At 58.8% G+C, this 103,570-nt stretch carries 100 protein-coding genes, 4 tRNA genes and 1 pseudogene; 57 read left to right on the top strand and 48 right to left on the bottom strand.

Translation table 11 applies throughout. From position 1 onward, the window contains the following. Nucleotides 1-336: 336 nt before the first annotated feature. Nucleotides 337-1,674 carry an NADP-specific glutamate dehydrogenase gene (gdhA, locus tag VD17_RS03985; RefSeq protein ID WP_046052772.1) on the top strand — a complete coding sequence of 446 codons (1,338 nt, stop codon included), beginning with the start codon at nucleotides 337-339 and terminating at the stop codon, nucleotides 1,672-1,674. On the opposite strand, the gene VD17_RS03980 is transcribed toward gdhA, so the two are convergent. The 4 genes from VD17_RS03980 to VD17_RS03965 all read right to left on the bottom strand — a co-directional run bounded on the left by VD17_RS03980 (nucleotide 1,671) and on the right by VD17_RS03965 (nucleotide 5,183). Further along, on the bottom strand, nucleotides 1,671-2,165 hold the full coding sequence (locus VD17_RS03980; protein WP_046052771.1) for a GreA/GreB family elongation factor: 495 nt from the start codon (nucleotides 2,163-2,165) through the stop codon (nucleotides 1,671-1,673). The genes gdhA and VD17_RS03980 overlap by 4 nt on opposite strands. A gap of 70 nt (nucleotides 2,166-2,235) precedes the next feature. Next, entirely contained in the window at nucleotides 2,236-2,592 is a 357-nt protein-coding gene (locus tag VD17_RS03975; RefSeq protein WP_046052770.1) for a hypothetical protein, read from the bottom strand. A gap of 152 nt (nucleotides 2,593-2,744) precedes the next feature. Then, entirely contained in the window at nucleotides 2,745-4,598 is a 1,854-nt protein-coding gene (locus VD17_RS03970) for an Lnb N-terminal periplasmic domain-containing protein (protein ID WP_046052769.1), read from the bottom strand. Between the two features lie 96 nt (nucleotides 4,599-4,694). Continuing rightward, complete coding sequence (locus VD17_RS03965; protein ID WP_046052768.1) at nucleotides 4,695-5,183, bottom strand: DUF3015 domain-containing protein; 489 nt, start codon at nucleotides 5,181-5,183, stop codon at nucleotides 4,695-4,697. 275 nt (nucleotides 5,184-5,458) lie between these two features. Here VD17_RS03965 and VD17_RS03960 point away from each other — a divergent pair, with 275 nt between their 5' ends. Continuing rightward, the gene (locus VD17_RS03960) at nucleotides 5,459-7,897 is read left to right on the top strand and encodes a Lon protease family protein (RefSeq protein ID WP_046052767.1); all 2,439 of its coding nucleotides are present in this window, start codon (nucleotides 5,459-5,461) and stop codon (nucleotides 7,895-7,897) included. 318 nt (nucleotides 7,898-8,215) lie between these two features. Next, entirely contained in the window at nucleotides 8,216-8,557 is a 342-nt protein-coding gene (locus VD17_RS03955; protein WP_033054282.1) for a PA4575 family protein, read from the top strand. Between the two features lie 5 nt (nucleotides 8,558-8,562). Here the strand turns inward: VD17_RS03955 and VD17_RS03950 are convergent, their stop codons facing one another. Continuing rightward, nucleotides 8,563-10,392, bottom strand: coding sequence for a hypothetical protein (locus VD17_RS03950; RefSeq protein WP_046052766.1), 1,830 nt, complete (start codon nucleotides 10,390-10,392; stop codon nucleotides 8,563-8,565). Nucleotides 10,393-10,551: 159 nt separating this feature from the next. On the opposite strand from VD17_RS03950, the gene VD17_RS03945 reads away from it, so the two are divergent. The 3 genes from VD17_RS03945 to VD17_RS03935 all read left to right on the top strand — a co-directional run bounded on the left by VD17_RS03945 (nucleotide 10,552) and on the right by VD17_RS03935 (nucleotide 12,210). Then, nucleotides 10,552-11,040, top strand: a complete 489-nt coding sequence (locus VD17_RS03945; protein WP_033054284.1) for a TIGR00645 family protein — start codon at nucleotides 10,552-10,554, stop codon at nucleotides 11,038-11,040. 131 nt (nucleotides 11,041-11,171) lie between these two features. Next, nucleotides 11,172-11,471 carry a DUF6482 family protein gene (locus tag VD17_RS03940; RefSeq protein ID WP_046052765.1) on the top strand — a complete coding sequence of 100 codons (300 nt, stop codon included), beginning with the start codon at nucleotides 11,172-11,174 and terminating at the stop codon, nucleotides 11,469-11,471. Nucleotides 11,472-11,592: 121 nt separating this feature from the next. Next, entirely contained in the window at nucleotides 11,593-12,210 is a 618-nt protein-coding gene (locus VD17_RS03935) for an FKBP-type peptidyl-prolyl cis-trans isomerase (RefSeq protein ID WP_046048787.1), read from the top strand. A gap of 136 nt (nucleotides 12,211-12,346) precedes the next feature. Here VD17_RS03935 and VD17_RS03930 read toward each other — a convergent pair whose 3' ends face one another. From VD17_RS03930 to VD17_RS03920, 3 genes are all read right to left on the bottom strand, one after another. Beyond that, entirely contained in the window at nucleotides 12,347-12,604 is a 258-nt protein-coding gene (locus tag VD17_RS03930) for a PA4570 family protein (protein ID WP_008154268.1), read from the bottom strand. Nucleotides 12,605-12,810: 206 nt separating this feature from the next. Further along, complete coding sequence (locus VD17_RS03925) at nucleotides 12,811-13,152, bottom strand: zinc ribbon domain-containing protein YjdM (RefSeq protein WP_046052764.1); 342 nt, start codon at nucleotides 13,150-13,152, stop codon at nucleotides 12,811-12,813. Between the two features lie 240 nt (nucleotides 13,153-13,392). Further along, nucleotides 13,393-14,361 (bottom strand): polyprenyl synthetase family protein, encoded by a 969-nt coding sequence (locus tag VD17_RS03920; RefSeq protein WP_046052763.1) that lies wholly within the window; start codon nucleotides 14,359-14,361, stop codon nucleotides 13,393-13,395. A 240-nt stretch (nucleotides 14,362-14,601) separates the two neighbouring features. Here VD17_RS03920 and rplU point away from each other — a divergent pair, with 240 nt between their 5' ends. From rplU to VD17_RS03895, 5 genes are all read left to right on the top strand, one after another. Next, nucleotides 14,602-14,916, top strand: coding sequence for a 50S ribosomal protein L21 (gene rplU, locus VD17_RS03915; RefSeq protein ID WP_003176051.1), 315 nt, complete (start codon nucleotides 14,602-14,604; stop codon nucleotides 14,914-14,916). A 34-nt stretch (nucleotides 14,917-14,950) separates the two neighbouring features. Beyond that, nucleotides 14,951-15,208 (top strand): 50S ribosomal protein L27, encoded by a 258-nt coding sequence (gene rpmA / locus VD17_RS03910; protein ID WP_003176049.1) that lies wholly within the window; start codon nucleotides 14,951-14,953, stop codon nucleotides 15,206-15,208. Nucleotides 15,209-15,402: 194 nt separating this feature from the next. Then, the gene (gene cgtA, locus VD17_RS03905) at nucleotides 15,403-16,626 is read left to right on the top strand and encodes an Obg family GTPase CgtA (protein WP_010467530.1); all 1,224 of its coding nucleotides are present in this window, start codon (nucleotides 15,403-15,405) and stop codon (nucleotides 16,624-16,626) included. Between the two features lie 137 nt (nucleotides 16,627-16,763). Then, nucleotides 16,764-17,882, top strand: a complete 1,119-nt coding sequence (proB, locus tag VD17_RS03900) for a glutamate 5-kinase (RefSeq protein ID WP_046052762.1) — start codon at nucleotides 16,764-16,766, stop codon at nucleotides 17,880-17,882. A 12-nt stretch (nucleotides 17,883-17,894) separates the two neighbouring features. Beyond that, nucleotides 17,895-18,359 carry a CreA family protein gene (locus tag VD17_RS03895; RefSeq protein WP_046052761.1) on the top strand — a complete coding sequence of 155 codons (465 nt, stop codon included), beginning with the start codon at nucleotides 17,895-17,897 and terminating at the stop codon, nucleotides 18,357-18,359. A gap of 184 nt (nucleotides 18,360-18,543) precedes the next feature. Here VD17_RS03895 and rpsT read toward each other — a convergent pair whose 3' ends face one another. Continuing rightward, complete coding sequence (gene rpsT / locus VD17_RS03890) at nucleotides 18,544-18,822, bottom strand: 30S ribosomal protein S20 (RefSeq protein ID WP_008154937.1); 279 nt, start codon at nucleotides 18,820-18,822, stop codon at nucleotides 18,544-18,546. Nucleotides 18,823-19,074: 252 nt separating this feature from the next. On the opposite strand from rpsT, the gene murJ reads away from it, so the two are divergent. Further along, nucleotides 19,075-20,613 carry a murein biosynthesis integral membrane protein MurJ gene (gene murJ, locus VD17_RS03885; protein WP_046052760.1) on the top strand — a complete coding sequence of 513 codons (1,539 nt, stop codon included), beginning with the start codon at nucleotides 19,075-19,077 and terminating at the stop codon, nucleotides 20,611-20,613. Here murJ and VD17_RS32110 read toward each other — a convergent pair. Beyond that, nucleotides 20,605-20,835, bottom strand: a complete 231-nt coding sequence (locus VD17_RS32110; RefSeq protein ID WP_185753104.1) for a hypothetical protein — start codon at nucleotides 20,833-20,835, stop codon at nucleotides 20,605-20,607. The two genes, murJ and VD17_RS32110, sit on opposite strands and share 9 nt — an antisense overlap. Here VD17_RS32110 and ribF point away from each other — a divergent pair. The 5 genes from ribF (at nucleotide 20,743) to ispH (ending at nucleotide 26,591) form a co-directional block, all read left to right on the top strand. Beyond that, complete coding sequence (ribF, locus tag VD17_RS03880) at nucleotides 20,743-21,693, top strand: bifunctional riboflavin kinase/FAD synthetase (protein WP_046052759.1); 951 nt, start codon at nucleotides 20,743-20,745, stop codon at nucleotides 21,691-21,693. The two genes, VD17_RS32110 and ribF, sit on opposite strands and share 93 nt — an antisense overlap. Then, nucleotides 21,694-24,525, top strand: coding sequence for an isoleucine--tRNA ligase (ileS, locus tag VD17_RS03875; RefSeq protein ID WP_046052758.1), 2,832 nt, complete (start codon nucleotides 21,694-21,696; stop codon nucleotides 24,523-24,525). Then, complete coding sequence (lspA, locus tag VD17_RS03870) at nucleotides 24,518-25,030, top strand: signal peptidase II (protein ID WP_033054294.1); 513 nt, start codon at nucleotides 24,518-24,520, stop codon at nucleotides 25,028-25,030. Before ileS ends, lspA begins: the two co-directional genes overlap by 8 nt. A gap of 7 nt (nucleotides 25,031-25,037) precedes the next feature. Continuing rightward, nucleotides 25,038-25,475: an FKBP-type peptidyl-prolyl cis-trans isomerase gene (gene fkpB / locus VD17_RS03865; protein ID WP_185753103.1), complete on the top strand. Its 438-nt coding sequence runs from the start codon at nucleotides 25,038-25,040 to the stop codon at nucleotides 25,473-25,475. Between the two features lie 168 nt (nucleotides 25,476-25,643). Then, complete coding sequence (gene ispH, locus VD17_RS03860) at nucleotides 25,644-26,591, top strand: 4-hydroxy-3-methylbut-2-enyl diphosphate reductase (RefSeq protein WP_046052756.1); 948 nt, start codon at nucleotides 25,644-25,646, stop codon at nucleotides 26,589-26,591. Here ispH and VD17_RS03855 read toward each other — a convergent pair. Further along, nucleotides 26,560-27,117 carry a GspH/FimT family pseudopilin gene (locus tag VD17_RS03855; RefSeq protein WP_046052755.1) on the bottom strand — a complete coding sequence of 186 codons (558 nt, stop codon included), beginning with the start codon at nucleotides 27,115-27,117 and terminating at the stop codon, nucleotides 26,560-26,562. The two genes, ispH and VD17_RS03855, sit on opposite strands and share 32 nt — an antisense overlap. A gap of 131 nt (nucleotides 27,118-27,248) precedes the next feature. On the opposite strand from VD17_RS03855, the gene VD17_RS03850 reads away from it, so the two are divergent. The 7 genes from VD17_RS03850 to thiO are packed head-to-tail and all read left to right on the top strand — an operon-like array spanning nucleotide 27,249 to nucleotide 33,992. Continuing rightward, nucleotides 27,249-27,722 carry a GspH/FimT family pseudopilin gene (locus VD17_RS03850; RefSeq protein WP_046052754.1) on the top strand — a complete coding sequence of 158 codons (474 nt, stop codon included), beginning with the start codon at nucleotides 27,249-27,251 and terminating at the stop codon, nucleotides 27,720-27,722. Then, nucleotides 27,719-28,168 carry a type IV pilus modification protein PilV gene (pilV, locus tag VD17_RS03845; RefSeq protein ID WP_046052753.1) on the top strand — a complete coding sequence of 150 codons (450 nt, stop codon included), beginning with the start codon at nucleotides 27,719-27,721 and terminating at the stop codon, nucleotides 28,166-28,168. Before VD17_RS03850 ends, pilV begins: the two co-directional genes overlap by 4 nt. Continuing rightward, on the top strand, nucleotides 28,165-28,887 hold the full coding sequence (locus tag VD17_RS03840; RefSeq protein WP_046052752.1) for a PilW family protein: 723 nt from the start codon (nucleotides 28,165-28,167) through the stop codon (nucleotides 28,885-28,887). The genes pilV and VD17_RS03840 overlap by 4 nt, the downstream gene beginning before the upstream one ends. Nucleotides 28,888-28,898: 11 nt before the next feature. Next, a complete protein-coding gene (locus VD17_RS03835; protein WP_046052751.1) occupies nucleotides 28,899-29,378 on the top strand; it encodes a pilus assembly PilX family protein in 480 nt (159 codons plus the stop codon). Then, nucleotides 29,365-32,424 carry a pilus assembly protein gene (locus VD17_RS03830; RefSeq protein WP_046052750.1) on the top strand — a complete coding sequence of 1,020 codons (3,060 nt, stop codon included), beginning with the start codon at nucleotides 29,365-29,367 and terminating at the stop codon, nucleotides 32,422-32,424. The genes VD17_RS03835 and VD17_RS03830 overlap by 14 nt, the downstream gene beginning before the upstream one ends. A 14-nt stretch (nucleotides 32,425-32,438) precedes the next feature. Then, on the top strand, nucleotides 32,439-32,834 hold the full coding sequence (locus VD17_RS03825; protein WP_046052749.1) for a type IV pilin protein: 396 nt from the start codon (nucleotides 32,439-32,441) through the stop codon (nucleotides 32,832-32,834). 57 nt (nucleotides 32,835-32,891) lie between these two features. Next, on the top strand, nucleotides 32,892-33,992 hold the full coding sequence (gene thiO, locus VD17_RS03820) for a glycine oxidase ThiO (RefSeq protein ID WP_046052748.1): 1,101 nt from the start codon (nucleotides 32,892-32,894) through the stop codon (nucleotides 33,990-33,992). Nucleotides 33,993-34,150: 158 nt separating this feature from the next. On the opposite strand, the gene VD17_RS03815 is transcribed toward thiO, so the two are convergent. The 4 genes from VD17_RS03815 to VD17_RS03800 form a co-directional block, all read right to left on the bottom strand. Then, on the bottom strand, nucleotides 34,151-35,491 hold the full coding sequence (locus VD17_RS03815) for a sigma-54-dependent transcriptional regulator (protein ID WP_046052747.1): 1,341 nt from the start codon (nucleotides 35,489-35,491) through the stop codon (nucleotides 34,151-34,153). Between the two features lie 2 nt (nucleotides 35,492-35,493). Further along, nucleotides 35,494-37,083, bottom strand: coding sequence for a sensor histidine kinase (locus VD17_RS03810; protein ID WP_046052746.1), 1,590 nt, complete (start codon nucleotides 37,081-37,083; stop codon nucleotides 35,494-35,496). Beyond that, nucleotides 37,073-37,306, bottom strand: coding sequence for a PP0621 family protein (locus tag VD17_RS03805; protein WP_046052745.1), 234 nt, complete (start codon nucleotides 37,304-37,306; stop codon nucleotides 37,073-37,075). The genes VD17_RS03810 and VD17_RS03805 overlap by 11 nt, the downstream gene beginning before the upstream one ends. A gap of 122 nt (nucleotides 37,307-37,428) precedes the next feature. Continuing rightward, nucleotides 37,429-38,451: an outer membrane protein assembly factor BamD gene (locus VD17_RS03800; protein WP_046052744.1), complete on the bottom strand. Its 1,023-nt coding sequence runs from the start codon at nucleotides 38,449-38,451 to the stop codon at nucleotides 37,429-37,431. A gap of 151 nt (nucleotides 38,452-38,602) precedes the next feature. On the opposite strand from VD17_RS03800, the gene rluD reads away from it, so the two are divergent. The 9 genes and pseudogenes from rluD (at nucleotide 38,603) to VD17_RS33010 (ending at nucleotide 45,490) form a co-directional block, all read left to right on the top strand. After that, nucleotides 38,603-39,565 carry a 23S rRNA pseudouridine(1911/1915/1917) synthase RluD gene (gene rluD, locus VD17_RS03795; protein WP_046048807.1) on the top strand — a complete coding sequence of 321 codons (963 nt, stop codon included), beginning with the start codon at nucleotides 38,603-38,605 and terminating at the stop codon, nucleotides 39,563-39,565. Beyond that, entirely contained in the window at nucleotides 39,562-40,287 is a 726-nt protein-coding gene (pgeF, locus tag VD17_RS03790; RefSeq protein WP_046052743.1) for a peptidoglycan editing factor PgeF, read from the top strand. Before rluD ends, pgeF begins: the two co-directional genes overlap by 4 nt. 130 nt (nucleotides 40,288-40,417) lie before the next feature. Continuing rightward, the gene (clpB, locus tag VD17_RS03785; protein WP_046052742.1) at nucleotides 40,418-42,982 is read left to right on the top strand and encodes an ATP-dependent chaperone ClpB; all 2,565 of its coding nucleotides are present in this window, start codon (nucleotides 40,418-40,420) and stop codon (nucleotides 42,980-42,982) included. Between the two features lie 298 nt (nucleotides 42,983-43,280). After that, a tRNA-Asn gene (locus VD17_RS03780) sits at nucleotides 43,281-43,356 on the top strand. A 9-nt stretch (nucleotides 43,357-43,365) separates the two neighbouring features. After that, nucleotides 43,366-43,442, top strand: a tRNA-Pro gene (locus VD17_RS03775). Between the two features lie 5 nt (nucleotides 43,443-43,447). Continuing rightward, a tRNA-Lys gene (locus VD17_RS03770) sits at nucleotides 43,448-43,523 on the top strand. Nucleotides 43,524-43,620: 97 nt separating this feature from the next. After that, nucleotides 43,621-43,697, top strand: a tRNA-Pro gene (locus tag VD17_RS03765). 167 nt (nucleotides 43,698-43,864) lie between these two features. Further along, nucleotides 43,865-44,635 (top strand): annotated as a pseudogene (locus VD17_RS33015) (MCP four helix bundle domain-containing protein); the annotation flags it as partial. Beyond that, complete coding sequence (locus VD17_RS33010; RefSeq protein ID WP_440130555.1) at nucleotides 44,627-45,490, top strand: methyl-accepting chemotaxis protein; 864 nt, start codon at nucleotides 44,627-44,629, stop codon at nucleotides 45,488-45,490. The pseudogene VD17_RS33015 and the gene VD17_RS33010, both read left to right, overlap by 9 nt. A 62-nt stretch (nucleotides 45,491-45,552) precedes the next feature. Here the strand turns inward: VD17_RS33010 and VD17_RS03755 are convergent, their stop codons facing one another. The 5 genes from VD17_RS03755 to VD17_RS03735 all read right to left on the bottom strand — a co-directional run bounded on the left by VD17_RS03755 (nucleotide 45,553) and on the right by VD17_RS03735 (nucleotide 49,009). Further along, a complete protein-coding gene (locus VD17_RS03755) occupies nucleotides 45,553-45,951 on the bottom strand; it encodes an HvfA family oxazolone/thioamide-modified RiPP metallophore (RefSeq protein WP_033054319.1) in 399 nt (132 codons plus the stop codon). Nucleotides 45,952-46,271: 320 nt separating this feature from the next. Then, nucleotides 46,272-47,570 (bottom strand): NAD(P)/FAD-dependent oxidoreductase, encoded by a 1,299-nt coding sequence (locus VD17_RS03750; RefSeq protein ID WP_046052740.1) that lies wholly within the window; start codon nucleotides 47,568-47,570, stop codon nucleotides 46,272-46,274. 60 nt (nucleotides 47,571-47,630) lie between these two features. After that, the gene (locus VD17_RS03745) at nucleotides 47,631-47,804 is read right to left on the bottom strand and encodes a DUF3094 domain-containing protein (protein ID WP_008154890.1); all 174 of its coding nucleotides are present in this window, start codon (nucleotides 47,802-47,804) and stop codon (nucleotides 47,631-47,633) included. A gap of 54 nt (nucleotides 47,805-47,858) precedes the next feature. Further along, a complete protein-coding gene (locus VD17_RS03740) occupies nucleotides 47,859-48,386 on the bottom strand; it encodes an MOSC domain-containing protein (RefSeq protein WP_046052739.1) in 528 nt (175 codons plus the stop codon). Next, nucleotides 48,383-49,009: a DUF1780 domain-containing protein gene (locus VD17_RS03735; protein ID WP_008154887.1), complete on the bottom strand. Its 627-nt coding sequence runs from the start codon at nucleotides 49,007-49,009 to the stop codon at nucleotides 48,383-48,385. The genes VD17_RS03740 and VD17_RS03735 overlap by 4 nt, the downstream gene beginning before the upstream one ends. 252 nt (nucleotides 49,010-49,261) lie before the next feature. On the opposite strand from VD17_RS03735, the gene VD17_RS03730 reads away from it, so the two are divergent. The 4 genes from VD17_RS03730 to VD17_RS03715 are packed head-to-tail and all read left to right on the top strand — an operon-like array spanning nucleotide 49,262 to nucleotide 53,776. Beyond that, nucleotides 49,262-50,629 carry an aromatic acid/H+ symport family MFS transporter gene (locus VD17_RS03730; RefSeq protein WP_046052738.1) on the top strand — a complete coding sequence of 456 codons (1,368 nt, stop codon included), beginning with the start codon at nucleotides 49,262-49,264 and terminating at the stop codon, nucleotides 50,627-50,629. Continuing rightward, nucleotides 50,626-51,843, top strand: coding sequence for a benzoate/H(+) symporter BenE family transporter (locus VD17_RS03725; protein WP_046052737.1), 1,218 nt, complete (start codon nucleotides 50,626-50,628; stop codon nucleotides 51,841-51,843). Before VD17_RS03730 ends, VD17_RS03725 begins: the two co-directional genes overlap by 4 nt. 20 nt (nucleotides 51,844-51,863) lie before the next feature. Next, nucleotides 51,864-53,132 (top strand): OprD family porin, encoded by a 1,269-nt coding sequence (locus VD17_RS03720; RefSeq protein ID WP_046052736.1) that lies wholly within the window; start codon nucleotides 51,864-51,866, stop codon nucleotides 53,130-53,132. Continuing rightward, nucleotides 53,117-53,776, top strand: coding sequence for a methyl-accepting chemotaxis protein (locus tag VD17_RS03715; protein ID WP_440130554.1), 660 nt, complete (start codon nucleotides 53,117-53,119; stop codon nucleotides 53,774-53,776). Before VD17_RS03720 ends, VD17_RS03715 begins: the two co-directional genes overlap by 16 nt. 18 nt (nucleotides 53,777-53,794) lie before the next feature. Here the strand turns inward: VD17_RS03715 and VD17_RS03710 are convergent, their stop codons facing one another. After that, the gene (locus VD17_RS03710; protein ID WP_046052734.1) at nucleotides 53,795-54,037 is read right to left on the bottom strand and encodes a DUF2790 domain-containing protein; all 243 of its coding nucleotides are present in this window, start codon (nucleotides 54,035-54,037) and stop codon (nucleotides 53,795-53,797) included. Between the two features lie 121 nt (nucleotides 54,038-54,158). Between VD17_RS03710 and VD17_RS03705 the strand changes: the two genes are divergently transcribed. The 3 genes from VD17_RS03705 to VD17_RS03695 all read left to right on the top strand — a co-directional run bounded on the left by VD17_RS03705 (nucleotide 54,159) and on the right by VD17_RS03695 (nucleotide 56,136). Further along, nucleotides 54,159-55,091, top strand: a complete 933-nt coding sequence (locus VD17_RS03705) for a LysR family transcriptional regulator (RefSeq protein ID WP_046052733.1) — start codon at nucleotides 54,159-54,161, stop codon at nucleotides 55,089-55,091. Nucleotides 55,092-55,167: 76 nt separating this feature from the next. Beyond that, nucleotides 55,168-55,857 carry an energy-coupling factor ABC transporter permease gene (locus tag VD17_RS03700; RefSeq protein ID WP_046052732.1) on the top strand — a complete coding sequence of 230 codons (690 nt, stop codon included), beginning with the start codon at nucleotides 55,168-55,170 and terminating at the stop codon, nucleotides 55,855-55,857. A 63-nt stretch (nucleotides 55,858-55,920) separates the two neighbouring features. After that, the gene (locus VD17_RS03695) at nucleotides 55,921-56,136 is read left to right on the top strand and encodes a hypothetical protein (protein ID WP_033054332.1); all 216 of its coding nucleotides are present in this window, start codon (nucleotides 55,921-55,923) and stop codon (nucleotides 56,134-56,136) included. Between the two features lie 3 nt (nucleotides 56,137-56,139). Here VD17_RS03695 and yacG read toward each other — a convergent pair whose 3' ends face one another. The 5 genes from yacG to pilB are packed head-to-tail and all read right to left on the bottom strand — an operon-like array spanning nucleotide 56,140 to nucleotide 60,751. Continuing rightward, nucleotides 56,140-56,340: a DNA gyrase inhibitor YacG gene (yacG, locus tag VD17_RS03690; RefSeq protein WP_046052731.1), complete on the bottom strand. Its 201-nt coding sequence runs from the start codon at nucleotides 56,338-56,340 to the stop codon at nucleotides 56,140-56,142. After that, on the bottom strand, nucleotides 56,337-56,960 hold the full coding sequence (gene coaE, locus VD17_RS03685) for a dephospho-CoA kinase (protein ID WP_046052730.1): 624 nt from the start codon (nucleotides 56,958-56,960) through the stop codon (nucleotides 56,337-56,339). Before coaE ends, yacG begins: the two co-directional genes overlap by 4 nt. Further along, nucleotides 56,957-57,829 carry a prepilin peptidase gene (locus tag VD17_RS03680; protein ID WP_046052729.1) on the bottom strand — a complete coding sequence of 291 codons (873 nt, stop codon included), beginning with the start codon at nucleotides 57,827-57,829 and terminating at the stop codon, nucleotides 56,957-56,959. Before VD17_RS03680 ends, coaE begins: the two co-directional genes overlap by 4 nt. A gap of 1 nt (nucleotide 57,830) precedes the next feature. Further along, nucleotides 57,831-59,048: a type II secretion system F family protein gene (locus VD17_RS03675; protein WP_046052728.1), complete on the bottom strand. Its 1,218-nt coding sequence runs from the start codon at nucleotides 59,046-59,048 to the stop codon at nucleotides 57,831-57,833. Between the two features lie 2 nt (nucleotides 59,049-59,050). After that, nucleotides 59,051-60,751 carry a type IV-A pilus assembly ATPase PilB gene (gene pilB, locus VD17_RS03670; protein WP_046052727.1) on the bottom strand — a complete coding sequence of 567 codons (1,701 nt, stop codon included), beginning with the start codon at nucleotides 60,749-60,751 and terminating at the stop codon, nucleotides 59,051-59,053. Nucleotides 60,752-60,977: 226 nt separating this feature from the next. Here pilB and VD17_RS03665 point away from each other — a divergent pair, with 226 nt between their 5' ends. Beyond that, the gene (locus VD17_RS03665) at nucleotides 60,978-61,385 is read left to right on the top strand and encodes a pilin (RefSeq protein WP_046052726.1); all 408 of its coding nucleotides are present in this window, start codon (nucleotides 60,978-60,980) and stop codon (nucleotides 61,383-61,385) included. 313 nt (nucleotides 61,386-61,698) lie between these two features. After that, a complete protein-coding gene (locus tag VD17_RS03660) occupies nucleotides 61,699-62,055 on the top strand; it encodes a BON domain-containing protein (protein WP_046052725.1) in 357 nt (118 codons plus the stop codon). A gap of 285 nt (nucleotides 62,056-62,340) precedes the next feature. Here the strand turns inward: VD17_RS03660 and VD17_RS03655 are convergent, their stop codons facing one another. The 16 genes from VD17_RS03655 to dksA all read right to left on the bottom strand — a co-directional run bounded on the left by VD17_RS03655 (nucleotide 62,341) and on the right by dksA (nucleotide 83,295). Continuing rightward, nucleotides 62,341-62,637: a DUF2845 domain-containing protein gene (locus VD17_RS03655; RefSeq protein WP_046052724.1), complete on the bottom strand. Its 297-nt coding sequence runs from the start codon at nucleotides 62,635-62,637 to the stop codon at nucleotides 62,341-62,343. Further along, a complete protein-coding gene (locus VD17_RS03650) occupies nucleotides 62,637-65,576 on the bottom strand; it encodes a DUF748 domain-containing protein (protein ID WP_046052723.1) in 2,940 nt (979 codons plus the stop codon). Before VD17_RS03650 ends, VD17_RS03655 begins: the two co-directional genes overlap by 1 nt. Before the next feature lie 105 nt (nucleotides 65,577-65,681). Continuing rightward, a complete protein-coding gene (locus VD17_RS03645) occupies nucleotides 65,682-66,698 on the bottom strand; it encodes a class I SAM-dependent rRNA methyltransferase (RefSeq protein WP_008153314.1) in 1,017 nt (338 codons plus the stop codon). A 190-nt stretch (nucleotides 66,699-66,888) separates the two neighbouring features. Continuing rightward, nucleotides 66,889-67,761 carry an oxygenase MpaB family protein gene (locus VD17_RS03640; protein ID WP_046052722.1) on the bottom strand — a complete coding sequence of 291 codons (873 nt, stop codon included), beginning with the start codon at nucleotides 67,759-67,761 and terminating at the stop codon, nucleotides 66,889-66,891. A 65-nt stretch (nucleotides 67,762-67,826) separates the two neighbouring features. After that, a complete protein-coding gene (acs, locus tag VD17_RS03635; protein WP_046052721.1) occupies nucleotides 67,827-69,764 on the bottom strand; it encodes an acetate--CoA ligase in 1,938 nt (645 codons plus the stop codon). A gap of 230 nt (nucleotides 69,765-69,994) precedes the next feature. Further along, nucleotides 69,995-71,659, bottom strand: coding sequence for a glucose-6-phosphate isomerase (pgi, locus tag VD17_RS03630; RefSeq protein ID WP_046052720.1), 1,665 nt, complete (start codon nucleotides 71,657-71,659; stop codon nucleotides 69,995-69,997). A gap of 229 nt (nucleotides 71,660-71,888) precedes the next feature. After that, nucleotides 71,889-72,269: an aspartate 1-decarboxylase gene (gene panD / locus VD17_RS03625; protein ID WP_046052719.1), complete on the bottom strand. Its 381-nt coding sequence runs from the start codon at nucleotides 72,267-72,269 to the stop codon at nucleotides 71,889-71,891. A gap of 200 nt (nucleotides 72,270-72,469) precedes the next feature. Continuing rightward, the gene (gene panC / locus VD17_RS03620; protein ID WP_046052718.1) at nucleotides 72,470-73,330 is read right to left on the bottom strand and encodes a pantoate--beta-alanine ligase; all 861 of its coding nucleotides are present in this window, start codon (nucleotides 73,328-73,330) and stop codon (nucleotides 72,470-72,472) included. After that, the gene (gene panB, locus VD17_RS03615; protein WP_033054352.1) at nucleotides 73,327-74,127 is read right to left on the bottom strand and encodes a 3-methyl-2-oxobutanoate hydroxymethyltransferase; all 801 of its coding nucleotides are present in this window, start codon (nucleotides 74,125-74,127) and stop codon (nucleotides 73,327-73,329) included. The genes panC and panB overlap by 4 nt, the downstream gene beginning before the upstream one ends. A 372-nt stretch (nucleotides 74,128-74,499) precedes the next feature. Next, entirely contained in the window at nucleotides 74,500-74,979 is a 480-nt protein-coding gene (gene folK / locus VD17_RS03610) for a 2-amino-4-hydroxy-6-hydroxymethyldihydropteridine diphosphokinase (RefSeq protein WP_046052717.1), read from the bottom strand. A 3-nt stretch (nucleotides 74,980-74,982) separates the two neighbouring features. Next, nucleotides 74,983-76,383: a polynucleotide adenylyltransferase PcnB gene (locus VD17_RS03605; protein ID WP_008153304.1), complete on the bottom strand. Its 1,401-nt coding sequence runs from the start codon at nucleotides 76,381-76,383 to the stop codon at nucleotides 74,983-74,985. Nucleotides 76,384-77,093: 710 nt separating this feature from the next. Continuing rightward, the gene (locus tag VD17_RS03600) at nucleotides 77,094-78,530 is read right to left on the bottom strand and encodes a sigma-54-dependent transcriptional regulator (RefSeq protein ID WP_046052716.1); all 1,437 of its coding nucleotides are present in this window, start codon (nucleotides 78,528-78,530) and stop codon (nucleotides 77,094-77,096) included. 22 nt (nucleotides 78,531-78,552) lie between these two features. After that, nucleotides 78,553-81,507, bottom strand: coding sequence for a sensor histidine kinase (locus tag VD17_RS03595; RefSeq protein ID WP_185753101.1), 2,955 nt, complete (start codon nucleotides 81,505-81,507; stop codon nucleotides 78,553-78,555). Beyond that, a complete protein-coding gene (locus tag VD17_RS32105; RefSeq protein ID WP_003176118.1) occupies nucleotides 81,491-81,667 on the bottom strand; it encodes a hypothetical protein in 177 nt (58 codons plus the stop codon). Before VD17_RS32105 ends, VD17_RS03595 begins: the two co-directional genes overlap by 17 nt. Nucleotides 81,668-81,744: 77 nt before the next feature. Continuing rightward, nucleotides 81,745-82,641, bottom strand: coding sequence for a tRNA glutamyl-Q(34) synthetase GluQRS (gene gluQRS / locus VD17_RS03585; protein WP_046052714.1), 897 nt, complete (start codon nucleotides 82,639-82,641; stop codon nucleotides 81,745-81,747). Between the two features lie 213 nt (nucleotides 82,642-82,854). After that, nucleotides 82,855-83,295, bottom strand: coding sequence for an RNA polymerase-binding protein DksA (dksA, locus tag VD17_RS03580; protein WP_007902025.1), 441 nt, complete (start codon nucleotides 83,293-83,295; stop codon nucleotides 82,855-82,857). Between the two features lie 332 nt (nucleotides 83,296-83,627). On the opposite strand from dksA, the gene VD17_RS03575 reads away from it, so the two are divergent. Further along, entirely contained in the window at nucleotides 83,628-84,800 is a 1,173-nt protein-coding gene (locus VD17_RS03575) for a pyridoxal phosphate-dependent aminotransferase (RefSeq protein ID WP_033054357.1), read from the top strand. Next, nucleotides 84,800-85,513, top strand: a complete 714-nt coding sequence (gene sfsA / locus VD17_RS03570; RefSeq protein ID WP_046052713.1) for a DNA/RNA nuclease SfsA — start codon at nucleotides 84,800-84,802, stop codon at nucleotides 85,511-85,513. The genes VD17_RS03575 and sfsA overlap by 1 nt, the downstream gene beginning before the upstream one ends. On the opposite strand, the gene VD17_RS03565 is transcribed toward sfsA, so the two are convergent. Beyond that, nucleotides 85,510-85,827, bottom strand: a complete 318-nt coding sequence (locus tag VD17_RS03565) for a Rieske (2Fe-2S) protein (RefSeq protein ID WP_046052712.1) — start codon at nucleotides 85,825-85,827, stop codon at nucleotides 85,510-85,512. The two genes, sfsA and VD17_RS03565, sit on opposite strands and share 4 nt — an antisense overlap. Before the next feature lie 166 nt (nucleotides 85,828-85,993). Between VD17_RS03565 and VD17_RS03560 the strand changes: the two genes are divergently transcribed. From VD17_RS03560 to VD17_RS03545, 4 genes are read left to right on the top strand one after another with little or no spacing between them, the layout of a single operon-like run. Continuing rightward, complete coding sequence (locus VD17_RS03560) at nucleotides 85,994-86,866, top strand: heme/hemin ABC transporter substrate-binding protein (protein WP_046052711.1); 873 nt, start codon at nucleotides 85,994-85,996, stop codon at nucleotides 86,864-86,866. A gap of 50 nt (nucleotides 86,867-86,916) precedes the next feature. Then, a complete protein-coding gene (locus VD17_RS03555; protein WP_185753102.1) occupies nucleotides 86,917-87,900 on the top strand; it encodes a FecCD family ABC transporter permease in 984 nt (327 codons plus the stop codon). Then, nucleotides 87,900-88,667 (top strand): heme ABC transporter ATP-binding protein, encoded by a 768-nt coding sequence (locus VD17_RS03550; RefSeq protein ID WP_046052709.1) that lies wholly within the window; start codon nucleotides 87,900-87,902, stop codon nucleotides 88,665-88,667. The genes VD17_RS03555 and VD17_RS03550 overlap by 1 nt, the downstream gene beginning before the upstream one ends. A gap of 20 nt (nucleotides 88,668-88,687) precedes the next feature. After that, nucleotides 88,688-89,539, top strand: a complete 852-nt coding sequence (locus VD17_RS03545; protein ID WP_046052708.1) for a ChaN family lipoprotein — start codon at nucleotides 88,688-88,690, stop codon at nucleotides 89,537-89,539. Nucleotides 89,540-89,772: 233 nt separating this feature from the next. On the opposite strand, the gene VD17_RS03540 is transcribed toward VD17_RS03545, so the two are convergent. The 4 genes from VD17_RS03540 to VD17_RS03525 all read right to left on the bottom strand — a co-directional run bounded on the left by VD17_RS03540 (nucleotide 89,773) and on the right by VD17_RS03525 (nucleotide 93,099). Further along, entirely contained in the window at nucleotides 89,773-90,573 is an 801-nt protein-coding gene (locus VD17_RS03540) for a Crp/Fnr family transcriptional regulator (protein WP_046052707.1), read from the bottom strand. A 15-nt stretch (nucleotides 90,574-90,588) separates the two neighbouring features. Next, the gene (locus VD17_RS03535) at nucleotides 90,589-90,861 is read right to left on the bottom strand and encodes a TfoX/Sxy family protein (protein ID WP_003228231.1); all 273 of its coding nucleotides are present in this window, start codon (nucleotides 90,859-90,861) and stop codon (nucleotides 90,589-90,591) included. Between the two features lie 245 nt (nucleotides 90,862-91,106). Then, nucleotides 91,107-91,451, bottom strand: coding sequence for a pentapeptide repeat-containing protein (locus VD17_RS03530; protein WP_046052706.1), 345 nt, complete (start codon nucleotides 91,449-91,451; stop codon nucleotides 91,107-91,109). Between the two features lie 91 nt (nucleotides 91,452-91,542). Continuing rightward, complete coding sequence (locus VD17_RS03525) at nucleotides 91,543-93,099, bottom strand: AAA family ATPase (RefSeq protein WP_046052705.1); 1,557 nt, start codon at nucleotides 93,097-93,099, stop codon at nucleotides 91,543-91,545. A gap of 118 nt (nucleotides 93,100-93,217) precedes the next feature. On the opposite strand from VD17_RS03525, the gene mrcB reads away from it, so the two are divergent. The 3 genes from mrcB to VD17_RS03510 are packed head-to-tail and all read left to right on the top strand — an operon-like array spanning nucleotide 93,218 to nucleotide 96,628. Continuing rightward, complete coding sequence (gene mrcB, locus VD17_RS03520; protein WP_046052704.1) at nucleotides 93,218-95,542, top strand: penicillin-binding protein 1B; 2,325 nt, start codon at nucleotides 93,218-93,220, stop codon at nucleotides 95,540-95,542. A 16-nt stretch (nucleotides 95,543-95,558) separates the two neighbouring features. Next, nucleotides 95,559-96,293: a tetratricopeptide repeat protein gene (locus VD17_RS03515; protein WP_046052703.1), complete on the top strand. Its 735-nt coding sequence runs from the start codon at nucleotides 95,559-95,561 to the stop codon at nucleotides 96,291-96,293. Beyond that, nucleotides 96,293-96,628: a YqcC family protein gene (locus VD17_RS03510; RefSeq protein WP_033054374.1), complete on the top strand. Its 336-nt coding sequence runs from the start codon at nucleotides 96,293-96,295 to the stop codon at nucleotides 96,626-96,628. Before VD17_RS03515 ends, VD17_RS03510 begins: the two co-directional genes overlap by 1 nt. Before the next feature lie 23 nt (nucleotides 96,629-96,651). Here VD17_RS03510 and VD17_RS03505 read toward each other — a convergent pair whose 3' ends face one another. Continuing rightward, complete coding sequence (locus VD17_RS03505; RefSeq protein ID WP_046052702.1) at nucleotides 96,652-97,074, bottom strand: DUF4124 domain-containing protein; 423 nt, start codon at nucleotides 97,072-97,074, stop codon at nucleotides 96,652-96,654. A gap of 400 nt (nucleotides 97,075-97,474) precedes the next feature. Between VD17_RS03505 and VD17_RS03500 the strand changes: the two genes are divergently transcribed. The 6 genes from VD17_RS03500 to msrQ all read left to right on the top strand — a co-directional run bounded on the left by VD17_RS03500 (nucleotide 97,475) and on the right by msrQ (nucleotide 103,447). After that, nucleotides 97,475-99,199, top strand: coding sequence for an acetolactate synthase 3 large subunit (locus VD17_RS03500; RefSeq protein WP_046052773.1), 1,725 nt, complete (start codon nucleotides 97,475-97,477; stop codon nucleotides 99,197-99,199). Nucleotides 99,200-99,201: 2 nt separating this feature from the next. After that, the gene (gene ilvN, locus VD17_RS03495) at nucleotides 99,202-99,693 is read left to right on the top strand and encodes an acetolactate synthase small subunit (protein WP_003176102.1); all 492 of its coding nucleotides are present in this window, start codon (nucleotides 99,202-99,204) and stop codon (nucleotides 99,691-99,693) included. Between the two features lie 48 nt (nucleotides 99,694-99,741). Next, complete coding sequence (gene ilvC / locus VD17_RS03490) at nucleotides 99,742-100,758, top strand: ketol-acid reductoisomerase (RefSeq protein WP_007948647.1); 1,017 nt, start codon at nucleotides 99,742-99,744, stop codon at nucleotides 100,756-100,758. Nucleotides 100,759-100,901: 143 nt separating this feature from the next. After that, nucleotides 100,902-101,756, top strand: coding sequence for a CDP-diacylglycerol--serine O-phosphatidyltransferase (pssA, locus tag VD17_RS03485; protein WP_008156794.1), 855 nt, complete (start codon nucleotides 100,902-100,904; stop codon nucleotides 101,754-101,756). A 57-nt stretch (nucleotides 101,757-101,813) separates the two neighbouring features. Beyond that, complete coding sequence (gene msrP, locus VD17_RS03480; protein ID WP_046052701.1) at nucleotides 101,814-102,827, top strand: protein-methionine-sulfoxide reductase catalytic subunit MsrP; 1,014 nt, start codon at nucleotides 101,814-101,816, stop codon at nucleotides 102,825-102,827. Next, nucleotides 102,827-103,447 (top strand): protein-methionine-sulfoxide reductase heme-binding subunit MsrQ, encoded by a 621-nt coding sequence (gene msrQ, locus VD17_RS03475; RefSeq protein WP_046052700.1) that lies wholly within the window; start codon nucleotides 102,827-102,829, stop codon nucleotides 103,445-103,447. The genes msrP and msrQ overlap by 1 nt, the downstream gene beginning before the upstream one ends. The last annotated feature ends 123 nt before the right edge of the window (nucleotides 103,448-103,570 follow it).

Here is a 103,570-nt window from a genome sequence, read left to right as displayed (position 1 = left end):
AGGTTTTCACACAGTCTGCTTCGGGCTCCGTTTTTTTATGCGTTTTTACAGTGGCACCGTGGCGAACTCATTGCGAGCAGGCTCGCTCCCGCAGGGGGAATGCATTTCAAATTGTAGGAGCGAGCCTGCTCGCGATAGCGGTGTTACTAATGGTGCAAAACTTAAATTGTGAATCCCTTTTTGGGTGCAAAACCGGCCTTAAAATGGGGTTTATTTATATCCTGTGCACCATTTAATTTCATAAGTGCGACATTTTGCTCTGTTACTGTGCGCAATCAGTTTGCTAAAGTCCGGCCCAATCTCTTCCAACGACAATAAATTTGCCGAGACTTTTTCATGATCGAATCCGTTGAATCCTTCCTTGCCCGCCTGAAAAAACGCGACCCGGACCAACCCGAATTTCACCAAGCCGTGGAAGAAGTCCTGCGCAGCCTGTGGCCGTTTCTTGAAGCCAATCCGCACTATCTGACTTCGGGCATTCTGGAGCGGATTTGCGAGCCGGAGCGGGCGATCGTTTTCAGGGTTTCCTGGGTCGACGATCAAGGCAAGGTGCAGGTCAATCGTGGATTCCGCATCCAGATGAACAGCGCTATCGGTCCGTACAAGGGTGGGCTGCGTTTCCATCCTTCGGTGAACCTTGGCGTGTTGAAGTTTCTTGCCTTCGAGCAGACCTTCAAAAACTCCCTGACGTCGTTGCCGATGGGCGGTGGCAAGGGTGGTTCGGATTTCGACCCGAAAGGCAAAAGCGACGCTGAAGTCATGCGGTTCTGCCAGGCCTTCATGAGCGAGTTGTATCGTCACATCGGTGCAGACGTTGACGTTCCGGCCGGCGATATCGGCGTCGGTGCCCGCGAGATCGGTTTCCTGTTCGGCCAATACAAGCGCCTGAGCAACCAGTTCACCAGTGTGCTGACCGGCAAGGGCCCGAGCTATGGCGGCAGCCTGATTCGCCCGGAAGCCACGGGTTTCGGCTGTGTGTACTTCGCTGAAGAAATGCTCAAGCGCAGCGGTGAAACCGTTGAAGGCAAACGCGTGGCCATCTCCGGTTCCGGCAACGTTGCGCAATACGCGGCGCGCAAGGTCATGGACCTGGGCGGCAAAGTGATTTCGTTGTCCGATTCCGAAGGCACGCTGTACTGCGAAAGCGGTTTGACCGAAGAGCAGTGGCTGGCGGTACTGGAACTGAAAAACGTCCAGCGCGGGCGTATCAGTGAACTGGCCGGCCGTTTTGGCCTGGAGTTCAAGGCCGGGCAGCACCCATGGGCGCTGAGCTGCGACATTGCGCTGCCCTGCGCGACACAAAACGAACTGGACGCCGAGGCGGCCCGCACGTTACTGCGCAACGGCTGCATCTGCGTGGCGGAAGGGGCGAACATGCCGACCACCCTGGAAGCGGTGGACCTGTTTATCGAGGCGGGGATTTTGTTCGCGCCGGGCAAGGCGTCTAACGCGGGCGGGGTCGCGGTGAGCGGGCTGGAGATGTCGCAGAACGCCATGCGCCTGCTGTGGACCGGTGGCGAAGTGGACAGCAAGCTTCACGCGATCATGCAGTCGATCCACCACGCTTGCGTGCATTACGGCGAAGAGAATGGCCGGATCAACTACGTCAAAGGCGCCAACATCGCGGGCTTCGTCAAAGTTGCCGACGCGATGCTCGCCCAAGGCGTGGTTTAAGCCGGTTCGATACGGATGATCTCGATCAACTGATCGCCAGCCGGACGTTGCCACAGCACCTCGTCGCCGAGTTGCGCCCCGAGCAATGCCCGGCCCAGCGGTGAGCCCCAATTGATCAGGCCTGCCGACGCGTCGGCCTGGTCTTCACCGACCAATTGCACGGTTTGCTCGGTGTTGTGTTCGTCGGCGAAAGTCACACGGCTGCCGATCTGCACTTTTTGCGTTGAGTTGGCGGCGGTCACGACCTGAGCGCTTTGCAGGCGCTGGTTGAAATACCGCAAGTCGCGTTCAAGGTCTGCCAGGCGCTGCTTGTCGGCGTGCTCACCTTTGGCCGATTGCTCGCTGTGCAGGTGTTGCAATTCGGCGACTTTCACCTGCAACTGGATCAGCCCCGTGGGCGTGACGTAATTGGGCCGCGCGCTGACCTGCCGTTCGACGGGCTGATCGGCTTGCGCGGCGGCGTTATCTTCATTGACGAAGGCGCGACTCATGGTTGTCTCCCGTTATAGGGTTTGGGCCATGGTCGCAGGCTTTTAGTTTCGACGAATGTCTGTCAGCGACTTATTGCGAGCGATACGCTCGTGCGGCACCCTGATCCTTCTGCTGCTGCCAGGCTTTGTCCCGGTCGTCCCAATGATGGCTGCGATAGTCCTCGCGGTCCTGGTTTTCCAGCATGGCCTGACACTGACGGAAGCCATCGCTCCAGCCCTCGGCGTACTGCTTGTCCTTGAGGTAACGCGGAACGTTTTTACGAAACTCTCCGGTCATTGCTCCCGCCGCTTGCCGGCCACTGCTGCAACCGTCATCGAAGCCATCGGCGAACGCTGGTGGATAACCCTTGGCGATCAGATCCTCGTGGGTCGTCTGGCAACCCGCGATCAACATCAGCAAACCCACCACACCCACGCAACGCCACATCTCAGACTCCCAGACCGTCAACGGCCTATAGGAGAAGTCTAGGAGTGGAATCGTCGATGGGGCGTGAAAGAAAGATCAAAAGATCGCAGCCTGCGGCAGCTCCTACAGATGTACGCGAATTAATGTAGGAGCTGCCGAAGGCTGCGATCTTTTCAGTAGTGATACCACTTCACCTCAAGCATCACTTCATTCTCGGGCGAAGCCAGGTGGCTGAATTCGCGCTGGGCACTCAGGCGTAAACCCAGGTTGCGCGACAATTCCCACTGCTGATTCAGACTCACGCTACGGCGCACTTCGCCGTTGGTGAAGAAGTCGCCCTTGGCTTCCAGGCTGAGGTTGCCCAACGGGTTTTTCCACAGCAAACCGCTGTTAAAGCCTGCCGCCGGCGCGATGAAAGCGGCAAAGTCGTTGTTGTGTTCAATGCGCACGGTGCCCAAGGCAAAGCCGAGCATGTCGTCGCCCAGCTGCCAGGTCCCGCCGGCCCCGCCATTGACGTGGCTGACCAGGGTTTCGTCGTCATGCTTGCCCGGCACACGCTCCAGGCCGCCGGTGACTTGCCACGAGAGTGGTTGCAGCAATTCATTGCGCGGAGTCAGGGAGCGGATGGTCGCCAGGTCAAATTGCTGCAGCTGCCAGTGATTGCCTTCGTACTGGCGCAGTTTCATTTGCAGGATTTCAATCTGCGCGCCGAGGGGGAAGCTCTCGGCGTTGTCGTTGAGGTCGTGATACGCCATGCGCAAGCCATACTCGCCAAACGCCTTGTCGCCTCGAGTGCCAATGCCTGCCTGCCAGGTGCGCGATTCATGGCCATCCTCAGGCAAACCGGGTTTCGGGATGTCCAGCTCCGGTGGCGGATTCTGGTTGATCGCCCGCAGCAATTCGAAACTGCGCTGCGCCCGTTGCGGGTCTCGCTCCTGGCCATTGGCGCGGTAGCGCTCCAGGCGATAGGCCGCGTCGATGATCAACGCCTGACGATCCTTGGGTTGAGCCTTGAACGCCGGTTCTTGCAGTTGCTGCTGGTCGTCGCTGACTTTCAGTACCCACTCCTGTTCTTCATCGCTCAGCGGCTCGGCGTGGCTCAGCAGTTCACGTTCGCGAGACGGTCGATACTGAATGGACTCCACCAGTCCGGCTTCTTTCACCGCTTTGACGGTGTCCGTAGGAATCGCGGTCAGCGGGAACTGTTCGGTCAATCTCAGGCTCGGACGGGCGACTTGCAGCAATTCCAGCAGACGATAAGAGCAGTTTTCGTCGAAGAAAAAATAGTCGAACTGGATCTGCTTGAGCTCCCAGACGTGCTCGACCATGCGCTCGGTTTCTGCCTGGGTCAGGTTCAGGCGGTATTCCCACAGATCACGGTTTTCGAGACTGCGGTACTCCGAGAGTTTTTCTTGATATGGCACGAGGGCAAACAAACCGGGATAGCCGCCCATCAAGCCTTTCCAGGCATACAGGATGCTGTTGTCCGAGCCTTCGATGTAGGCGCCGAAGTTGATCGCATAACTGAGCAGGGCGGTTTGATCGCTCTGCACATTGGCCTGGTCGATGCGCAGTAACGTGTGGCCGAACATCGATGACGGACTGTTCAGATACGCCGCCGGGAAAATCATCACCGCACTGTGGGGCGAAACATCCTTGAACCATTGCTTGAATTCAGTGCAGGGAAGTTTCGGCAGATCGCTCAGGTTGAGCTGCGCCTTCAGCCAGCGGGTGCGGGCGGGGTAGACGCATTGCGCATGCTTTTCACCGGCACTGGCCGGGGCATACAGCGCTTGCACGGTCGCCGCCAGTTCATGGTCGGGATGTTCATTGCCGTCGGCGGCGAGGAAGAATTTCTTGTCGCTGACATAGCTGCGCCAGCCACCGAGTTTGGCGGTTTCGTAGTGGCCCAGGGAAATCCAGAAGGGGTCATTGGCCAATTGCTGCAAACGTTGATTGTCGACATGTGGCGCGGCAGACAGCGGGGCGCAGACACAGAGCGCCAGCCAGGCAAGGCGTTTGAGCATAGTGGGCAACTTAATTCGAAAGAAACAAAGACCCAAAAAGGGCCTGGTTCAAAAAATAAAACCCGCTCCCCTGAAAGAGCAGCGGGCGGGTCGAGCTTAAGCTTGAGTAGCGTACTTAGCCAGACGAGGATCGCTTTTCAGAACGGCGAGGGTGTTGGTATGCACATCGTCAGCGGTCACGTCAGCCTTGCTGAAGATCTGCTGGAAGTGCTCATGAGTGACGGCGGCGAAATGCGCACGGTCTTCCGGCGCCACGCCCAGTACCACGGCGTAAGTGGTCAGCGCTTCGCCCTGACCTTTAGCCATGTCTTCGGACAGCTCGTTCATCATGCCATTCATGGCAATCCAGGATTTGCCGCCATAGGTCAGCGCCGCATTGGTCGAGCAACCGTTGGTACCCGAGGTCATACCGAAAGTTGCGTTGCCGGAAGTGCCGTTGGTGGTGGATGCCAGGAAGTGAGCCGGGGTGCCACGCTGACCTTCGAACAGCATGTTGCCCCAACCGCAATCCGGGCCGCCTGGCGCCTGAGCCATAGCGTTGATGGATACAACGGTGAAGAGAGTACCGAGAAGAATCCGTTTCATAGCTTTTTTCTCTTTATGTGCATACCAATGGACAGGGGTCTGGCCCGATCTGGCGCCAGTGGGCCGGTTATTGTTCCAGCCGCGCAGTTTGGAGTTTAGGCACGTTCCAAGGGTTCCGTGATTTTTTGCATAACATTCGCTGAAAACATTGATTTAGACCCGGCCCGCTTAGAGATGCCGCTTTGTCTATGCTTTGGCTAGAGGCGCGCCTTGCAAGTGAGGTATAGGCAGCGCCAGAATGCCGCTATCTGCCCCGCCTGATGTAAGGAAGCCCGATGCCTGATCCTGTTGCTGCCAGCTTGCGTCTAGCGCCCGAAGCGCTGACCCGTCCGTTTTCCGCTGAACAGTTCAGCTTCTCTACCACCAATGATTTGGAGCCCTTCCGCGGTGTGCTTGGCCAGGAACGTGCGGTCGAAGCCTTGCAGTTCGGTGTGGCAATGCCACGCCCCGGTTACAACGTATTCGTCATGGGCGAGCCCGGCACCGGCCGGTTTTCGTTCGTCAAACGCTACCTGAAAGCCGAAGGCAAACGCCTGCAGACCCCGGCGGACTGGGTCTACGTCAACAATTTCGATGATCCTCGCGAACCTCGCGCACTGGAATTGCCCTCTGGCACTGCCGGCGCCTTTATCGATGACATCAACGGCTTGATCGACAACCTGCTGGCGACTTTTCCGGCCGTGTTCGAGCACCCGTCCTACCAGCAGAAGAAAAGCGCCATCGACCGCGCCTTCAATCAACGCTATGACCGCGCGCTGGATGTCATCGAGCGTCTGGCGTTGGAGAAGGATGTTGCGCTGTACCGCGACAGCACCAATATCGCCTTCACGCCGATGAGCGAAGGCAAGGCTGTGGATGAGGCCGAATTTGCCCAGTTGCCGGAAGTCGATCGCGAGCGTTTTCACGAGGATATTTCGTGGCTGGAAGAGCGGCTGAACGAAGAGCTCGCCAGCCTGCCGCAATGGAAGCGTGAGTCGAGCAACCTTCTGCGCCAGCTCAACGAAGAAACCATCACCCTGGCCTTGCAACCCTTGCTCGCGCCGTTGTCGGAAAAGTACGCGGAAAACGCCGGCGTTTGCGGTTACTTGCAAGCGATGCAGGTGTATCTGCTCAAGACCGTGGTCGAGCAATTGGTGGACGACAGCAAGGCTGACGCCATCGCCCGCAAACTGCTGGAAGAGCAATACGCACCGAGCCTGGTGGTCGGTCATCCGCATAGCGGCGGTGCGCCAGTGGTTTTTGAGCCGCACCCGACTTACGAAAACCTGTTCGGCCGCATCGAGTACACCACCGATCAGGGCGCGCTCTACACCACGTATCGACAGTTGCGTCCGGGTGCGCTGCACCGCGCCAACGGCGGCTTCCTGATTCTTGAAGCGGAAAAAATGCTCAGCGAGCCATTCGTGTGGGATGCGCTTAAGCGCGCGCTGCAATCGCGCAAATTGAAAATGGAGTCGCCGCTGGGCGAGATGGGCCGCTTCGCCACTGTGACCCTGACACCGCAACATATTCCGCTGCAGGTCAAAGTCGTCATCATCGGCGCCCGACAGCTCTACTACACGCTGCAGGATCTCGATCCGGACTTCCAGGAGATGTTCCGCGTCCTGGTGGACTTCGACGAAGACATTCCGATGGTCGACGAAAGCCTGGAGCAGTTCGCCCAGTTGCTCAAGACCCGCACCTCCGAAGAAGGCATGGCACCGCTGACCGCCGATGCGGTGGCGCGTCTGGCGACTTACAGTGCTCGCCTGGCTGAGCACCAGGGGCGTTTGTCGGCGCGGATCGGTGATCTGTTCCAACTGGTCAGCGAGGCGGATTTCATTCGCCAACTGGCCAGTGACGAAATGACCGACGCCGGGCACATCGAACGTGCGCTCAAGGCCAAGGCCACGCGGACCGGGCGCGTCTCGGCGCGGATTCTCGATGACATGCTGGCCGGGATCATCCTGATCGACACGGACGGCGCGGCGGTGGGCAAATGCAACGGGCTGACAGTACTGGAGGTCGGCGACTCGGCGTTCGGTGTGCCGGCGCGGATTTCCGCCACGGTCTACCCGGGCGGTAGCGGCATCGTCGACATCGAGCGCGAGGTTAACCTCGGTCAGCCCATTCACTCCAAAGGCGTGATGATCCTCACCGGGTATCTGGGCAGCCGATACGCCCAGGAATTCCCGCTGGCGATTTCCGCCAGTATCGCCCTGGAGCAGTCCTACGGTTACGTCGATGGTGATAGTGCATCGCTGGGTGAGGCTTGCACCTTGATTTCCGCCTTGTCGAAAACTCCACTCAAGCAGTGTTTTGCGATCACCGGCTCGATCAACCAGTTCGGTGAAGTGCAGGCGGTGGGTGGGGTCAACGAGAAGATCGAAGGCTTCTTCCGACTCTGCGAAGCCCGCGGGCTGACCGGTGAGCAGGGAGCAATCATTCCCCACGCCAACGTTGCCACGTTGATGCTCGACGAAAAAGTGCTGACGGCGGTGCGCGCGGGGCAGTTCCACGTCTACGCCGTGCGCCAGGCTGATGAAGCCCTGAGCCTGTTGGTCGGCGAGCCGGCCGGTGCGCCGGACGCCGATGGCCAGTTCCCTGAAGGCAGCGTTAACGCGCGGGTGGTGGAACGCTTGCGGGTCATCGCAGAAATGATCAGCGAAGAAGACCTCAAGGAAGCTGAGAAAGAGATGGCGCAGGAAGCCTTGGTGGAAACCAAACCGGCTTGATACAAACCTGAGGTCACCTTCATCCCCTGTGGGAGCGAGCTTGCTCGCGATAGCGGTGTATCAGTCAACGTTAATGTTGGCTGTCAGTCCGCCATCGCGAGCAAGCTCGCTCCCACATTTGATTTGGGTGAATCACAAGAAAGTGCCATCAGTCTGGCGTCAATATTCACACAGTGACCATTCGGCGCCTTCTGGTCTCACTTGACGTGCTAGTCAGACTTTTCCTCTATTCTCAGGTCAAGGATATCGACAGTAATCACTGGATCGAGACAGTCCTCCCGTGGGGGCTGAATACCGGATCTACTGAGGGTCGCCGCCATGTCGCGCAACCTCTGCCTCACCCGTCAATGCCTGGGCCTTGTGACCCGTATCGAGTGTGCCATCCGCCCATTGGCGGGGGATACGGGCATGTGGACCTTACTCTTCGCCGCCGGAATGGAAGGCGAACAACCTTCTGCCATCAAGGCCCAGGGCCCGTTTCATGGCCCCTTTGTGGCTGAGTCGATCCTCGACACCATTGTTGAAAGTCTTACCCTGCACGGCTATGAGCTGGCCGATGATCCGCAAATCTGGTGCCTGCACCTGCAAGCCCAGCTGCGGGAAATCAATGGTGGCCGCTGCCGCAATCCTGGAGGTTTCGAGTTTCGGCCCGATCACTGAACAGGCTATTGAGCAAGGCTGGACGTGTCCGCCTTGTCGAGTTTGACCTCGAAGCCATATTGCACGGTGGAGAGATCGGTTCGTTGATAGGTTTCCAGGCGGGCAGGCTGCCCGTAGAAATAATGCACCCCCAATAATGCCGGGCCTTCTGCGCTCGCATCGTGGCTGACCGCCAGAATCTCCTTCAGATAATTGCCGCTGTCGTCCTTCGCGAAGAAGCGCCAGTCCTGGGCGGGAAACTGCTTCAGATCAACCACAAGCGCATTGCTTTTGAGCACCAGGCCCTTGGGCAGCTGGTGGGTGTCGATGGTTTTCTTTTCGACGGTGGCGAGAAACAGCGGCATGGAGCCCACCGCGTAAGCCGGCGTTTCTGGAAACAGGTTCAAGTCGTAGGTGATGGTGCCGCGCAGGGGATCGACCTGGTAAGCCTCAGGCGGCAATTCGATCGGCTCATCGCGCTTGCCGTTACCGTCCTCGGTAAAGAAGCTGACCGGGCTTTCGCCGGGGTTGAAGGAGGTGCCGAGCAGCTCGTCATTGAAGCTTTTGGGGTGATCGAACTCGATACGCGCGGCGCTCGGGTCTTCGACCGACTGACTGATGCGGACGCTTTTTTTCAGTTGGTCCTCGCCAAGTGTGGCGCCCTTGAGCCAGATCGGGGCCTGGTCGTCGTACACCACCACCGGCAGCGTCAGTGGCTGGATGGTCTTTTGCGTGGTGTGTGGGTCGAAGCGAAGTACCGGCAGGTTCAGGTCCTTACGGGTCACCGTGGCGGTTGAAAAGTCCAGTACGCTGACCTCAAGCGTTTCGATCGGCCCGTTGAAGTACACCTTGGAATAACGGTGGCTCTGTTGCTTCTCAAAGGCGCGCTGCTCTTCATCGATCTGTTTCTCGAAGCTCTCGCTCCAGGCTTTCTGCTGTTGCATTTTCGCCAGTTGCTTTTGATAGAAGGCTATTTGTGCGGAGGTTTCGTTGATCGAGCCTGAGCGCGAGAGAAATTGCCCGGTGCTGTCCCTGGCCTGGACAATCAGAGGGTTCAGCGGCATTTCGCCGACCTCGGGGGCCTGTGGCGCGCTGTTGTTGAATTCGATTTCGGCGTAGTTGTTTGCAAGGTTCAGCAGGGTGACGCTGAGATTGTCGTTGGTGCGAGTCTGGCCAACGTCCTTTTTCGTCAGGTCGAAGCTGTAGAGGCGGCGCGGCGCGATGACTTCCACCTTGCCTTGCAGGCTCACCGGTTGTGGCTGGTTCTTTTTGTCCACGTCCAGGCCGTCGATGAATGGATAGGTCACCGTCAAATCATCGGGGTTGGTCAGGTTGGAGCTCGACGGACTGAGCTGAATGCCCGGATCGGTTTCTGACCATTCTGGCTGAAACGGGATGACGCGTTTGTTGCTCAAAGTCACCGATTGCCATTCAAGACTATGGGGGAAGAGAAACGCGACCGGAATGTTGAAGTTGAAGGGGAACACCGGTTGCAGATCGGTCAGGTAGTCGGAACTGGAGTCCTTGTGCAGCACGAACAGACCGTTAATGTACGTGTCGACCAAGGCTTGGGGCGTCGGATAGTGCTTGAGGACGGCGAGGGTGTCTTCGCCATATTCTGTTTCCACCGGTTTGCTGTCGAGCTTGAGTTGCGCGCGCTCGAGCAACAACAGCGAGCCGCCGAGTTCAGCCACGGCTTCCTTGAGTGTCGGATCCTGAATCGCATCCAGAGACTTCTCGAACTGCGCAGTCTTTTCCTCGAGACTGACCTGGCGCTTCTCATCGCTGGGTGAGCAGGCGCTCATCAGCAAAGCCAGGCAAATGCCGGCGCTCGTTAAAGGCAATCGCACATCCATTTCCCGTCTTCCTGTCCGATGTCGCTGAGCTGTCAATGCTTTGGACACTAGCAGAAAAACCTTGTCACACACGCGCAGGTGGCGGATTTCCCAACGGTTTCTGGGTGTAACAGGTGGCTGATATACTCGCGGCCATTTCCAGGCCTTGTGTGAGATTTAATGGAACGCTTTATCGAAAATGCAATGTACGCCAGCCGCTGGCTGCTGGCGCCGATCTACTTCGGTCTGTCCCTTGGGCTGCTGGCCCTGGCGCTGAAATTCTTCCAGGAAGTCTTCCACGTCATCCCTAACGTGTTCTCGATGGCCGAGTCGGATCTGATTCTGGTGCTGCTCTCGCTGATCGACATGGCGCTGGTAGGCGGTTTGCTGGTGATGGTGATGATTTCCGGTTACGAGAACTTCGTTTCCCAGCTGGACATCGACGACGACAAGGAAAAGCTCAACTGGTTGGGCACCATGGATTCCTCTTCATTGAAGATGAAGGTGGCCGCTTCCATCGTGGCCATTTCGTCCATCCACCTGCTGCGGATTTTCATGGACGCCAAGAACGTCGATCCCGAGCATTTGAAGTGGTACGTGATCATCCACATGACCTTCGTGATTTCGGCGTTTGCCATGGGTTATCTGGATAAGCTGACCAAGCACTGATCGTTTTATCGCTATACCCAACCGCCCGTCTGTTGCGAAACAGACGGGCGGTGTCGTTTGTGGCTTGTACTTTGATGCGCCGAGGCCTATGCCTGTAAGGATATTGGCTCGCCATTGCGTGAGGTGCGTTTATGGACCTGAAAGAGTTGAATGCTTATGCCATCGCCGGGAAGGTTGATGAGCTCAACCTGATCTCGATGGAAGGCGGGATCTACCTGTTGGAAGCGCGGATGCATGGCGCGGCGTATCCGCTGAGTGATACCCACGGCCAGATGTTTCATCTTCGTTCGGTCGAGCATGCGCGTGAACTGCTTCATGCCTTTCCCAGCTTGCCGTTCAACCTTGTGCACGTTTCGGTTCATGACGAGATGTGTGGGCTCGGCGCCAGTTCCGAGGGGAGCCTGAAGGTACCGATTGCGTGGCAGCACTGACGCCTCTCATCAACGCCATGGCATCTGTGCTAGTCTGCTGGCCCTTTTGGTTCCGGGCGCTCCGGGACGCGCTGTGCACGCACGGCTAGTTCCAGGGCCGTCCGCACAGCGGAGCAGTGTCATGTCCGAAGTAAATCTGTCCACCGACGAAACCCGCGTCAGCTACGGTATTGGCCGTCAGCTGGGCGACCAACTGCGCGACAACCCGCCACCGGGCGTTAGCCTGGACGCGATCCTGGCAGGCCTGACCGACGCTTTCGCCGGCAAGGAAAGCCGTGTGGGTCAGGAAGAAATGTCCGCGAGCTTCAAGGTCATTCGCGAAATCATGCAAGCTGAAGCAGCTGCCAAAGCTGAAGCCGCTGCTGGCGAAGGCTTGGCATTCCTGGCTGAAAACGCCAAGCGTGATGGCATCACCACCCTGGCTTCCGGCCTGCAATTCGAAGTGCTGACTCAAGGTGAAGGCGCCAAGCCAACCCGTGAAGATCAAGTGCGCACTCACTACCACGGCACTCTGATCGACGGCACTGTGTTCGACAGCTCCTACGATCGTGGTCAGCCTGCAGAATTCCCGGTTGGCGGCGTGATCGCTGGCTGGACCGAAGCCCTGCAACTGATGAACGCCGGCAGCAAATGGCGTCTGTACGTGCCGAGCGAACTGGCTTACGGCGCTCAAGGCGTTGGCAGCATTCCGCCGCACAGCGTACTGGTATTCGACGTCGAACTGCTCGACGTTCTGTAATCCCAAGCCCGAAATCACATCGGGCTAATGTGGGAGCGAGTCTGCTCGCGAATTCGGTCTGACATTCAACACTGATGTTGTCTGACACACCCCTTTCGCGAGCAGGCTCGCTCCCACAATTTTTTTGTGTTGATTTTCATATTTCGATCTTGTGGTGCAGTTCGCTTGTCGGGCGCAACGCCCGGGCATAGCAGAACAGAAACAGATTACGCACCAGTTCCTTGAGCACCACCGGCTCGCTGGAGCTCAAGCCGTTGACGTCCAGATCACCCTGATCCTGCAGCTCGTTCAAGGCTTCTTCTTCAAGCACCGCACAGACTTCCCCGGTTTCCCGATGCAGGATCCTGAGGTAAGGGTGTGGGCGGTCCAGCCAGGCGTCGATCAAATAAGTCATGGGTCTCATCTCCATTGATTGGTTTCAATGAGAATAATTCTTATTCATCAAATAGCAAGGACCTATTGGCGGTTTGGGTTTTTTTAAGGGTAAAGGTTGCGTAAGGTCAAAAAGGCTGGCGTTTGGTTATTGCGAGGGATTGTTGGGCGAAGCGGGGGAGGGTGAAGCACCATCCCACGCAGGACGCGGGATGGAATACAGCAGGCTCAGACTTTTCTGACGAACTCGGATTTGAGCTTCATCGGGCCGATGCCGTCGATCTTGCAGTCGATGTCGTGATCACCATCGCACAGGCGGATGTTCTTGACCTTGGTGCCGACCTTGACCACCAGCGACGTGCCTTTGACCTTGAGGTCCTTGATCACGGTGATGGTGTCGCCGTCCTGCAGGACGTTGCCGACCGAATCCTTTTTCACGGTGTCATCGGACACTGCTTCGGCGTCGCCGCTGACGGACCACTCGTGGGCGCACTCAGGGCAGATCAGCTGGGCGCCGTCTTCGTAGGTGTATTCGGAATTGCATTTTGGGCAGGGTGGCAACGTGCTCACTAAAGCTCCTTGGATTGAGGATCGTTAAAAGTCGCACATTATATAGGGTTTTAGGTGGGGGGAGGGGGGAGCGCTGAAAAACCTGTGGGAGCGACCTGTGGTGAGGGGGCTTGCTCCCGTTCGGCTGCGAAGCAGTCGTAAATCCAGACGATTCGGTTGACCAAGCACTCGAAAGGGGCCGCTACGCGACCCAACGGGGGCAAGCCCCCTCGCCACAGTCGCTCCCACAGTGAGGGTGAATCAGTGCGTACGGGCGACCGCAAATTCGCTCAGCTCGACCAGAGCATCGCGGTATTCGCTGGCAGGCAGCGCGTCGAGGCACTTGATTGCGCGGGACACGTAGTCACGGGCCAGTTGCGCGGTGTAATCCAGCGAGCCTGAGGCTTCCACGGCTTCGCGGATGCTTTCCAGGTCTTCGATACCGCCTTTCTGGATCGCCTTGCGCACCAGGGCAGCCTGCTCCGTCGTGCCTTCGCGCATGGTGTAGATCAGCGGCAGGGTCGGTTTGCCTTCAGCCAGATCGTCACCGACGTTCTTGCCCAGAGTCTCGGCGTCGCCTTTGTAGTCCAGCAGGTCGTCGACCAATTGGAACGCCACGCCCAGATGATCGCCGAATGTACGCAGGGCTTCTGACTGTTCCGATGTCGCTTCGCAGAGCGCTGCAGCACTGTGAGTCGACGCTTCGAAGAGCATCGCGGTCTTGCCGCGGATGACTTCCATGTAGGTTTCTTCCGTGGTGCTGGCGTCGCGGACCTTCGACAGCTGCAACACTTCGCCTTCGGCGATGATGCGCGTGGCTTGAGAAAGGATTTTCATCACTGGCATGGAGCCCAGTTCGACCATCATTTCGAAGGACCGCGAATACAGGAAGTCGCCCACCAGCACGCTAGGGGCGTTGCCCCACATGGCGTTGGCGGTCGAGCGGCCACGACGCATGCCGGACATGTCGACCACGTCGTCATGCAGCAAGGTGGCGGTGTGCAGGAACTCGATGGTTGCGGCCAGCAGGCGCAGGTCATCGCCTTCGCGACCCAGAGCCTTGCCACACAGCAACACTAATAAAGGGCGCAGGCGTTTACCGCCAGCCGAGGTAATGTAATCGCCGATTTTCGATACCAGCGGCACTCGGGAAGTCAGCTGCTTCTTGATGATGCCGTCGACGGCGCTAAAATCGTCCGCCACCGCGCGGTAGAAAGCTTGGGGTTGCATCAGCGACAGTTGCTCCAGAAGGGTTGCGCGGCATGCTAGGACCCACGTCGGCGGGTGTCAAGGTACGATGGACGGCCTCTTGCATCGCCCCGGCGGCTTGCGTACAATCGCGCACCCTGAACTTCCTGGGCAGCACCTGCCTTACGCAATTGCAAACAGGCCTTCCAGCCTTATGCAGCCATGCCAGCCAATACCTCTTCTTATAAAGAGCTGGGTGAGCAGGATTATCGGAGAAATACCATGTCGTACGCAGTAATTGTTACTGGTGGCAAGCAATACAAGGTCGCCCCAGGTGAATACCTGAAGATCGAAAAGCTGGAAATCGCTACCGGCGAATCCGTAACTTTTGATCGCGTTCTGTTGGTCGCCAATGGCGATGACGTGAACATCGGCGCTCCAGTTGTTGCTGGCGCTACCGTTGTGGCTGAAGTGATCTCCCAAGGTCGTCACGATAAAGTCCGCATCATCAAGTTCCGTCGTCGTAAGCACCACATGAAGCGTATGGGCCACCGCCAGTGGTACACCGAGATCAAAATCACCGGTATTCAGGCTTAATTTCAGCCTAATTCCTCACTAGGAGAATTGACTCATGGCACACAAAAAAGCTGGTGGTAGTACCCGTAACGGTCGCGACTCAGAAGCCAAACGCCTTGGCGTGAAGATGTATGGCGGCCAGAAAATCATTCCGGGCAACATCATCGTGCGTCAGCGCGGCACCCAATTCCACGCCGGTTACGGTGTTGGCATGGGTAAAGATCACACCCTCTTCGCGAAAATCGAAGGCGTGATCAAGTTTGAAGTAAAGGGCGCGTTCAACCGCCGTTACGTGAGCGTTGTCGCAGCTTAATTGCGCAATCGCTGGAAAAGCCCTGTCTCGCGACGGGGCTTTTTCGTTTGTGGGGTGAGTCTCTTGCAAAGCTGTTTGTGATGGGCTCCAGCGCTGGATTTGCGGTCGTTGATTGAGGTCGCTGCGCTCATTTTTGCAAGAGTCTTATGTCTTAGTGTTTTTCGGCTCGTCCGTATGACGAGAGGCGTTTTGTTATGAAGTTTGTTGATGAAGTATCGATTCGAGTAAAGGCCGGCGACGGCGGCAACGGTTGCATGAGCTTCCGTCGCGAAAAATTCATTGAAAACGGCGGCCCGAACGGCGGTGACGGTGGTGATGGCGGCTCGGTCTACATGATCGCCGACGAAAACCTGAACACCCTGGTGGACTACCGTTACACCCGGCACTTTGATGCTGAGCGTGGCTCCAACGGCGGCAGCACTGACTGCACCGGCAAGAAAGGCGAGGAGCTGGTGCTGCGTGTTCCGGTCGGCACCACCGTTATCGACTCTGCTACTCAGGAAGTGATTGGCGACCTGACCAAGGCTGGCCAGAAACTGCTGGTGGCTCACGGCGGCTGGCACGGTCTGGGTAACACTCGTTTCAAGTCCAGTACCAACCGTGCTCCGCGTCAGACCACTCCGGGCAAGCCGGGTGAGGCGCGTGATCTGAAGCTGGAAATGAAGGTGTTGGCTGACGTCGGCCTGCTGGGCTTGCCGAACGCTGGCAAAAGTACCTTCATTCGCTCGGTATCGGCCGCCAAGCCGAAAGTCGCTGACTATCCGTTCACCACGCTGGTGCCGAACCTGGGTGTGGTCAGCGTCGATCGCTGGAAAAGCTTCGTGGTTGCGGACATTCCGGGTCTGATCGAAGGTGCTTCCGACGGCGCAGGCCTGGGGATTCGCTTCCTCAAGCACTTGTCGCGTACCCGTTTGCTGCTGCACCTCGTGGACATGGCGCCGCTCGACGACGCCAGCGCCCCGGATGCTGCTGAAGTGATCGTCAGCGAGCTGACCAAGTTCAGCCCGTCCCTGGCTGAGCGTGATCGTTGGTTGGTGCTGAACAAGTGCGACCAGATCCTCGAAGAAGAGCACGACGCTCGCGTCAAGGAGATCGTTGATCGTCTGGAGTGGACCGGTCCGGTCTACGTGATCTCGGCCATCTCCAAGCTGGGCACTGAGCGTCTTTGCCACGACATCATGCGTTACATGGAAGATCGTGCTGATCGCCTGGCTAACGATCCGGTTTACAAAGAAGAATTGGCCGAGCTCGATCAGCGTATCGAAGACGAAGCCCGTGCTCAGCTGCAGGCTCTGGATGACCAGCGTGCCCTGCGCCGTAGCGGCGTGAAGTCGGTCCACGACATCGGTGACGATGATTGGGACGAAGAAGATGTGGATGACGAAGACGGTCCGGAAATCATTTACGTGCGTGACTGATTCGTTGCGATAAACTTAAGCGCCGCTCACTAGAGCGGCGTTTTAGTATCTGGAAATCGATAGTTGGTCACGAATAACCACGAATAACGTTACGGGCAGTGCCAGGTCGCACTGTCCTCAAGCTAAGGTTGAAGATGATGCGGAGCAAGGTGACAGGTGCGCAGCGTTGGGTCGTGAAGATCGGCAGCGCTTTGCTGACGGCGGACGGCAAGGGCCTGGATCGCGCGGCAATGAGTGTTTGGGTCGAGCAGATGGTGGCTTTGCATGAGGCTGGCGTCGAGTTGGTGCTGGTGTCCTCCGGGGCGGTGGCGGCCGGCATGAGCCGCTTGGGCTGGACCGTACGACCCAGTGCGATGCACGAGTTGCAGGCCGCTGCCGCCATCGGTCAGATGGGGTTGGTTCAGGCCTGGGAGTCGAGCTTTGCCGAGCATGGCCGGCATACCGCGCAGATTCTCCTGACCCACGACGACTTGTCCGACCGCAAGCGCTACCTGAACGCCCGCAGCACCTTGCGCGCGTTGGTCGAGCTGAAAGTTATTCCAGTGATCAACGAAAACGACACCGTGGTCACTGACGAAATCCGTTTCGGCGACAACGACACCTTGGCGGCGCTGGTAGCCAACCTGGTCGAGGCTGACTTGCTGGTGATCCTTACCGATCGCGATGGCATGTTTGACGCCGATCCACGCAACAACCCTAACGCCAACCTGATTTACGAAGCGCGCGCCGATGATCCGGCGCTGGATGCGGTGGCGGGCAGTACGGGTGGTGCGCTGGGTCGTGGCGGCATGCAGACCAAATTGCGTGCTGCGCGGCTGGCGGCTCGTTCCGGTGCGCACACCATCATCGTTGGCGGGCGTATTGAGCGCGTGCTGGATCGCCTCAAGGCGGGCGAGCGCATCGGCACCTTGCTGTCGCCTGAGCGCGGCCTGTTGGCGGCGCGCAAGCAATGGCTGGCCGGGCATCTGCAAACCCGCGGCACGCTTGTGCTGGATGCTGGTGCGGTGACGGCGCTGTCCAAAGGCAACAAAAGTTTGCTGCCTGTGGGTGTCAAACTGGTTCAGGGCAGCTTCCGTCGTGGCGAAATGGTGGTTTGCGTGGCGCCGGACGGTCGTGAAATCGCCCGAGGCCTGGCTAACTACAGTGCGCTGGAAGCACAAAAAATCATCGGTCAGTCGTCTGATGCGATTGTCGGTCTGTTGGGTTATATGGCGGAGCCGGAACTGGTTCACCGCGATAACCTGATCCTGGTCTGAAGGAATACCTGAATGCGCGTGGCAAAAGGATTGTTGGGTCTGCTGTTGGCGATGCCGCTGCTGGCCTCGGCCGAGGAGATTGGTCAGGTGTCGACGGTGTTCAAGTTTGTCGGCCCGAACGACCGCATCGTCGTTGAAGCGTTTGATGATCCGAAAGTTGAAGGCGTGACTTGCTACCTGTCGCGAGCCAAGACGGGTGGCGTGAAGGGTGGTTTGGGGTTGGCTGAAGATCGTGCGGAAGCGTCTATCGCTTGTCGTCAGGTCGGGCCGATCAGCTTCAAGGGCGAGTTGAAGGATGGTGACGAGGTGTTCAAGGAGCGCACGTCGCTGGTGTTCAAGACCATGCAGGTGGTGCGATTCCTCGACAAGAAGCGCAATACGCTGGTGTACCTGGTCTACAGCGATCGTGTGATCGAAGGCAGTCCGCAGAATGCGGTGACGGCGATTCCGATTTTGCCGTGGGCGAACGCCCAGTAATCTAGCGCAAATCGAAATGTGGGAGCGAGCCTGCTCGCGAAAGCGGTATGGCAGTCAACGATGATGTTGAATGTAACGACCCCTTCGCGAGCAGGCTCGCTCCCACATTTTTTTGTGCGACGTTTGTTAAATCGCAGGCAATAAAAAACCGACCCAAGGGTCGGTTTTTTAACAAGCTTATCGCTTATGCGGCAACAGCAAGGTTCAGAGCCTTGACGTGACCGTTCAGGCGGCTCTTATGACGAGCAGCCTTGTTCTTGTGGATGATGCCTTTATCGGCCATACGGTCGATAACTGGCACGGCCAGAACGTAAGCAGCTTGAGCTTTTTCAGCGTCTTTTGCGTCGATGGCTTTAACTACATTCTTGATGTAGGTACGAACCATGGAACGCAGGCTGGCGTTGTGGCTGCGACGCTTCTCAGCCTGTTTTGCACGTTTTTTGGCGGAAGGTGTGTTGGCCACCGTCGAGCTCCTCGAAAGACTTTTTAGGAAATAGCAAACAAAATAGGCCGCGAATCATGCCGATGAGTTGATGTCTTGTCAAGGGCGGTTGAGACGTTCCGCTAAGTGGTAGGTATAAAGAGGCGGGATATTTATTTCCGGCGCTTGACCTGTAAACTCGCGAGCTTTGGCTCTGTGCTGCTGCGGCGCGGAGTATCGCATAAGTAGGCGCTTTGTTCGCCTGCTGTTTATCGACAGGCACAAACTCTTTCAATGAATCTGCTCAAATCGTTGGCCGCCGTCAGCTCTATCACGATGCTTTCCCGGATTCTGGGGTTCGTTCGTGACACTCTCATTGCGCGTACATTTGGCGCCGGGATGGCGACCGACGCCTTCTTTATCGCCTTCAAATTGCCCAATCTGCTGCGCCGGATCTTCGCCGAGGGGGCTTTTTCCCAGGCGTTCGTGCCGATTCTTGCTGAATATAAAAGCCAGAAAGGCGAGGAGGCGACGCGAACCTTCATTGCCTACGTCTCGGGCTTGCTGACGCTGGTGCTGGCGTTGGTCACCGCGTTGGGCATGATCGCTGCGCCGTGGGTCATCTGGGTGACCGCGCCGGGCTTCACCGACACGCCGGAAAAATTCGAGCTGACGACCAGCCTGTTGCGCGTGACCTTTCCGTACATATTGCTGATCTCCCTGTCTTCATTGGCCGGGGCGATCCTCAATACCTATAACCGTTTCTCGGTGCCGGCCTTTGTGCCGACCCTGCTCAACGTCAGTATGATCATCTTTTCGGTGTTCCTGACGCCGTACTTCGATCCGCCGGTCATGGCGCTGGGCTGGGCGGTACTGGTGGGTGGTCTGGCGCAATTGCTCTATCAGCTGCCACACCTGAAAAAGATCGGCCTGCTGGTGTTGCCACGCCTGAACCTGCGTGACAGCGGCGTCTGGCGGGTCATGAAACAAATGCTGCCGGCGATTCTCGGTGTGTCCGTGAGCCAGATTTCGCTGATCATCAACACCATTTTCGCCTCGTTCCTGGTCGCCGGTTCCGTGTCCTGGATGTACTACGCCGACCGGTTAATGGAATTGCCGTCCGGTGTTCTGGGTGTGGCGCTGGGCACGATTCTCCTGCCGACCCTGGCCAAGACCTACGCCAGCAAGGATCGCCAGGAATACTCGCGGATCCTCGATTGGGGGCTGCGCCTGTGCTTCATGCTGGTGTTGCCGTGCTCCCTGGCACTGGGGATTCTCGCCGAGCCGCTGACAGTTTCTTTATTCCAGTACGGCCAGTTCAGCGCGTTTGACGCCGCCATGACCCAGCGGGCGCTGATCGCTTATTCGGTCGGTTTGCTCGGGATTATTGTGATCAAAGTGCTGGCGCCGGGCTTTTATGCGCAACAAAATATCCGCACGCCGGTGAAAATCGCGATTTTTACCCTGATCGTTACCCAATTGTTCAACCTGGTGTTGATCGGCCCGCTGGCCCACGCCGGTCTGGCGCTGGCCATCAGCATCGGCGCGTGCATTAACGCCAGCCTGCTGTTCTATCAGCTGCGCAAGCAGCAGATGTATGAGCCGCAACCGGGTTGGGCGAAGTTCGGCTTCAAGCTAGTGATTGCGGTGTTGGTGATGTCTGCTGTGTTACTGGTTGGAATGCATTTCATGCCAGCCTGGGATCAAGGGCATATGCTGGAGCGGTTCCTGCGTCTGGGCGCATTGGTCGTTGCCGGTGTGGTGGCTTATTTCGGCATGTTGCTGTTGATGGGCTTCCGTTTGCGAGACTTCAATCGCAAAGCGCTAAGCTGAGGTCACGACCTCGATAAACACGGGCGAATCGACGGTTTTGTCGGCTCGATCACTTTGGGTTACGGTGTTGCCTGTCGTCGGCCGCCGGGTGTGGTTATAATCGACCACTTTATGAGCAAGAAGCGCGTTATGCAGCTGGTTCGAGGCCTCCACAACTTGCGCCCCCAGCATCGGGGCTGTGTCGCCACTATTGGCAACTTTGACGGTGTTCACCGTGGCCACCAGGCTATCCTGGCGAGGCTCCGTGAGCGTGCGCTCGAGTTGGGCGTGCCCTGCTGCGTGGTGATTTTTGAGCCGCAGCCGCGGGAATTTTTCGCCCCGGACACGGCGCCGGCCCGTCTGGCCCGGCTGCGTGACAAACTGCAGCTGCTGGCCGAGGAAGGTGTCGACCGGGTCCTGTGCCTGGCCTTCAACCAGCGCTTGAGCAAGCTCAGCGCCGCCGAATTCGTCGACACCATTCTGGTGGACGGCCTCGGTGTACAACATCTTGAGGTCGGTGACGATTTCCGTTTCGGCTGCGACCGGGTAGGGGATTTCGATTTCCTGCAGCAGGCTGGCGTCCTGCAAGGCTTTACCGTCGAAGCGGCTCAAACCGTCGAGCTGGACGGTATTCGCGTCAGCAGCACCCAGGTCCGCAATGCCCTGGCCGCTGCCGATTTTGCCCTGGCCGAGCGACTGCTCGGTCGTCCGTTCCGGATTGCCGGGCGGGTCCTGCATGGCCAGAAGCTGGCGCGCCAGTTGGGTACGCCCACCGCCAACATACAACTCAAGCGTCGTCGCGTACCGCTTACCGGGGTTTACCTGGTCAACGTCGACATCGACGGCAAGACCTGGCCGGGCGTCGCCAACATTGGCGTGCGGCCAACCGTTCAAGGTGATGGCAAAGCCCACCTCGAAGTGCATCTTTTAGATTTTGCCGGCGATCTGTATGACCGGCGTTTGACGGTGGTTTTCCACCACAAGCTGCGTGAAGAGCAGCGTTTCGCCTCTCTGGAGGCGCTTAAGACGGCGATCAATGCGGATGTTGCCGCCGCCCGTGCCCTGTCGCACCTAGCGCCAATCGCTAATGAAGAGCCTTAAATGACCGACTATAAAGCCACGCTAAACCTTCCGGACACCGCCTTCCCAATGAAGGCCGGCCTGCCTCAGCGCGAACCGCAGATTCTGCAGCGCTGGGACAGCATTGGCCTGTACGGTAAGTTGCGCGAGATTGGCAAGGATCGTCCGAAGTTCGTACTTCACGACGGTCCTCCGTACGCCAACGGCACGATTCACATCGGTCATGCGCTGAACAAGATTCTCAAGGACATGATCATCCGCTCGAAAACCCTGTCGGGTTTCGACGCGCCTTATGTTCCAGGTTGGGACTGCCACGGTCTGCCGATCGAGCACAAAGTCGAAGTGACCCACGGTAAAAACCTGGGCGCGGACAAAACCCGCGAACTGTGCCGTGCCTACGCCACCGAGCAGATCGAAGGCCAGAAGTCCGAATTCATCCGTCTGGGCGTGTTGGGCGATTTCGCCAACCCGTACAAGACCATGGACTTCAAAAACGAGGCCGGCGAAATCCGCGCCTTGGCTGAAATCGTCAAGGGCGGTTTCGTGTTCAAGGGCCTCAAACCTGTGAACTGGTGCTTCGACTGCGGTTCGGCCCTGGCTGAAGCAGAAGTCGAGTACGAGAACAAAAAGTCCTCGACCATCGACGTGGCGTTCCCGATTGCCGACGAAGCCAAGCTGGCTGCCGCTTTCGGTCTGCCGTCGCTGGGCAAACCCGCTTCGATCGTGATCTGGACCACCACCCCGTGGACCATCCCGGCCAACCAGGCGCTGAACGTTCACCCGGAATTCAACTACGCCCTGGTCGACGTCGGCGACAAACTGCTGGTGCTGGCTGAAGAGCTGGTCGAGTCGTGCCTGGCCCGTTACAGCCTGGAAGGCTCGGTCATTGCGACCACCACCGGTAAAGAGCTGGAACTGATCAATTTCCGTCACCCGTTCTACGACCGTCTGTCGCCGGTTTACCTGGCCGACTACGTGGAACTCGGCGCTGGCACCGGTGTGGTTCACTCCTCGCCAGCCTATGGCGTGGACGACTTCGTGACCTGCAAGAAGTACGGCATGGTCAACGACGACATCCTCAACCCGGTACAGAGCAACGGCGTTTACGCAACGTCGCTGGAGTTCTTTGGCGGCCAGTTTATCTGGAAGGCCAACCCGGCCATCGTCGACAAACTGACCGAAGTGGGTGCGCTGCTGCACACCAGCATCATCGAACACAGCTACATGCACTGCTGGCGTCACAAGACCCCGCTGATCTACCGCGCCACCGCGCAGTGGTTCATCGGCATGGACAAAGAGCCTGTGACCGGCGACACCCTGCGCAAGCGGGCGATCAAAGCCATCGAAGACACCAAGTTCGTCCCGGCCTGGGGCCAGGCGCGCCTGCACTCGATGATCGCCAACCGTCCGGACTGGTGCATTTCCCGTCAGCGCAACTGGGGCGTGCCGATCCCGTTTTTCCTGAACAAGGAAAGCGGCGAGCTGCACCCACGTACCGCCGAGCTGATGGAAGAAGTCGCCAAGCGCGTCGAAGTCGAAGGCATCGAAGCCTGGTTCAAAATGGACGCGGCCGAGTTGCTCGGTGACGAAGCGCCGCAATACGACAAGATCAGCGACACCCTCGACGTCTGGTTCGATTCGGGCACCACGCACTGGCACGTCCTGCGCGGTTCGCACCCGATGGGTCACGAGACCGGTCCACGTGCCGACCTGTACCTGGAAGGTTCGGACCAACACCGTGGCTGGTTCCACTCGTCGTTGCTGACCGGTTGCGCCATCGACAATCACGCGCCATACCGCGAGCTGCTGACTCACGGCTTCACCGTCGATGAGTCGGGCCGCAAGATGTCCAAATCCCTGGGCAACGTGATCGCGCCGCAAAAGGTCAACGACACCCTGGGCGCCGACATCATGCGCCTGTGGGTTGCTTCCACCGATTACTCGGGTGAAATGGCGGTTTCCGAGCAGATCCTGCAGCGCAGTGCGGACGCTTATCGGCGTATCCGTAACACCGCACGCTTCCTGCTCTCGAACCTGACCGGCTTCAACCCGGCCACCGACATCCTGCCTGCCGAAGAAATGCTGGCGCTGGACCGTTGGGCCGTGGACCGCACCCTGCTGCTGCAACGCGAGCTGCAAGAGCACTACGGTGAATACCGCTTCTGGAACGTCTACTCCAAGATCCACAACTTCTGCGTGCAGGAGCTGGGCGGTTTCTACCTCGACATCATCAAGGACCGTCAGTACACCACTGGCGCCAACAGCAAGGCCCGCCGTTCGGCGCAAACCGCGCTGTACCACATCTCCGAAGCGCTGGTGCGCTGGATCGCGCCGATCCTGGCATTCACCGCTGACGAACTGTGGGAATACCTGCCGGGCGAGCGTAACGAATCGGTAATGCTCAACACCTGGTACGAAGGCCTGACCGAACTGCCGGCAGACGTCGAACTGGGCCGCGCCTACTGGGAGCGGATCATGGAAGTGAAGGTCGCGGTCAACAAGGAAATGGAAATCCAGCGCGCGGCCAAGGCCGTCGGTGGCAACCTGCAAGCCGAAGTGACGCTGTTCGCCGAAGAGGCGCTGAGCGCCGACCTGGCCAAGCTGAGCAACGAACTGCGCTTCGTATTGATCACCTCGACCGCTACCGTTGCACCGTTCGTTCAGGCACCGGCCGATGCCGTGGTCACCGAAGTCAGCGGTTTGAAACTGCAAGTGGTCAAGTCGAGCCACGCCAAGTGCGCCCGTTGCTGGCACTGCCGTGAAGACGTCGGCGTGAACCCGGAGCATCCGGAAATCTGCGGTCGTTGCGTTGATAACATCAGCGGCGCTGGCGAGGTTCGTCACTATGCCTAATGCGGCTGGCCGTTTCGGACGGCTGAGCTGGCTCTGGTTGAGTTTGCTGGTCCTGGTCATCGACCAGGCCAGCAAGTTCTACTTCGAAGGCAAGCTCGAGATGTACCAGCAAATCGTGGTAATCCCCGATTTGTTCAGCTGGACCCTGGCCTACAACACGGGCGCGGCGTTCAGCTTCCTGGCCGACAGCTCCGGCTGGCAGCGCTGGCTGTTTGCCCTGATCGCGGTCGTGGTCAGTGCGGTGCTGGTGGTATGGCTCAAACGTCTGGGGCGCAACGAAACCTGGCTGGCCGTCGCTTTGGCGCTGGTGCTGGGTGGCGCGCTGGGCAATCTGTATGACCGCATTGCCCTGGGCCATGTGATCGATTTCATTCTGGTGCATTGGCAGAACCGCTGGTATTTCCCGGCGTTCAACTTTGCCGACAGTGCAATCACTGTCGGTGCCGTAATGCTTGCGCTAGATATGTTCAAAAGTAAGAAGACCGGAGAAGCCGTTCATGACTGAACAGGTATTGGCTGAGCAACGCATCCGCCAGAACACGGAAGTCACTTTGCACTTTGCACTGCGCCTGGAGAACGGCGACACCGTCGACAGCACCTTCGACAAAGCCCCGGCGACCTTCAAGGTCGGTGACGGCAACCTGTTGCCAGGGTTCGAAGCTGCGCTGTTCGGCTTCAAGGCTGGCGACAAGCGTACGCTGACGATTCAGCCGGAAAACGCTTTTGGCCAACCCAACCCGCAGAACGTACAGGTCATCCCGCGCTCGCAGTTCAAGGACATGGAACTGTCGCCTGGTTTGCTGGTGATCTTTAACGATGCGGCCAATACTGAGCTGCCTGGTGTGGTGAAAGAATTCGATGATGAGCAAGTGACCATCGATTTCAACCACCCGTTGGCCGGCAAGACATTGACCTTTGACGTCGAAATCATCAACGTCAAATCGCTTTGAGGCATTACGGGGCAGCTCCTGTTGCCACCGGACCCTGTGGGAGCGAGCTTGCTCGCGATGAGTGCCTGACATTCAACATTAATGTTGACTGACACTCCGCTATCGCGAGCAAGCTCGCTCCCACAGTTTGTTTTTCATTGTTTTCGCGCGCAAGACACGAGGCACAGCATGCAAATCAAACTCGCCAACCCCCGTGGCTTCTGCGCCGGTGTGGACCGGGCGATCGAAATCGTCAACCGCGCCCTGGAAGTCTTCGGGCCGCCGATCTACGTGCGCCACGAAGTGGTCCACAACAAATTCGTCGTCGAAGACCTGCGTGCTCGCGGGGCGATCTTCGTCGAAGAACTGGATCAGGTGCCGGACGACGTCATCGTGATCTTCAGTGCCCACGGTGTTTCCCAGGCCGTGCGCACCGAAGCCGCCGGTCGTGGCCTGAAGGTGTTCGACGCCACTTGCCCGCTGGTGACCAAGGTACACATCGAAGTGGCACGCTACAGCCGCGACGGCCGTGAATGCATCCTCATCGGCCACGCCGGTCACCCGGAAGTCGAAGGCACCATGGGTCAGTACGATGGCAGCAATGGTGGCGCGATCTATCTGGTCGAAGACGAAAAAGATGTCGCCGCCTTGCAGGTGAACAACCCTGAAAAACTGGCGTTCGTGACCCAGACAACCCTGTCCATGGACGATACCAGCCGCGTCATCGATGCCCTGCGTACGCGCTTCCCGGCGATCGGTGGCCCGCGCAAGGACGACATCTGCTATGCCACGCAAAACCGTCAGGACGCGGTCAAGCAACTGGCCGACGAATGCGACGTGGTCTTGGTGGTCGGCAGCCCGAACAGCTCCAACTCCAATCGCTTGCGTGAACTGGCCGAGCGCATGGCCACCCCGGCCTACCTGATTGACGGTGCCGAAGACCTGCAAAAGAGCTGGTTCGACGGTGTCGAGCGTATTGGCATCACCGCTGGCGCTTCCGCACCGGAAGTCCTGGTGCGTGGTGTGATCCAGCAGTTGCAGGCGTGGGGCGCTAACGGCGCCGATGAACTGGCCGGTCGCGAGGAGAACATCACCTTCTCCATGCCTAAAGAGTTGCGCGTCCGCTCCCTGCTTTAACGCTTTTGCCCCCCGGGCACAGCGCCTGCTCGGCCTTATGGCTGCGCAGGCTGACGCGGCCGGTCGCGGCCAGCACCACCTGGAGCTGAGTGATCGGTTCGCGGGCTGCGCAAATGTGCAATGTCCCCGCTTGAAAGGCCCGTCCGGGCATCTGTGGCTCGCCAATACTGTTGAAACGTATGTATCGCCTGACCGGCCAATTGCCGACAATCGGCACCCGAGTGCCACTCGCGCGCTCAACCAGCAGCGGATTGCTGTTGTCCTGCGCTCCTTTACCACTGATATCCAGAATGATCCGCCAGCCCTGACTCCAGTCGCCGTTGATGGCGTGAATCACGACACTCTGGTTGTGTGTGATGGCAACGGTTCTGGCGTTGCGTATTCCGCTGATAAGCGACTCTGCCACCTGCTCGCGATGGTTCGATTCAGTCAGTGCTGCAAACGCCGGACTGACCAGCAGCAGAACAATCCCGACAATTGTCAGTCCCATGAGCAGTTCGATCAGGCTGAAACCTCGCTGATGCATGTCATCTCCCTCCCTGGAGTGCTGCGGCCCGCGCGATCCCTGCGCGAGTAATGGCAAAACAACCGAACACCTGCCGGTTGAATGCTCTAGCGTGTAGAAGCAGGTATAGCCGACGGCAACGGAGGGCACCGATGGATCATCGTACAAAAGGTTTCACGCTGATCGAGTTGCTGATCGCGCTCGCGGTGTTTCTGGTCCTGATCACGCTGGCCGTACCAGCGTTTACCCGTTCGGTGCAAATCACCAAGGCCGACACCGAAATCGGCGATCTGCAACGTGGTCTGAATTTCGCCCGACTTGAGGCGATCAACCGGGGTATCACTACCCGGCTTCGCCCGACGACGGAGGGCGGGGTCTGGACTGGAGAACTCTCGGTTTATGACGGTACTGGCAAATTGGCCAATGTATTGCGGGTTGTTCCAGCGATGAGCAGCGGGGCGACTCTGACGCTAACCTCAGGAGTGACCGCCATTGATTTCAACAACCTGGGCGGGTTATCGGCACCGTCCACGGCGGTAGTGATCAGCTATGTACTGGGGGCGCAAAGCAGGACGCTGAATGTGTGTTTGAACGGACGAATTCTATTGGGTGGAAACTGCGGATGAGGGGATGGAGCAAGCGTGCACAGGAGGGCATGACGCTGATCGAAGTCTTGGTTGCGTTGTTGATTCTGAGCGTGGGGCTGTTAGGGGCTGCGGCGATTCAGCTCAATGCGCTGAAGTACACAGACAGTTCGCGGATGACCAGCCAGGCGAGTTTTATCGCCTACGACATGATGGACCGCATTCGCGCCAACTCTGGCGCCGACTACACCGTCACGCCACCGACTTCAGGCAACCTGAGCGTCGCCCGGGATCAGGACCTCTACGACTTCACCACCAACATTGTCAATTTCGGCGGCGCCACGGCCACCGGCAGCGTTACGTTCAATAAGCAGGTGTACACCATCACCATTACCTGGGATGACTCGCGGGCCGCCAACACTGCCAATTCGCAGCGCAGTTTCGTCCTGAACAGTCGCGCCACCGTCGATCCGGTATCGACGCCATGAACCAGTCCAGTAGAGGTTTCGGCCTGATCGAGTTACTGATCGCCCTGGCATTGAGTTTGGTGGTGGTCCTGGGCGTGACGCAGATTTTCATCGCGGCCAAGAACACCTATGTCAGCCAGAGCGCCGCTGCCGCCATGCAGGAAGATGCGCGTTTCGTGCTGAGCAAGATGATTCAGGAAATTCGTATGGTCGGCATGTTCGGATGTCTGGGGGCGGTCACCGATTCAAGCTCGGCGGGTGACTTCAATGCCAACCAGACAACACCGATCAGTTGGGACAACGCCAACCTCAAACTGACCCTGGTGACTGCGGATGTCGGCGGCAGTGGCGGCAGTGGCGGGGTACCGACCTGGACGGTGGTTTCCGATTGTCGGAACACTGCAACGGCCTACACCGGTGCCCGGGTTCCGGCGTCGGGCGAGCTGGCGTTTCCGATCCGGCGCTTGATCTACAGCTTCAGCAACAATCAACTGCTGATGGGTGTCGGTTCCGGCACGCCGGCTCAGGCGGTGCTGGTGAACAACGTCAGTGCCTTCAACGTGAGCTTTGGTCTCGCCAGTTCCGCTACTGATGTGGCCGCCTCCAGTTACAGCAGCAACCCCTCTGATCCGGCGCGCATTCGTAGTGTTCGCCTGACATTGACCCTCACCGACCCGAACAACCGGGTGCGCAATCAAACCTTCAACGTGGTTGCCGCTTTGCGCAACCGCTTGCCATGAGGGGAGGGCCGATGAGTATTTCTCCCGTGACCCCTCACGCCCAGCGTGGCATGGCGCTGCTGATCAGCCTGGTATTCCTTCTGTTGCTGACACTGATCGGCCTTTCATCAATGCAAAACGCCACCCTGCAGGAAAAAATGGCCGCCAGCGTGACCTTGCGCAATCAGTCGTTCCAGGGCGCCGAATCGGCGTTGCGCGTAGGTGAAAGCGCGGTGCAACTGGAGACCTTTTCGTTGCCAGTCTGCAGCGGCACCACCCAATGCGCGCCACCGGCCGAGTCGTCGACAATCACCGGCGCCGGCTTCAATTCCACCTCAGGGGTGACCTGGATCGCCTCCGGTAGCGGTTTTTACGGGGTGCAGAACATCGGCACCACCCTGACTGCCGTGAATGTGCCGAGTAACACCTCGACAACGCTGTACCGGGTGACCGCAGTCGGCATCGCGGGCAACTCGCGCAGTGTGGTGGAGAGTATCTATGCGAAGTACTGAACGGCTGTGGCGCCTGGTTTGCGGCGTGCTATTGGGGTTTTATCTCTCGGCGCCGGCATATGCCTTCACGCCGTCGGATTCTCCGCTGTTGAGTGCCGCGGCCGTCGCGCCGAACGTGATGTTGTTGATTGACGATTCGGGCAGCATGAACAGCATCGTCTGGGCGGCGGGGTTCGATCCGACGGTCACAAATCGCCCTCAGGTGACCATCTGCAGTTCAGAGGGCTCCTGCAAGGAAGGGCAAAATCTCGACATGACCGACACCAATATTTTTCTGTCCAGCCTCAATCGCGGTGGCTGTGCGTCAGGTTATGTTGGTTTTTTTAAAGGCTCTCAGGGGGCGAATTCGTTCTGCCTGAAACTGCCAGATCCGGTGGGCGGCGAGAACACCCGGTACTCGGCCAATTACCTGTCTTACCTGATCAGTCTGGCAAACAGTTCGACCAAGGATTTCACCACGGGCTCAATCCCCACCGATTACCGGATGAACGTTGCGCGCAAGGTGTCCATCGATCTGGTGACCAGTAACCGTGGGCTGCGCATAGGCCTGGCGACGTTCAACCCGGTCACTGGCAACAACCCCGGCAATGGCGGCTTCATCGCCCGTTCCATTAGCGATCTGTCCGTGGAGGGCAACTTTAATAACCTTGTCACGTCGATCAACGGCTTGAATGCAGTCGCCAATACCCCATTGGCAGAAGCCTATTACGAAGTCACCCGCTACATGCGCGGCATGGCGCCGTTCTACAACTCGACGCCCGCCACCTACACCAGTCCGATCCAGTACCGTTGCCAGAAAAATTATGGTGTGGTGATTACCGACGGCCTGCCCACCTTTGACCGGACTTTCCCGACCACTGATCCCTTGGGCGGTGCCCGACTACCCAATTGGGACGGCATAAACAACGACGGCCCCGGCGGCGACGATGAGGGTGACACCCTTTATCTGGATGACATCGCCAAGTTCGCCTTCGACATCGATATGCGTACGACCGGCACCGACTCTGCTAGCAAAAGCTGGGACTCAGCGGATTTTCCAAAGCAGAACATGAACACCTACACCGTGGGGTTCGCCACTGCGAACCAGATGTTGTCGGATGCGGCGAGTTACGGGCAAGGCAAGTATTACCAGGCGACCGACAGTACAGGACTCAACAGTGCACTGTCGTCGGCGTTGAGCGACATCACCTCCAAGGCCGGCTCCGGTGGGGCGGGCATCACCAACGGAGCTACCCTGGCCAGCGGTTCGAGTTATTTTCAGACCAGTTACGACCCCAAGGATTGGCGCGGCACGATCAAGTCCTACGGATTTACCTCCACTGGCACGGTCAATACCGCCTCGGTGTTGTGGACAACCGATACCGCCATCGTGCCCGGTGCCACGGCGCCGACCTATCAATCCTGGAACACCTTGACCAATGCGGCCGTGACGCTGGCCTACGCCAGTTTTTCTCCTGCCCAGCAAACTTCCCTCAACCAGAGTTTGCCCTCCGGCATCACCGGCAGCGATCTGGTGGAGTGGAGCAAGGGCACCAACAAGGCCGGCTTGAAAGTGCGCAGTGTGCTGCTCGGCGACATCATCAATTCGCCGTTGGCCCTGGCATCGCCCACGGATAAAACCGCGTCCGATCTGTCAGGCGACACCACTTACAGCACTTATCTGGCGACCAAAGCGGCCAGCATGAACGCCAGCCTCGTGGTGAACGCCAACGACGGCTTTGTAAACGTCATCAACGCGTCCAATGGCACGCGGCGTTACGCTTTTATGCCGTCCAGCGTGTTGCCGTCACTGCGCTACATCGCTGACCCCACTTACATAAACGGGGTGAGCCACAAGTTTCTGGTGGACGGTCAGGTGGGCGTGTTCGATGCTCAGCTCAACAGTGCCTGGAAAACCCTTGCGTTGGGCGGGACAGGGGCGGGGGGCAGGACCTTCTATGCATTGCAGTTATTCGACGCCTCGGCCGGCAATGTGACCAAGGCTTTGTGGGAAATCAGCGCACCGGCCACAGCAAATACGGCGAACGTTTTCAATGATCTGGGTTATGCCTACGCACGACCGGAAGTGGCACGCTTGGCCGACGGTCGATGGGCGGCATTCATCTCCAACGGTTATGGCAGCAACTCCGGGGTGGCAGCGTTGTACGTGGTCGACATTCGTGATGGCTCGCTGATCAAGAAAATTGTGGTCGACGGCGCCGAGACGACCAACGGCCTGTCGTCGGTAAAACTTCGGGTCAACTCGCAGAATGTGGTGCAGGCCGCTTATGGCGGCGATTTGAAGGGGAGGCTGTGGAAATTTGATTTGAGCGCCACGGCCCCGGAATCGTGGGATCTGGCGTTTTCCCGAAAACCGCTGTTTACCACCGCGGGTGGCGTCACCCAGCCGATCACCGCACAGCCATTGCTGGCGGACAATTCGTTGGGAGGGAAGGAGGTGTTTTTCGGCACCGGTAAATTCAACGAGACGGCCGACAAGACCAACAAAGATCTTCAGGCGTTCTATGCCGTGTGGGATGCGGAAGGTGGCTCCGGGCAAATCACAACGTCCAGTTTGCAGGCCCAGACGGTGACGGGTGTGTTCTCCGGTAGCAGTGGGCAATTCATCACCACCAGCCAGAACGACGTGACCTATCCGGCGGAAAAAGGCTGGTACCTGCCGCTGGTGTACAACAACGTGCTAACCGGTGAGCGTGTGATCAATCAGGCCAGTCTGGTGGCCGGCCGGATCGTGTTCACCACGGCCAGCGTGGATACCACCGACCCATGCGCCAGTTTCGGTACCGGCAAACTGGTCGAACTGGATGCATTCAGCGGTAAGATGCTCAATTACGCGGTGCTCGATACCAATGGCGACGGGTTGGTCGACATCAAGGATTCGATTTCCAGCGGGGTGATTTTCACCGGTGGTATTCCGACGCTGAACGCGATCGTCAACAATGCGTCCCGCAAGATTGTGAACGACTCCAGCGGTGGCATCAGCTCCCTGGTGGAAAAGCCCGGCAGCGGCGGCAGCCGTCGCATCATGTGGCGACAAATACAGTAAGTGAGAGTTGAGGCATGCGCAGATCCAACCGAGGTTTTACCCTGATCGAAATCATGATAGTGATTGCGATCATCGGGATCGTCATCACCATTGGCTACCCGAGCCTCACCGAGTATGTGAATAAGGGTCGCCGCACCGAAGTCGCCGGGCTGCTCTCCGAGCAAGCGCAGATCCTTGAACGCTACTATTCGAAGAATAATGTCTACACCAATGCCAATGGCCTGAGTGCCGGCAATGACTTCTACACCATCACCCCGACCCTGACCGATCAGACCTTCCTGCTGACGGCGGCGCGCAAGCCCGGCAAGGCCATGGCGGCTGACAAGTGCGGTGATTTCACCATCACCAACACTGGCGTCAGAAGCATGGTCAATGCGACGGCCGCGACCAAGGATTGCTGGGGGCGCTGAGTTTCTTTTTTCGGGCGCCTTTTACGCCCCCTGTCTTTTTAATGGTTGGATCAGAACATGACCAGGCAACAGCAAGTGGTGATTGTCGGCGGCGGCGTGATTGGCCTGCTGACAGCGTTCAATCTCGCGTCCGAAGTGCAAAGCGTTGTGCTGCTTGATCGTTCGAACGTCGGTCAGGAATCGTCCTGGGCCGGCGGCGGTATTGTTTCGCCGCTCTACCCGTGGCGCTACAGCCCGGCGGTCACCGCGTTGGCGCATTGGTCCCAGGATTTTTATCCACAGCTGGGTGAGCGACTGTTTGCAGCCACCGGTGTCGATCCCGAGGTGCATACCACCGGGTTGTACTGGCTGGATCTGGATGATGAGGCCGAGGCGCTGGCTTGGGCCGAGCGGGAAAACCGTCCGTTGCGGGCTGTGGATATCTCGGCGGCTCACGACGCGGTGTGTGTGTTGGGGAGCGGCTTTTCCCGGGCGATCTACATGGCCGATGTGGCTAATGTGCGTAATCCGCGGCTGGTGAAGTCCCTCAAGGCTGCGTTGCTGGCGCTGCCGAACGTCACGATTCATGAGCAGTGTGAAGTCAGCGGGTTTATCCGTGAAGGCGCTACGGTGGTCGGGGTGCAGACCTCGGCGGGAGCGATTCATGGCGATCAGGTGGTGCTGACTGCGGGTGCCTGGAGCGGTGATTTACTCAAGAGCCTGGATCTGGAGCTGCCGGTCGAGCCGGTGAAAGGGCAGATGATTCTCTACAAATGCGCAGCGGATTTCCTGCCGAGCATGGTTCTGGCCAAGGGGCGTTATGCGATTCCGCGGCGCGACGGGCACATTCTGATTGGCAGTACGCTGGAGCATGAAGGCTTCGACAAGACGCCGACCGAATCTGCCCTGGAGAGCCTGAAGGCGTCGGCGGTGGAGTTGATTCCTGCACTGGCGGATGCCGAAGTTGTGGGGCACTGGGCCGGGTTGCGACCGGGCTCGCCGGAAGGCATTCCCTACATCGGTCGGGTACCAGGGTTCGAGGGGCTTTGGCTCAATTGCGGGCATTACCGTAATGGCTTGGTACTGGCGCCAGCGTCGTGTCAGTTGTTTGCGGATGTGATGCTGGGGCGTGAGCCGATCATTGATCCGGCGCCGTATGCACCGGCCGGGCGTATTTAACCGTTAGATATTGATTGCTTGCACTATCGCCATCGTCGGAACGCCGCCCGGAGCAAGCTCGCTCCCACAGTTGATCTGAGGTGTGTTCAGATTATGTGCACACCACTGAACCTTGTGGGAGCGAGCGTGCTCCGGGCGGCGTTCCGACGAAGGGGCCCTCAATCCAGTCCCAGTTTCTTGAGCCTGTAGCGCATCGACCGGAATGAAAGATTCAACCGCTGAGCCGCCGCCGTGCGGTTCCAGCGGGTTTCTTCCAGGGCCTGGAGGATAAGGTTGCGCTCGACGTTTTCCAGGTAGTCTTCCAGGTTGTCGATCTGCGTCAGGTCCGGCACACCGCCTTCCGGGTTGCAGTTGCCTTCGGCCAGTCGCAGGTCGCTGGCTTCAATTTGTTTGTTTTCGCACAACGTGTGCGCCCGTTCGAGCACGTTCTCCAGTTCCCGCACGTTGCCGGGGAAACGATAGCTTTTCAGCGCGTCGAGGGCGTGGGGGTGGAGTTTTGCGGCGGGTTGGCCAGTGCTGATGGCCAGGCGTTTGAGCACATGGCTGGCGAGGGATTCGATGTCGTCACGGCGTTCGCGCAAGGGCGGCACCCGTAGTTCGATCACGTTCAACCGGTAGTACAAATCCTGGCGAAAGCGTTCGGCGGCGACTTCGGCATCGAGGTCTTTGTGGGTGGCGCAAAGGATACGCACATCAACCACGGTTTCCTGTTGCTCGCCGACACCGCGAACGGCTTTTTCCTGTATTGCCCGTAGCAGTTTGACCTGCATGGCCAGCGGCAAATCAGCCACTTCGTCGAGGAACAAGGTGCCGCCATGGGCAGCCTGGAACAGTCCGGGTTTGTCTTCGATGGCGCCGCTGAAGCTGCCTTTGCGATGACCGAAAAATTCGCTCTCCATCAATTCTGACGGAATCGCCCCGCAATTGACCGGGATAAAGGGTTGGCTGGCGCGCGGTCCTTGCTCATGGATCAGTCGCGCGACCAATTCCTTGCCGCTGCCGGATTCGCCGCTGATGTACACCGGCGCCTGGCTGCGGGCCAGTTTGTCGATGTGTTTGCGCAGGGCGCGCATGGGCGGTGAATCACCCAGCAGCCGGCGATCGATGGCGATGCCGGTGCCGCCTGGCGCAGGCAACCGAAGCGCGCTGCTGACCAGTTCCCGCAGGCGAGTGAGGTCCACCGGTTTGGTCAGGAAGTCGAAGGCGCCAGCCTTGAGGGCGTTGATCGCCGTTTCCAGGCTGCCATAGGCGGTGATCATTGCCACCGGTACGTTTGGCTGGCGTTGCTGGATGTGTTGCACCAGCTCAAGGCCGGTGCCGTCCGGCAAGCGCATGTCGGTGAGGCACAAGTCGAACGTCTCTCGCGAGAGCAGGGCCTGGGCTTCGCCGAGGTTGCGGGCACTGAAGGTGTCGAGTTTCATCCGTCCCAGGGTGATTTCCAGGAGTTCGCGGATATCCGGTTCGTCGTCGACGATCAGGACTTTTTGCCGTGGGCTCATGTTCAACTTTGTTTCCGTCCGTGAGCAAAGGTGATGCGAAAGCAGCCGCCGCCTTGGCGTGGTTTGAAGTCTAGGCGGGCCTGGTTGCATTCGCACAGCTCACGGGACAGATAAAGCCCCAGGCCGGTGCCTTGGGGGCTGGTGGTGAAGAACGGTTCGAACAAGTGCACATGATGCTCCGGTGCCACGCCGGGGCCATCGTCCAGGATCTCGAGGATCGGCAGCTGGCTGTCCGGGTCGACGAACAACTCGAGCCAGACCTGAGCCAGGTCGTGATTCAAGGCGCTATGGCGCCAGGCGTTGCGCAACAAATTGTCGAGAATCTGGGTCAACTGGTCTGGGTCCATCAGGGTTCTGAAGTCCCCTGAGCCGATGCGCAGATGAATCTGCTGATGCTCGGTCGCCCCCTCGCGGTTTTCGTTGACGTACTGCTCCAGCCACGGCTTCAGATCAAGCCGTTGCGCTACGGTTTGCTGGCGGCGGGACAGTTGCAGGACGTTTTCGATTACCCGATTCATTCGCTGAGAGTGGTCTTGAATAATCTGTGTCAGACGTCGATCCGCGCGGTTCAGTTCCTCTGATTCTTGCAATAGCTGCGCGGCATGACTAACGGCGCCCAGTGGATTGCGGATTTCATGGGCGATACCGGCAGTCAGGCGCCCGAGGGCGGCAAGCTTCAGTTGTTGGGCCTGTTGGGCGATTTGCGCGAGGTCTTCGAGAAAGACCAGGGTCTGGTGGTGTGGGCTTTGATCGAGGGCAATGAAGCTCGGTTGCAGCTCCAGACCATTACTGGCGACTTTCAGGCTCTGTGGGCGCAGCGTCGGATTGTTGAGCCACAGTTGTAGGCGTTCGACCAGGCTGGGTAGGTAGTCGTCGATCAGATGGCCTGCAAGATTTTCCCTGCCTAACAGGTTCAAGGCGCTGTGGTTGGCCAGTTGAACCCGCCGTTTGTCGTCGAGTACCAGGATACCGGTACGCATGCGTTGCAGGATCAGTGCGTTGAGTGCTTCGAGGCCGACGACTTCGCTGGCCCGTTGTTCGGCGAGGGTTTCGCTGACCTCCAGGCGTCGGGTCAGCCCTTGCACCAGCAATGCTGCAGCAAAACACAGGGCGCCGAGCGTGCCGACTTGCAGGTAATCGTTGGGGGTGGCGGGATGGCTGAAACTCAGGAGGAAGCTCAGCCCGACGATGCCAAGCGCGCCAACAGCGGCAATCAGCAGGCCGATGCGCCCTCGCAGCAAGGTGTTACTGATGGCTACCGATACGATCAGCAAGTTGCCGATGGCGCTGGCCACACCGCCGGCGGCGTAGAACAGACCGCACAGCAGCAGGACGTCGGTCAGCGCCAGGCTGAACAGTTGCGCCGGGCGTCGGGTGTTCTCGAAGAACACCACCAGCAGGATATTCAACACGAGGTAAAACCAGCTGCCTCTGCGAAGCAGGTCGTCATTGGCTGACGTCAGCAGCTGGTTGTCCATGTTGCTGGAGATCAACAGCACCAGGGTGATGCCGATGCTCAAACGGTAAAGGTGATAGAGGCGCAGCAGTCGCTGGGCCTGTTTGCTGCCGGGACTGGAGGTCTCAGCGATCACTGGAGCCCGGGCCTTGCTCAAGATGAGCCTGGCTGCAATACCACTGTTGTTGAAGGCTCAGCGCGCGGTCGCGGGGCAGGTGTACGCCGCAATGGGCGCAGCGGACCATCGGAGCCGCTTCCAGCTCGGCAGAGGACTTGGGCACGGAAGGCTGGCCCTTGAACTTGCGCCAGAACCATACCGCAGCGGCAATCAGGGCGATCCAGAACAGTAAACGAAGCATGATGAGCTGCTATTCGAGGAGTGATGAGCCAGTTTAGCCAAGGACATGACCAGCGCACAGCGTAATCATCGAGCCCATAAAAAAGGAGCCTCGAAAGGCTCCTTTTTGTACAACCCGATGTGTCAGTCAAACACGCCGAAGGTCATGTAGCTGAACCACGAGCGGTCGCTGTTATTGGCTTCGGAGTCGTGTTTCTCTTCTTCGATCACGTCGCCATTTTCATCTTTAGGCTTGAGATCGTTTGGAATCGCGTCCTTGGCGTCCTGGAATTGCTTCTGCACGTCCTGGTTGGCGCGGGTTTCACCCGGCGGCAGCGGTGGACGGGATTCGATCAGGCCCAGGGTCGCCTTGCTCAACCACGAACGGTTGTCAGCTTCGGCCACCGATGGCACGAACTGACCGTCCACCAGACTTGGGTGGTTCGGGTAGTTGAGCTTCAGGGTTTCGAGGCTGCTGGCGGCCAGGTCGTCCAGGTGCAGACGCTGGTAGGCCTCTGTCATCACCGCCAGGCCGTCACCGACCGAAGGGGTTTCCTGGAAGTTTTCCACCACGTAGCGACCACGGTTCGCGGCGGCGACATAGGCCTGACGGGTCAGGTAGTAGTCGGCAACGTGAATCTCGTAGGCCGCCAGCAGGTTGCGCAGGTAGATCATGCGCTGCTTGGCGTCCGGGGAGTAGCGGCTGTTGGGGAAGCGGCTGGTCAGCTGGGCGAACTCGTTGTAGGAGTCGCGAGCGGCACCCGGGTCACGCTTGGTCATGTCCAACGGCAGGAAGCGCGACAACAGGCCGACGTCCTGGTCGAAAGAAGTCAGACCCTTGAGGTAATACGCGTAATCCACGTTCGGGTGCTGCGGGTGCAGGCGAATGAAGCGCTCGGCGGCGGACTTCGCAGCTTCAGGCTCGGTGTTCTTGTAGTTGGCGTAGATGAGCTCGAGTTGAGCCTGATCGGCGTAGCGACCGAACGGATAACGCGACTCCAGCGCCTTCAGCTTGGCTGTGGCGGCGGTGTAGCTATTGTTGTCCAGATCGTGCTGAGCCTGCTGGTACAGCTCGACTTCGCTCAGGTTTTCGTCTACGACTTCCTTCGATGAGCAAGCAGCGGTCAATGCGAGGATGGCGATCAGCAGCAGGTGTTTCACTTGCATGGCGGCTTGCGTCCCTATGACGGCCGCTGTCTTGGGCGGGGCCGTCCTGTTATGATGAGTGCCCCGTTGAATAGCCTCGGGGCAAAAGACGCCGTATTTAACCACAAGCGCGCAGCCGAAACCAAAGGCTGTGCCGACGCCTAGTCTGAGCATGTCCGATAAAATTGAACTTCGCGCAGAGGTGCCGTCCGAATTGGGCGGCCAACGCCTCGATCAAGTCGCCGCACAATTATTCGCTGAGCACTCGCGCTCGCGCCTTTCCGCCTGGATCAAAGACGGCCGCCTGACTGTGGATGGGGCGGTTATCCGCCCGCGAGACATTGTTCACGGTGGTGCCATTCTTGAACTCACTGCCGAGCAGGAAGCTCAGGGCGAATGGATCGCTCAAGACATCGAGCTGGACATCGTCTATGAAGATGACGACATCCTGGTGATCAACAAACCCGCGGGCCTGGTGGTGCATCCTGCCGCCGGTCACGCTGATGGCACCTTGCTCAACGCCTTGCTGCACCACGTGCCGGACATCATCAATGTGCCCCGCGCCGGTATCGTGCATCGCCTGGACAAGGACACCACCGGTCTGATGGTGGTGGCCAAGACCATTCAGGCGCAGACACAGCTTGTCACGCAATTGCAGAGCCGCAGCGTAAGCCGGATCTACGAATGCATCGTGATCGGTGTGGTGACTGCCGGCGGCAAGATCAACGCGCCGATCGGTCGTCACGGTCAGCAACGCCAGCGCATGGCCGTGATGGAGGGTGGCAAGCAAGCCGTCAGTCATTACCGCGTGCTCGAGCGTTTCCGCTCCCACACTCACGTGCGGGTGAAGCTGGAAACCGGCCGTACGCACCAGATTCGTGTGCATATGGCTCACATCAACTTCCCGTTGGTCGGAGACCCTGCCTACGGCGGTCGTTTCCGTATTCCGCCGGCAGCCAGTGTGACCATGATCGAATCGTTGAAGGCGTTCCCGCGTCAGGCGCTGCATGCGCGGTTCCTGGAGCTGGATCACCCGACCACCGGTAAACGCATGAGCTGGGAATCTCCACTGCCGGACGATTTCGTCTGGTTGCTGACGCTGCTCAAGCAAGACCGCGAGGCGTTCATCGGATGAGTGACTGGCTGATTCCCGACTGGCCTGCGCCTGCCGGGGTGAAAGCCTGCGTGACCACCCGTGCGGGCGGCGTCAGTCTGGCGCCGTTCGACAGCCTCAACCTCGGCGATCACGTCGATGACAGCCCCGAAGCTGTTACCGAAAACCGCCGTCGCCTCACCGATCATTTCTCTATTCAACCGGCCTGGTTAAAGCAGGTTCACGGCATTGCCGTGGCCCACGCAGACCCAAGCCAGGTGGCTACTGCCGATGCCAGCTGGACGGCAACGCCCGGTATTGCCTGCACGGCGATGACCGCGGATTGCCTGCCGGCGCTATTCTGTGACCGTGCCGGCACTCGCGTCGCGGCGGCTCATGCCGGCTGGCGTGGGTTGGCGGCGGGTGTGCTGGAAGCGACCCTCGACAATTTGGCCGTGCCACCAGAAGACGTGTTGGTCTGGCTCGGCCCGGCCATTGGCCCGCAAGCCTTTGAAGTCGGCCCTGAAGTGCGCGAAACCTTCGTCGAGCAATTGCCCGAAGCCGCCAAAGCCTTTGTGCCGAGTGCCAATGCTGGCAAATTCATGGCTGATATCTATGAGCTGGCGCGCTTACGTCTGGCGGCTCGCGGTGTCACCGCTGTTTATGGTGGCGGTTTCTGCACCGTGACCGATCCTCGTTTCTTTTCTTACCGCCGCAGTCCACGTACTGGTCGGTTTGCCTCTCTTGTCTGGATCGAGCGTTAGACTTCGCTGATCTGTATCAACTGTTTGACGCTTGAATCTTCCAGAATCGACCGCATCTATAACGGTATCTGGCAGGTTTCTTCATTCAGGATGTTTTATAGGTCCGGCCTGCTCAAAAGGAAGGTGACCCATGCGTATAGACCGTTTAACCAGCAAGTTGCAGTTAGCCTTGTCCGACGCCCAATCCTTGGCCGTCGGCCTCGATCATCCGGGCATTGAACCGGCGCACTTGATGCAAGCCATGCTTGAACAGCAGGGTGGTTCGATCAAACCCCTGTTGATGCAGGTTGGCTTCGACGTCAACAGCCTGCGTAAAGAGCTGACCAAAGAGCTCGACCAGCTGCCAAAAATCCAGAACCCGACCGGCGACGTCAACATGTCGCAGGATTTGGCGCGCCTGCTCAACCAGGCCGATCGTCTGGCCCAGCAGAAGGGCGACCAGTTCATCTCCAGCGAGCTGGTGTTGCTCGCCGCCATGGACGAGAACAGCAAGCTCGGTAAATTGTTGCTCGGCCAGGGTGTGAGCAAGAAAGCCCTGGAAAACGCGATCAACAACCTGCGTGGTGGCGAGGCCGTCAATGACGCCAACCACGAAGAGTCACGTCAGGCACTGGATAAATACACCGTCGACCTGACCAAGCGTGCCGAAGAAGGCAAGCTCGATCCGGTAATCGGCCGTGACGACGAAATTCGTCGGACCATTCAGGTCCTGCAGCGCCGTACCAAGAACAACCCGGTGCTGATCGGTGAGCCTGGCGTGGGTAAAACCGCCATCGCCGAAGGCCTGGCCCAGCGCATCATCAACGGCGAAGTGCCGGATGGACTGAAAGGCAAACGCCTGCTGTCCCTGGACATGGGGTCGCTGATTGCCGGTGCCAAGTACCGTGGCGAGTTCGAAGAGCGCCTCAAATCCTTGCTCAACGAACTGTCGAAGCAGGAAGGGCAGATCATTCTGTTCATCGACGAACTGCACACCATGGTTGGCGCCGGTAAAGGCGAAGGCTCGATGGACGCGGGCAACATGCTCAAGCCGGCATTGGCGCGCGGTGAACTGCACTGCGTGGGTGCGACCACGCTCAACGAGTACCGCCAATATATAGAGAAGGACGCGGCCCTCGAACGGCGATTCCAGAAAGTGCTGGTGGACGAGCCGAGCGAAGAAGACACCATCGCTATCCTTCGTGGCTTGAAAGAGCGCTACGAGGTTCACCACAAAGTGGCGATCACCGACGGCGCGATCATCGCTGCGGCCAAGCTCAGTCATCGCTACATCACTGATCGTCAGCTGCCGGACAAGGCCATCGACCTGATCGACGAAGCGGCCAGCCGCATCCGCATGGAGATCGACTCCAAGCCGGAAGTGCTCGATCGTCTGGAGCGTCGTCTGATTCAGCTGAAGGTGGAGTCCCAGGCGCTGAAGAAAGAAAGCGACGAAGCGGCAATAAAACGTCTGGAAAAACTCCAGGAAGAAATCGTTCGTCACGAGCGTGAGTACTCGGACCTGGAAGAAATCTGGAACGCGGAAAAAGCCGAAGTCCAGGGTTCTGCGCAGATCCAGCAGAAAATCGAACAGTCCCGTCAGGAACTGGAAGCCGCGCGCCGCAAAGGCGACCTGAACCGCATGGCCGAGTTGCAGTACGGGATCATCCCGGACCTGGAGCGCAGCCTGCAAATGGTCGACCAGCACGGCAAAACTGAAAACCAGTTGTTGCGCAGCAAGGTGACCGAAGAAGAGATTGCTGAAGTCGTTTCGAAGTGGACCGGCATTCCGGTGTCGAAAATGCTCGAAGGCGAGCGCGACAAGCTGATGAAGATGGAAAGCCTGTTGCACCAACGTGTGATCGGCCAGGACGAAGCGGTGATTGCCGTTTCCAACGCCGTGCGGCGGTCCCGCGCCGGTTTGTCCGATCCGAATCGCCCGAGCGGCTCGTTCATGTTCCTCGGCCCGACCGGTGTCGGTAAAACCGAGCTGTGCAAGGCGCTGGCCGAGTTCCTCTTTGATACGGAAGAGGCGATGGTGCGGATCGACATGTCCGAGTTCATGGAGAAACATTCCGTGGCTCGTCTGATCGGTGCGCCACCAGGCTACGTAGGCTATGAAGAGGGCGGTTACCTGACCGAGGCGGTGCGTCGCAAGCCTTATTCGGTGATCCTCCTGGACGAGGTCGAGAAGGCCCACCCGGACGTCTTCAACATCTTGCTGCAAGTGCTGGAAGATGGCCGACTGACCGACAGTCATGGCCGCACGGTGGATTTCAAAAATACCGTGATTGTCATGACCTCCAACCTCGGTTCGGTGCAGATCCAGGAACTGGTCGGTGATCGTGAGGCGCAGCGTGCGGCGGTGATGGATGCGATTTCCATGCACTTCCGGCCGGAGTTCATCAACCGGGTCGATGAAGTGGTGATCTTCGAACCGTTGGCTCGGGATCAGATCGCGGGCATTACCGAGATCCAGTTGGGTCGTCTGCGCAGTCGCCTGACCGAGCGCGAGCTGAAGCTTGATCTCAGCCCTGAGGCCATGGATAAGCTGATCGCGGTAGGTTACGACCCGGTTTACGGCGCGCGGCCGCTCAAACGAGCCATCCAGCGCTGGATCGAGAACCCGCTGGCGCAGCTGATTCTGTCCGGTCGTTTCATGCCGGGCGATACCGCCAAGGGTGTCGTGGAGAACGACGAAATCGTCTTCGTCTGATCCACGACGGCAGCAAAATTGAAGAGGCCTCGCATTGCGAGGCCTTTTTTTCGCCAGGCTGTTGAACTTAAAGGAAAAGGCTTGTAAAGTGCGCCCCGCAGTAAGTCGCCCTGAAGGGTTCCAGCTCCCCAAGCAGGAATCTGAAATAAGTTGCAAATCATTAACTTGAAAGCAATTTAGGGGGTTGACAGAGGTGCTTAAGATTGTAGAATAGCGCGCCTCAGACACACGAACGCAGCGATGCGAACGGGTCGAAGAGGTGAAGCAAGCTTCACTGTTGTAAATTGAAATATGTAGTTCCGTGATAGCTCAGTCGGTAGAGCAAATGACTGTTAATCATTGGGTCCCAGGTTCGAGTCCTGGTCACGGAGCCAATTTCAAGCCGGGGTATAGCGCAGTCCGGTAGCGCGCCTGCTTTGGGAGCAGGATGTCAGGAGTTCGAATCCCCTTACCCCGACCATTTTTGGGTCGTTAGCTCAGTTGGTAGAGCAGTTGGCTTTTAACCAATTGGTCGTAGGTTCGAATCCCACACGACCCACCATTTTTGAAACCAGTTCACGCTGGGATCAGATCTTAAGATCAGAGGCCAAAAGCACTGATCGAAGAAGGCGACTTTTTGAAGGTCGCCTTTTTATTACCGGGGTATAGCGCAGTCCGGTAGCGCGCCTGCTTTGGGAGCAGGATGTCAGGAGTTCGAATCCCCTTACCCCGACCATATTAAAAATCCTCGTATCGAAAGATACGGGGATTTTTTTTGTCTTCGATTTTTTGTCTTCAAGAAATAACACTTCAGTCATCGTACAACTTGCCGATAACGAGGCGACGGGGTACTGCCGAAATAACGCCCCTTATTCAAGCCACTACAAGAAAAAGGCGTTCGTTATGGTGCTTCGTCAGTTAAATATCGCTCCTCGGGCAGCATTGGGGTTCGCCCTGATTGCCGTATTGGTCGCTTTGCTCGGGATTTTTGCCCTGGGGCAGATGTCGAGCATTCGCGACAGCGAGGTGGCCGTGGAGAAACAATGGCTGCCGAGCATTCGCGGCGGTGACGAGATCCGCGAAATCATGCTGCGCATCCGCACTATTTCCCTGCGCATGGCGCTGGATCAGGACCCGAAGAACATCCCTGTCTACCGGGGTCAGATGGACACGCGCGACAAAGAGTTGAGCGAAAAGATTGCGGCTTATGACAAGTTGGTCAATACCGCAGAAGGCAAAGCCTTGTATGACCAGTTCAAAACTACCTTTGCGGCTTATCGCTCCGGCATTGCTCAGTCTTTCACCCTGGCCGAACAGGGGCGCCGTGACGAACTGACCAAACTGCTGCTGATCGACATGAAAACCGTGGTCGATGGTTCGGGCAAACAGCTCACTGACCTGGCGGATCTGTTCGCCAAGCAAGTTGCCGCAGAGAGCCAGAAATCTGCAGCGCATTACGAAACATCGCGGATGATCGTCAGCCTGTTTATCGCGTTGGCGGCGTTGGCCACCGTCGGCCTGGCCATGCTGCTGACCCGCAGCATCGTCAAGCCGTTGAGCGATGCGCTGAACGCCGCGGAAAACGTGGCACGAGGCGACTTGACGCGCCCTATCGAAACCCATGGCAACGATGAAGTGAGTCGGTTGCTCAAGGCGTTGGCGACCATGCAGCGCAACCTGCGTGAAACCTTGCAAGGTATCGGCGGCTCGGCGGCGCAATTGGCGACAGCGGCTGACGAGTTGAATGCGGTCACCCTCGACAGCACTCAGAACCTGCAACAGCAGAACAACGAGATCGAGCAAGCGGCCACCGCTGTTACCGAAATGACCACCGCGGTGGAGGAGGTCGCGCGCAACGCGGTGTCGACCTCCGACGCCACGCGCCAATCCAGTGAATCCGCGCACGCCGGCCAGGAGCGGGTCAGCGAAACAGTCACGGCCATCGGCGCCCTGGCAAGCGATGTGCAGATCACAGGCGGATTGGTGCAGTCCCTGGCCAATCAGTCTCAGGACATCGGCAAGGTGCTGGATGTGATTCGTGCGATTGCCGAGCAAACCAACTTGCTGGCCCTCAATGCTGCCATTGAAGCGGCACGCGCCGGGGAAAGCGGTCGAGGTTTCGCGGTGGTTGCCGACGAAGTTCGCGCCTTGGCTTATCGCACGCAGCAATCGACTCAGGAAATCGAGCAAATGGTTCAGGGCATGCGCAACGGCTCAACTCAGGCGCTGGATTCCATGCAGGCCAGCTCAACCCGTGCGGCTAGCACATTGGCCCTGGCCGAGCGAGCGGGCGAAGCGTTGCAGACCATCACCGCGTCGGTGCATCAGATCCATGAACGCAATCTGGTGATCGCCAGTGCCGCCGAAGAGCAGGCGCAGGTGGCGCGGGAAGTGGATCGCAATCTGGTGAATATTCGCGACCTTTCGGTGCGATCTGCCGCCGGCGCGGATCAGACCAGCGCGTCCAGCCATGAGCTGTCTCAGCTGGCCAATGCCTTGCAGGGCATGGTGCGGCGCTTCCAGCTTTAAATGTTCCAGACGCAAAAAAGCCGCGCTTCTCGACGGAAAAGCGCGGCGTGGTTCTCGGGCGCTTAGGCCCCGTCTTGGTCTTTCAAGTGTTCAAACAGGCCTTTTGGCATTTTCTTGCCATTGGCTTCGAAGTTGGCTTTCACGTTGTTGTAAGCCTCTTGTTCGTCGATGAAGCCGTCATGGTTGGTGTCGATCTTGTCGAAATTGGACTTCGGTGCGACTTTCTGGAATTCGGCACGGGAGACCTTGCCGTCGCCATCCGTGTCGGTTTTTGCCATCGACGCATCGCCACACTTGCCTTCGCCACATTTGCCTTCAGGGGTCTTCACCACCTGTTCGGCTGAGGCCAGCAGGTAACCCTGAGTCAGAGGTTGCGAGGCGAACACCGCGCCGGACAACATCATGCCACCGGCCAAAACAGCGCCGAGCAAACCGATAGTGTTTTTGGTGGTACGGGACATTTCAATACTCCTGGGTTGCACGACACAACCGTTCGATAAAGGACGCCACGTAAGTGCGGCGATAACCGTAGCTGGCGGGGTGCCTTGCTCGGGTGTGGCCATTTAGCGGGCGTGGTGTATCGCTACTGTGTCGCGCAAGGGGGGAGTTTGTAAGCGAAGGGGATGAAACGGCAGGGGAGATACAGTGAGACACAGATCTGTAGGGCAATGAGTAACAAATGTGGGAGCGAGCTTGCTCGCGATAGCGGCGTGTCAGGCGACATTGATGTCGACTGTACGGACGCTATCGCGAGCAAGCTCGCTCCCACAGTGGATGTGTGTCAGTGAAGTTTGAGTCGTGGCTCAGTCCCGCGCCCGATCTTGCTGCCCAGCATCAGCATCGCCGTGCGAAACGCGCCATACAGCGCCATCTGGTGCATGCGATACAGCGACACGTAAAACATCCGCGCCAGCCAGCCTTCAAGCATCACGCTGCCGGTGAGGTTGCCCATCAAGTTACCTACAGCCGAAAAACGCGACAGCGAAATCAGCGAACCGTAGTCGGTGTACTTGTACGCAGGCAGCGGCTTGCCTTCGATCCGCAGTTTCAGCGATTTGGCCAGCAACGAAGCTTGCTGATGAGCCGCCTGGGCGCGCGGCGGCACATTGCGATCGGTGCCGGGCTGCGGGCAGGCCGCGCAGTCACCGAAGGCGAAGATGTTCTCGTCACGGGTGGTTTGCAGGGTCGGCAGTACTTGCAGCTGATTGATCCGGTTGGTCTCCAGGCCATCGATGTCCTTGAGGAAACCCGGTGCACGAATCCCGGCGGCCCAGACTTTCAGGCTGGCGTTGATGACTTTGCCATCGGCGGTAATCAGGCTGTCGGCCGTCACTTCGCTGACCGCAGCATTGGTCATGACGTTGACCCCGAGTTTCTCCAGGGTTTTATGCACCGGTCCGCCGATACGTTCCGGCAGGGCGGGCAGCACCCGTGGCCCGGCTTCGATCAGCGTGATGTGCATATTTTCCGGTTTGATCCGGTCAAGACCATAGGCGGCCAATTCATGCGCGGCGTTATGCAGTTCGGCGGCCAGTTCGACCCCGGTGGCACCGGCGCCGACGATGGCGACGCTGATCTGCTCGATCTTGTCGGTCTGCCCGGCATGGGCGCGCAGGTAGTGATTGAGCAATTGCTGGTGGAAGCGCTCGGCCTGTTTGCGGGTGTCGAGGAACAGGCAGTGTTGCGCCGCGCCCTGAGTCCCGAAATCGTTGGTGGTGCTGCCGACCGAGATCACCAGCGAGTCGTAACCCAGTTCGCGCGCCGGGACCAGCTCCACGCCGGCTTCGTCGTAGGTGGCAGCCAGCTGGATTTTCTTCTGTGCGCGATCAAGCCCGCTCATGCGCCCCAGCTGGAACTCGAAGTGGTTCCATTTCGCCTGGGCAACATAGTTGAGTTCGTCTTCGGAAGAGTTCAGGGAACCTGCCGCCACTTCGTGCAACAGCGGTTTCCAGATGTGGGTCAGGTTCGCGTCGACCAGCATCACACTGGCCGTGCCGCGCTTGCCCAGAGTCTTACCCAGACGGGTAGCCAACTCCAGACCGCCGGCGCCGCCGCCAACGATGACAATACGATGAGTCATGGGGATATCTCGCAAGGCTAAAAGAAATCGGTGCAATTACCCGAGCGAGCGCGATGCAGCTCATAGCGTCAGGTAACTGATAAGTCGGCTCAACAGGCCTAAACCAATGGTCACTGCCAACACCACCACCAGGAGCATCCACGGCCGGAAAGGCCGGCGCTCGACTTGGTGCTGGGACAGTTGCAGGTACTCTTCGACATGCTTTTGGTCGTCGGGGTTCAGGCGGCTGGTCATATTGGGCCTCGTCAGGGGTAGACGTTGCTGAATGTGTAGAAGCTACAGGCTGATTTAACGAACGTTGAACGGAGCATAGCCGCTGGCAGGAATGGGCTCGACGCTCACCGTGTCGTCCAGGCGAATGATTCCACTTTGTAACACCCGGGCGGTGATTCCGCCATGTCCGCGAACGGCCTGAAAGGTCCCGGGGCCGAGGTTGTTCTCGAGGCGGGCGCAGGGTTGGCACCAGCCGGTGGTTTCGAAAATCGCCTGACCGATCCGGAAGCGTCGACCCTTGAGACTGAACAGATTGATACCGCTGATAGCGAGGTTGCGCCGCAAATCATTAGGCAGCACCGGTTTATCTTCCGGGCGACCCATCAGCGAACTGATCACTGCCAGATGCTCCCACTGAATCAGCGTCACCTGCCGCGCATTGCGTACGCCGGGACGCGCGTGATCACCGGTCAAGCCGGCTTCAAGCCGCGCCTCCACGGCATCGAGTTCGATCATCTGAGAACGTGATTGCGGCCGCACGCCGATCCAGCGAACGCGACCCGTTTGTGGCACTTCGGCAATCAGCTCCTGCAATGGACTCACAGGCTGATCCCGACGTCGAAAACAATGCTGCGTCCCAGGTTGCTGCGCAGGAAATCCGGTGCATCGGGGTGCGCGAACAGCACGCGGGCGAAGGTCGGGCCGACCAGCGACAACGAGCGCCAGCCCTGGCGCAGGTATTCGGTCGGCGGCGGGAAATGGCTGTTGAGGTCCAGCACTTCGCGCTTGAGGCTGGCGAAGGCGATGATGTCCAGTTCGCCCAGGTCCATGCCACGCTCTTTGTAGTTATGGGCTTTTTTGCGCAAGGTCGGCGCCAGTCTCAGCAAGAATTCATTGGCCGGAATGCGCCGGGGCTTGGCCTCGCGGCGCACCAGCGAACTCAGGGAAAACGCGCTGCGCCGGCGTTGCAGCTCATCGCGCCATTCGTCGTTGAGGCGTCGGCCTTCATCGAGCACGAAAAACACTTCGAAACTGGCGTCACGAAACAGTACGTCCGGCGGCTCCCCGGCCGGGGCGAATTCGTCGGCGCGATAGGGAATGTTCAGGCCTTGCAGCAGGCGCTGACAGACCCAACGCTCACGCTCCCATTTGCGGGCATTGGACAGGAACGCGTTGGCTTGCTCGGCCGCGATGGTCAGCAGGCGTAAATAATCTGAGTCATCCATAAGCCCAAGCTTAGCGTTCAAATGCGATCGCAAAGAAGACAGTTTATCGGAGAGGGGCAGATCTACCGGATCTGCGGCGCGCCATGCCCGCAACAATCCTCATCCCGCGCCCGGTTCAGGGCATTGCACAAAACGGATAGCGATCTGCGCAAAGCGGATATTGCCCCGTGCCTGGCGCCTCTACCCTCGGCTGTACGGACGTTAGCCGCGTTACCGACGCTCTTAAAAAAACAACAACAAGAGATAAATGCCATGCGCAAGATCGACGTACATGAGGTTATCGACAACGCACGATTCAACCGCTTTCACTGGATGGTGCTGTTCTGGTGTGCCCTGATCATCATTTTCGACGGTTACGATTTGGTGATCTACGGCGTGGTGCTGCCGATGCTGATGAAAGAGTGGGGGCTCAGTCCCCTGCAAGCAGGCGCACTGGGCAGCTATGCATTGTTCGGGATGATGTTCGGCGCGCTGTTCTTCGGCCCGCTGTCCGACAGGATCGGCCGCAAAAAAGCCATCACGATCTGCGTGATGCTGTTCAGCGGTTTTACCGTGCTCAATGGTTTTGCCCGCAACCCCACCGAGTTTGGCCTCTGCCGGTTCATTGCCGGGCTTGGCATTGGCGGGGTGATGCCCAACGTCGTGGCGCTGATGAACGAGTACGCGCCGAAGAAAATCCGCAGCACGCTGGTGGCGATCATGTTCAGCGGCTATTCGGTGGGTGGCATGCTCTCGGCGGGGCTCGGTATCGTGCTGATCCCGAGTTTTGGCTGGCAATCGGTGTTTTACGTGGCGGTGCTGCCGTTGCTGTTGTTGCCGTTGATCATGTACTTCCTGCCCGAATCGGTGGGTTTCATGCTGCGTCAGGGACGCAATGAAGAGGCGCGCAACGTTCTGGAACGGATTGATCCGGCTTACGTCGCGCAAACCAGCGATCAGCTGCACATGAGCGAAGTGAAGGGCACTGGCACCCCGGTGTTGCAACTATTTCGCGAAGGCCGTGCGCTGCGCACGCTGATGCTGTGGCTGGCGTTTTTCTGCTGCTTGCTGATGGTCTACGCCTTGAGTTCCTGGCTGCCAAAACTGATGGCCAACGCCGGTTATAGCCTGGGCTCTAGTTTGTCGTTCCTGCTGGTGCTCAACTTCGGCGCCATTTTCGGCGCGGTCGGCGGCGGTGTGCTGGGAGACAAACTCAACCTGCCGCGGGTGTTGGCGGTGTTCTTCGCCGTGGCTGCGGTGTCGATCACCTTGCTGGGTATCAACAGCCCGATGCCGCTGTTGTACCTGCTGATCGCCATCGCCGGCGCCACCACCATCGGCTCGCAGATTCTGTTGTACGCCTGCGCCGCGCAGTTCTACTCCATGACCATTCGCTCCACCGGTTTGGGTTGGGCGTCGGGCATCGGGCGCAACGGTGCCATTGTCGGACCGCTGCTGGGCGGTGCGTTGCTCGGGATCAGCCTGCCACTGCAACTGAATTTCATGGCTTTTGCCTTGCCCGGAGCGGTGGCCGCGATTGCCATGACCGTGTTCGCCGTCAGCAGTCGGCGCAGTGCTAAACAAGCGCTGTCGGGCCTGCGCCACGGTTCGCTCGACGGGTCTGTTGGCGACGCTTCATGAGAGCGTTAGTCCGGGACTTTTCCCTATCTGCGGCAGTCGCCGGATTTATCGCCACGGTGATTTCCTACGCAGGCCCGTTGGTGATCATCTTTCAGGCCGCCGAGACCGCGCACCTCTCGCGGGAGGTGCTGTCTTCCTGGGTCTGGGCGATCTCCATCGGCAGCGCCGTACTCGGCATCGGTCTGAGCCTGCGTTACCGCGTCCCGGTGATCATCGCGTGGTCGGCGCCGGGTTCGGCGTTGCTGGTGGCACTGTTGCCGGGGATTTCAATGCCGGAAGCGGTAGGCGCGTATCTGGTCAGCAGCTTGATTATCTTTCTGGTCGGGGTCTCGGGGGCGTTTGATCGGATCATCGGCAAACTGCCTGCGGCGATTGCGGCAGCGATGCTGGCGGGAATTCTGTTCAGCTTCGGCACCGGCTTATTCGTCTCGTTGCAGGGCAAGCCATTGCTGGTGCTGGCGATGTTCGCCACGTACCTGATCTGCAAACGGCTGATGCCGCGTTATGCGGTGTTGATGGTGCTGATGGTGGGCTGCTCGATGGCGTTTCTCGCCGGTGATTTGCACAGCGAAGCGTTGGTGATCGGGTTGGCCACGCCGGTGTGGATCACGCCCGCGTTCAGCGTGAGCGCGACCCTGAACATCGCCTTGCCGCTGGTGATGGTAGCGCTGACCGGCCAGTTCGTTCCCGGCATGGCGGTGCTGCGCGCCAGCGGTTACGCAACACCGGCCGGCTCGATCATCGCCAGCAGTGCGGTGGGCACGGCGCTGTTGGCGCCGTTTGGTTGCCATGGGCTGAATCTGGCAGCTATCACCGCGGCGATTTGTACCGGGCGCGAGGCCCATGAGGATCCCGGCAAACGCTATGTGGCCGGGGTTGTGGGCGGGCTGTGTTACCTGGTGTTGGGGATCTTCGGCGCCACCCTGGTTTCACTGTTTTCCGCGTTCCCCAAAGAACTGATCGCAGCCTTGGCCGGGCTGGCGCTGTTCGCTGCGATTGCCGGGGCGTTGGCCGGCGCGATGGCCGTGCCGAGTGATCGCGAAGCCGCATTGGTGACCTTTCTGACCACCGCGTCGGGCATGTCGTTGTTGGGTTTGTCCGCCGCTTTTTGGGGGCTGATTTTCGGCATGGTCACCCACGTGTTGTTGAACGCCCGTCGTCCCGTTCCCCGCCGCGAATCCGCTGCGGCTGAAGCACTTCAACCTGTCGATTAATAAAAATAAGAGAAAAAACGATGAAACAGATTCTTCCAACAACCGGTTCAGTGTTGTCCATGGCGGTCGTCTCGAGTTTCTCCGCCTGTGCGATGGCGGCCGAGAGTGGCTTCATCGAAGACACCACCGCCACCTTGCAAGCGCGCAACTACTACTTCAGCCGGGACTTTTCCGACATCGTCGGGGCCAACCAACAATCGAAGGCTGAAGAGTGGGCGCAGGGCTTCATCCTCAACGTTAAATCCGGTTACACCCAGGGCCCTGTCGGTTTTGGTGTGGATGTCATTGGCCTGCTCGGCCTCAAACTCGACAGCAGCCCGGACCGGGTCAATACCGGTTTGCTGCCGGTGCAGGATGACGGGCGCGCGGCGAATGATTACAGCCGACTGGAAGGCGCGTTGAAGGTGCGTTTCTCCAAAACCGAACTGAAGGTGGGTGAGCTGCAACCCAACTTGCCAGTGCTGGCCTTCAGCGATATCCGTTTGCTGCCGCCCAGCTATCAGGGCGCGAGCATCAGCTCGAACGAGATCAATGGCCTGACGTTGCAAGGTGGCCACTTGAGCTCGACCAGCCTGCGCAACGAGGCGGGTGACGAAAAGATGCAAGCCATGCTCGGTCATGTACCGCAGCGTCAGGTCAGCAGCGATGGCTTCAACTTTGCCGGCGCCGATTACGCCTTCAACAATAAACGCAGCTCGGTCAGCGCCTGGTTCGGGCAACTGGAAGATATCTACAACCAGCGTTTTCTCGGCCTCAAACACAGCGAGCCACTCGGTAACTGGATCCTGGGCGCCAACCTTGGTTACTACGATTCGCGCGAAGACGGCAAAAAGCTGCTGGGCAACATCGACAACCAGGCGTTCTTCTCCTTGCTGTCGGCCAAGCGTGGCGGCCACACGTTCTATGTCGGTTATCAGGGCATGTTCGGCGACAGCGCCTTCCCGCGAGTGTTTGCCAACATCAGCCCACTGGGTAACGAGGTGCCGACCTACGAGTTCGCCTTCACCGATGAACGCTCCTGGCAGGCGCGTTACGACTACGATTTCGCGGCCCTCGGCGTGCCGGGGCTGACCAGTACCGTGCGCTACATCACCGGCAACAATGTCGATACCGGCAAAGGGTTCGAGGGCAAGGATCGCGAGCGTGATCTCGATCTCGGCTATGTGCTGCAAAGCGGCAGCCTCAAAGGCCTAGGGATTCGCGTACGTAACGCTATGGCCCGTTCCAACTACCGCAGTGACATCGACGAAAACCGCTTGATCCTCAGCTACACATGGACGCTGCTATGAACCCTGAAAAAGAACAGCCACCGCACAAAAACCGCTTGCAGGTCACGCTGGAGCGATTGACCGAGTCCGTGCTGCAAACCGAGGAAGACATGCGCTTTGCCAATCAACTGGCGCGCACGGCAGGTGAACGGGTGAAGGCGAGTGCGTTGAGCATGCAGTCTTCGGCCAGTGTGCTGGAAGATCTGAACCTCTACATGCAGCGTCTGGATCAAGTGTTCGACGAGCTCGGCAGTCAGTCGATGCGCATCGGCGCGATTGTCGGCAGCATCCAGGCCATTTCCCGTCAGACCAACCTGTTGGCGTTGAACGCAGCCATTGAGGCGGCGAGGGCGGGCAGTCATGGTCGAGGTTTTGCGGTGGTGGCCGATGAGGTGCGCAATCTCTCGCGTCAGGCAGCGGACTCCAGTGCGCAGATCCGGCAAATCGCTACGGGGCTGGAACAGTCCGCTGAACAGGCACGCCAAGGTCTTCAGCAGTTGTCCGGCTCTACACGTCTGGGCCTGGAAAAAGCCGGAGTGGCCTTGCACTCGATGGGCGAACTGCAAAGCGGTGCGGTGGCCAGGGTCGAGGTGGTCGAACGCATCATGGCGCGCCTGACCGGCCTGCATGATCTGGCCTTGCAGGCGAAACGAATGATTGTGTGAGTCGTGCAGTGCCAGTGATTACAGGTTGCTGGTGCAATCCCCCATGACCTCGTACGTCACGCGATGAGTCTGGCCTTGATGATCGACGTACTCCATGGCCGCAGGCACAACCCCGCAGGCGGTCGCGGTGTTCGACACTGAAACCACTTCGGCGATGTCCAGCGGCTGTGCCGGGTTGTACGAGGTAGCGGCGGGCTCGTTGCCGGCGGCCATGGCCGAGGTGGCGACAACGGTCAGAAACAGGCTGATCAGGGTTTTCATTTTTCCGTGCTCCGTGTTGATTCCGATACCTGAATTCTAGTCTTTGCCCACCACCGATAAAGGGGCCAGCGCCTGATGCAGCCTTACATGAAACGTAACAGTCACTGCCCGTGGAGGGCTTATGGATCTGCTCAATAACTTGCGGGTGTTCGTCCGTGTGGTGGACTGCGCAAGTTTTACCGCCGCCGCCGATGCGCTGGACCTGTCGACCGCGCAAGTGTCGCGGCTGGTGGCCGATCTGGAGCAGCATGTGCAAGCACGCTTGCTGCAACGCACCACGCGGCGATTGAGCCTGACCGAGGCCGGTGAACGCTTTTTGGTGCGCAGTCGGCAAATACTCGAAGAAATGGAGGTGGCAACGGCAGAGGCCCGCGGCGCCCATCTCAAACCGAGTGGACGGCTGCGGGTTCACAGCATGAATGGCCTGGGCGTACTGATCACGCCATTGATCGCCCGTTACAGCGAGCTTTACCCCGATGTGGTGTTCGAGCTGACGCTGTCGCAGCGCAATCCCGATCCGCTGGAGGAAGGGCACGATGTGGTGATTTCAATTGCCCATGAACTGGCCGATTCGCAATTGGTCGCCCATGCGATCGGGCAGATTTACAGCGTGCCCTGCGCCTCCCCGGAGTACCTGCAACGGCATGGCGTGCCGCACACACCGATGGCGCTGAACGATCATCGGTGCCTGCGCATGCTCGACCCGTTATACAGCGATGAATGGGTGTTCCGGGACGAAGAGGGCGAGCATGCTGTCAGCCCGGCCAGGACCTTTCAGTGCAACGTCGCCGAGTCGATGGTCAAGGCGTCGGAGGCCGGCATGGGGATCAGCCTGATTCCGTTCTATACCGCGACGCGCCCCTTGAACGATGGCACCTTGTTGCGCTTGCTGCCGGCCTGGCGTCCTCGTGAACGCAATGTGTATGCGTTGTACCCGTCGCGGCGTTTTCTCGATGCCAAGGTCAGGACCTGGGTGGACTTTCTCAAGGCCGAACTACCCAAGCTGTTCGCTGAACACGAGGCGGTGATGAACGATCCACGGCATTGGGCCTGAAGTCGAAGGGCGCTCGAGGGGCGGTGTAGACTGAGGGCCTGTTCTCTTTCGGCAAGACAAGGGAGTGTGCCCAGCCATGATCGGCGCCGAGTTACTGTCACTTGAAACCCTCACGGCGGGGTGGTTGATCTACGTACCGGTGCTGATCTGGGCCGTTGCGCGAGCACCGTGGGTCGAACTGTTCAGCGACAGTCGCCGCCAGCATCTGTTGTTCGGCACGGTGTTCGCGCTGTTCATGCTCTGGCTGGTGCGACAAGACTTCGACACCGGCGTGTCCTACCACTTTATCGGCATGACCGCCGTGACCCTGTTGCTCGACTGGCCGCTGGCGATTGTCGGCGGGTTGGTCGCGCAAGCGGGACTAGTGCTGCTGGGGCGGCAGGATCTGGCTGCGATGGGGGTCAACGGCGCGCTGCTTATTCTGCTGCCGGTGCTGGTCACCGAGTGCTGCGCGATCCTGGTGGAGCGAGCGCAACCGCGTAATCCCTTTGTGTATATCTTCGTGTCCGGTTTTTTTGCAGCGGCGCTGTCGGCGTTGCTGTGTCTGCTGCTGGCGCTGTGGTTGCTGTGGTTCGACGAACGTTTCGCCATGCCGTATTGGCTGGAAGATTTTGTCGGTTATCTGTGGCTGCTGATTTTTCCGGAAGCGTTCATCAACGGCATGGTGGTCAGTGCGCTGGTGGTGTTTTGCCCCGAGTGGCTGGAGACGTTCAACCGCACGCGCTACCTTTCGGCTCCCTGGAAAGACGACGATCCCAAATCTTGATCCACATCAAAGGCAAAAATCGCTCACGAATCCATGCTCTGGAGAACCTTCAGGAGCATCGAAATGAGTGTCTACGAATGGGCAAGGCAGGAGTTGCGTCAAAGTCTGGATGGGGCGCAGGAGGTGGGGTTTGATCCGGGGTTGAGCCTGCGCGCCTTGCTCAGTGCAGTGGTGCAACAGAGCAAGGCGGTGCGCAGTGCCGAAGACCTGGCCGATGAGTTGCGTTTTCTTGCGGAAAACCTCGATGACAGCCAGGACTACGGTTTTATGCGGCCTTGAAGATCAGTGACGCGGCTCGAAGTCTTCGCTGAACAGGTCGTCTTCGGCATCCGGGCTGACCGGAATCTTGTGTTCTTCCGAGGCCCATGCCCCGAGGTCGATCAATTTGCAGCGATCCGAGCAGAACGGCCGGTTGACGTTGCTGGCGATCCATTCGACAGGGGCGCCACAGGTTGGGCAATTGACGGTTGGGGTCTGGCTCATGACTGGCCTCCACGCAAAGTAAGGTAAAAGTGATGCAGGCGTTCGACCTCGCTATGCAGCCAGGCGAGGTCGCGGTCATTGACCACCACATCGTTGGCGTGGCTCACGCGGTCCTGTCGGCTGGACTGGGCCTTGAGGATCGCCTGGACCTGTTGCTCGCTGGTCTGGTCACGCTGCAGGGTGCGCTCGATCTGTAGTTGTTCCGGGGCATCGATCACCAGAACCCGTTGGGTCATGGCGTACTGCCCGGACTCGATCAGCAGCGGCGAAACCAGGATCGCGTAAGGCGATTGTGCCTTGGCCAGGTGATCGGCGATTTCCTTGGCGATCAGCGGATGCAGCAACGCTTCGAGCCAGCGGCGTTCCTCTGGCACTTCGAAGATCAGTTTGCGCAACGCCGCGCGATCCAGCTGCCCGTTCGCTTGCAATGCGCCGGGACCGAAGTGTTCGGCGATCCTGGCCAGCGCCGGGCGACCCGGTTCTACCACCCAACGCGCCGCGTGATCGGCGTCCACTACGTGCACGCCCAGGTCGATGAAGTGCTGGGCAGCCGCGCTTTTGCCGCTGCCGATGCCGCCGGTCAGGCCGAGAATCCAGGGTTTTTCCACAGGGGTATTCATTTCAAACCGACAAACTGCCAATAGAAGTCGGTTATTTGACCACCCCAGAGCAAGGCAATCCAGCCGGCAATTGCCAGAAAGGGTCCGAAGGGGATCGGCGTGGAGGTTTTCGCGTTGCGCAAACGCAGCAAAATCACGCCGACAACGGCGCCCACCATCGACGATAACAGGAGGGTCAGTGGCAGGATCTGCCAGCCACCCCAGGCGCCGAACATCGCTAACAACTTGAAATCACCGTGGCCCATGCCGTCCTTGCCGGTGATCAGCTTGAACAGCCAGAACACCGACCACAGGGCCATGTAGCCGGCCACCGCGCCCCACAACGCTTCATTCAGGGACACGAAGAGCCCGAAACTGTTGACGATCAGCCCCAGCCATATCAGCGGCAGCACCAGCACATCCGGCAACAGTTGATGTTCGGCATCGATCAGGCTCATCGTCAGTAGCCCCCAACTCAGGAGCAGTGCCATGCAGGCCTGCCAGCCGAAACCGAAATGCCAGGCGATGAACGCCGAGAGCAGACCGCAGGCCAGTTCGGTCAGCGGGTAGCGTTTGCTGATGGCTGCCGTGCAGTTCGAGCATCGACCCCGCAAGAGCAGATAACTGAGCATCGGAATATTTTCCCAGGCGCGGATTCGATGGCCGCACTGTGGGCACTGGGAATGGGGCAGCATCAGGTTGAAGGTCGGCAGCGGTGTTTCGCCTGGCAAGCCCAACACTTCACGAGCCTCCTCACGCCATTCGCGGTCAAGCATTTTTGGCAGGCGCCAGACCACCACGTTGAGAAAGCTGCCAATCAGCAGGCCGACCAACATGGCTGCGATCACGAAGGTCAACGGGTGGAGGGTCAGAATGTCGTTCAAGGGCATGTCAGATCGCTGAGCCAAGTTGGAAGATGGGCAGGTACATCGCAACCACCAGGCCACCGACGATAACACCCAGCACCACCATGATGAACGGCTCCATCAGGCTGGTGAGGTTATCGACCATGTTGTCCACTTCGTCCTCATAGAAGCTCGCGACCTTGTCGAGCATATCGTCCAGTGCGCCGGACTCTTCGCCAATGGCGGTCATCTGAATCGCCATGTTCGGAAAGATACCGGAGGCGCGCATGGAAAAATTCAGCTGCATACCGGTCGACACGTCCTGCTTGATGCGCAGCACCGCGCGCTTGAACACGATGTTGCCAGTCGCGCCGGCCACCGAATCCAGGGCTTCCACCAGTGGCACACCTGCCGCAAAGGTAGTCGACAGCGTGCGGGCGTAACGGGCCACCGCAGACTTGTACATCAGCGTGCCAATCAGCGGCAGTTTCAGCAGCCAGGTGTCCATTCGGTCCCGAAAGGCTTGCGACGTTTTAAACGCGTGGCGCACACCGAAGATGGCCGCGATCAGCACGCCGAGCATCGCCCACCACCAGTTCTGCATGAACTCCGAGAGGCCGATGACCATCACTGTGAAGGCTGGCAATTCGGCGCCAAACCCTTTGAACACCGATTCGAACTGCGGCACCACTTTGACCAGCAGAATCCCGGTCACAATGATCGCGACGAACACCACTGCCAGTGGGTAGGTCATGGCTTTCTTGATCTTGGCCTTGAGGCTTTCGCTCTTTTCCTTATAGGTCGCCACTCTCTCCAGCAGGGTATCGAGGGCACCGGCCTGCTCGCCGGCATCGACCAGGTTGCAGTAGAGCTCATCGAAATACTGAGGCTTTTTGCGCAGGGAAGCGGCGAAGCTGTTACCCGCCGCGACTTCCTGTTTCACCTCGTCAATCAGTGTGCGCATGGCCGGGTTATCGAAGCCTTCACCGATGATGTCGAACGACTGCAACAGCGGTACGCCGGCCTTCATCATGGTCGCCATCTGCCGGGTGAACAGGGCGATGTCCTGGGCCTTGATGCGCTTGCCCATGTTGAAAATCGAGGTGGACTTCTTGCGTACCTTTCCGGGGTTGATGCCCTGCTTGCGCAACTGGGCCTTGATCAACGCAGGGTTCTGGCCGCTCAACTCGCCCGTCATTTTGGTGCCTTTGCGGTCCGTGCCTTCCCAGGCGTAGACGCTGATTTTTGCTGCTTTGACCGCCATATTCAGTCCTTGGTGACCCGGTTGATTTCTTCAAGGCTGGTGATGCCTTGCATGGCCTTGAGCAGGCCCGACGTCCGCAGGTCGTTGAAGCCGTCTTTACGCATCTGACTGTCGATTTCCAGTGAATTGCCTTCCGCCATGATCAGCCGTTGCAGGTCCTGTGTGTTCTTCACCACTTCATAAATCCCGACTCGCCCCTTGTAACCGCCGTTGCACTGATCGCAACCGACAGGCTCATAGATCGTGAATGAGCCGATGCGTTCCTCGGGGAAGCCTTCCTTGAGCAGCGCCTCCCGGGGAATCTCGATGGGTTTCTTGCAATGGCTGCACAGCTTGCGTGCCAGACGCTGGGCAATGATCAGGCTGATCGAGGTGGCAATGTTGAAACCCGGAATGCCCATGTTGTGCAGGCGAGTCAGGGTTTCGGCGGCGCTGTTGGTGTGCAGGGTCGACAGCACAAGGTGACCGGTCTGGGCGGCTTTGATGGCGATTTCGGCGGTTTCGAGGTCGCGGATCTCACCGACCATGATCACGTCCGGGTCCTGACGCAGAAATGAACGCAGCGCCTGGGCGAAATCCATTCCCTGCTTGGGATTGACGTTGACCTGGTTGATGCCTTCCATGTTGATCTCTACCGGGTCTTCGGCGGTGGAGATGTTGATGTCCACGGTGTTGAGGATATTCAGACCGGTGTAGAGCGACACAGTCTTGCCCGAACCAGTGGGGCCAGTCACCAGAATCATCCCCTGTGGCTGCTTGAGCGCGGCCATGAACAGGTCTTTCTGATCGGGCTCATAGCCGAGGGCGTCGATGCCCATTTGAGCGCTGGACGGATCGAGGATCCGGATCACCACTTTCTCGCCCCACAAGGTCGGCAGGGTGTTGACCCGGAAGTCGATGGACTTGCTCTTGGACAGGCGCATCTTGATCCGCCCGTCCTGGGGGCGGCGCCGTTCGGAAATGTCGAGGCTGGCCATGACTTTCAGTCGCGCGGCGATGCGATTGGCCAGTTGAATCGGTGGCTTGGCGACTTCACGCAGCATGCCGTCGGTGCGCATCCGCACGCGGTAGGTTTTTTCATAGGGCTCGAAATGCAGGTCGGAAGAGCCGCTCTTGATCGCGTCGAGCAGCATCTTGTGCACGAAGCGCACCACGGGTGCATCGTCGGCATCTTGTCCGCCAATGGCATCCTGTTTGTTGTCATCGATCGAGTCGATGTCCACACCATCAAGGTCGACATCGGCCATGTCTTCCAGGCCGGTGCTATGGCTGTCGAAGAATTTTTCGATGGCATCGGTGAGCTTGTCGTCTTCAACCAGAATGGCTTCGGTATTGAGCCCGGTACTGAACTGGATGTCATTGATGGCTTGATGATTGGTCGGGTCGGAAACGCCCACGAACAACTTGTTGCCGCGCCGCCAGAGGGGCAGGGTGTGGTGCTGGCGAATCAGTTTCTCGCTGACCAGACCCTTAGGTTGGGTTTCCTTGTCCAGGCAGTTGAGGTCGAGCAAGGCCATGCCGAAGTGTTCCGAAGCGATCTCGGCGACCTGGCGACTCTTCACCAGTTTGTTCTGCACCAGATAACTGACCAGGGAGATTTTGTTGCGTTGGGCTTGCTGATACGCCTGTTGCGCGCTTTTGTCAGTGAGCAGCTCGGCCAGGACCAATTGCTTGGCCAGACCGCTAAGGGCGATGTCATTCATTGGGATACCGGACGCAGACAGTTCATGACTTATAGCCTAGTCAAGCGGAGGAACCAAACCAGCGGCGTTCAGGTGACAAAAAGTGTCAGATAGTGCGGATTCTGGGGGTAGGAAAGGGCTTTGTGTTGGTCCCGTGCCTCTATAACAGGCGGGCGAAGGGCATGGCATGGACTGTGCTGTGGCTAGTTCAGATCATGAGATTTCGACTCATGCATGGAGCTTGTCTATGAAGACTCAGAAAGGTTTTACGCTTATCGAGCTGTTGATTGTGGTGGCGATCATCGGGATCCTGGCGACGTTCGCCATTCCGGCGTATTCGAAGTATCAGGCGCGGGCGAAGATGACGGCGGGTGCAGCCGAAATTTCGGCGCTCAAAGTGGGTTATGAGGACGCGGTCAACTCGGGTACTGCGGCCCCGACTGTAGCCACTTTTGCTCCAAATGCCGCCAATTCGCAGAACTGCACGATCACCGCCGTTACTGGCACTACTTCAGGCATTCTTTGCACAGTGAAAAGCCCACCAGCGGTTATTGCTGGTGCCACTGTGACACTGACTCGAGACCCAACTAATGGTTGGTCATGCGCCACCAGCGTCGGTGCCGATTTCGCGCCAGCAGGTTGCACACACCCGTAATTTGTAACGCGGTTAAAGCGGTTTGAAGTGCCTCTGTCGACAGACAGAGGCATTTTTTTAAGTGCGTATCAGACTTAAGTACAAAAACCCCGATAATTCATGGCCTTAGGCCCATGCCCAAAACCCGCAACTTGCATGTAGAAAAAATCAAAGTCATGCATTTTGCATGATTCCGAAAATCAGGTGTTTTTGTAAGCTATTGATTTATATGTATTTATTGCCTGTCTCAAAGTTGGCACAGCGTTCGCAATATCTCCAGTAACCCTGCTGACAAGACACGCAGCAGACTTTATGAAAAACAGGAGTTACTCGTATGAAGAAGTTCGCTATCGCTGCCGCTACTGCTACCGCGCTGACCCTGACCATGGCCAACGCTGCATTTGCACAGACCACCCAAACCACCCAGGCTCCGATGACTCTGGCGGCGGGTGAAGTCACCAAAGCCAAAGAAGCTACTTCCGATACCTGGATTACTACCAAGGTTAAAAGTGACCTGGTCACTGAAAAAGGCATTCCTGGCACCGACATCAAAGTCGAAACCAACAAAGGTGTTGTATCCCTGTCGTCCACCGTTGCGGTGACTGACGCTCAGAAAGCCACCGCTGTGGCCATCACCAAGAAAATCAAAGGCGTCAAAGCGGTCTCCGCTGACGGCCTGAAATCCGAATAAGGTAAGACTTCTCGCCTGGACTGGGAGAAGGCGCGACAGACGGGCCGAGCAATACGTCTGCCGCCTCAGGAGAGTTCATGCGAAAGGCCATAAGGATGTGGCCATTACAGGCCCCGGACATTCGTGTCAGGGGCCTGTTCTATTGTGGGCGACCTAAAACAACTGTGGGAGCGAGCTTGCTCGCGATTGCTGACTAACATTCGACACCTATGTTGAATGAAAGACTGCTATCGCGAGCAAGCTCGCTCCCACATTGACTGGGGCTTATATAAGATTGTGGTGGGTTCAGTTGCCGCGTTTGCTGGTGATCTGCTTCAAACGATTACCTTCAAAACGCAGGTACTGATACATCCCGCCGTTGGGCCCGTAAGTCCATTCCTCGACTTGAAACTCTTCCCGCCGGTTAGCGCTTCGCTTGTAGCCCAAAAAATCACGGCTGACCGGTTCACCGCATTTCTGCAGCACTTCACTGGACCGGTCTCCGACACTGACCAATTGACTGCCGCAGCGCAGGGTATCGGCTGCCGAGGCCTGGCTGGCGGCCATCGCCAGAGCCAGGCTCATCAGCCATTTCGCGCCCATCACTCAGCGTCCAGATGCAACGGCGTAACCACCCGACCATCACTTTGCGCTTCACCGAGGTTAGCGTCGATGAAGTACACGCGGTCATCGGCCAACTGACCTTTGTCGACCAGATAGTCCTTGATGCTGCTGGCGCGTTCCTGACCCAACTGACGCAACAGCACGTCGCTGGAGCTCCAGAACTTGATCACGTCTTCGCGCATTTTTGCCGTGCGTTCTTCCTTGCCCAGATCCTTCCACTCGGCGGGCGGCTGCGTCTTCAGGCGCGTGCGGTAGATCCCTTCCAGCAGCGGACCTTTCTCGTTATCCGGTACTTCCAGCAATGATGCCTGGGCCGGCACCTTGTCACCGCGACGCTGGAGCATTTTGTAGTAGTTGTATTGGTATTCACGTTCCAGACGTTGCTCGGCTATCAGCGGGCCATCGCTGCTGGCAGCAGCCGTGCCTTCGATTTCCAGGCGCAAGGCCGGACGTTCCTTGAGGGCCTGGGACAGTTTGACCAGTGACCCCTCGGCCTCCTTGCTCAGGTCGCTTGAGCCCGGGGCAAATGACACAGCGCCCAAATCTTCCGAACCACCTCCACTGACCAGTCCGCCAATCATTTTGAATGGCGCCGCGGCGGCTTTGACGATCAGGTTGCGCAAGGTCTGCCAGACAATCGGCATGATGCTGAACTGCGGGTTGTTCAGGTCGCCGGTCACCGGCAGCTCGATGGAAATCTTGCCGTCGACGTCCTTGAGCAACGCGATCGCCAGTTTCAGCGGCAGGCTCACGGCGTCTGGACTGTCGACTTTCTCACCCAGTTGCAGCTGCTCGACCACCACTTTGTTTTCGGCCTTGAGCTGGCCCTTGGTGATCAGGTAATGCAGGTCGAGATTGAGCCGGCCCTTGCGGATGCGGTAACCGGCGAACTTGCCGGAGTAGGGCGTGAGCGTGGTCAGTTCAACACGTTTGAAACTGGTGGCGATGTCGAGGCTGGCCATCGGGTCGAACGGGTTGACCGAGCCCTTGATGGTGACCGGTGCATAGCGGTCGACCTTGCCTTTGATGTCTACGCTGGCTGGCTTCGCCTGACGACTGTCGATGGTGCCGATTTGCCCGTTAAGCTGCTGGACGGCGGTGGCGAAATTCGGGGTCAGGCTGAAGTCGGCAAAGTTGGCCGAGCCGTCGTTGATGGCAATGCCACCAATGTGGATGCCCAGCGGTTTTTCCTTGCTGACAGGTTTGGCTGCAGCCGTTTTGGCGCCTGAGTCGGGCGGTTGCGGAATCAGCAGATCATCGATGTTAGTGGTGCGGTCATCGTTGATCATGAAGCGCGCATAAGGTTGGAACAGGTTGACCTTGTCGATCGACAGGCTGTCGCCGTGCTGATAATTCAGGCCTTCGAGCACCAACTGCTGCCACTTGAGGAAGTCGCGGGTTTTGAGGGTGTCGAGGGTATGCAGTTGATCGACCTGAGCACGGCCGGTGACGCTGAATGCCAGCGGCTCGGTGCTTTTCAGGTCGACCGCCAGATCACTGCCGAGCATGCCGCTGCGCAGTTCCAGACGAATGAACGGGTTGATATAGGACTGGGCGACGCGCAGGTCGATGTCCTTGGTTTGCACTTTTAACCTGGCGCTGACCGGGGCGAGATTGACGATACCGTCTGCCATGATCTTGCCTTGCTTGCCCACGCCCGTATCGAGCTTGAGGTTAAAAGGTGAGCCATTGAGGCTGTCGAAATTCTGCAGGTCCAGGTTCAGCGGGCCGACATCCAACGCTACGGCGGGTTGCGCCTTGCGGTCAGCCAGATGCACCTGGTAATTGCGCAGTTGCACGTCTTTGAGCAGCACTTGCCAGGGTTTGCTCGGTGGCGCCGGGTCGGGTTTCGGTGAATCGGCGGCTGCCGGGGTGCTGGCCGGTTCGGCCTTGGCTTTGACGGCTGCTTTGGACGGTTGGCTGGCGAACAGTTTCTGCCAATCGAGTTGCCCGTCGGCTTCGAGGGCGGCCCAGGTTTCCAGTTTCTGGCTGCGGATCTTGCCGACGACCACTTGCTGCTTGGCCAGGTCGACGGTGGTTTCACTGATGTCCAGACGCTCAAGCTTTGCCAGCGGTCGACCGTCTGGTGCTTTGATCGCAAACGGCGCGATGCTGACGGCGACGTTGCTCAACAGCAGTTCGGTTTCCTTGGCCAGGTTGAGTTTGTAGTCGGTGCTGAGGCTCATGACGCCGTTTTCGAGCACCAGTGGCACCGCGTCACGCACATAGGGCCAAAAGGATTTCATCTTGCCGTTGGTGATCTTCAGCTTACCTTCGGAGGCGATCGGGATCAGGCTGAAATTGCCGGTCCAGTCGATCTGTCCACCTGCCGGGCCGATAGCCACCAAGGTCATGTCGGCACTGTCTTCAGGCAGGGTACTGAGGTTTTTCAGTTCGAAGTCGAGTTTGTCGTAGAGGAATTCGATGGGTTCGCTGGGGCGTTGGTCCTGGAAGTGCACGGCACCGCCGGCCAGTTTGATCCGCTCGATGCGCAACGGGAACGGTTTGGCGTTCGGGTCGGCCGGGGTCGGCTCACTGGCGGGGATTTTGAACAGGCCAAGCAGATTGAGCTTGCCGTCCTTGCCAAAGAGGATTTCGGTCTTGGGTTTGTCTATTTCGATATCGGACAGGTGCAGCGCCTTGGTCCAGAGGCTGTCGATCTGCAAGTTGGCGTACAGGCGTTCGAAGCCGACCTGTTCCTTGCCCGGCTCGCCGATGATCAGTCCCCACAGAGTGACTTCAAGGCTGAACGGGTTGAGTTCGATCCGTTGGATCGTCGCGGGCGTCGTCGCGTAACTGGCCAATTGTTGATTGGCCACCCGTAACGCGATGCCCGGCAAAATCAGAAACCCCAGCAGGCTGTAGAGGGCTAGAGCGGTCAACAGAGCGCCAATAGCGCGAATCAATCCTTTGGGCATGTGCGGCTTCATCAGTCTGAATCGGAGTGCGTTGGAGTATGGCACGCGATTCCGGTTCCGAAGTGATCATGCTTTATAGGATTTATCTGATTTTTCGGACGAATCTCAGAGCTGCAGAATCAGGGTTTTCAGCGGCGGCTGCTCATCCATTGACGGAAAATCGCCGCCCGGTTTCATCACTGTCCACTCGCGCACCGGCCGGCCGGCTTTCTCTGCACAACGCAAAACCTGCTCGCGCCAGTCGTCCATGCTGACTTTTGCGAGGTTGTTGCAGCAGATCAGCACGCCATTGTCGGCGGTGGTCAGCAGTGCCGGCTTCAATAGGCTCTGATAGTCGCGCAGCAGGTCGACGGTGCCGAAAGCACTCTTGGCCCAGGCCGGCGGGTCCAGCAGCACCAGATCGTACTGACGCTGTTCCAGACGTTGATAGCTTGGCAGCTTCTGCCCGCGGCGCTGGCTGATCGGCAGGCCGGCCAATTGGCGGATGGCCGGGAAGTAGTCGGACTGGATGAAGTCCATGGTCGGCAACTGCGGATTGAGCAGGCCGTTCTCACGGCCGACGGCCAGGTTGCCCTCAGCGAAATCGAGGTTGCAGACTTCGCTCGCGCCACCGGCGGCAGCACTCAGGCCGACGCCACAGGTGTAGGCAAACAGGTTCAGCACACTTTTGTTTTTGCTGTGCTGCTTGACCCAGCCGCGCGTGTTGCGCAGGTCGAGGAACAGCAGCGGATCCTGGCCGGCGTGGCGACCGCGAACCCGGTAATTCAAGCCCCATTCGTGTCCGATCAAGTCTTGCAGGGCGGCCTCGTCGGCGCGGTAGACGGTGTCTTCACGATCGATTCGCGAGTTGCCACGGGAGCGATCGTTGTAGACCAGCAGCGTTTCGAGGCCCAGGTGCTGATTGATGGTGTCGTGCAGTTGCAGCAGCGCATCCCGTTCCAGCGACTGGTGAAAGCTTTGCACCAGTAATTGCGGGCCGTAGCGGTCGATCGTCAGGCCGCCGGCGCCTTCCTGGCTGCCGTGGAACAGGCGATAGCAATCAGTGCCTTGCTGATGCAGCTCGGCCAGCAGGTCCTGACGACGATCGAGGGCGGCGCGCAGCGCCTGATTCAAGGAAGACATGCTGGGCGCCTTGCAGGAGGAATTTGGCGCGGGAGTTTAACAGCTTGGCGCGGGACCGAGGTGCTGCCATCGCGAGCAAGCTCGCTCCCACATTGGTTCTATGTCGTACACAAAATAAGCGATCAACAAAGATCTCCTGTGGGAGCGAGCTTGCTCCGGGCGGCGTTCCGACGATGCTCTTGAGCTTTTTTCAGTTCAACAACCCCATACGCCGTTTGGCCCGTTGCACCGAGCCGTTACGTACCGCCCAGCGCAGCATCGGTACGCTGCGATTGACGCTGGCGCGGATCAGCTTGCGTTGCAGCGGGCTCTGGCTGACGCCGAGCATGTCACTGGCCCAGTCCGGCAGCAGGTCGATCCCGGCCTGCATCATCAAACTGCCAAAAGGTTTGGCTAAACGACTGGGAGACGGGGCGTTCAACAATAGCCGTAACACCTCTCGACTGCGCTCGTCGCACAGCAGCTGTGGACGAATGCGTTCAAGGTAATCAGCAATTTCCTGCCGCGAGCGCGGCACGTCACGGGCGCCGAGCCGTTCGGCAATCAGCGCGATTTCCGCGAAGTAACGGTCCTGATCAGCAAGGGAAAGGTTCGGATTGCGGTAACGCAAATGGGCCGCGAGGAAGTTGCTGACCTCGGCCACGTGCACCCAGGTCAACAGATCGGGATCGCTGGCGGCGTAGGGCCGGCCATCCGTTGCTGTGCCGGTCACTTGCAGGTGGATGGCGCGGACTTTCTCGATCAGCCAGTCGGCGTCCTTCCGCGAACCGAAGGTGGTGCCGGAAATGAACTGCCCGGTGCGGCGCAGTCGGCCGATCATGTCCTCGCGGAAATTCGAATGGTCCCAGACCCCGGACAGGGCCAGTGGATGCAGTGCTTGCAGCATCAGGGCGCTGATGCCGCCGATCAGCATGCTGCTGAAGTCGCCATGCACTTGCCAGCTCACCGAATCGGGCCCGAACAGGCCGGGATCGCCCTTGGGGTTTTCCAGGTCGAGTTTGCCCAGAGACAGACCGGTCAGGCTCATGATCTGGGTTTCGATGCGGGTTCGAATGAATTCCATGGCGACTCAGTGGCGGAAAAGGAGGCGCGGCCATTAACGGCCGCGCAGGCTTTTGAAACAAGCGATTATTGGTTCAGGCGTTTATCGACCAACTCCTGGACCACGCTCGGGTCAGCCAGGGTCGAGGTGTCGCCCAGGCTGTCCAGTTCGTTGCAGGCGATCTTGCGCAGAATGCGCCGCATGATCTTGCCCGAACGGGTTTTCGGCAAGGCCGGCGCCCACTGGATCAGGTCCGGTTTGGCGAAGCTGCCGATTTCCTCGCTGACGTGAGCCAGCAGTGCTTTCTTCAGTTCGTCACTGGGTTCGGTGCCGTTCATGGGGGTGACGAAGGCATAGATGCCCTGACCCTTGACGTCGTGCGGGTAACCGACCACCGCCGCTTCGGCGATGCTGTCGTGCAGCACCAATGCGCTTTCCACTTCTGCGGTGCCGATGCGGTGCCCGGAGACGTTGATCACGTCGTCGATGCGTCCGGTAATCCAATAGTCACCGTCTTCATCGCGCCGGGCGCCGTCGCCGGTGAAGTAGTAACCGGGGTAGGGCTTGAAGTAGGTGTCGACCATGCGTTGCGGGTCGCCGTAGACGCTGCGGATCTGCGCCGGCCAGCTGGATTTGATCGCCAGCACGCCGCTGCCGGCGCCTTTGATTTCCTTGCCCACTTCATCGAGAAGCACCGGCTGAACGCCGAACATCGGTTGCGTGGCGCAGCCGGGTTTGATCCGTTGAGCGCTGACCAGAGGGCTGAGCATGATGCCGCCGGTTTCGGTCTGCCACCAGGTATCGACGATTGGGCAACGCTGTTCGCCGACGGCATTGAAGTACCACTCCCATGCTTCCGGGTTGATCGGCTCACCGACACTGCCGAGTAATCTGAGGCTCGCGCGGGAAGTTTCCTTCAACGGTTCGGGGCCTTCACGCATCAGGGAGCGCAGGGCGGTCGGGGCGGTATAGAAAATGTTCACATGGTGCTTGTCGATCACCTGCCAGAAGCGCGAGCTGCTCGGGTAGCTCGGCACGCCTTCGAAGATCAGCGTGGTCGCACCGTTGGCCAACGGACCGTAGACGATGTAGCTGTGGCCGGTGACCCAGCCGACATCGGCGGTGCACCAGAAGACTTCGTCGTCGCGGTAGTCGAGCACGTACTTGAAGGTCATCGCCGCTTGCAGCAGGTAGCCGCCGGTGGTGTGCAGCACGCCTTTGGGTTTGCCGGTGCTGCCGGAGGTGTAGAGGATAAACAGCGGGTCTTCGGCGTCCATCGGTTCAGGCGGGCAATCGTCACTGACGTCGCGCAGCGCCTGGTGATACCAAATGTCCCGGCCCTCGACCCAGTCCACTTCGCCCTGAGTGCGCTCGACCACGATGACGGTGCTGACGTTCGGGCAACTGAGTAGCGCTTTGTCGACCTTCTGCTTGAGCGGCACGACTTTACCGCCGCGCACGCCTTCATCGGCGGTGATCACGGTGCGGCAGTCGGCATCGAGAATCCGGTCACGCACAGAGTCCGGGGAGAAACCACCGAACACCACCGAATGCACTGCACCAATGCGCGTGCAGGCGAGCATGGCGTAGGCGGCTTCGGGGATCATCGGCATGTAGATGCACACGCGGTCGCCTTTCTTCACGCCACGGCTTTTGAGCACGTTGGCCAGGCGACAGACGTTGTGATGAAGTTTTTTGTAGCTGATCTGCGCGGATTCGGCGGGGTCGTCGCCTTCCCAGATGATCGCGATTTGATCGCCGCGCTTTTCCAGGTGACGGTCGATGCAGTTGTAACTGACATTCAACTTTGCGCCGGCGAACCAGCTCGCCTCACCGGTTTTCAGGTTATAGCGCTGGACGGTATCCCACGGCTTGCTCCAGTCGAGAAAGCGTGTGGCCTGTTCTGCCCAGAAGGTGGTGGGATGGTCGACGGATTGGCGGTACAGGCGCTTGTAGTCGTCTTGACTCAAATTTGCAGCCCGGCGGACGGCATCGGCTTGGGGGAACGTGCTGATATCGAACATGACGGTTCCTTATTCTTGTTTTGCGACAAGAGGGGAGCTGCGCGACCCTCGTAGGAGCTGCCGAAGGCTGCGATCTTTTGATCTTGTTTTTAACAATCTAAATCAAAAGATCGCAGCCTTCGGCAGCTCCTACAGTGATAGCGCACGCCACCGATTTTGCGGGAAACCCGGTGCCGTGGAACTGTCGATGTTGCAAGTAGAAGGGGCGGGTAAGCCGCCCCTTCAGCCTATCACCCGCGGTGACGACCGCGGAAGTAGTTGATCAGGCCTTGGGTAGAAGCATCGTCAGCCGGGGTTTCTTCGCTGCCGACCAGGCGGTTGTAGACGCCTTTGCCCAGTTCTTTACCCAGCTCCACGCCCCACTGGTCGAAGGCGTTGATGCCCCAGATCACGCTTTGCACGAAGACTTTGTGTTCGTACATTGCCACCAATGCGCCAAGACGACGCGGGCTGATGCGTTCGACCACCAACGTATTGCTTGGACGGTTGCCCGGGATCACCTTGTGAGGCGCGAGTTTCTGCACGTCTTCTTCGCTCAAGCCTTTGTCGCGCAGCTCGGTTTCGGCCTCGGCAAGGGTCTTGCCCAGCATCAATGCCTGGCTTTGCGACAGGCAGTTGGCGTACAGCCACTGGTGGTGGTCGGACACCGGGTTGAAGCTGACGATCGGCACGATGAAGTCGGCCGGGATCAGTTGAGTGCCCTGGTGCAGCAACTGGTGGTAAGCATGCTGACCGTTGCAGCCGACGCCGCCCCAGATCACCGGGCCTGTGTCGGTGGACACCGGAGTGCCGTCCTGACGCACGCTCTTGCCGTTGGATTCCATGTCCAGCTGTTGCAAGTGCTTGGTGATGTTGCGCAGGTAGTGGTCGTACGGCAGGATCGCGTGGCTCTGTGCACCCCAGAAGTTGCCGTACCAGACGCCGAGCAGGGCCAGCAACACCGGCATGTTCTGTTCGAACGGTGCGCTCTGGAAATGCTGGTCCATGGTGTAGGCACCGGACAGCAGCTCCTTGAAGTTCGACATGCCGATGGCCAGGGCAATCGGCAAGCCGATGGCCGACCACAGCGAGTAACGGCCGCCAACCCAGTCCCACATCGGGAAGATGTTTTCTTCGCGGATCCCGAATGCCACTGCCGCTGCATTGTTGCTGGAGACGGCGATGAAGTGACGGTACAGCTCGGCTTCCGAACCACCCTGAGCCAGATACCAGGCGCGTGCGGCCTGGGCATTCTTCAGGGTTTCGAGGGTGTTGAAGGATTTCGACGAAACGATGAACAGCGTGGTTTCGGCACGCAGCTTCATGGTCAGTTCGTGGAACTCACTGCCGTCGATGTTCGCCAGGTAATGGCAGCGCACGCCCTTCTGGGCGTAGGACAGCAGCGCTTCGGAGACCAGCTCCGGGCCGAGGAACGAGCCACCGATGCCGATGTTCACCACGTCAGTGATCGGCTTCTCGGAGTAACCGCGCCACAAACCGTCGTGGATACGGCCCACGAGGTCGGTGATCTGGTTCAGGACCTTGTGCACTTCCGGCATCACGTTGACGCCGTTGACCTTCAGCTTGTCGCCGACCGGACGGCGCAGGGCGGTGTGCAAGGCCGGACGACCTTCGGAGGAGTTGACGATTTCGCCTTCGAACAGCGCTTTGATCGCGCCTTGGAGGTCGACTTCGTTGGCCAGGCATACCAGCAGATCGCGGGTCTGGGCGTTGATCAGGTTCTTCGAGTAGTCGAGAAACAGGCCGCAGCTGCTGAGGGTGAATTGGGTAAAGCGCTGCGGATCGGCATTAAAGGCTTCGCGCATGCTGAAATCTTGCATGGCTTGGCGGTGGTCATTCAACGCTTGCCAGGCGGGCAGAGCGGTAACGTCTTGAGGGGTGCGGTAATACGCCATCGCTGCGGGTTTCCTTTTTACTTGAACGGCCTTTTGAACACTAAAAATACCGGAGCGTTGTGGGTGGGCGTCCGGTCAACTGCGTCGACACGATTTCATGACACAGGGCGAATACAGTAAACCTCGCGCTGCGATCTGTCTTGACTTTGTCTGACCCGTTCCCGGTACTTTTTTATACATCGAGCAGGGAACGGTCCGACAAACGGAAGGGGGAGGGGCTAAGACGGGATCAGGCGACCTGAACCGGAATGGCATTGCTGGTATGGCTCAGTTCATTACCCGGCGCCATGTAGAGCATGCGTGGCTTGAAGTTGAGCAGCTCGGCTTCGGTGTAATGGGCGTATGCGCAGATGATCACGCGATCACCCACCTTGGCCTTGTGCGCTGCGGCACCGTTGACCGAGATCATGCGCGAGCCTTCTTCGCCACGAATCGCATAGGTGGTGAAGCGCTCACCATTGTCGACGTTGTAGATCTGGATCTGTTCGTACTCACGGATACCGGACAGGTCCAGCCATTCGCCGTCGATGGCGCAAGAACCTTCGTAATCGAGTACAGCATGGGTGACTTCGGCGCGATGCAGCTTGGCCTTGAGCATGATGGCGTGCATGAGTGTTTTTCCCGGGACGAAATCGAACGGCGGGCATTGTGCCCAAAGGCTTGAGGGCCAGCAATACAGCGTTTGGAGTCACCGCCGACCCCCTGTGGGAGCGAGCTTGCTCGCGATGGCGGACTGTCAGCCAACACAGATGTTGAATGTCAGTCCCTCATCGCGAGCAAGCTCGCTCCCACAGGGGAATTGCGGTGCTTTTAGGCAGTAGCGTCGAGGTTCAGGTGCAGGTTATCGATCAACCGCGTAGTGCCAAGAAACGCTGCCACCAGAATCACCAGATCCCGATCTTGCGCCGTTGCCGGGCGCAAGGTTTGGGCATGACGAATCTCCAGATAATCAGGACGCAAACCCGCCGCTCCAAGCTGCTTGATCTGCGCACCGATCAACGCCGGGAAATCCCGTTCGCCCTGTTTGATTGCGTCGGCGATCTGGCTCAAGCCGAGATACACAACCGGCGCAACGGCCCGCTGTTCTTCGCTGAGGAAACCATTGCGCGACGACAGCGCCAGGCCATCGGCTGCACGTACCGTCGGTTCGCCGATGATCTGGATCGGCATGTTCAGGTCATGCACCAGGGCGCGGATCACCGCCAGTTGCTGGAAGTCTTTCTGACCAAAGATTGCCAGGTCCGGCTGGACCATGTTGAACAGCTTGGTGACCACCGTCGCCACACCTTCAAAATGCCCGGGACGGCTGGCGCCGCAGAGGCCTTCGGAGAGTTGCGGAACGCTGACGCGGGTCTGGCCGACCATGCCGTCGGGGTACATTTCTTCAACGGTTGGCGCGAACAGCAAGTGGCAACCGGCCTGGAGCAGTTTCTCCTGATCGGCTGCGAGGGTGCGCGGGTACTTGTCGAGGTCTTCGCCGGCGCCGAACTGCAACGGGTTGACGAAAATGCTCGCGACCACGAAATCCACCCGTTGGGTGGCTTTGGTCACCAGTGCCACATGACCGCTGTGCAGGTTGCCCATGGTCGGCACGAAGCCGATGCGCTTGCCTTCACTGCGGGCACGGGCCACGGCGGCCCGCAATTCGCGTACGGTTTTTACGGTGTTCATGCAGAGAATCCGTGTTCGATACCAGGAAAAGTCGCCGCTTTGACTTCAGTGACGTACGCACCAAGCGCCGCTTGAATGTTTTGTTGCCCGGCCATGAAGTTCTTCACGAACTTCGGCACACGGCCAGTGATCGACAGGCCGAGCATATCGTGGAGAACCAGTACCTGGCCGTCGGTGCCACTGCCGGCGCCGATGCCGATCACCGGGATTTTCACCGCCTGGGTGATCTCTTCGGCCAGTTCGCTCGGTACGCATTCGAGCAGCAACATCGCCGCGCCGGCCTGTTCCAGGGCGATCGCATCGGCACGCATCTGCCGCGCCTGGTTTTCGTTGCGACCTTGTACTTTGTAACCGCCGAGGATGTTTACCGATTGCGGTGTCAGCCCCATGTGCGCGCACACCGGGATACCGCGTTCGGCCAGCAGACGGATCGAGTCCGCCAGCCACAGCGCACCTTCAACCTTGACCATGTGCGCACCCGCCTGCATCAACAGGGCGCTGTTGGTCATGGCTTGTTCGGTGGTGGCGTAGGCCATGAAGGGCAGGTCGGCGAGGATCAGCGCATCGGTGTTACCGCGCTTGACGCACGCCACGTGGTAAGCCATTTCAGCGGTGGTGACCGGCAGGGTGCTGTCGTGACCTTGCAAAACCATGCCGAGGGAGTCGCCCACCAGCAGCACTTCGACGCCAGCCTCATTGCAGGCGTGGGCGAAGGTCGCGTCATAGCAGGTCAGCATGGTGATTTTTTCACCTTTTTGCTTGAGACCTTGCAGAGTGGTCAGGGTGATGGCTGGCATGAAAAGTTCCTCATTCAGGCGCTGTGGAAACTACTGCGAGTAACGCGCGTGATTCTTCGTTAAATACAGGCGCACGGTCTGTTGTCGTGCTTTTAAGGCCTGGATTGCGCCCTTCAACGCCGTGTTGGCGGCAGCGGGACGCCTATAGTCGTGAGGAGAACTCGGGAAGTCAATTGCGTGTGTTACCGCATTGTTACGCGTGGGGTGTTACCGGGGTAACTGATGCGATTCAGCATGCCGCAGATCCTATGCGCAACACAAAACCCCTGTAGGAGTGAGCCTGCTCGCGATCGCGTACTGATATTCAACATCTCTGGTGAATGTTAAACCGCTATCGCGAGCAGGCTCGCTCCTACAGGGGGGGGCGTCAATTCAGGGCAGGAGCTCCAGGCCGACGAACGGGCAGGCAGCGAGCAAATCACTCAGGCTGCGACCATCAGCCAGACGCAAATCCGCAGGCGCCAGTTCGGCCAGTGGATAGAGAACGAAGGCTCGTTCCTGCATATGGTAGTGAGGCACCTTGAGGCGAGGTTCATCGATCAGTCGATCACCGAACAATACGATGTCGAGATCCAGCGTACGCGGCCCCCAGCGTTCAAGGCGCTCGCGGCCCTGTCCGTTCTCGATGGCTTGCAGCGCATCCAGCAGCTCCAGAGGTGGGAGTGTGCTGTCGAGGGCGGCAACTGCATTGGTGTAACGCGGTTGGCCGGGCAGCAGCGAGTCGCTCTGATAAAACGCGGACACCCCGATCAGTTCGGTCTGCGGCAACTGTGCCAGCGCCTCGACGGCGCTGCGCAATTGTTCGGCGGGGTCAGCCAGATTGCTGCCCATGCCGATGTAGATGCGTTCCATGGATTACTCGCCCGTGGCGCTCGGTGCGCCGGCGGTGCGTTTGCGCTTGGCGCCACCGCTGCGGCGACGTTTGCGTGGTGCGCCGGTGCCATCATCCTTGCCGCTGAGGTCGCGGATCATGTCGCGACGTTCGCTGTCGTTGGCGTCCTGATAATCCGTCCACCATTCGCCCAGGCCATCAGTCTGTTCGCCAGCGCTTTCGCGCAGCAGCAGGAAGTCGTAACCGGCACGGAATCGCGGGTTGTCCAGCAACAGGTCGGCGCGCTTGCCGCTGCGGCGTGGCAGACGCTCCTGCATGTCCCAGATCTCGCGGATCGGCATGGTGAAGCGTTTCGGAATCGCGATGCGCTGGCACTGTTCGGCAATCAACTCGTGAGCCGCTTCCTGCATCGCTGGAATCGGCGGCATGCCACGTTCTTGCAGGCGCAATACACGAGCCGGCAGGGCAGGCCACAGCAGCGCCGCAAACAGGAACGCCGGGGTCACCGGTTTGTTCTGTTTGATCCGCAGATCAGTGTTGATCAACGCTTCACTGATCAGCGTGTGGGTGTACGTCGGGTTGTATTCCAGGGCCTCGGCACTGGCCGGGAACAGCGGATCGAATAGCTGCAGGTCGACCAGCATCTCGAAGGTGTCCGCGGCATGGCCGGAGAGGAACAGCTTGAGCACTTCTTCGAACAGGCGGGCTGATGGAATCTCGCGCAGCATCGGCGCCAGTTCACGGATTGGCGCGGCGCTGTGTTTTTCGATGCCGAAATTCAGCTTGGCGGCGAAGCGCACGGCTCGCAGCATCCGTACCGGGTCTTCTTGATAGCGTTGCTTCGGATCGCCGATCAGGCGGATCAGGTGATTGCGGATGTCGTGTACGCCGTTGGCGTAATCGAGGATGCGCTCGCTGACCGGATCGTAATACAAGGCGTTGATGGTGAAGTCGCGGCGTTGCGCGTCTTCTTCCAGTGTGCCGTAGACGTTATCGCGCAGGATGCGCCCGCTCTCGTTGCGTGAGGACTGGTTACTGTCTTCCTCTTCATCGTTTTGCGGGTGATTGGCGCGGAAGGTCGCGACTTCAATGATTTCGCGGCCAAAGTGGATGTGCACCAGCTTGAAGCGACGACCGATGATCCGCGCGTTGCGGAATTCGGCTCGCACCTGTTCAGGTGTTGCACTGGTGGCGACGTCGAAATCTTTCGGCGTGATGCCGAGCAGCATGTCACGCACGCAGCCGCCGACCAGGTAAGCCTGATAACCGGCGTTCTGCAGGCGTTCGACGATGTTCACCGCGTAGCGACTGAATTGGGCCTTTTGCAGCGAATGTTGGCCGCTGTTGAGCACTTCAGGCGTACTGCGAATGTGTTGCGTATGACGCTTGGGAGAACGGAATGACTGGAACAGCTTCTTCAGCATGGGATGCACTGTTTGAAGGAATGTTCGGCCAAAACGAAGAATGACCGCATGATGGGCGGGGATTCTAGCATTTAGTCGGGGGATGGTGTAGGAAGCTGCGCAAGCGCTTGAAGCAGGGGCTTGTAGCGGGTCTAAACGCCAGAAACTACAAGGGGAGCCGAAGCTCCCCAAGAAAGTAGTTGCGTGCTCTATTTTTATTTTTGATTCGGGCTTCTTGTTTTTGTTGAGTGCCCTCGCCATGAAGTTTTTCCTTCATGACCCTCCCAATCGGGAGCCAAGAGCAAACGGATTGCTTTGGTCGCTGTGTTGCAGTGATCTTGCGATCCAACCAGTTCGGGCTCTGTCTTGTGACAGTTTTTTGTTGTTCTCAGCCTGGTCGTGGGGCAAGCCCCAAATACAACGCCTCTCCAAAAGAATCAGTTAGCTGCGCCTCTCGCCGTCTTGTTTTTATTGTGCGTGAGTCGATACGTCTTATTTTTATTGTCTTGTGCATTGCTTGTTATTGTTCTTGTACCAAACATATAGCAGGGTGCGTGCCAACTTTTGCGAAGCCCAGCAAAACAGGGGGTTAGACCGGCTGATGAGCTTTTCAGAGGCCAAAAAAAACCGGGGCTTCGTTACCGTAAGCCCCGGCTTCTGTTACGTGAAAAATCTGAGGTAACAGTTTTTTCACAAAGTCACGTGTTACCCGCACGCCTTACAGGTGGCGTTCAGCTCTCGCTGGCGACCCCGGTCTTGCGCCGCGGAATACCCAGGCGCTGACGGCGTTCCCACAGGCATTTGCGGCTGACCCCGAGTTTGCGGGCCAGCTCGGTTTCGGTCATGTGGTCCTGATGCTCGAGGACGAAGTGCTGGAAGTAGTCTTCCAGTGACAGGTCTTCGGTCGGCTCATGGCTATTGTTACCGGCGGTGCTGCCCTGTTGTGGAGGCAGGCCGATGAAATCGTCATCGTCCAGATCGCTCAGTTCGATGTCGATCCCCAGCAGCTCGGCGGAAATCTCCGGGCTCTCGCACAGGATGACGGCGCGTTCTACGGCGTTTTCCAGCTCTCGAACGTTACCCGGCCAGGAGTAATGACGAATCGCCTGCTCGGCATCCGGGGCGAACTTCAGATCAGTGCGGTTGACCCGCGCGCTCTGCCGCGCCAGGAACGCGTTGGCGATTTCGTTGACGTCGGCGCCACGTTCGCGCAGGGCCGGCAATTTCAGGGCGATCACGTGAAGGCGGTAATACAAGTCTTCACGGAACTGGCCGATCTTCGCCAGGCTCTTGAGGTCCCGGTGAGTCGCGGCGATCAGGCGCACATCGACTTTCTGTGACTGCACCGAACCCACACGACGAATTTCACCTTCCTGCAGCACGCGCAGCAGGCGAGCCTGGGCTTCCAGTGGCAGTTCGCCGATTTCGTCGAGGAACAAGGTGCCGCCGTCGGCCGCTTCTACCAGACCGGCACGCCCGGCGCTGGCGCCAGTGAACGCACCTTTTTCGTGGCCGAACAGTTCGGACTCGATCAGGCTTTCCGGAATGGCCGCGCAGTTCACCGAAATCATCGGCGCCTTGGCGCGTTTGGACAAATTGTGCAGGGCGCGCGCCACCAGTTCTTTACCGGTGCCGGATTCGCCCTGGATCAGGACGTTGGAGTCGGTTGGCGCGACTTTGCGGATCTTGCTGTACAGATCCTGCATCGGCGGGCAGGAGCCGATGATGCCGATTTCGCCGTTGTTGTTGCTGGCGCCCGGTTTCGCGGCGCCATTACCGGCTTTACCGGCGACCGGCTCACCGCTGGTTTGCACCGCTTGACGGTCACGCAGGATTCGCGCGACGGCCTGGAGCATTTCATCGTGATCGAAAGGCTTGGCGATGTAATCCACCGCGCCCATCTTCATCGAGTCGACCGCCGAACGCAGGCTGGCGTAGCTGGTCATGATCAGCACCGGAGTGCCCTGGCCGAGTTTGATCAACTCGGTGCCAGGCGCGCCAGGCAGACGCAGGTCACTGACGATCAGGTCGAACGTGGGAATGGTGAAGCGTTCTTGTGCTTCCTGCACTGAACCGGCTTCGCTGACCTGGTACTGGTTACGTTCCAGCAGGCGGCGCAAGGCGGAGCGGATAATTGTTTCGTCTTCGACGATCAAAATGTGCGGCATTGATTCGATACTCTCGACGGTCTCAGTTCACAGCGGACGTCGCTTCGACATGACGCGGCAAGGTCACCCGGATACGGGTGCCGCGTTGGCTTTGAACATCAGCCGGGCTGTCGATGGTGATTTGTCCATAATGCTCTTCAACGATGGAATAGACCAGTGCAAGGCCCAGACCGGTGCCTTCGCCAGGATCCTTGGTGGTAAAGAAAGGTTCGAACAATCTATCCATGATGTTCTTCGGAATACCGCTGCCTTCGTCCTCCACGATCAAATCGACCGTGTGTTCGCCGGCTTCGCTTTTGACCCGCACCGCACTGCCGGGAGGCGAGGCGTCGCGGGCGTTTGAGAGCAGGTTGATCAGTACTTGCGCGAGTCGCTGCGGGTCACCTTCACACCAGTGATCGGGGTCGCACAGGTTGTAGAACTGCACTTCGAAATTGCGTCGGTTCAGGGCTAGCAAACCGATGGCATCCTGGGCCACTTCGGCCAGACAGACGGGCTCATCACTGTGCTGATGACTGCCGGCGTGGGCAAAGCTCATCAGCGACTGAACGATGCGCGACACGCGTTTGGTCTGCTCCAGGATCTGCCCGCTGATTTCCTTGAGTTCACTGTCTTCTTCGCGCTCTTCGCGCAGGTTCTGCGCCAGGCAGGCGATGCCAGTGATCGGGTTGCCGATTTCATGGGCCACGCCCGCCGCGAGTCGACCGATGCTGGCCAGGCGCTCGGAGTGCACGAGTTTGTCTTCGAGCATCTGGGTTTCGGTCAAGTCTTCCACCAGCAACACCAAGCCGCTGTTACCTGGGGCCAGCGGTTCATCGATCGCCGCTTTGTGCAGGTTCAGCCAGCGGGTCTGGCCGTCGAGGGCCAAGTGCTGTTTGTGCAAATGCTCGTCCGGCAGATTGATAAAGCCTTGCAGCAGTTCTTTCCACGGATCGGCAATGGTGCTCAGGCGTGAACCCACCACACGTTGCGCGGCAATCCCGGTCAGCTCCTCCATGGCTTTGTTCCACATGAGGATTTCCTGATCCTTGGCCAGCGAGCAGACGCCCATCGGCAATTCCTGCAAGGTCTGGCGGTGATAGCGGCGCAGGGCATCGAGTTCGGCGGCAAGCCCGGTCAGGCGCGAGTGGTAATCTTCAAGACGACTTTCGATGAAGTGGATGTCTTCGGTGACATAGTTCTCGCCACCCGCCTTATAGGGCAGGAACGTTTCGACCATGTCTTGCGCCACGCTCGGGCCCATCAGGCCGGACAGGTTGGCTTCGATGCGGTCACGCAGGCGGCGCAAGGCATATGGCCGGCGCTCGTCGAATGGCAGATAGAGGTCGCGCAGTGCTTGTTCGACTTCTTTCTGCGCAGCCTTGGCACCCAAGGGTTTTGCCAGTTGCGTGGCGAATTCCTGAGGCGACGCGGCGTGCAATTCGCGGCGTTGCGGGCGACGCACGTTGTCCACGGCGCAGGCTTCAGCGGCGCTGGCTTCTTCCGGGCTGGCGTTGGTGAACAGCGAGATCAAGGTGAACATCAGCACGTTGGCGGCCAGCGAGGCGATCGCTGCCATGTGCCAACTGGTGTCGTCCAGCACGTAGATCATGTTCAGCAACGGGATGTAAAAGCCCTGCAGGTTGCCGACCAGTGGCAGCAGCATGGTCACCAGCCACACCAGAATCCCCGCGAGCAAACCGGCGATGAAACCACGGCGGTTGGCGGTCGGCCAGTACAGTACCGACAGCACGCCCGGCAGGAATTGCAGGGTGGCGACGAAGGCGACGATGCCCAGATTCGCCAGATCCTGTTCCGCGCCCAGCAGCAGGTAGAAACCGTAACCGGCCATGATGATCGCGACGATCAGCCCCCGGCGAGTCCACTTCAGCCAGCGGTAGATATTGCCTTCTGCCGGCGGTTGGTAGAGCGGCAGCACCAAATGGTTCAGGGCCATCCCGGACAGGGCCAAGGTGGTGACGATGATCAACCCGCTGGCCGCCGACAAACCGCCGACATAGGCCAGTAGCGCCAACGCCTTGCTGTTGGCTGCGATACCAATGCCCAGCGTGAAGTATTCCGGGTTGGTGGTGGCGCCGAGTTTCAGTCCGGCCCATAGAATCAGCGGTACCGCCAGGCTCATTAACAGCAGGAACAGCGGCAAGCCCCAGCTCGCACTGACCAGCGAGCGCGGGTTGAGGTTTTCGGTAAACGTCATGTGGTACATGTGCGGCATCACGATCGCCGAAGCGAAGAACACCAGCAGCAGCGTACGCCACGGCCCTTCCTGCAACGGGGTGTGCAGGGCGGCGAGGGCGGTCTGGTTTTGCAGCAGCCACAGTTCCAGCTGTTGCGGGCCGTCGAACACGCCGTAGAGCGCATAGAGACCCACGCCGCCGATGGCGATCAGTTTGATCACCGACTCGAACGCAATGGCGAACACCAGGCCTTCGTGTTTCTCGCGGGTCGCGATGTGGCGCGAGCCAAAGAAGATGGTGAACAGGGTAATCAGTGCACAGAAGCTCAGGGCCACGCGATGCTGCACTGGCTCGCGGGTGAGGATGCCGATGGAGTCGGCCACCGCCTGAATCTGCAACGCCAGCAACGGCAGCACACCGATCAGCATGAAGATCGTGGTCAGCGCGCCGGCCCAGGTGCTGCGGAAGCGGAAGGCGAACAGATCGGCTAGCGACGACAGCTGATACGTGCGGGTGATTTTCAGGATCGGATACAAAAGCACCGGTGCCAGCAGAAACGCGCCGGAGACGCCCAGGTAGCTGGACAAAAAACCGTAGCCGTATTGATAGGCCAGGCCCACCGTGCCGTAAAACGCCCATGCACTGGCGTACACGCCCAGCGACAGAGTGTACGTCAGCGGGTGGCGAATGATCGCCCGGGGGATCATGCCCCGTTCGCTGATCCAGGCTACGCCGAACAGCACCGCCAGGTACGCGGCGCTGATCAGGATCATCTGGGTCAGGCTAAAGCTCATCGGCATCTTTTTGGCTCTGCAGGATGAAGGTCACGACGATCAGAATCAGCCAGAGCAGATAAGGGCGATACCAGGCGCCAGTGGCGTCGATCCACCAATCCATGATGGCTGGGGAGAACAGATAAATCCCCACTACCAGGAGCAGGACCAAGCGATAGATGTACATCCCGGCCTCTCTTTTTTATGCGCGTGCCCGAAAACGTGCGGCGATGGTAACGGATGGGCGCGCTACTGCAAGTGTGATCACTGTAGTTGCGCTTCGGGCAGGTTGAGTGTGCGCGGGATTAACACTGCATCCCAGTGGGCGATGCCCCAGTTCAACACTTCCCGTGGGGTGGCGTAAGCCAGCTCGGCACCGGGATTGTGCCCCAGTGCGCGCAATGCACGCAGCAACAAGGGAGTCGCCTGATCTTCGGTCAACGGCGGCGAACGATAGGACTTGCCGAGCTTGTTGCCATCAGGCTGGGTGATCAGCGGGATATGCAGATAACGCGGTTGCGGCAGGCCGAGCAGTTCTTGCAGGTAGAGCTGGCGCGGTGTGGAGTCGAGCAGGTCGGCGCCACGGACGATATCGGTAATGCCTTGCCAGGCATCGTCCAGCACCACCGCCAATTGATAGGCGTAGAGCCCGTCGCGGCGACGGATCACGAAATCGCCGACCTCACGGCCCAGGTGTTGGCGGTATTCGCCTTGCACCCGGTCGATGAAGTGGTATTCCAGCTCGGGGACACGCAGGCGAATCGCAGCATCTTTAGTGTCATGACCGGCGTTGCGGCACAGCCCTGGATAAATCCCGTGATAGGGCGCTAGTGTCTTGCGTGAGCAGGTGCACGCGTAGGCCAGGCCGTGATTGAACAGGCGATTGAGGACTTCGGCGTAGGCATCGTGCCGGTCACTCTGTCGCACCATTTCACCATCCCACTCGAAACCGTAGCTTTCCAGGGCTTTAAGGATCGCCGCTTGAGCGCCGGGCTCTTCCCGTGGTGGATCGAGATCTTCCATGCGCATCAGCCAGCGGCCACCCACCGAACGCGCGTCGAGGTACGAGGCCAGCGCTGCGACCAGCGAACCGAAATGCAGATGTCCACTGGGCGTGGGGGCGAAGCGCCCGATGTAGGTGGAAGAGGTGATGGCAGTCATGGCTGGATATTACTTTGTTGGCGCCTGATAAGCGCACGGCTTGATACCGCCATCGCGAGCAAGCTCGCTCCCACACTGGATTTGTGAACGCCGCAGATCAAATGTGGGAGCGAGCTTGCTCGCGATGGCGATCTTAAAGTCACAGCAGGTATCAGCAAATGTCAGAAACAAAAACGGAGCGTTCGCACGCTCCGTTTTTCGTTCAAGTCGAGATTACTTGCCGACTTGCTTTTCCTTGATTTCCGCCAGGGTCTTGCAGTCAACGCACATGTCGGCGGTAGGGCGGGCTTCCAGTCGCTTGACGCCGATTTCGACGCCGCAGGACTCGCACCAGCCATATTCTTCGTCTTCGATCAGTTGCAGCGTCTTGTCGATCTTTTTGATCAACTTGCGCTCGCGGTCACGAGCACGCAGCTCGAGGCTGAATTCTTCTTCCTGGCTGGCACGGTCTGCCGGGTCCGGGAAGTTGGCCGCTTCGTCTTTCATGTGATCAACCGTACGGTCGACTTCCTGCATCAAGTCCTGTTTCCACTTATTCAGGATCTTGGTGAAGTGAGCGCGCATGGGCTTGCCCATGTATTCCTCACCCTTCACTTCTTTGTAGGGTTCGAAGCCGCTGATCGACTGGTTTTGCTGCTTTGCTTGGGTGGGCATGAAATGGACCGCCTCTACTCTTGTAATCCATTGCGCAGGATTGCTCCATCACCGACACCTGCCGGCCCTGCGGCTGCAAGCGGGCGAACTTACCAGATCAAATCGGACCGCGCTACTCCCGGATGTCGAGGTAGTGGCCCGCTGTGCTTGCAAATGATTGCAAAGCCTTGTCTGGCGGTGCTGGAGACCTGATCAATTATTGATTTTAGTCAAACCTGAGACACACGCTTGAGTCGTTTGAGACCGGAGTTATAACGGTCTGACCGCTTTAGGTTCTCGCTCGTTCCTGCGCTTGGGTAGAATCAGTTTTTTTTCCCGTTGAAGGAAGGCTAATGGCTCAGTCCTACAGTGCCCGCAGTCGCGCGATCGAACCTTTCCATGTCATGGCGCTGCTGGCGCGGGCCAATGAACTGCAAGCCGCTGGTCACGACGTGATTCACCTGGAAATCGGCGAACCCGACTTCACCACCGCCGAGCCGATCATTCAGGCCGGCCAGGCCGCCCTGACGGCGGGGAAGACCCGTTACACCGCGGCGCGCGGCATTCCCGAGTTGCGTGAGGCCATTTCCGGCTTTTATCAGCAGCGTTACGGTTTGAACATCGACCCGCAGCGAATCCTCATCACGCCTGGCGGTTCTGGCGCGTTGTTGCTGGCCAGCGCCTTGTTGGTGGACCCGGGCAAGCACTGGCTGCTGGCGGACCCGGGATACCCGTGCAACCGGCACTTTTTGCGGCTGGTGGAAGGCGCAGCGCAGCTTGTTCCTGTAGGACCAGACGTGCGCTATCAACTGACGCCGGACCTGATTGCCCGCCATTGGGATCAAGACAGCGTCGGCGCCCTGGTGGCGTCGCCAGCCAACCCGACCGGGACGATTCTGACCCGCGATGAGCTGGCGGGCTTGTCTGCCGCGATCAAGGAGCGTCACGGTCATCTGGTGGTGGACGAGATCTATCACGGTCTGACCTACGGCACCGATGCGGCCAGTGTGCTGGAAGTCGATGACAGCGCCTTTGTACTGAATAGTTTTTCCAAATATTTCGGGATGACGGGATGGCGACTTGGTTGGCTGGTGGCGCCTGAAGCGGCGGTCGGTGAGCTGGAAAAACTCGCCCAGAACCTTTACATCAGCGCCCCGAGCATGGCTCAGCATGCCGCTTTGGCCTGCTTCGAACCGGCCACGATCAGTATTCTGGAAGAACGACGCGCCGAATTCGGTCGTCGTCGGGATTTCCTGCTGCCAGCCCTGCGAGAGTTGGGCTTTGGTATCGCCGTTGAGCCTGAAGGCGCGTTCTACTTGTATGCCGATATCAGCAAGTTCGGCGGCGATGCCTTCGCGTTCTGCCGACATTTCCTCGAAACCGAACACGTGGCGATTACTCCGGGGCTGGACTTCGGTCGTTATCAGGCCGGCCATCATGTGCGGTTTGCCTACACCCAAAGTCTTCCGCGCCTACAAGAAGCGGTCGAGCGGATCGCGCGCGGCTTGAAGAGCTGGCAAGGCTGATGCGTTTTCATCCTCCCCTCGAAGAAGGCCGTTTGATTCGTCGCTACAAGCGTTTTCTCGCCGATATCGAAACTGTTGGCGGCGAGTTGCTGACCATTCACTGCCCGAACACCGGTTCGATGCTCAATTGCCAGGTCGAAGGCGGGCAGGTCTGGTTCAGCCGTTCCAACGATCCAAAGCGTAAGTTGCCCGGCACCTGGGAAATCGGCGAAACCCCTCAGGGGCGCTTGTTTTGTGTGAACACCGGGCGGGCCAACGGCTTGATCGAAGAAGCACTGCGAGCCGGCGTCATCACCGAATTGAACGGCTTTACCGAACTGAAGCGCGAAGTGGCCTACGGTCAGGAAAGCAGCCGCATCGACTTCCGCCTCGATTACCCGAGCGGGCCGGCTTATGTGGAAGTCAAAAGCGTCACTTTGGGCTTCGATGGTTCTTCGGTGGCAGCGTTTCCCGATGCTGTGACCCAGCGCGGGGCCAAGCATTTGCGCGAATTGGCGCATCTGGCCCGGGATGGAATTCGTGCAGTGCAGTTGTATTGCGTCAATCTCAGCGGCATCGACGCCGTGCGTCCTGCAGAAGAAATCGATTCGGCCTACGCCGCAGCCTTGCGTGAGGCGGTGTCGTGCGGGGTCGAGGTGCTGGCCTATGGCGTGCACTTGACCCACGAAGAAATGGTGGTCGATCGGCGTCTGGACGTGTTGCTGAATGGCTAAAGACTGACCCAGATCCCTTGCTCGTCTTCGCGGCAGGCGACAGTGGTCAGGGACTGGCCAGCGCAAGGGCCGGCGACGCATTCCCCGTCTTCGATCAGAAACAGTGCGCCGTGGGTCGCGCACTGGATCAGGCTGTTGCTGGGATCGAGAAACTGGTCAGGCTTCCATTCCAGTCCGACGCCACGGTGCGGGCAGCGATTGATGTAGACGTAAACCTGGCCGCCACGGCGTACGGCAAAGAGCTTCTGGCCGTCGATGTCAAAGCCGCGACTGGTGGCATCGGCCAGCTCAACGCCTGCACAAAGAAACTTCATGTCTATCCTCAAGTCCTGCGGCTCGTGACTGGATATGTCCGAGCTTGACGTTCAAATGCAAACAATTATCAAATGGCTGCCTTGCCTGTCGGGTTCAGGTGCCAGATGCCGAGGATACTTGGCCTGTCATCTCGATGCCCGGGAAAACCCTTAAAGGAAGCTGTTTATGCGCCTGAGTACCCGCGTTGCTGCGCTCTGTGTCGGACTCCTAGTCAGCCACCACGCCGCAGCGGCCGAGTTGCCACAACGCTGGGTCAGTGCCGGTGGAGCTTTATCGGAATGGATCAGCGCACTGGGCGGTGAATCGAAACTGGTCGGTGTCGACACCACCAGTCAGCACCCGGAATCGCTCAAGGCATTGCCAAGCATCGGGTATCAGCGGCAATTGTCGGCGGAGGGCATCTTGAGCTTACGCCCGCAGATACTCGTCGGTACCGAGGAAATGGGACCGCCACCGGTACTTTCGCAGGTTCGCAGTGCAGGCGTGCAGGTCGAACTTTTCTCGGCCCAGCCGGACCTGCCGACCTTGCAGGGTAATTTGCAGCATTTGGGCAAGTTACTCGGCACAGAAGATCAGGCTTCGCAGGTGTTTCAGACCTATCAACAGCAACTCGATCAACAAAAGATCCGGGTCACTCGGGCGCAGTTGAAGGAAAAATCGCCGGGCGTGCTGTTGTTGCTTGGCCACGCGGGCGGTAAACCGCTCATCGCCGGCAAGGACACCGCCGCCGATTGGTTGCTGCAACAGGCCGGTGGGCACAATCTGGCCACGCATACCGGCTATAAACCCTTTTCTGTTGAATCCCTGGTCAGTCTGGATCCCGAGGTGCTGGTGTTTGCCGATCGTGCGCTGTCCGGCGATGCGGCCCGTGCGGCGTTGTTCAAGGAGAACCCGATCCTGTCCTCGACCCGAGCGGCCAAGGGCAGACGAGTCATGGAGCTTGATCCGACCTTGTTGGTCGGGGGCTTGGGACCGCGGCTACCCGAGGCGTTGAAAAAGCTGTCTGACGCTTTCTACCCCGGTTCGGCCGGCCAATGACCATCCTGGTTAAACCCCGCGCTTTATTCGTTGGTCTGACCCTGCTGTGCGTGTTGGCCATCTGGCTGTCGTTGGCGCTTGGACCGGTGAGCTTGCCGTTGTTCGACACCATGCGTGCAGCCTTGCGACTGGTGGGTGTCCCGATCGCGCCCGACGGACTGGAACAGGCCGAGCTGATCCTCGGGCAGATTCGCTTGCCGCGAACCTTGTTGGGTTTGGCCGTGGGGGGTGTATTGGCACTGTCCGGGGTGGCGATGCAGGGGTTGTTTCGTAATCCCCTGGCCGATCCGGGGCTGGTCGGCGTCTCCAGCGGTGCGGCATTGGGCGCGGCAATTGCGATTGTCGGTGGCTCGGTATTCGGCGGACTGCCCGAATCCTTCGGGCCTTATCTGTTATCGCTGTGCGCGTTTCTCGGCGGGCTCGGCGTGACGACGTTGGTGTATCGACTGGGGCGGCGTAACGGGCAGACCAATGTCGCGACGATGCTGCTGGCCGGTATTGCGCTGACTGCGCTGGCCGGTTCCGCCGTGGGGCTGTTCACCTATCTGGCGGATGACGCGACGCTGCGCACCCTGACGTTCTGGAACCTGGGCAGCCTCAATGGCGCCAGCTATTCGCGGCTGTGGCCGTTACTGCTGATCAGTGCCGGCGTGGCGCTGTGGCTGCCGCGCCGGGCCAAGGCCTTGAATGCGTTGTTGCTGGGTGAGTCGGAGGCCGGTCACCTGGGCATCGACGTCGAACGGCTCAAGCGCGAATTGGTGTTTTGCACGGCGTTGGGTGTCGGTGCTGCGGTAGCTGCGGCGGGGATGATCGGGTTTGTGGGGCTGGTGGTGCCGCATCTGGTGCGACTGCTGGCCGGTCCGGATCATCGTGTGCTATTGCCAGCGTCAGTATTGGCGGGGGCCAGTCTTTTGTTGTTTGCCGATCTGGTGGCGCGACTGGCCCTGGCGCCGGCCGAATTGCCGATCGGGATTGTCACGGCTTTCATCGGTGCGCCGTTCTTTCTGTATTTATTGCTCAGAGGGCGTGCCTGATGTTGCGAACGCAAAATCTGCAAATCCGTCGGGGCCGAAAGATTGTCCTGACGGACATCACGCTTGATCTCAATCCGGGCGAAGTCCTCGGTGTGTTGGGGCCTAACGGCGCCGGTAAAAGCACTTTGCTCGGCGCCTTGTGCGGCGAGTTGCAGGCTCATCATGGCAGCGTCTGGCTCGACGAGCGCGAGTTGAGCGATTGGACGGGGACGTCGCGAGCGCAGCGTTTGGCGGTATTGCCGCAGGTGTCGACCCTGGACTTCGCTTTTCGTGTCGAAGAGGTGGTCGGCATGGGCCGCCTGCCGCATCAAAGCGGTCGGGTCCGCGATGACGAGATCGTTGCCGCCGCATTGCACGCTGCCGATGCCGGGCATTTGAGTGGCCGCAGCTATCTGGCCTTGTCCGGTGGCGAACGTCAGCGGGTGCATCTGGCGCGGGTTCTGGCACAACTCTGGCCGGGCGAAGCGGGGCAAACGTTGTTGCTCGATGAACCAACGTCGATGCTCGACCCGCTTCATCAGCACACCACGTTGCAAGCCGTGCGCGAGTTTGCCAATCGCGGCGCGGCGGTACTGGTGATCCTGCATGATCTGAACCTGGCCGCGCGCTATTGTGATCGCCTGTTACTGCTTGAAGGCGGGCGCCCGGTGGCGCTCGATACCCCGGAGCAGGTGTTGCGCCCGGAGCCACTCAAGGCCGTGTTCGGGCTGGAAGTGTTGGTGCAGCAGCACCCGGAGCGTGGGCATCCGCTGATCATCGCCCGCTGAGTTTTTTATGGAGTGAAAACATGCGTGGGATTTTGATGCTGGCCTTGCTGATGCTGAGTGCCTGTCAGCATGTTTCGACTCCGCCGCCGGTTGTCGGCGAGATCCGGGACTTGCGCAGTGGTCAGACCCTCACGGTAGAGGAACTGGTTGAACGGTTGGAGAGGCCTTCACGGCTGATCGTGGGCGAACAGCATGACAATCGCGATCACCATCAACTGCAATTGTGGTTGTTGAAGTCGCTGGGTGAGCAGCGACCCCAAGGCAGTCTGTTGCTGGAAATGCTCACGCCGGATCAACAGCTGCGCGTCGATGACGTCCGTCGCGCCTCGACACCACCAGCGGATTTACCCGGTGCATTGGCCTGGCAGTCTGGCTGGGACTGGAATCTGTACGGTCCGATCGTTCGTTTCGCCCTGACCCAGCCATACCCCCTGCTGGCAGCCAATCTGGACACGCTTGAAGTCCGTACCGTTTATGCCAACCCACCGACATTGAGCGGTTCGCGCTCCAACGCTGCTTCAGTCAAGGACGAGTTGCTGAAGCAAGTCAGCGACTCCCACTGTGGTCTGCTGCCCGAATCACAGATGCCGGCGATGCTGGCGGTCCAGCAACAACGCGACCGACGGATGGCCGAACGCCTGCTGGCGGCACCCACGCCTTCACTACTGTTTGCCGGCGCCTACCACGCGCGCAAGGATGTCGGCGTGCCGATTCATGTGCTTGATCTGGGAGATCTCCAGGCGCCTGTGGTGTTGATGTTGGCGGAGCAGGGCAGCGAGGTCACACCGGCCATGGCGGATTACGTCTGGTACACGCCTGCCAAGCCACCGCAGGATTACTGCGCGCAAATGCGTAAGCAATTTGGCAAGTGAGCGAACGACTTTTCTCCAGGCAAAAAAAGACCCGGCAAGAGCCGGGTCAAATAACCGTGATTAGCCTGATGAGGAGATATCTGAGAGTCCGAACCAAGGGCTTTTCAAATATCGACCAGTCTCGCGACCAGTTGTGATAATCATAGCGATTCTCATTACCAAGTCAACCGCTGATTTCTCAATTCTTTGAAATGCGCTGCTCGTTGGCTGGAAACGCCCGTCATCATTGGGTTTCAGCCTGTGCGGTTGAGCGAGCTCATCACAATGATCTGCTTGTTGAGCAGGTCGATATGTCGGGCCATGCTCGCAATCAGGCTATGGGCGATCTTCGGATTGCTTTGGGTCAGGCTGAGAAACTGGTCCTTGGGGATCAGCATGACAGTGCTGGGCTCGCTGGTGATCACGCTGGCGTTACGCTTCTCGCCAGTGAACACCGCCATGGCGCCGAAAATCTCGTCCTTGGGTATATCGCCGACTTTATGTCCGTCGACAAAGGCTTCGGCATGGCCATCAATGATGACGAATACGTGATCCGGTTCATCGCCCTGACGGATCAACACTTCGCCACTGGCCACGCGCTGAAAGCCATTGGTGCTTCGAAACTCGGGTTGTTTCAGGCGGGCGAGTGCGTCGGACAGCAGGGCGGACTGACCGGCCATGTATTGAAGAAATAACTCCGAACGCTCCGGGTCGGCGTAGATATGCTGAAAAACCTCGGAGCGCAGATAAGGCGTCAGTGCTAACGGGCTATCGCTACGAAAGCGGCAACGCGGCAGTTCCGTGCCCTGGCGCAAGCCGATCAGATCTCCCTCGTGCAGATAGAATAATGCCCGATCGTCGATGTATCCATGCAGCAGGCCATTGTCCAGTACAAACAGTTGATTGCCGGGTAACAGGACGGCCAGATCATCGACGGCTGAAAACTCCAGGCTCGGTCCGCAGGGCATCAAACCTTCCAGCAGCCGGACGGGAATATGTTGCAGTCGGTTGATCAGCGCGTCGGCGTAAGCCGGTTGTTCCCCAAGTAGGTACATGGCTGCTGCGTCCGTTCAGTTCTTGTGACGTGACGAGATAGCTTCCAGCTGTTTGTTCAAGGCGTCCTTGCGCTCGGCGGGAATGTCATTCCAATGCACATCCATCAGGGCGCCTTCGATGGCATATAACAACACCTTGGACGCCCGAAACCCGCGCGTGCGCACGGCCCGATAAGCATCCACCGCCCCCAGTCGACGCAAGTCCGAGGCGCTGTGGATGCCCACGGCATGCAGCCACTGCGCCGACGTCTTGCCAAGATTCTTCAGGTGCTGCAGTTCATCATTCATCAAGCCTCCTTGCGACGGCCGAACGGTGCGTGGGCGAGCTTCTCAGGAGTGTAGCCATCAGTAGGAAAAGCGTGATTGTTTGGTCGGTTTCGACGCAAAAGCTTCTAAGAAGCGAAGTCCCGAAGCTGTGTGAAAGTCTGCGAGTGCGGCAGGAAGAGAGGGCGGTGGAATCAGGTTTTCAGGCAGACCATGCCCAGAGTCCAGCGCAAAGCGGGAGCGCCGAACGGTTCAGTTAAAAGTCGTTTTTAGCGGGTGCGATAACGCAGGCGGGTACCGAAATTCATCGACATCAGGATCTCGTCAGCACTCAGCTCTGGCGGGAAGTAGGCACCGGAGATCTGTGCGTGAGCAAGGCTCGCGCCTTCCAGGGAGGCGTTGCGAAAGTCGATGCCGCGCAAGTCGGCGGAGCGGAAGTAGGCATCGGTAAAGTCGACGCCGTCGGCGTTCAGTTCACGCAGGTCCAGCCCCCGGAAATCGCCACCGACCATGTCGACAGGTCCGTCTTTTGGGCGCTCGTTGTTGAAGCCAGTGATGTCGTCTTTGTGCAGCAAAGCATAAAGCGGGGTGTCGAGAAGTTTCGGCTGGCTCATGTCAGATCACCTGTTGGTTTTATGACGCCAGTATAGTGCCACTATTTGGCAGCCGTGAAGCCGGCGAAGGCTTCACGGCTGAAATAGTTTCTTACAGACCCGGCAGGCGCTGGCGAATCTGTGCAACGACGGTGTCGAGGGTTCCGCTTTCATTGGTCTGAACGCGTTTGCTGCAGAGAATCTCTGCTGGCGTCAGAGCCTCGCGAGTGGCTTGCTGGGCTTCGATAACCGCCAGATTGGCGTCGGACGGGTCCTTTTTGTCTGCCTGACGCAAGGCCAGCCAGCTCTCGATCACCGCTTGCGGCGCATTGCAATCGAGGATCAGGAATGGCGCGCCAGTGGCTTCGGCGATCTTCGCTGCGCCGTCACGCTGGTCGCGCTTGAGGTAAGTCGCATCGACTACCACCGGGAAACCGGCACGCAGGATCACTGCGGCAATTTCATGCAGGCGGGTGTAAGTGGCGGCGCTGGCGTCGGCGCTATAGATGCCGGCCTGCGGGTCGTTTGGCACGGTTTGCTCGCCGAACAGACGTTTGCGCTCTACATCGGAACGCAGGCGAATGGCGCCCAATGCTTCCACCAGGCGCATGGCCACGTGGCTCTTGCCGACGGCAGAAACACCGTGGGTGATGGCCATGAAACGCGAAGGAATGGTGCTGTAGCTTTCCGCCAGGTTGGCGTAATTGCGGTACTGACGCAGGGTGGTGGCTCGCTGCACCGGGTCGGCCTCGGCCGGCATGCTGAACAGGCTGACCTTGGCGCGAACCAGTGCGCGATAGGCTTTATAGAAGTTGAGCAACTCAAGGCCCTGGTAATCGCCGGTCAGTTCCAGGTACTGGCTGATGAAGCGGCGCGCCAGACTCTTCAGGCCACGGTCTTCCAGGTCCATCGCCAGGAAGCCGGTGTCGGCGTAAACGTCGGTGAAGCGGAACGGTTCGTTGAACTCGATGCAGTCGAAGATCACGACCTTGTCGTCGATCACGGTGGCGTTGCCCAGGTGGATGTCACCGTGGCATTCGCGGATGAAACCTTCGGCTTTGCGCTGGGCGAACAGTGGCTTGAGGCGTTCGAAGCTGCTTTCGGCCCAGGCTTGCAGCGCATCCAGTTGCAGCAGATCGGCTTTGTCGCTGAGGAACGGACGGATCTGTTCGAAATTCTGGCGTACCGGTGCCATCACGCTGTCCGGCGTGCCGGCTTCGTGTTCGGCAGGCACTTTCGGTGCGCTGAGGTGGAATTGGGCGATCTGCGCGGCCATCTCGTCGATGTGCAAGGGGGTCAATTCGCCGTTGGCTTGCAGCGTGCTGAGCAGTTGGCTCTGTGGGAATTGACGCATTTTCAGTGCGTAATCGACGACCGGACCCTCGCCACCCAGTTGTGGGGCTTCGGCGCTGCCGGTGATTGGCAACACTTCGAGGTACAAATCGTTGGTCAGGCGCTGGTTAAGGCGCAGCTCTTCGCCGCAAAAATGCTTGCGAGCATCGAGGTTGGTGAAGTCCAGGAAGCCGAAATTCACTGGCTTCTTCACTTTATAAGCAAAGGGGCCAGTGAGGATTACCCAGGAAATATGGGTTTCGATGACCTGGAACCCGTCTACGGGATGCGGGTAGAGGGCCGGGTTTTGCAGGGCGGCGATCAGGGACTGGCTCACAGGCGATCCTTCAGAGTCTGGGGAAAATTCACGGCCGCCATTATGGCCGCAAGTCCGTCTGACGCAAACCTCGGAGGGCTCCTGTTGAGTATGAATAAAGTGCGTATAATCCGCCGCCATGACTCGTACTCGATCCCCCCGCACCCCAAAAAAACCACCTTCCAAGGGCCTGCGCCCCTGGCTGGGCTGGGCCCTTAAACTCAGTCTGGTCGGCCTTGTGGTGCTGGCCGGATTCGCGGTTTACCTCGACGCGATTGTCCAGGAAAAGTTCTCCGGCAAGCGCTGGACCATCCCGGCCAAGGTGTACGCGCGTCCGCTGGAGCTGTTCGTCGGACAAAAGCTCAGCAAGGACGATTTTCTGACCGAGCTCGATGCCTTGGGCTATCGACGCGAAAGCGTGAGCAATGGACCCGGCGCGGCGGCGGTCAGCGGCAATACCGTCGACTTGAATACCCGTGGCTTCCAGTTCTATGAAGGCATGGAGCAAGCGCAACCGGTACGGGTGCGTTTCTCTGGCGACTACGTGGCCGAATTGTCGGCGACCAACGGTTCGAAACTCTCTGTGGTGCGGTTGGAACCACTACTGATTGGCGGGATTTACCCGAAAAATCTCGAAGATCGTATTTTGATCAAAATTGATCAGGTCCCACCGTATTTGCTGGAAACGCTGGTCGCTGTGGAAGACCGGGATTTCTACAGCCACTGGGGCGTGTCGCCCAAGTCGATTGCCCGAGCCATCTACGTCAACACCTCTGGCGGCAAGATGACCCAAGGCGGCAGTACGCTGACGCAACAATTGGTCAAGAACTTCTACCTGACCAGCGAACGCAGCCTGACCCGTAAACTCACCGAAGCCATGATGGCGATGTTGCTTGAGCTGCATTACGACAAACGAGAAATTCTTGAGGCTTACCTCAATGAAGTGTTCGTCGGTCAGGATGGGCAGCGCGCGGTGCATGGTTTCGGCTTGGCAAGCCAGTTTTTCTTCGGGCAGCCGTTGTCTGAACTGAAGCTGCATCAAGTCGCGATGCTGGTGGGCATGGTCAAGGGGCCGTCCTATTACAACCCTCGTCGCAACCCTGAACGGGCGCTTGAACGGCGCAATCTCGTGCTCGATGTACTTGAGCAACAGGGCGTTGCCAGCGCCGATCAGGTCGCTGCGGCGAAGAAAATGCCACTGGGTGTGACGACTCGCGGCAAGCTGGCCGACAGCTCGTTCCCGGGCTTCCTCGACCTGGTCAAGCGTCAGCTGCGTGAAGACTATCGCGACGAAGACTTGACCGAAGAAGGTCTGCGGATCTTCACCAGTTTCGACCCGATCCTGCAGATGAAAGCCGAGGCATCGGTCAACGACACCTTCAAGAGACTCTCCGGGCGCAAGGGTTCCGATGAGGTTGAAGCGGCCATGGTCGTGACCAACCCGGAAACCGGTGAAGTGCAGGCCATGATTGGCAGTCGTCAGGCAAGTTTTGCCGGCTTCAACCGTGCGCTGGATGCTGTACGACCGATCGGCTCTTTGATCAAACCGGCGGTTTATCTGACAGCCCTTGAGAAACCGAGCCAGTACACCTTGACCAGTTGGCTGTCGGACGATTCTTTCTCGGTCAAAGGCGCGGACGGTCAAGTCTGGAAACCGCAGAACTACGATCGCCGCTCCCATGGCACGGTATTTCTGTATCAGGGCTTGGCGCATTCCTACAACCTGTCGACCGCGCGTCTCGGGTTGGCGGTGGGCGTACCGAATGTCCTGAAGACCCTCGGGCGCCTCGGCGTGACTCGCGAATTCCCGGCGTTCCCGTCGATGTTGCTGGGTGCTGGCGGCATGACCCCGATCGAGGTGGCGACCATGTACCAGACCCTGGCCAATGGTGGTTTCAATACGCCGATGCGCGGGATCCGTAGCGTATTGACCGCTGAAGGCGAACCGCTCAAGCGTTATCCGTTCCAGATCCAGCAGCGTTTCGATCCGGCCTCCATTTACCTGATCCAGAGCGCCATGCAGCGGGTCATGCGTGAAGGTACCGGCAGTTCGGTTTACAACGTGTTGCCGAAAACCCTGACCCTGGCCGGCAAGACCGGCACCAGTAACGATTCGCGGGACAGCTGGTTTGCCGGTTTCAGTCAGGACCTGCTGGCAGTGGTCTGGCTGGGTCGCGATGACAACGGCAAGACTCCGTTCACCGGCGCCACCGGTGCGCTGCAGGTCTGGACCAGTTTCATGCGCAAGGCCGATCCGTTGCCGCTGGACATGCCGCAGCCAGACAACATTGTTCAGGCCTGGGTCGATTCGCGTACCGGACAAGGCTCTGATGCCAACTGCCCAGGTGCGGTGCAGATGCCGTATATTCGCGGCAGTGAACCGCCTCCCGGTGCCGCTTGCGGTGGCGAAAGCCCTGTTTCCGGCGAAACGGTGATGGATTGGGTCAAGGGCTGGATGAATTAAGCAAAGAGGGTTTCAAGTGAACAAGTGGTTGATTCCAGCGGTTACCGCCGTGGCTTTGCTCAGCGGTTGCTCCTCCGTACAACGCGGGTCGATTCCGGTTGTGGATTCCGGTAGCGCCGTTTCGAACAGTGAGCGGGTTTCGGCGAATGGCGGTTTCCGTCAGACGACGACTAAACGTCCTGCGCAAGCCCAGACCCAGGCAATCCCGCAAGGCGATACCGGTGTAGTCGTGATGGTGCCAGGTGGTGGCGCAGTCGCGTCGGCACCGATCAGCACTGCGCCGATTACGCCAGGCCCGATTACCCCGGGGCCGATCGATACCTCGCCGGTCCAGTCGGCACCGATCAACCAGGGCAGCTACAGCATGCCGTCGACGCCGAGCGGGATTCCTTCGGCGAACTCCGGTGGCTTGTCTGCCGACGAGCAATTGGACGGTCCGGTTCTGGCCTTGCTGACCACCGCTCAGCAGCAACAGTCGAGCGGTGATCTCAACGGTGCTTCCTCCAGCCTCGAGCGCGCCCAGCGTGTTGCGCCGCGTGAGCCGCAAGTGCTTTATCGTCTGGCTCAGGTGCGTATGGCTCAAGGCGATGCGCCACAAGCCGAGCAGTTTGCTCGTCGTGGCCTGACCTTCGCCAACGGTCGTCCGGCACTTCAGGCCAGTCTGTGGGAATTGATCGCTCAGGCGCGTGAAAAACAGGGTGATTCTGCTGGCGCAGCATTGGCCCGTCAGAAGGCCAAGGTATCGCTGTGATGGATGCGCGCTTTCCGAAGATTGCCGAACAGTTGCTATTGATCGAGCGCGAGCTGCGGGTTCAGGGTTGGTGGGACGAGGTCTCGCCCTCCGCCGAAGCGCTTTCCAGTGTCGAACCATTCTCGGTCGATACGCTGGATTTCGAGCAGTGGCTGCAATGGATCTTCCTTCCGCGGATGAAGGTGATCCTCGAGCAGGATCTGCCCTTGCCAAACGCTTCGGGAATTCAGGAGATGGCCGAAATGGTCTTCGCGGCTCGTAATGTCCAGGGCAAGGACCGGCAGTTGCAGGTGCTGCTCAAAGAGTTTGATCTACTGATCACCGCCTCCCGCTAACGCCGATCCGTTGTAGGAGCTGTCTATTGGCAGTTATCCGCAATCTGATTCTGTGCTTCGCTGATGCGCTCCTGACGTTGCTGGTCAGTCAGGCGGCGCATCTCGCCTTCGACATCCTCCCGTATTCGCGGATTGTTCTGCAACTGAGCCAGGTTCGTTCGCGCCTGTTCGCAGAATTCCTTTAGCTGGGCTTGCTGCTCGGTCACCTGCTTTTTAACTTTCTTGTCGATCGCCTGTTGATCACCAATGGCGCCGCTGCGTGGCAACGGGGGCTGGTTGCTTGCAGGCGAGGAGGGCGTTACCACGGTGGTGGCTTCCCGGCCTTGCGGCGGTTGGGCGTCGAAGTGGGTAACGCCCTGGGCGTCGACCCATTTGTAAATCTGAGCGGCCATGCACAAAGGGCTGATGCCAATCAGCAGGCTGACGGTCAGGAAAAACGTTCGCATGCCATTTCCTTGTATTGGGTTGCGCAATTGAAGCTAACACAGTTGCTGTTTAGCGGTTTTTTCTTGCTTTCTCATGTGCTTAGTTCAATAAAGCACATAGACGACTTGACTTGGAGAGGACGAAACAGAAGAATCCAAAGTCCGCTGTAGAGGGACTGCCAGAAGCAGGCCCGCTCAGCAGATCATGAGGCGCACATCCGCGCCGACCTGTTACACCCGCAACGCGTTACCTCGCGCTGGGTGGGAAAGGCCCGCAACACTTGGGACGATCCCAATACTTGCTCAGTCAGTGCTGACGTAGTCGGCGACCACCGTCGCTCATGCTCTGCTGAGAAGTAAACCTATTAAGACCCGTCCTCTTTTATGTGGGCGGTATTCTGGCGTTTTAGAGGTGAACAACGTGGAGCTTTTATCTGGCGGTGAGATGCTCGTCCGCTTTTTGCGTGACGAAGGCGTCAAATATATCTACGGGTACCCGGGTGGTGCTCTTCTTCATGTCTACGATGCCCTGTTCAAAGAACCGGAAGTGACCCACATCCTGGTTCGTCACGAACAGGCTGCGACCCATATGGCTGACGGCTATGCCCGTGCCACCGGTAAAGCCGGTGTGGTACTGGTGACCTCCGGCCCGGGCGCAACCAACGCCATCACCGGTATTGCCACGGCCTACATGGACTCCATTCCGATGGTGGTCATTTCTGGCCAGGTGCCTAGCACCATGGTGGGCACCGATGCGTTCCAGGAAACCGACATGATCGGTATCTCCCGGCCGATCGTGAAGCACAGCTTCATGATCAAGCACGCGTCGGAAATCCCGGAAGTCATGAAGAAGGCGTTCTACCTCGCGCAATCCGGTCGTCCTGGTCCGGTCGTTGTCGATATCCCGAAAGACATGACCAACCCGGCCGAGAAGTTCGAATACATCTTCCCGAAAAAAGCCAAGCTGCGTTCCTACAGCCCGGCTGTTCGCGGTCACTCCGGGCAAATCCGCAAGGCGGCAGAAATGCTCCTGGCGGCCAAGCGTCCTGTGATGTACGCAGGCGGCGGCGTGATTCTCGGTGGTGGCTCCGCGCCGCTGACCGAGCTGGCGAAGATGCTCAACCTGCCAGTGACCAATACCCTGATGGGTCTGGGTGCCTACCCTGGCACCGACCGTCAGTTCATCGGCATGCTCGGCATGCACGGCAGCTACACCGCTAACCTGGCGATGCACCATGCCGACGTGATCCTTGCAGTCGGCGCGCGTTTCGATGACCGCGTGATCAACGGCCCGGCCAAGTTCTGCCCGAATGCCAAGATCATTCACATCGACATCGACCCGGCTTCGATTTCCAAGACCATCAAGGCAGACGTACCTATTGTCGGTCCGGTCGAGAGTGTCCTGACCGAGATGGTCGCGATCCTCAAGGAAATCGGCGAGACCCCGAACAAGGAGTCTGTTGCCAGCTGGTGGAAGCAAGTTGATGAGTGGCGCGGTGACCGCGGTCTGTTCCCTTACGACAAGGGCGATGGCAGCGTCATCAAGCCGCAGGCCGTGATCGAAACCCTGTGCGAAGTCACCAAGGGCGATGCCTTTGTGGCCTCTGACGTGGGCCAGCACCAAATGTTCGCGGCGCAGTACTACACGTTTAACAAGCCGAACCGCTGGATCAACTCTGGTGGCCTGGGCACCATGGGCTTCGGTTTTCCGGCGGCCATGGGCATCAAGCTGAGCTTCCCGGATGACGACGTCGTCTGCGTGACGGGCGAAGGCAGTATCCAGATGAACATTCAGGAACTGTCCACCTGTCTGCAATATGGTTTGCCGGTGAAAATCGTCATCCTGAACAATGGTGTTCTGGGTATGGTTCGCCAGTGGCAAGACATGAGCTATGGCAGCCGTCACTCGCATTCCTACATGGAGTCGTTGCCTGACTTCGTCAAGTTGGCGGAGGCCTATGGTCACGTCGGCATGCGCATCACCGACTCGAAAGATTTGAAGTCGAAGATGGAGGAAGCGTTTGCCATGAAAGATCGCCTGGTGGTGCTCGATATTTCGGTCGACACCAGCGAGCACGTCTACCCGATGCAGATCAAAGACGGCTCCATGCGCGATATGTGGCTGAGCAAGACGGAGCGTACATAATCATGCGGCACATTATTTCCTTGCTTCTGGAAAACGAACCTGGCGCTCTGTCTCGTGTAGTCGGCCTGTTCTCGCAGCGCAACTACAACATCGAAAGCCTGACCGTGGCACCTACCGAAGACCCGACCCTGTCGCGTCTGACGCTGACCACGGTTGGTCATGATGAAGTTATCGAGCAGATCACCAAGAACCTGAACAAGTTGATCGAAGTGGTCAAGCTGGTCGACCTGTCGGAGAGTGCTCACATCGAGCGCGAGCTGATGCTGGTCAAGGTCAAGGCCACCGGTGCCCAGCGCGCCGAGATCAAACGCACTACCGATATTTATCGTGGGCAGATCGTTGACGTCAGCGCTAGCGTGTATACCGTTCAATTGACCGGTACCAGCGATAAGCTCGACAGCTTCATTCAGTCCATTGGCACCGCCTCGATTCTGGAGACCGTCCGCAGCGGCGTAACCGGTATCGCCCGCGGCGACAAAGTACTCAGCATCTAAACCAAATTAGCGAATGGCCTGAACGGCCTGGATATATAGGGGAATTTCATGAAAGTTTATTACGAAAAAGACTGCGACCTGTCGATCATCCAGGGCAAGAAAGTTGCCATCATCGGTTACGGTTCCCAGGGCCACGCTCAAGCGTGCAACCTGAAAGACTCCGGCGTTGACGTTACTGTTGGTCTGCGTAAAGGTTCGGCGACTGTTGCCAAAGCCGAAGCTCACGGCCTGAAAGTGACCGACGTTGCTTCCGCTGTTGCGGCTGCCGACCTGGTCATGATCCTGACCCCGGACGAGTTCCAGTCCGCTCTGTACAAGAACGAAATCGAGCCGAACATCAAGAAAGGCGCCACCCTGGCCTTCTCCCACGGCTTCGCGATTCACTACAACCAGGTTGTTCCGCGCGCTGACCTCGACGTGATCATGATCGCGCCGAAAGCTCCGGGCCACACCGTGCGTTCCGAGTTCGTCAAAGGCGGCGGTATCCCTGACCTGATCGCTATCTATCAGGATGCTTCCGGCAACGCCAAAAACGTTGCGCTGTCCTACGCCGCTGGCGTTGGTGGCGGTCGTACCGGCATCATCGAAACCACCTTCAAGGACGAGACTGAAACCGACCTGTTCGGCGAACAAGCCGTTCTGTGCGGCGGTACCGTTGAGCTGGTTAAAGCCGGTTTCGAAACCCTGGTTGAAGCTGGCTACGCGCCGGAAATGGCCTACTTCGAATGCCTGCACGAGCTGAAACTGATTGTTGACCTCATGTACGAAGGCGGTATCGCCAACATGAACTACTCGATCTCCAACAACGCTGAGTACGGCGAGTACGTGACCGGTCCGGAAGTGATCAACGCCGAATCCCGTCAGGCCATGCGCAATGCCCTGAAACGTATTCAGGACGGCGAATACGCCAAGATGTTCATCAGCGAAGGCGCTACCGGCTATCCTTCGATGACTGCCAAGCGTCGTAACAACGCCGCTCACGGTATCGAAATCATCGGCGAGCAACTGCGCTCCATGATGCCGTGGATCGGTGCCAACAAGATCGTCGACAAAGCTAAAAACTAAGTCGCGCACTTGTACGAAAAACGCGGCCTAGGCCGCGTTTTTTCGTTTGGGTGGCTGGTTCTGGTATAAAGCTGCATCGTTTGCGGCCGAACCGTCGTCCCAGACACCTGTCCAAACTTCCACCCCGTTGCAAGGTAATGTCCATGAGCGAACGTCCCGAAGAGCCAAACCAGGCTTCTGACGCCGAAAGCCTGCTGCCCATCGATGAACACATCGAGGAAGGGCATGACGCTGAAGGTCGTAAAGTCCGGCATCGTGGTATCTATCTTCTGCCGAATCTGTTCACCACTGCGAACCTGTTTGCAGGGTTTTATTCCATCATCAACTCGATGAGCGCGCAGAGCGCCTTGAGTGCCGGTGATTCGATTGGTGCGAGCAAGTATTTTGCTTTTGCAGCGATCGCGATTTTTGTCGCGATGGTGCTCGACGGCCTCGATGGTCGCGTTGCCCGTATGACCAATACCCAGAGCGCCTTCGGTGCCGAGTACGACTCGCTGTCCGACATGGTCGCCTTTGGTGTTGCGCCGGCATTGCTGGCGTTCGGTTGGGCCTTGGGCGACATGGGTAAGGTCGGCTGGATGGTTGCCTTCATTTATGTAGCTGGCGCGGCGTTGCGCCTGGCGCGTTTCAATACCCAGGTCGGCACGGCGGACAAGCGCTACTTCATTGGTCTGGCCAGTCCGGCTGCTGCTGGTGTGGTTGCAGGCATTGTCTGGGCGTTCAGTGATTACGGCATTCAGGGCTCGAAGATGTCCTTCCTGGTTGCATTGATGGTCGCTGCCGCCGGCATGCTGATGGTCAGCAACATCAAGTACAACAGCTTCAAGGAGCTGGACTTGAAAGGGCGTGTTCCTTTCGTGGCGATTCTCGCTGTGGTGTTGGTGTTTGCCGTGGTGTTCAGTGATCCGCCGCGCATCCTGCTGCTGGTTTTTCTCGCTTATGCAGCCTCTGGCCCGGTTCAATATCTGTTACGTCTTCGTCGGCACAAAAACGCTTAACTTCCCTCATACTCCGCAGCTATTGGTGCATTTGTTCTCCAATGCTGCGGAGTTGCCATGCTGATCAAAGTCCCCAAAGCGTCTGACTGCCATGAGTCGGACGTCACGCCTGAATCCTTCTATCTATCTCGTCGCAATGTGCTTGGTGCCGCCGTTGCCGGTTTGGCCGTAAGCAGCCTGCCGCGCTGGGCCAGTGCCGAGGATGCTGCGCGTTATGCGGATGTCGAGCCTGGCAAGGCGCCTTCCTGGTTTGCCGAAAAACTGCCTGCTACCAAATGGGGGGCGGTCAACGTCAAGGATGAGGCGATCACGCCATTCAAGGACGCGACCCATTACAACAACTTCTATGAGTTCGGCACCGATAAAGGTGATCCGGCCGCCAACGCCGGCGCGTTGAAAACCGAGCCTTGGAGCGTGGTAATAGACGGGGAGGTGGGCAAGCCGGGGCGGTATGCACTGGAAGACTTCATGAAGCCTTATCAGTTGGAGGAGCGCATCTACCGTCTTCGCTGTGTAGAAGCCTGGTCAATGGTCATTCCATGGATCGGATTTCCCATCTCGGCCCTGCTCAAGGAAGTCGAGCCGACTTCCAAAGCCAAATTCATTCGCTTCGAAACCCTGGAAGATCCCAAGAGCATGCCTGGGCAGCGCTCCGGTTTTGCCTTGATCGATTGGCCTTATGTGGAAGGGCTGCGCCTGGATGAGGCGATGAACCCGTTGGCGATTCTTGCCGTGGGTATGTACGGGCGGGAGTTGGCGAATCAGAACGGCGCGCCTCTGCGTTTGGTGGTCCCGTGGAAGTACGGCTTCAAGAGCATCAAATCCATCGTGCGGATCAGTCTGGTGAGCGAGCAGCCGAAAACCACCTGGCAGAGCATTGCCTCGGATGAGTATGGTTTTTATGCGAACGTGAATCCTGGGGTCGACCATCCACGTTGGACTCAGGCGCGTGAGCGGCGTTTGCCGAGCGGGCTGTTCAAGCCCAATGTGCGGGACACGCAGATGTTCAATGGCTACTCGGATGAAGTCGCCTCCTTATATGCAGGGCTCGATTTGCGGAAGAACTATTGATGCGATTTCCGTTTTGGCGAATTGGCGTCTTTATAGCTGCTGCGGTCTGGCCCGTGCTTTGGTTGTATCAGGCCTGGGAGGATGTGCTGGGGCCTGATCCGGGTAAGGTGCTGGTTGACCGGTTGGGGCTGGGGACGCTTGTCCTGCTGCTCATTACTTTAAGCATGACACCTGTGCAGAAACTTACCGGTTGGGCGGGGTGGGTTGCTGTCCGGCGGCAACTGGGGTTGTGGTGCTTCGCTTATGTGGTTTTGCATTTGAGTGGGTATACGGCGTTCATCCTCGGCTTTGATTGGTCACAGTTGGGTGTCGAGTTGCGCAAGCGGCCGTACATTATTGTCGGGACGCTGGGGTTTCTCTGTTTATTGGCCTTGGCGGTGACCTCAAATCGCTATAGTCAGCGGCGTTTGGGTTCTCGCTGGAAGAAACTGCATCGTCTTGCCTATGTAGTTCTCGGGCTTGGATTGCTGCATATGTTGTGGATCGTACGTGCTGATCTTAAGGAATGGGCGGTTTACGCCTCTATAGGTGCATTGCTATTAGTGTTGCGACTACCCCCTGTAGCCCGCCGAATCCCACGATTAATAGCCAAAAAGACACCTTCTGCACGAAAAGCATAATTAAGGGTTGACGGCAGATTCTGGAAGTCTATAATTCGCCCCACTTCCGGCGCAGTCGAAACGGAAAACTCCTTGATAAACAATGAGTTACGCAGTTTTCGACAGCGAGCGGCTTCAGGTCAT

Source organism: Pseudomonas fluorescens (genome assembly GCF_000968015.1).
GTDB classification, from domain to species: Bacteria; Pseudomonadota; Gammaproteobacteria; order Pseudomonadales; family Pseudomonadaceae; genus Aquipseudomonas; species Aquipseudomonas fluorescens_W.
The sequence above is the reverse complement of the archived record's forward strand: the minus strand, read 5'-3'. Positions and strand labels throughout refer to the sequence as shown.

Excerpts from the sequence above, each read along its gene's own strand:
- gdhA (WP_046052772.1), top strand. The coding sequence starts at position 337 with ATGATCGAATCCGTTGAATCCTTCCTTGCCCGCCTGAAAAAACGCGAC.
- VD17_RS03980 (WP_046052771.1), bottom strand. The coding sequence starts at position 2,165 with ATGAGTCGCGCCTTCGTCAATGAAGATAACGCCGCCGCGCAAGCCGAT.
- VD17_RS03975 (WP_046052770.1), bottom strand. The coding sequence starts at position 2,592 with ATGTGGCGTTGCGTGGGTGTGGTGGGTTTGCTGATGTTGATCGCGGGT.
- VD17_RS03970 (WP_046052769.1), bottom strand. The coding sequence starts at position 4,598 with ATGCTCAAACGCCTTGCCTGGCTGGCGCTCTGTGTCTGCGCCCCGCTG.
- VD17_RS03965 (WP_046052768.1), bottom strand. The coding sequence starts at position 5,183 with ATGAAACGGATTCTTCTCGGTACTCTCTTCACCGTTGTATCCATCAAC.
- VD17_RS03960 (WP_046052767.1), top strand. The coding sequence starts at position 5,459 with ATGCCTGATCCTGTTGCTGCCAGCTTGCGTCTAGCGCCCGAAGCGCTG.
- VD17_RS03955 (WP_033054282.1), top strand. The coding sequence starts at position 8,216 with ATGTCGCGCAACCTCTGCCTCACCCGTCAATGCCTGGGCCTTGTGACC.
- VD17_RS03950 (WP_046052766.1), bottom strand. The coding sequence starts at position 10,392 with ATGGATGTGCGATTGCCTTTAACGAGCGCCGGCATTTGCCTGGCTTTG.
- VD17_RS03945 (WP_033054284.1), top strand. The coding sequence starts at position 10,552 with ATGGAACGCTTTATCGAAAATGCAATGTACGCCAGCCGCTGGCTGCTG.
- VD17_RS03940 (WP_046052765.1), top strand. The coding sequence starts at position 11,172 with ATGGACCTGAAAGAGTTGAATGCTTATGCCATCGCCGGGAAGGTTGAT.
- VD17_RS03935 (WP_046048787.1), top strand. The coding sequence starts at position 11,593 with ATGTCCGAAGTAAATCTGTCCACCGACGAAACCCGCGTCAGCTACGGT.
- VD17_RS03930 (WP_008154268.1), bottom strand. The coding sequence starts at position 12,604 with ATGACTTATTTGATCGACGCCTGGCTGGACCGCCCACACCCTTACCTC.
- VD17_RS03920 (WP_046052763.1), bottom strand. The coding sequence starts at position 14,361 with ATGCAACCCCAAGCTTTCTACCGCGCGGTGGCGGACGATTTTAGCGCC.
- rplU (WP_003176051.1), top strand. The coding sequence starts at position 14,602 with ATGTCGTACGCAGTAATTGTTACTGGTGGCAAGCAATACAAGGTCGCC.
- rpmA (WP_003176049.1), top strand. The coding sequence starts at position 14,951 with ATGGCACACAAAAAAGCTGGTGGTAGTACCCGTAACGGTCGCGACTCA.
- cgtA (WP_010467530.1), top strand. The coding sequence starts at position 15,403 with ATGAAGTTTGTTGATGAAGTATCGATTCGAGTAAAGGCCGGCGACGGC.
- proB (WP_046052762.1), top strand. The coding sequence starts at position 16,764 with ATGCGGAGCAAGGTGACAGGTGCGCAGCGTTGGGTCGTGAAGATCGGC.
- VD17_RS03895 (WP_046052761.1), top strand. The coding sequence starts at position 17,895 with ATGCGCGTGGCAAAAGGATTGTTGGGTCTGCTGTTGGCGATGCCGCTG.
- murJ (WP_046052760.1), top strand. The coding sequence starts at position 19,075 with ATGAATCTGCTCAAATCGTTGGCCGCCGTCAGCTCTATCACGATGCTT.
- ribF (WP_046052759.1), top strand. The coding sequence starts at position 20,743 with ATGCAGCTGGTTCGAGGCCTCCACAACTTGCGCCCCCAGCATCGGGGC.
- ileS (WP_046052758.1), top strand. The coding sequence starts at position 21,694 with ATGACCGACTATAAAGCCACGCTAAACCTTCCGGACACCGCCTTCCCA.
- lspA (WP_033054294.1), top strand. The coding sequence starts at position 24,518 with ATGCCTAATGCGGCTGGCCGTTTCGGACGGCTGAGCTGGCTCTGGTTG.
- ispH (WP_046052756.1), top strand. The coding sequence starts at position 25,644 with ATGCAAATCAAACTCGCCAACCCCCGTGGCTTCTGCGCCGGTGTGGAC.
- VD17_RS03855 (WP_046052755.1), bottom strand. The coding sequence starts at position 27,117 with ATGCATCAGCGAGGTTTCAGCCTGATCGAACTGCTCATGGGACTGACA.
- VD17_RS03850 (WP_046052754.1), top strand. The coding sequence starts at position 27,249 with ATGGATCATCGTACAAAAGGTTTCACGCTGATCGAGTTGCTGATCGCG.
- pilV (WP_046052753.1), top strand. The coding sequence starts at position 27,719 with ATGAGGGGATGGAGCAAGCGTGCACAGGAGGGCATGACGCTGATCGAA.
- VD17_RS03840 (WP_046052752.1), top strand. The coding sequence starts at position 28,165 with ATGAACCAGTCCAGTAGAGGTTTCGGCCTGATCGAGTTACTGATCGCC.
- VD17_RS03835 (WP_046052751.1), top strand. The coding sequence starts at position 28,899 with ATGAGTATTTCTCCCGTGACCCCTCACGCCCAGCGTGGCATGGCGCTG.
- VD17_RS03830 (WP_046052750.1), top strand. The coding sequence starts at position 29,365 with ATGCGAAGTACTGAACGGCTGTGGCGCCTGGTTTGCGGCGTGCTATTG.
- VD17_RS03825 (WP_046052749.1), top strand. The coding sequence starts at position 32,439 with ATGCGCAGATCCAACCGAGGTTTTACCCTGATCGAAATCATGATAGTG.
- thiO (WP_046052748.1), top strand. The coding sequence starts at position 32,892 with ATGACCAGGCAACAGCAAGTGGTGATTGTCGGCGGCGGCGTGATTGGC.
- VD17_RS03815 (WP_046052747.1), bottom strand. The coding sequence starts at position 35,491 with ATGAGCCCACGGCAAAAAGTCCTGATCGTCGACGACGAACCGGATATC.
- VD17_RS03805 (WP_046052745.1), bottom strand. The coding sequence starts at position 37,306 with ATGCTTCGTTTACTGTTCTGGATCGCCCTGATTGCCGCTGCGGTATGG.
- VD17_RS03800 (WP_046052744.1), bottom strand. The coding sequence starts at position 38,451 with ATGCAAGTGAAACACCTGCTGCTGATCGCCATCCTCGCATTGACCGCT.
- rluD (WP_046048807.1), top strand. The coding sequence starts at position 38,603 with ATGTCCGATAAAATTGAACTTCGCGCAGAGGTGCCGTCCGAATTGGGC.
- pgeF (WP_046052743.1), top strand. The coding sequence starts at position 39,562 with ATGAGTGACTGGCTGATTCCCGACTGGCCTGCGCCTGCCGGGGTGAAA.
- clpB (WP_046052742.1), top strand. The coding sequence starts at position 40,418 with ATGCGTATAGACCGTTTAACCAGCAAGTTGCAGTTAGCCTTGTCCGAC.
- VD17_RS33010 (WP_440130555.1), top strand. The coding sequence starts at position 44,627 with ATGCAGCGCAACCTGCGTGAAACCTTGCAAGGTATCGGCGGCTCGGCG.
- VD17_RS03755 (WP_033054319.1), bottom strand. The coding sequence starts at position 45,951 with ATGTCCCGTACCACCAAAAACACTATCGGTTTGCTCGGCGCTGTTTTG.
- VD17_RS03750 (WP_046052740.1), bottom strand. The coding sequence starts at position 47,570 with ATGACTCATCGTATTGTCATCGTTGGCGGCGGCGCCGGCGGTCTGGAG.
- VD17_RS03745 (WP_008154890.1), bottom strand. The coding sequence starts at position 47,804 with ATGACCAGCCGCCTGAACCCCGACGACCAAAAGCATGTCGAAGAGTAC.
- VD17_RS03735 (WP_008154887.1), bottom strand. The coding sequence starts at position 49,009 with ATGGATGACTCAGATTATTTACGCCTGCTGACCATCGCGGCCGAGCAA.
- VD17_RS03730 (WP_046052738.1), top strand. The coding sequence starts at position 49,262 with ATGCGCAAGATCGACGTACATGAGGTTATCGACAACGCACGATTCAAC.
- VD17_RS03725 (WP_046052737.1), top strand. The coding sequence starts at position 50,626 with ATGAGAGCGTTAGTCCGGGACTTTTCCCTATCTGCGGCAGTCGCCGGA.
- VD17_RS03720 (WP_046052736.1), top strand. The coding sequence starts at position 51,864 with ATGAAACAGATTCTTCCAACAACCGGTTCAGTGTTGTCCATGGCGGTC.
- VD17_RS03715 (WP_440130554.1), top strand. The coding sequence starts at position 53,117 with ATGGACGCTGCTATGAACCCTGAAAAAGAACAGCCACCGCACAAAAAC.
- VD17_RS03710 (WP_046052734.1), bottom strand. The coding sequence starts at position 54,037 with ATGAAAACCCTGATCAGCCTGTTTCTGACCGTTGTCGCCACCTCGGCC.
- VD17_RS03705 (WP_046052733.1), top strand. The coding sequence starts at position 54,159 with ATGGATCTGCTCAATAACTTGCGGGTGTTCGTCCGTGTGGTGGACTGC.
- VD17_RS03700 (WP_046052732.1), top strand. The coding sequence starts at position 55,168 with ATGATCGGCGCCGAGTTACTGTCACTTGAAACCCTCACGGCGGGGTGG.
- VD17_RS03695 (WP_033054332.1), top strand. The coding sequence starts at position 55,921 with ATGAGTGTCTACGAATGGGCAAGGCAGGAGTTGCGTCAAAGTCTGGAT.
- yacG (WP_046052731.1), bottom strand. The coding sequence starts at position 56,340 with ATGAGCCAGACCCCAACCGTCAATTGCCCAACCTGTGGCGCCCCTGTC.
- coaE (WP_046052730.1), bottom strand. The coding sequence starts at position 56,960 with ATGAATACCCCTGTGGAAAAACCCTGGATTCTCGGCCTGACCGGCGGC.
- VD17_RS03680 (WP_046052729.1), bottom strand. The coding sequence starts at position 57,829 with ATGCCCTTGAACGACATTCTGACCCTCCACCCGTTGACCTTCGTGATC.
- VD17_RS03675 (WP_046052728.1), bottom strand. The coding sequence starts at position 59,048 with ATGGCGGTCAAAGCAGCAAAAATCAGCGTCTACGCCTGGGAAGGCACG.
- pilB (WP_046052727.1), bottom strand. The coding sequence starts at position 60,751 with ATGAATGACATCGCCCTTAGCGGTCTGGCCAAGCAATTGGTCCTGGCC.
- VD17_RS03665 (WP_046052726.1), top strand. The coding sequence starts at position 60,978 with ATGAAGACTCAGAAAGGTTTTACGCTTATCGAGCTGTTGATTGTGGTG.
- VD17_RS03660 (WP_046052725.1), top strand. The coding sequence starts at position 61,699 with ATGAAGAAGTTCGCTATCGCTGCCGCTACTGCTACCGCGCTGACCCTG.
- VD17_RS03655 (WP_046052724.1), bottom strand. The coding sequence starts at position 62,637 with ATGGGCGCGAAATGGCTGATGAGCCTGGCTCTGGCGATGGCCGCCAGC.
- VD17_RS03650 (WP_046052723.1), bottom strand. The coding sequence starts at position 65,576 with ATGCCCAAAGGATTGATTCGCGCTATTGGCGCTCTGTTGACCGCTCTA.
- VD17_RS03645 (WP_008153314.1), bottom strand. The coding sequence starts at position 66,698 with ATGTCTTCCTTGAATCAGGCGCTGCGCGCCGCCCTCGATCGTCGTCAG.
- VD17_RS03640 (WP_046052722.1), bottom strand. The coding sequence starts at position 67,761 with ATGGAATTCATTCGAACCCGCATCGAAACCCAGATCATGAGCCTGACC.
- acs (WP_046052721.1), bottom strand. The coding sequence starts at position 69,764 with ATGTTCGATATCAGCACGTTCCCCCAAGCCGATGCCGTCCGCCGGGCT.
- pgi (WP_046052720.1), bottom strand. The coding sequence starts at position 71,659 with ATGGCGTATTACCGCACCCCTCAAGACGTTACCGCTCTGCCCGCCTGG.
- panD (WP_046052719.1), bottom strand. The coding sequence starts at position 72,269 with ATGCACGCCATCATGCTCAAGGCCAAGCTGCATCGCGCCGAAGTCACC.
- panC (WP_046052718.1), bottom strand. The coding sequence starts at position 73,330 with ATGAACACCGTAAAAACCGTACGCGAATTGCGGGCCGCCGTGGCCCGT.
- panB (WP_033054352.1), bottom strand. The coding sequence starts at position 74,127 with ATGCCAGCCATCACCCTGACCACTCTGCAAGGTCTCAAGCAAAAAGGT.
- folK (WP_046052717.1), bottom strand. The coding sequence starts at position 74,979 with ATGGAACGCATCTACATCGGCATGGGCAGCAATCTGGCTGACCCCGCC.
- VD17_RS03605 (WP_008153304.1), bottom strand. The coding sequence starts at position 76,383 with ATGCTGAAGAAGCTGTTCCAGTCATTCCGTTCTCCCAAGCGTCATACG.
- VD17_RS03600 (WP_046052716.1), bottom strand. The coding sequence starts at position 78,530 with ATGCCGCACATTTTGATCGTCGAAGACGAAACAATTATCCGCTCCGCC.
- VD17_RS03595 (WP_185753101.1), bottom strand. The coding sequence starts at position 81,507 with ATGCCGATGAGCTTTAGCCTGACCCAGATGATCCTGATCAGCGCCGCG.
- VD17_RS32105 (WP_003176118.1), bottom strand. The coding sequence starts at position 81,667 with ATGTACATCTATCGCTTGGTCCTGCTCCTGGTAGTGGGGATTTATCTG.
- gluQRS (WP_046052714.1), bottom strand. The coding sequence starts at position 82,641 with ATGACTGCCATCACCTCTTCCACCTACATCGGGCGCTTCGCCCCCACG.
- dksA (WP_007902025.1), bottom strand. The coding sequence starts at position 83,295 with ATGCCCACCCAAGCAAAGCAGCAAAACCAGTCGATCAGCGGCTTCGAA.
- VD17_RS03575 (WP_033054357.1), top strand. The coding sequence starts at position 83,628 with ATGGCTCAGTCCTACAGTGCCCGCAGTCGCGCGATCGAACCTTTCCAT.
- sfsA (WP_046052713.1), top strand. The coding sequence starts at position 84,800 with ATGCGTTTTCATCCTCCCCTCGAAGAAGGCCGTTTGATTCGTCGCTAC.
- VD17_RS03565 (WP_046052712.1), bottom strand. The coding sequence starts at position 85,827 with ATGAAGTTTCTTTGTGCAGGCGTTGAGCTGGCCGATGCCACCAGTCGC.
- VD17_RS03560 (WP_046052711.1), top strand. The coding sequence starts at position 85,994 with ATGCGCCTGAGTACCCGCGTTGCTGCGCTCTGTGTCGGACTCCTAGTC.
- VD17_RS03550 (WP_046052709.1), top strand. The coding sequence starts at position 87,900 with ATGTTGCGAACGCAAAATCTGCAAATCCGTCGGGGCCGAAAGATTGTC.
- VD17_RS03545 (WP_046052708.1), top strand. The coding sequence starts at position 88,688 with ATGCGTGGGATTTTGATGCTGGCCTTGCTGATGCTGAGTGCCTGTCAG.
- VD17_RS03540 (WP_046052707.1), bottom strand. The coding sequence starts at position 90,573 with ATGTACCTACTTGGGGAACAACCGGCTTACGCCGACGCGCTGATCAAC.
- VD17_RS03535 (WP_003228231.1), bottom strand. The coding sequence starts at position 90,861 with ATGAATGATGAACTGCAGCACCTGAAGAATCTTGGCAAGACGTCGGCG.
- VD17_RS03530 (WP_046052706.1), bottom strand. The coding sequence starts at position 91,451 with ATGAGCCAGCCGAAACTTCTCGACACCCCGCTTTATGCTTTGCTGCAC.
- mrcB (WP_046052704.1), top strand. The coding sequence starts at position 93,218 with ATGACTCGTACTCGATCCCCCCGCACCCCAAAAAAACCACCTTCCAAG.
- VD17_RS03510 (WP_033054374.1), top strand. The coding sequence starts at position 96,293 with ATGGATGCGCGCTTTCCGAAGATTGCCGAACAGTTGCTATTGATCGAG.
- VD17_RS03505 (WP_046052702.1), bottom strand. The coding sequence starts at position 97,074 with ATGCGAACGTTTTTCCTGACCGTCAGCCTGCTGATTGGCATCAGCCCT.
- ilvN (WP_003176102.1), top strand. The coding sequence starts at position 99,202 with ATGCGGCACATTATTTCCTTGCTTCTGGAAAACGAACCTGGCGCTCTG.
- ilvC (WP_007948647.1), top strand. The coding sequence starts at position 99,742 with ATGAAAGTTTATTACGAAAAAGACTGCGACCTGTCGATCATCCAGGGC.
- pssA (WP_008156794.1), top strand. The coding sequence starts at position 100,902 with ATGAGCGAACGTCCCGAAGAGCCAAACCAGGCTTCTGACGCCGAAAGC.
- msrP (WP_046052701.1), top strand. The coding sequence starts at position 101,814 with ATGCTGATCAAAGTCCCCAAAGCGTCTGACTGCCATGAGTCGGACGTC.
- msrQ (WP_046052700.1), top strand. The coding sequence starts at position 102,827 with ATGCGATTTCCGTTTTGGCGAATTGGCGTCTTTATAGCTGCTGCGGTC.